We start from the raw sequence: 115,343 nt of genomic DNA, 5'->3' as shown, positions 1-115,343 counted from the left end.
CGACAATAGCATTACTGTTCATACTAGCGGAAGTGGTAATTATGTTTTTTCTTTAAATGATGGTCCTCCGCAAACGAGTAATATTTTTAACAACGTTCCAACCGGATATCATACTGTAACCGTTGAAGATCTTAACGGCTGTGCTACCATTGCGCAAGAACGAATTTTAATTTTAGGGTTTCCAAAATTTTTCACTCCAAATGGAGATGGAATTCATGAAACATGGCACCTTACAGGAGCAACTACCCTAGCTATTGCAACTGTTAGAATTTTTGACCGCTACGGAAAACTTATAAAAGTATTACATGCCTCCGATCCTGGTTGGGATGGTACTTACAATGGTAAACACATGCCCGAAACCGATTATTGGTTTACCGCCGATCTGGCTCACAATGAAGATTTACTAGTTGCTAAAGGACATTTTAGTTTAGTGAGGAAATAAAAAACCCTGCAAGTGATGCAGGGTTTTTAGTGACCTCGGCAGGATTCAAACCTGCAACCTTCTGAGCCGTAATCAGATGCGCTATTCAGTTGCGCCACGAGGCCGTTTCGACATTTGTTATTACTCAAATGCGGGTGCAAATATAATATTTTTTATTAAAAACTCCCCAACAATTTTAAAAAAATATAAAAGCTTATTTTTACTTCATGAAAAACACGTTGCAACAACAATTTGGCTATCTCTTCAACGAAACCATTTTAAACGAGCTAAACACCATCGGACAAACTAAACAATACACTAAAAACGAGATTATTATGGATGTTCACCAAGAACTCACCGCAATCCCGTTGGTTATAAATGGTAGTATTAAAGTACTTCGAGAAGACGAAAATGGCAACGAACTCCTCCTCTACTTTTTAGAAAAAGGAGATACCTGCGCGATGTCATTAACATGTTGTCTTAAACATGCCAAAAGTAAAATTAGAGCGATTGCCGATACCGATGCCGAAATTTTGTTTATCCCATCAGAAAAAATGGAAAAATGGTTTAATACCGAACCTAGTTGGCGTAATTTTATTTTACAAAGCTACCAAATACGCTTTAATGAAATGCTCGAAACCATCGACACACTTGCTTTTTTAAAAATGGACGAACGGCTTGAAAAGTACCTAACAGACAAAGTAAAAGTTCAAGGCGATACCACTTTACAAATTACCCACCAAGAAATTGCAGAAGACCTCAACACTTCTCGTGTAGTTGTTTCCAGGCTTTTAAAACAACTAGAAAATCAAAATATTATAAAACTTTCCCGAAATAAAATTGAAGTTTTAAACTTCTAAACAGCCATAAACTTTTCCGTAGGTAACATTGGTTACACAGTTTTTCACAAAGCAAATTACCTTTGCAATTAAATAATCGTTCAAAAAATGGAATTTATATTACAACCATGGCCGTGGTATGTTACAGGGCCACTCCTCGCATTCGTCATGTTTTTACTCATTTACTTCGGAAAAACATTCGGGATGTCATCCAACCTTCGCACTTTTTGTACAATTGCTGGCGCTGGTAAAAAGAGTGAATTTTTCAACTTCGATTGGAAATCTCAAAAGTGGAATTTAATTGTGGTTTTAGGCGCTGTAATTGGCGGATTTATTGCTCACTTTCTTCTTTCAAACGAGACAAACATCCAACTAAACCCTCAAACAATTACAAAACTTGAAACTTTTGGTTTTGAAAATATCGGAAAAACTTTAGTACCTTCAGAAATTTATAGTTGGGATGCGGTTTTCTCTTTTAAAGGAATTGCAATTCTCATTATTGGTGGTTTTTTGGTTGGCTTTGGAACGCGTTACGCTGGCGGTTGTACTTCTGGCCACGCCATTACAGGTTTGAGTAACCTTCAAACTCCTTCTTTAATTGCTGTAATCGGCTTCTTTTTAGGCGGATTATTAATGACACATTTTATCCTTCCTTTAATTTTTTAAACTGAAAATATGAAATACATAAAATTTTTATTGACAGGTATTTTCTTCGGAATTGTTCTCGTAAAATCAGAAGCAGTATCATGGTATCGAATCTTTGAAATGTTCCGATTTGAATCTTTCCACATGTACGGAATTATCGGAAGTGCTGTCATCACAGGAATCATCTTGATGCAAATCGTCAAATCAAAAAAAATGAAAAATATTGAAGGAACTACCATTCAACTTCCTTCAAAAGAAAAAAGTATAACTCGCTATTTACTAGGCGGTTTCTTATTCGGACTCGGTTGGGCGCTTGCTGGAGCCTGCCCTGGCCCAATGTATATCTTGGTCGGAACCGGGGTTTTCTCTATGTTAATTGTTATTATTGCAGCCGTTTTAGGAACTTTTACCTACGGATTATTAAAAAACAAACTCCCTCACTAACCTCATGGATATAATTTTTGGATATTTTGGAGCACTTTTTATCGGACTCATTATTGGTTTACTCGGTGGTGGCGGCTCTATTTTAACCGTTCCGCTATTGGTATATCTATTAGCGTACAACCCTGTAGTTGCTACTGCATATTCGCTTTTTGTTGTTGGAACTTCCTCATTGGTTGGTGCCGCGCAAAAATTCAAACACGGAAATGTAGATATCAAAACAGGACTTGCATTTTCTTTTCCATCATTTATAGCGGTTTATTTATCAAGACGTTTTTTGGTGCCAAGCATTCCTTATGAAGTCTTTAGTATCAACAACTTTGTTTTCACAAAAGACATGCTTATTATGGTATTTTTTGCCATTATCATGCTTATTGCATCAATCTCCATGATAAAAAAGCGGAAAAAAAACCTGAAAGATTTACAAGAAAAACAACCGTATTATAAAACATTTATTCAAGGTCTTGCCATTGGAATTATTACAGGTTTAATTGGTGCTGGAGGAGGTTTTTTATATGTTCCTGCACTTGTTTTATGGGCTAATTTGCCTATGAAAAAGGCCGTTGGAACTTCACTTGTAATCGTAAGTTTTAACTCTTTGATTGGTTTTACTGGAGATATGCAAACGCTTCAGATAGATTGGAAATTTCTTGGAATATTCACAGCACTTACCATTTTAGGAGTGTTACTCGGTGGCCGACTTTCAAACAGAATTCCTAATCAAACTTTGAAAAAAGGCTTCGGATATTTAATCTTACTCATGAGTTTTTATATTCTTCTAAAAGAACTTTACCACTAACCTTATGTTACTTTAGTCACACTTCAAACCGAAGTTGTTTTGTATCTTTGAAATCCAAATTGATAATACTATGAAAATAGAACAAATATATACTGGATGTTTAGCTCAAGGGGCTTACTATATCGAATCTAAAGGAGAAGTTGCCATCATCGACCCTTTGAGAGAAACAGCTCCTTATCTAAAGCGCATCGAAAAAGAAAATGCTACCATTAAGTACATTTTTGAAACGCATTTTCATGCAGATTTTGTTTCTGGACATGTAGATTTAGCCGAAAAAACAGGAGCAACAATTGTGTATGGTCCTAATGCAAAAACGAGCTATAACAGCTATCAAGCTAAAGACAACGAAGAGTTTAAATTGGGCGATGTTACCATTAAAGCGCTTCATACTCCTGGACACACTTTGGAGTCTACCACTTATTTATTGATTGACGAAAACGGAAAAAATCATGCAATCTTTACGGGAGACACACTGTTTTTAGGCGATGTTGGTCGTCCAGATTTGGCTATAAAACAAGATATCACCAAGGAAGATTTAGCAGGAATGCTTTTCGAATCTTTACGTAATAAAATTATGCCACTAGCAGACGATGTTATTGTTTATCCTGCACACGGGGCGGGTTCTGCCTGCGGAAAAAACTTAAGCAAAGAAACTGTCGATACCCTAGGAAACCAAAAGAAAACAAACTACGCGCTACGTGCCGATATGACAAAAGCTGAGTTTGTAGAAGAAGTTTTAGACGGAATTATGCCTCCGCCACAGTATTTCTCAAAAAATGCAATGCTCAACAAAGAAGGATACAGCACTTTTGACGATGTTCTTGAAAAAGGCGACGTACCACTTTCTCCTGAAAAGTTTGAAGCGATTGCAAACCAAGAGGGAGCTTTAGTTTTGGATGTTCGTACGCAAGATGAGTTTTTAAAAGAACACATTCCGAATTCAATTTTTATCGGACTCAATGGTTCGTTTGCACCATGGGTAGGCGCTCTAATTACCGATTTACAACAACCTATACTTTTAATTGTTCCTGAAGGGAAATCGAAAGAAGCGGTTACCAGACTTTCAAGAGTTGGCTATGATAATACGTTGGGATACCTTGAAAACGGACTCGATAGTTGGAAGAAAGCAGGAAAAGAAGTAGCTTCGATAGATTCTATTACTGCGGAAGAATTTGAACAACAATACAACGATACCCTAGCTATTTTAGACGTTCGCAAGCCTGGAGAATTTGAAGCAGAACACTTAGAAAAAGGTGTGAGTTTTCCACTAGATTTTATCAACGAGCAAATGACAGATTTGAATAAAAACAAAAAATACTTTATTCATTGCGCTGGAGGTTACCGTTCTGCAATTGCAGCTTCAATTCTAAAAGCTAGAGGATATAATGATTTGGTAGATATAAAAGGTGGTTATGGAGCTATTAAAAATACAGCTATTCCGAAGACTACTTTTAAATGTCCAAACTCCTAATAAAAAACAATTTTCGTCAAGCTAAGAACTTTAGTTTGACGAAAATTACTTTAAATAAATCTATATAAATCGTATTTCTTTTGAAGAAAAACATAGGGCAAAAAGACAAACTTATTCGTGTAGTTATTGCTTTTGTAATAGCACTACTCTTCTATTTCCAAATTATAAGTGGACTCTTTGGCGTTGCCTGTATGCTTTTTGCAATTGTTTTGTTATTGAGTTGCTTATTTAGGTTTAGCTTGGTTTACAAATTATTTGGCTTCGATACCAATAAAGAAAATAATCAAAGAAACTAATTAAACAATCTCGGCACTTAATCCTGCCTGTAATAATTTAGAGCATCGAGGCTTTAAATCGTCGTAATCGCCTGTTTTTACAGTACATTTCCCTTTGTAATGCACAATAATAGAACATTGCTCGGCTTGCTCTGGAGTATGGTCACAAGTAGCAACAAGCATATCGATTACATAGTCAAACGTATTTACATCGTCGTTATAAAGTACAATTTCATTTTGCTTAACAACGTCTTCTTTAAGCAATACTTCTTCTAATAATTCTTCTTTCGTACTCATATTCAGTATTTTATACTAATTTATAAATTTTACTGCAACCCAATGGTTCTTTTCTAAATTTTCAACAAATTTTAACGAAAATGCTTCGCATTGCTTTTGAATTTGCGGAATATCATCTTTGTAAAAACCACTTAAAAGCAAAGTCCCTCCTTCATTTAAACACTTTGCATAAGTAGGAATATCTTCTAATAATATATTTCTATTGATGTTGGCAATAATAACATCGTAATTTTTACCTTCAAGTAAAGACGCATCTCCTTCTAAAACAGTAATATTTTTACAATTGTTACGCTCTACATTTTCTATGGAATTAAGGTAGCACCAATTATCAATATCTATCGCATCAATTTTGGTTGCACCCTCCTTTTCAGCTAAAATTGCCAAAACGCCAGTACCGCAACCCATGTCTAGTACTTTTTTATTTGTCAAATCGTTTTTCAGTAAAAACTGAATCATCATATGTGTTGTCTCGTGATGCCCTGTACCAAAACTCATTTTAGGTTCGATAATTATATCGTACTTAGTAGTTGGTTTTTCATGAAAAGGTGCTCGTACGGTACACATTCCATCAACTTCAATCGGATGAAAATTTTTCTCCCATTCGGCGTTCCAGTTTTGTTGTTCTATCTCTTTAAATTCATAAGATATTTCAAACAAATCGCTTTCTAAAATTTGGATTTCATCTAGAATGTTAGCATTCCATTCTTCCTTCTGAATGTACGCAACAACTCCATTTTCATTTTCTACAAAACTTTCAAATCCAGCAAACCCCAATTCGGCTATTAAAATTTCATTGCCTTGCTCGGTTGGAGATACTTTAAATGTGTATTCTAAATATATTTGGTCCATAGCTATTTCTTAAAAGACTAAAAAAACAAAGTCGAAAACTGTACAAAAATACAACTTTTCGACTTTGTAATGTATATGTTTTTCTTTGCTTATATAGCCTTGATTATTCCGATAAAATCTTCAGCCTTTAAAGAAGCGCCACCAATTAAACCTCCGTCAACATCTGGCTTCGAAAAAATTTCCTCGGCATTGGTTGGCTTTACACTTCCGCCGTAAAGAATAGAAATACTATCTGCCAATTCTTGAGTGTATTTATCGGCTAATGTTTTTCTGATAAATTCATGCATCTCTTGTGCTTGCTCCGGACTTGCAGTTTCTCCTGTACCGATAGCCCAAACAGGCTCATAAGCTAAAACAATATGTTTCCAAGCTACTACATCTAAATGAAACAAAGCATTTGAAAGCTGACTTTCAACTAATTTGAAATGGTTACCTGCCTTTCTGTCTTCCAACTCTTCACCGAAGCAAAAAATCACATCCATGCTATTTGCAATGGCTGTATCTACTTTTTTAGCAAGTAACGCATCATCTTCTCCAAAATAAGCACGACGCTCTGAGTGTCCTAAAATTACAGTTTTAATTCCTACACTTTGAAGCATCGAAGCAGAGATTTCTCCAGTGTAAGCCCCATTTGCCTCTTGATGCATATTTTGAGCTACCACCTCGATAGTGCTATCTTTTAAAGCTTCGTAGGCTGGGTATAAATTTGTATATGTAGGTGCTATTTTTACTTCTGCATCGGTTGCTGGTAAGCTCTTTTTTAAATCGCTGATTAAAGCTTGCGTTTGTGCAAGGTCGTTATTCATTTTCCAGTTTCCGGCAACAATTTTCTTTCTCATGCTATTTTATTATTGTGGTTGTTTTAGTTTTTCAGTACAAAAATATTAATTAGATGTCATTAAGAAGGTCTTCTTAACATCATCTTACAATTAAAGTTTAAATGTTAGTTTTTAAACTTAAAATCGTGTGCATCTTTAAAATGTAGTTTTTGGGTAATAGTGCCTTTTTCCAATTCCAACAGTGCAGGATTGGAACGCACAATGGTTTTTACAGTTGTTAAATCGCAAAAGTAAAAATCGATATCCAAGTTGTATTTCGATTTAAAAGGTGCCAGTTGCTCAACGTTTGATGCCGACAAACCAATAACTTTGTAGCCTTTCGACTTTGCTTCTCGTTCAACTTCAGCCACAGCTTCTAGTCCATTTGTGTTTGCTTCTTCTATATTTCGAGAAACTACAACCATTACCCTATCCCAACTCAAAATTTCGGCAGTATAGTCGGTTCCATCAAGCTCCATCGTAAAATCGTGAATTGGCGGTTCGTATCCCTTCTGCACTAACGTAGTTTGTACATCTACAAACTCCCCATCGACAGTTGGATAATCACCTTCGGTACTAATAATTTTTTCTTCGCCATCAACCTTAAACTTCCAATCGTACTGGTATACGGCTTCTGGCGCTCCTTCTGGCACCTCCATTCCTTCTAAAATGTTTGCCCCAATTTTATACGGACGGAAATCTACTACTGGTAAATGATTGTACACATAATACACATAACCAGCACTAAAAATAAGTGCTAAAAATGTAGCAAACCCAGCAAAACTAAACTTGTTTATATATTCTTTTTTGAAGAATAAAATTAAAATAAGCAGGAGTAAAACCACGTCTTTAGAAAACGATTCCCACGGAGTTAATTTTATGGCATCTCCAAAACACCCGCAATCGGTTACTTTATTGAAATAAGCCGAATAAAAGGTTAAAAATGTGAAGAAAACTATCATGAGTAGCAAACTCCAAACGGTAAATTTTCTTTTAAATCCAACGAGTAGCATCACTCCAAGTACGGTTTCAAAAATCACTAAAAAAATAGCAATAGCAAGTGCGTATGGAGTTAGAAAATCTAAATTTAAAACACTCGGACTAAAATATTCTTCCAACTTAAACGAAAACCCAACAGGGTCGTTTAACTTGATGAGTCCGCTAATAATAAATAAAACTCCAACAAAAATTCTTGCAATAAAAACCAATACTCTACTCATTTCTACACGCTATACTTTTAATTAAACTTATTGGTTATCGATGGTTAGGTGAATCATGGCAAAAACTGCATAATTTATCATGTCTTGATAATTTGCGTCAATACCTTCACTCACTAGTGTTTTCCCTTTGTTGTCTTCAATTTGCTTTACACGCAATATTTTCTGAAGAATTAAATCGGTAAACGAACTCACACGCATATCTCGCCAAGCTTCTCCATAGTCATGGTTTTTGTTCAGCATTAAATTTTTAGTTTCTTCTACATAAAAATCATACAATTCTAAAGCTTCTTTAAGCTCTAAATCTGGCTGTTCCACCACACCTTTTTCTAGCTGAATAAGTGCCATTACGGCATAATTTATAATTCCAATAAACTCAGGAACCTCTCCTTCATCTACCTTTCTAACACTATTTTCTTGCAACGAACGGATGCGTTGCGCTTTTATAAATATCTGGTCTGTAAGCGATGGCAAACGAAGAATACGCCACGCACTTCCATAATCTTTCATTTTCTTTTCAAACAATTCTCGACAAACAGTAATTACCTGGTCATATTGTTTTGATGTATTTTGCATAAATATGGTTCTATTTTGCGTAAATTTCGCTTAAAATTTTCAATTGTTCAAAGTTAGACTTCGAAACTTTACTTTTTTGTGTTTTAAATTGAAGTTGTATTTCGTTGAAAAAGTGCTCAACTTTGTAGTTTGTATTTGTTTTTTCATCTTTTATACTGAAGAAAGAACATCTGTTTCGATTCAAAATAAATTAGCTATGACCCTAAATTGTAACGGTACTCTTATCGATTTAACCACTCCAAAAGTAATGGGGATTTTAAACACTACTCCCGATTCTTTTTTTGATGGCGGAAAGTATTCCAACGAAAAGGAAATACTCCTACGCGCTGAAAATATTTTAAAAGACGGAGCTACTTTTATCGACTTGGGCGCATACAGTTCTAGGCCTGGCGCCAAAGAAGTTTCTGTAGAAGAAGAGCTCAAACGTAGTGTTCCTGTTACAGAACTCATTTTAAAAAACTTTCCAGAAGCTCTTATTTCTATCGACACTTTTAGAGCTGAAGTCGCTCAAAAAAACATTGAAGCTGGTGCTTGTATGGTGAACGATATTTCTGGTGGTACGCTCGACCAAAATATGATGGATACTGTTGGAAAACTGGGAGTTCCTTATGTTTTAATGCATATGAAAGGGAACCCTGAAACCATGCAACAAAAAACAAACTATGACGATTTTTTAAAGGAAATTCTTTTCTTTTTTTCTGAACGAATTGCAGAAGCTCGCGCACATAAAATCAATGATATTATTGTTGACCCTGGTTTTGGTTTTGCTAAAACCTTAGCACAAAACTATGAGCTAATGGGTAAACTAAGTACTTTAAACATATTAGAACTTCCTATATTGGTGGGCATCAGCAGAAAATCTATGATTTATAAATTATTGCAAACCGATGCTACTAATGCACTTAACGGAACTACAATTTTAAATACTTTCGCGCTTAATCATGGCGCAAATATTTTGAGAGTTCACGACGTTAAAGAAGCTGTAGAGTGTGTTTCAATTTACAATATGCTTCAAAGTCAGCTCTAAATCAAGCTTGATTAAAGGTTAAAGCTATATTTTATAACAAAAAGTTATAAGTACAATTTCAGCAGTATTTATCACATAAATTTTTATATTTTTACTCGACAATCAAAATTTAATATTCGAAGCTTTTATTAAAGTTCGGACAATTAAAATTATGTTGTACTAAACGCAAAACCGACAAATTTTGGAAATATTTGATTTTGTTGAACTCAAAATAGTAGATATCATCGATATCTTTCTGGTGGCTTTTCTATTTTACTATTTATACAAATTAGTAAAAGGCACTGTTGCTATTAATATTTTCCTCGGAATTGTTATCATCTATGTTATTTACCTACTCACCGAGGCGCTAAACATGCGTATTTTGAGTAATATCTTCGGAAAATTTATAGGTGCTGGTTTTTTTGCTTTGATTGTTGTTTTTCAGCAAGAAATACGAAAATTTTTACTGATGATAGGTTCTACAAATTTCAGTAAAAGAGGTATCATGAAACACCTTAATTTCATGAAACACGACGGAATGGGTACCGATACCAACATAGACGCCATTCTTTCCGCCTGCGAAAAAATGAGCTCAACACTTACGGGTGCTTTAATTGTGATTGAAAGAAATAACTCTTTGGAATTCATCAAACATACTGGAGACCAAATGAATATTGAAGTAAATCAACCAATTCTTGAAAGTATTTTTTACAAAAACAGTACGTTACACGATGGTGCTATTGTAATTGAAGGCAACAAAATTGTAGCAACTAGAGCCATTTTACCTGTTTCTAACGAGCGAAACATTCCACTTCGATTTGGACTTAGACATCGTGCTGCCATTGGAGTCACCGAAAAAACTGACGCTGTAGCTCTGGTAGTAAGTGAAGAAAACGGACAGATTTCTTATATAAAAAATGGAGAGTTTGTTTTGTATGACGAGCTAATCGACCTTAAAAAAATTATTACTGAAGATTTGACATAAGTTGAATTTGATACAAATTAAGAATCCCTCGGCTATGAGTAGTTGAGTGGGTTAGCACTTAACTTTGCAAGTACACACCGAACTGAAAATCCGCGCGGATTTTCAGAAATAAGCGAGAACAAGCAATTGCTTATAACCATTGTTGGCAAATCGTTTTATTTTTTTCCGTTATCAAATTCATTAGGTTCTGGTGGTGGTGGTGGTGGTGGAATATTTGTAATGTCAAACCCCTCAAAAAGAATCTTATACTTAAAATAGTCAGAATCGTTTTGTGAATTAATTTCTTTAAACTGTCTAGCAATTTCTTTTAGAGCTCTCTTTGTTGTTTCAATTGGATATTTATCTTCAACGTAAAAATGAATTAAAGCTGGTTTTAGTTTGTCTTCATTATGCTGAAAATTATAGGTTTTTGACATTATTTCATTCAGTTCAGTTTTTAGGAATGCGATTGGTTTTCTCTTTTTGGATTTCCCGTTTTCAATTAGCAAAGAATCATTTCTAACATACAATAAATTCCGTCTGAAGTAGCATCCAATTACTCTAGAGCTTGGGCAATCTGAAAATCCAGTGATGTTATAGATTGTATCTTTTAATTCAAACCTTAATCCTGAAACTTTTCCCTCGCAAGTAATTTGTCCCATTTTGTTCCTTAATTCGGAGAAGCTCGTAACCGAATCTAAATTTATAATTTCAATATCGTTTTCCGATTGCAACTTTATAAAATCCTGTGAATACAATTCTTTCAGATTTTTTTTCTGCTCCAAATTAGAACAAGAACTTAAAATCAGAATAATAATAATTATGTAGTTACAGTTCTTCATCAAATATTTGCTAACTATTGAATTAAAGAGCTTCCTCTGCCATAAATTGCACTTCGTACAAATTACGGTAATACCCATTGTCTTGTTTAAGTAATTCTTCGTGTGTACCGGCTTCCACAATTTTTCCAGCATCCATAACCAATATCCTATCAGCTTTTTTTACTGTTGCCAAACGGTGAGCAATAACAATCGAGGTCCTTCCTTTTGTAATTTTATCGGTAGCTTTTTGAATAAGTTTTTCTGAATATCCATCAACCGACGAAGTTGCTTCATCCAAAACTAAAATACTAGGATTGCTCACATAAGCACGTAAAAACGAAATCAACTGACGCTGACCACTTGAAAGCATACTTCCTCTTTCTTTAACATTGTAATGATATCCGCCAGGTAAACTCTTTATAAATTTATGAATCCCGATATCTTTTGCTGCTTGTATAACAGTTTCTTCTTTTATTGAAGGGTCGTTTAAAGTGATATTATTCAAAATTGTATCAGCAAATAAAAATACATCTTGTAATACCACCGCTATTTGCGAACGCAACGATTGTAAAGTAAAATTGTTGATATTGATTCCGTCTACTTCAATTTCTCCTGAATTGATATCGTAAAATCTGTTTAACAAATTTATAATTGTCGATTTTCCTGCACCCGTAGCTCCTACAATGGCAATGGTTTCTCCAGGTTTAGCTTCAAATGAAATTCCGTGTAAAACTTCTTCATTTTCAATATAACCAAAGCGTACATTTTTAAAAGCTAAATCTCCTTTTAAATTAGCTGCAGTGAGTGTTCCTTTGTTTTCAATTTTACTATTGGTATCCAAAATATCAAACACTCTATTGGCAGCAACCATCCCCATTTGCAAGGTGTTAAACTTATCGGCAATTTGTCGTAAGGGTCTAAAAATCATAGACGACAACATGATGAACATAAAAATATTCCCTAAGTCACTCGCACCGTCCATTACAGCTCTTAACCCTCCAAACCAAACAATTAATCCAGTGGTTATAGACGACATAAGCTCTACAACTGCAATAAAAATTGAGTTGTACCAAACCGTATTAATCCACGCTTTTTTGTGCTTTTCGTTGATTACTTTAAACTCTTCGTACTCCTCTTTTTCTCTAACGAAAAGTTGTACAATTTTCATTCCTGTAAGTCGCTCTTGCACAAACGAATTCAAATTAGAAACTTGTTTCCTTACTTCAATAAAAGCTTTTTTCATCGCCTTTTGAAACAAACGCGTAGCATAAAGCATTAATGGTAATACAGCAAATACAATAAGCGACAGTTTCCAATCGAAATACAACATTACGCCTGCAACGGTAATCATTTTCAGTAAATCGCTCACAATCATAAAAAGGCCATCACTAAAAATAGCGGCGATACGCTCAATATCACTTACAGCTCTTGTTACCAATATTCCTACGGAAGAACTGTCAAAATACTTCATTCTAAAACTCAACATATGCTTAAAGAGTTTTACACGAATATCTTGAATAACCGACTGCCCTAACCAGTTTGCATAGTATATAAATGAGAGTTGACTAATTACTTCTAAAAACAACACAATGGTCATGTAAACCACAAACATTAATAGTCCGTGGCTATCTTTAGAAAGCACATAATCGTCAATGGTATATTTAAGTAAAATTGGACGAACAGAAGAAAATATTGAAAGTGAAATTGCCGCAAAAGCAACGCCAATAAAAGTTATACGGTAGGGTTTTGTATAGCGCATTAAACGCTTAAACAAGCCTAAATCGAATGAATTTCCTGTTGTATCTTTACTCATTAATTTTATTAATTGAATCTGGGTAAACTACCTCTGTAAGATAAAGACCGTGTGCTGGCACCGAAGCACCTGCATTACTCCTATCTTTACTATTTATAATTTGTACGAGGTCGGTTTGTGATATTTTTCCGAGTCCAACATCCAGCAATGTTCCTACAATAGCACGCACCATATTTCTTAAAAATCTGTCGGCCGTAATATGAAAAACTAACATGTCTTTCTCTCGAACCCATATTGCTTTTCGTACATCGCAAAGATATGTTTTTACATCTGTGTTTGATTTAGAAAAGCATTGAAAATCTTTATGCTTTAACAATTCTTCAGCAGCACAATTCATCGCGTCAACATCCAAATTGACTTTTACAAAATGTGCATATTCATTTAAAAACGGATTTTTCTCTTGTACCAACCAATACTCATAGCTTCGTTGAGTAGCGTCAAAACGTGCATGCGCTTCCTCTGTTACCTTAAAAATAGTTTTTATCGCAATATCTTCAGGTAAAAAACTATTCATTTTATGGGTTAGAACCTCGGTGTCGAGTGTTTCTTCAGTATCAAAATGAGCATACATTTGTTTGGCATGTACTCCAGAATCGGTTCTTCCAGCGCCCATAATACTAATATCCGAACGCAGAAGTATTGAAAGGGCTTTTTCTAAAACTTCTTGTACAGAAATTGCGTTGGGCTGATTTTGCCACCCGTGGTAATGCCTACCGTTATAAGAAAGCTCCAAAAAATATCTCAAATCAAAATGCTATTTTTGTAACAAGCTACAAAGATACTCATTTTAACGGGAGTATTTTATTTTTGAAATGGGGTATTAAAAGCCTTAAAAACATATTTGACCTTTATTTTTTATGCGAAAAATTCTTTTGCTTTCAGACACACACAGTTATATTGATGATGCCATCTTGAAGTATGTAAAACAAGCCGATGAAGTTTGGCATGCAGGAGATATTGGAAGTCTTGATGTGACCGATACTCTTAAAAAACTCAAACCTTTAAGGGGTGTTTATGGTAACATTGACGACGATAAAGCGCGCGTAGAATTTCCAGAAAACAATCGTTTTTTTTGTGAAGGAGTTGATGTATGGATAACTCATATCGGCGGATATCCAAATAAATACGACCGTAGAATTAAAGATGAAATCATTAAAAATCCTCCAAAACTATTTATCTGCGGACACTCGCATATCCTAAAAGTAATGTGGGATAAAAAACTGAATTTATTACACATGAATCCTGGCGCAGCAGGAAAACATGGATTTCATAAAGTTAGAACCATGTTGCGATTTGTAATCGATGGCGAACAAATAAAATACTTAGAAATTATCGAGCTTGAAAAACGATTATAGAAAATTATCATAAAAAATTACGAGCCTATAAAAAGTAATGTACTTTTGTGCTCTAAAAAATTGAAAAAATGAAGAAAATAGTAATGGCCTCTTTATTGGCAACATCAGTTTTACTTACCAATTGCACAAGTTTAAATACTGGCGGAACAACAACTCAAAACAGCAACATTCCATTAAATACCGTGCAATCGGTTTTAAACAACGGAACCCAAGAAGCTTTTTCCGTTTTTGGTGATTCAAACGAGTTCATGACCAATGCCCTTATTGATGCGGCCATGCCACAACAACTAAAAGACATTAACAGCAAACTTACTTCTTTAGGTTTGTCGAGTATTGTAGAAAAAGAGCAAGCGCTCATTAGCGACATCGCAAATGCATCTATTACTACCGCAAAACCTATCGTTACCAAAGCCATTAACGAAATGACTGCTCAAGATGCTATTTCGATTATTTCTGGAGGAAAAGGCGCTGCAACATCGTATTTAAAAGACAAAACTTATACCGATTTAATCAACGCTATCACTCCAGTCGTTTCTCAAAAAACAGAAGCACTTGGTGTAAACGACCTTTTAAATAACGCTTTAGGAGCAAACTCGAGCTCTCTAAACTCCATTTTAGGAAGCGTTCTTGGCACTAGCACCACAACAAATAACACCTCCGATATTTTAACCGATGCGGTAACAAAACAACTTACCGACGGACTTTTTAATATTGTTGAAGACACCGAAAACAACGTACGTTCCAACCCTTCAACCATTCTAAACTCTGTTTTGAGCAACTAACAATTTCTTTATAAAATAAAAAATGCGTTTAGAAGTATAAAATCTAAACGCATTTTTTATGTATTGCTATTTTATTTTTAGTAGCACTTAAGCAAGCGTAAAAATCTAAAACTGTTACCCGCCTGCCTACCGTCAGGCAGGCTTTCGCCCATACACGGTATTTGGCTCAATCGGGGCTAGCAGGTTACGCAAGCGGATTTTATGTTGTCTAATTTGTTGAATTGAAAGATTGAAAGATTATACGATTAAACAATTCAACACTTTAACAAATGAAACTTTCTCTATTCCGTCTAAATGAAAACTACACTTAAGAAAGCAGTCATGTCGAGCCTGCCTTTGTCGGCAGACAGGCAGAGTCGAGACATCGCATCCTGATTAACAATTAAAATCGGTTAATTGTTAAATTGAAAAATTAAGCGATTAAACAATTCAATACTTTAACAAATGTAAACATTAAGCCTCTCCAGTTGGACCGAAGTTCAATGGCATTGGAGGTTGCTCGTAATCTTTAATCTCCCCGTGTGCTTGCTCAAATCGGTTTACATTATCAGCTAAAGCCTTTAAAAAACGTTTGGCGTGTTGCGGTGTTAAAATAATTCTACTTTTCACTTTTGCCTTTGGACGTCCAGGCATAATACTCACATAATCTACCACAAACTCCGATACCGAATGATTGATAATAGCAAGGTTTGCGTAAGTTCCTTCCGCAGTAGCATCGTCTAATTCTATATTGATTTGATTTTTCTTTTGGTCGTTTTGATCACTCATTGTATATGTTTAAAATTTGAAAGTTTGTTGAGAATGCTCCCAAATCAAACTTCAGTAAAAATAGTTTTTAAAAAAGAAAACCCCAAAGAAAAATTTCTTTGGGGTTTTGCTATTCTATATTAAGTATCCTTAAAAGTTAACGTGCTGCTGTTTGCTAGCCATAATCTCGTTGTACTCTTCTTTAGATCCTACGATAATGTTATCGTAATCTCTCATACCAGTACCAGCTGGAATTCTGTGTCCAACAATTACGTTTTCTTTTAATCCTTCAAGATCATCAACTTTACCGCTTACTGCTGCTTCGTTCAATACTTTTGTAGTTTCTTGGAACGATGCTGCCGAGATAAACGATTTTGTTTGTAACGACGCTCTTGTAATACCTTGTAAAATTGGTGTTGCTACTGCTGGTACAGCATCTCTTGCAATTACCAATTGTTTATCTGCTCTTCTTAAGATCGAATTTTCATCTCTTAACTCACGAGGCGAAACAATTTGTCCTGCTCTAAGCGTATCTGAATCTCCTGCATCTTCGATAACTTTCATTCCAAAGATTCTGTCATTTTCTTCAATGAAATCGTCTTTATGAACTAATTGTTGCTCTAAGAATGTAGTATCTCCAGAATCTTGAATATTAACTTTACGCATCATTTGACGTACTACTACCTCAAAGTGCTTATCGTTAATTTTCACCCCTTGTAAACGGTATACCTCCTGTACTTCGTTTACTAAGTATTGCTGTACTGCAGATGGGCCTTTAATTCTTAAGATATCTTCTGGAGTGATCGAACCGTCTGAAAGCGGCATACCAGCACGAACGTAATCGTTCTCCTGAACAAGAATTTGGTTAGATAATTTCACCAAATACTTTTTAATATCTCCTAATTTAGACTCTACAATAATCTCGCGGTTACCTCTTTTAATTTTTCCGAAAGAAACAACTCCGTCAATCTCGGTAACAACTGCTGGGTTAGAAGGGTTACGTGCTTCGAAAAGCTCGGTAACTCTCGGAAGACCTCCTGTAATATCCCCTGCTTTAGAAGATCTTCTAGGAATCTTAACTAATACTTTACCTTCGGCAATTTTCTCGTTGTTGTCTACCATAATGTGGGCTCCAACAGGTAAGTTGTACGAACGTAAAGTTTCTCCTTTAGCGTCTTTAATTAAAAGCGTAGGAATTAATTTTTTGTTTCTAGATTCAGAAATTACTTTCTCTTGGAATCCTGTTTGCTCATCAATTTCTACTTGGTAAGTAACCCCTTGATCGATATTTTCGTAAGCAATTTTTCCTGAGAATTCAGAAACAATTACCGCGTTATATGGATCCCATTGACAGATTACAGTTCCTTTTTCTACTTTTTGTCCTTCTTTCACAAAAATTTGAGAACCGTAAGGAACGTTATTAGTAGCAAGTACAATACCTGTTTTCTCGTCAACAAACTTAACTTCTGCAGTTCTAGAAATTACAACATCAACTTCGTTTCCGTCAGCATCAGAACCTTTAACAGTTTTAAGGTCTTCGATTTCTAGCTTGCTGTTAAATTTAGCGATTACTTTATTTTCTTCTGAAATGTTTCCTGCAATACCTCCCACGTGGAATGTACGAAGTGTAAGCTGTGTTCCAGGCTCTCCAATAGATTGCGCGGCTACAACACCAACAGCTTCTCCACGTTGAACCATTTTACCAGTTGCAAGGTTACGTCCGTAACATTTCGCACAAATTCCTTGTTTTGCTTCACAAGTAAGTGGCGAACGTACTTCGATTTTCTCTACTGGAGAGGCGTCGATTTTCTTAACGATTTCTTCTGAAATTTCTTCTCCTGAACGAACTAATAATTCTTCCGTTAACGGATCGTAAACATCGTGTAAAGAAACACGTCCTAAAATACGTTCTCCTAAAGATTCTACAACTTCGTCATTCTTTTTCAATGCTTCAACTTCAACACCACGTAACGTACCACAATCTTCAGTATTTACGATAACGTCTTGAGAAACGTCTACCAAACGACGTGTTAAGTATCCAGCATCGGCAGTTTTAAGTGCGGTATCGGCAAGACCTTTACGAGCACCGTGCGTAGAGATAAAGTACTCAAGAATCGAAAGTCCTTCTTTAAAGTTAGAAAGAATCGGGTTCTCAATAATTTCTCCACCACCTGCGGTCGATTTTTTAGGTTTCGCCATCAATCCACGCATACCTGTAAGCTGACGAATCTGTTCTTTAGATCCCCTCGCTCCAGAGTCAAGCATCATGAATACCGAGTTAAATCCTTGGTTATCTTCACGAATACGTTTCATAGCAAGTTCTGTAAGCATTGCGTTGGCAGAAGTCCAAACGTCAATTACCTGATTATAACGCTCATTATTTGTAATAAGACCCATGTTATAATTTGCCATAATTCCGTCTACTTGCTCATTAGCTTCAGCAATCATTGGGTGTTTTTCTTCAGGAATAATAATATCTCCTAAACTGAATGATAAACCTCCTTTGAATGCGAAGTTATACCCCATACTCTTAATTTTATCTAAGAAGTCTGCGGTTGTAGGTACATCGGTAGCTTTTAAAATGTTACCAATAATATCTCTAAGCGATTTTTTGGTTAATACCTCATTGATATAACCTGCTTTTTCTGGAACTACTTGGTTGAATAAAATTCTACCAACAGTAGTTTCAATAATTTGCATTACCAATTCGCCTTTATCGTTAAAGTCTTTTGCACGAACTTTTACCATTGCGTTTAGATCAACTTTTTTCTCGTTGAATGCAATTGTAACCTCGTCTGCAGAATAGAAAGTTAATCCTTCACCTTTAATTGGGTGCTCTGGAGTTGACTTTCTAGCTTTCGTCATATAATACAATCCAAGAACCATGTCTTGAGATGGTACTGTAATTGGCGAACCATTTGCAGGGTTCAAGATATTATGAGATGCCAACATTAACATTTGTGCTTCCAAAATAGCTTCTGGTCCTAATGGTAAGTGAACCGCCATCTGGTCTCCATCGAAATCGGCGTTAAATGCAGTACACACTAATGGGTGTAACTGGATTGCTTTCCCTTCGATTAACTTAGGCTGGAACGCTTGGATACCCAAACGGTGAAGCGTTGGAGCACGGTTTAGTAATACTGGATGTCCCTTAAGAACGTTTTCCAAGATATCCCAAACCACTGGCTCTCTTTTGTCAATAATTTTCTTAGCAGATTTTACTGTTTTTACAATTCCTCTTTCTATTAATTTTCTAATAACAAAAGGTTTGTACAGCTCGGCTGCCATATTTTTTGGAAGACCACACTCGTATAATTTCATTTCTGGTCCAACAACAATAACCGAACGTGCTGAATAATCTACACGTTTACCTAAAAGGTTTTGACGGAAACGTCCTTGTTTTCCTTTTAATGAATCTGAAAGTGATTTAAGTGGTCTATTCGATTCTGTTTTTACAGCAGAAGATTTACGTGTGTTATCGAATAAAGAATCTACCGACTCTTGAAGCATACGCTTCTCGTTACGTAAAATTACTTCTGGTGCTTTAATCTCCATTAAACGTTTTAAACGATTGTTTCTGATGATTACTCTACGATACAAATCATTTAAATCTGAAGTTGCAAAACGCCCTCCGTCAAGTGGTACTAATGGACGTAATTCTGGTGGAATAACCGGAATTACTTTCATAATCATCCACTCTGGATTGTTTTCTCTGTTCTTTTGAGACTCACGAAGTGCCTCAACAACTTGCAAACGTTTTAATGCTTCCGTTTTACGTTGCTTAGAAGTTTCGGTATTTGCTTTGTGTCTTAACTCGTAAGAAAGTTCGTCAAGATCGATTCTTGATAATAAATCGATTAAACACTCAGCTCCCATTTTAGCGATAAACTTATTTGGGTCTGTGTCTTCTAAGTATTGGTTTTCTGTTGGAAGAGATTCTAAAATATTTAGGTATTCTTCTTCTGTTAAGAAATCCATTTTTTGAACAGGATCACCATCAGCATTTGTAGCATTTCCTGGTTGGATAACTACATAACGCTCGTAATAGATAATCATGTCTAACTTCTTAGATGGTAATCCAAGAAGGTAACCTATTTTATTTGGTAAAGAACGGAAATACCAGATGTGTGCAACTGGCACTACCAAATTGATGTGTCCTACTCTATCTCTACGTACCTTTTTCTCGGTAACTTCAACACCACATCGGTCACATACAATACCTTTATAACGTATTCTTTTGTATTTTCCACAAGCACATTCGTAGTCTTTAACAGGCCCAAAAATACGCTCACAAAAAAGACCATCGCGTTCTGGTTTGTGCGTACGGTAATTAATGGTTTCCGGTTTTAGCACTTCTCCTCTAGACTCTGCTAAAATAGACTCTGGAGATGCTAACCCGATTGAGATCTTGTTAAACCTCTGTTGTACTGTATTCTTATCTTTATTTCTAGCCATAATAAATGGTGATAATGAATTAAGTGTAATTTACCCTTTTGGGGTTTTATATTTCGACTATAAAAGTTCGAACTAAATTTCCTTTTTAAGGAAGACACTCAGCGTGTACCGAGTGCCTTCATTAAAATTATTATTCTTCTAATCTGATATCTAATCCAAGACCCTTCAATTCATGCATTAATACATTGAATGATTCTGGTAATCCTGGTTCTGGCATCATCTCTCCCTTAACGATCGACTCGTAAGTTTTAGCTCTACCAATAACGTCATCAGATTTTACAGTTAAGATTTCTCTAAGCGTACTTGAAGCACCATAAGCCTCAAGAGCCCAAACCTCCATCTCACCAAAACGCTGACCTCCAAATTGTGCTTTACCACCTAAAGGTTGCTGTGTAATTAATGAGTATGGCCCGATAGAACGTGCGTGCATTTTATCGTCTACCATGTGTCCTAATTTAAGCATGTAAATTACTCCCACAGTAGCTGCTTGGTCGAAACGCTCTCCTGTACCACCATCATAAAGATATGTGTGTCCAAATCTTGGAATACCTGCCTTGTCTGTAAGTTCATTGATTTCGTCTAACGAAGCTCCGTCGAAAATTGGCGTAGCAAACTTTTTACCTAAGTTTTTACCTGCCCATCCAAGTACAGTTTCGTAAATCTGACCAATGTTCATACGTGATGGTACCCCTAGCGGATTCAATACGATATCTACTGGTGTTCCATCTTCTAAGAAAGGCATATCTTCTTGACGAACAATACGAGCAACAATACCTTTGTTACCGTGACGACCTGCCATTTTATCTCCTACTTTAAGCTTACGTTTTTTAGCAATGTATACTTTAGCAAGTTTCATGATTCCTGCTGGTAATTCATCTCCAACAGAAATAGTAAACTTATCTCTACGTAACGCTCCTTGTAGGTCGTTTAATTTAATTTTATAGTTATGAAGAAGATCGTTGATAAGTGCATTTGTCTCATCGTCGGTTGTCCATGTTCCGCTTACTAAGTGTGCAAAATCATCAACAGCATTCAACATTTTTTGGGTATATTTCTTTCCTTTAGGGAATACTTCTTCACCTAAATCGTTAAATACACCTTGTGATGTTTTTCCGTTTACAATTGAGAATAATTTATCAACCAATACATCTTTAAGTACAGTGAATTTACTTTCAAATTCTAACTCCAACTTAGCGATATCTTCTTTATCTTTTGCTCTCTTACGCTTATCTTTAATAGCTCTAGAGAACAATTTCTTATCGATAACAACTCCGTTTAACGAAGGAGAAGCTTTTAATGATGCATCTTTTACATCTCCAGCTTTATCTCCGAAGATTGCACGAAGTAATTTTTCTTCTGGAGTTGGGTCTGACTCACCTTTTGGTGTAATCTTACCAATTAAAATATCTCCAGGTTTTACCTCGGCACCAATACGAATCATTCCGTTTTCGTCAAGCTCTCTTGTAGCTTCTTCAGAAACGTTTGGAATATCGTTGGTTAACTCTTCTGCTCCTAACTTGGTATCTCTAACTTCTAACGAATATTCATCGATATGAATTGAAGTAAAGATATCTTCTCTTACTACTTTTTCAGAAATTACAATCGCATCCTCAAAGTTATACCCTTTCCAAGGCATAAAGGCTACTTGTAAGTTTCTTCCTAATGCAAGCTCTCCTTGTTGTGTAGCATATCCTTCGCAAAGTACTTGTCCTTTAGCAACTTTATCACCTTTTCTTACAATTGGTTTTAAGTTGATAGAAGTACCTTGGTTTGTTTTTCTGAATTTAATAAGATCGTAGGTTTTGAAATCGTCATCAAAACTAACTAGTCTATCATTTTCAGTTCTATCGTATTTAATAGTAATTTTAGAAGCATCTACGTAATCGATAACTCCATTTCCTTCAGCATTAATTAAAACACGAGAATCTGAAGCTACTTGACGCTCAAGACCTGTACCAACAATTGGAGACTCTGGTCTTAATAATGGAACTGCCTGGCGCATCATGTTAGATCCCATCAAGGCACGGTTCGCATCATCATGCTCTAAGAAAGGAATTAACGAAGCCGAAATCGAAGCGATTTGGTTTGGCGCAACGTCTGTGTAATGAACCTCTGCAGGATCTACAACTGGGAAGTCACCTTCCATACGTGCAATTACCTTATCTGTATCGATTGTTCCATCATTTGCTAATGGAATATTGGCTTGTGCTATTTTCTTTTCTTCTTCTTCTTCGGCACTTAAGTAAAGTATTTCTGAAAGATCTACTTTTCCTTCGTTAACCTTTCTATATGGAGTTTCGATGAATCCCATACCGTTTACTTTCGCAAACACACTTAATGAAGAAATCAAACCAATGTTTGGACCCTCTGGTGTTTCAATCGGACAAAGACGTCCGTAGTGCGTATAGTGAACGTCACGCACCTCGAATCCTGCTCTCTCACGAGAAAGACCTCCAGGTCCTAATGCAGATAAACGACGTTTGTGTGTAATCTCTGCTAACGGATTGGTTTGATCCATAAACTGAGATAACTGGTTTGTTCCAAAGAAAGAATTAATTACCGATGATAATGTTTTAGCATTAATCAAATCGATTGGTGTAAACACCTCGTTGTCACGTACATTCATACGCTCACGAATTGTTCTTGCCATACGTGCAAGACCTACACCAAACTGAGATGATAATTGCTCTCCTACTGTTCTAACACGACGGTTAGATAAGTGATCGATATCATCAATCTCTGCTTTTGAGTTAATTAACTCAATAAGGTATTTGATAATGGTAATAATATCTTCTTTTGTTAAAACTTGTTTATCCATTTCGATATCCAAGCCTAACTTTTTATTCATTCTATAACGACCTACTTCACCTAAGTTGTAACGTTGATCTGAGAAGAATAATTTGTCAATAATACCTCTTGCTGTTTCCTCATCTGGCGGTTCAGCATTACGTAATTGACGGTATATGTGTTCTACAGCCTCTTTTTCAGAGTTTGTAGGATCTTTTTGTAATGTGTTATAGATAATAGCATAATCTCCTGTTTGGCTATCCTCTTTGTGTAATAAGATAGTTTTAACATCGGTATCTACTATTTCATCAATGTGTTCTTTTTCAAGAACAGTATCTCTATCTAAGATGATTTCATTACGTTCAATAGAAACCACCTCTCCTGTATCCTCATCTACGAAATCTTCATGCCAAGTTTTAAGCACACGTGCCGCTAACTTTCTGCCCAACACTTTTTTCAATCCACTTTTAGAAACTTTTACTTCTTCAGCAAGATCGAAAATTTCAAGAATATCTTTATCGCGCTCAAAACCAATAGCACGGAAAAGTGTTGTAACAGGTAATTTTTTCTTTCTATCGATATAAGCATACATAACGCTATTGATATCGGTAGCAAATTCTATCCAAGAACCTTTAAAAGGAATTACTCTGGCAGAATACAATTTAGTTCCATTCGCATGGAATGATTGACCAAAGAATACACCTGGAGACCTGTGTAATTGGGATACAACAACGCGTTCCGCTCCGTTAATAACAAAGGTACCACTAGGCGTCATGTAAGGAATTACACCTAAATAAACATCCTGTACTATGGTTTCAAAATCTTCGTGCTCAGGATCTGTACAGTATAGTTTTAGTCTTGCTTTTAACGGCACACTGTATGTTAATCCTCTTTCAATACACTCTTGAATTGAATAACGTGGAGGATCAATAAAGTAGTCTAAAAACTCAAGTACAAATTGATTACGCGTATCAGTAATGGGGAAGTTCTCCAAGAAGGTGTTATAAAGACCTTCGTTACCTCTTTCTTCAGATTTAGTTTCCAGTTGAAAGAAATCCTGGAATGACTTAATCTGAATGTCCAAGAAATCCGGATATGCCGGCGTATTCTTTGCAGAGGCGAAATTAATTCTTTCAGTCTGATTTGTGAACATCAATGGACAATATTTTGATTAAAGTGAAAATTGAAAAAACGTATACATTTATATACGCAAAAAGGGTTTAGGTCTCTACCCCATAAAATTGGGTAGGACCTAAACCATATTGTACAGCTTGGCGCTGTAGGGTGGAATTACTTTAATTCTACCTCTGCACCAGCTTCTTCTAAAGACTTCTTAAGACCTTCAGCCTCGTCTTTAGCAACTCCTTCTTTGATAGCTTTTGGAGCACTATCAACTATTTCTTTAGCTTCTTTAAGTCCTAAACCAGTTAATTCTTTAACTAATTTTACAACAGCTAATTTAGACGCTCCAGCTGATTTAAGGATTACATCAAATTCTGATTTTTCCTCAGCAGCTTCACCACCAGCAGCAGCTCCTCCACCAGCAACAGCTACAGCTGCAGCAGCAGGTTCGATACCGTATTCTTCTTTTAAGATATCAGCTAATTCGTTTACTTCTTTTACTGTTAAATTAACTAATTGTTCTGCAAAATCTTTTAAATCTGCCATTTTCTATCGTTTTAATAAATTTTTAATATAATTGTTTTAAGTGCGTACTACTTATGATTCTTTTTCTGATAATGTTTTAAGGATACCAGCTAATTTACCACCTCCAGACTTAAGTCCGCTAATAACATTCTTAGCAGGCGACTGAAGTAATGAGATAATATCTCCAATAACTTCTTCTTTAGATTTGATGTTAACTAGGTTATCTAGTTGATCATCTCCAAGATAAACTGCTTCTTCAATAAAAGCACCTTTAAGTAATGGTCTATCTGATTTTTTACGGAAATCCTTAATTAATTTCGCTGGAGCGTTTCCTGTTTCAGAAAGCATTAAAGAAGTGTTTCCTTTAAGCACTGTTGGAAGTTCCCCGAAATCTTTATCAGAAGCTTCCATTGCTTTTGCAAGCAATGTATTTTTTACAACTGCAAGTTTGATGTTTGCTTTAAAACAAGCTCTACGTAAGTTAGAAGTTGTTTGAGCATCCAATCCAGAAATATCAGCTAAATAGATATTTCCATTATCACCTAACTGCGCAGTTAAATCTTCTATTACCGTTAACTTTTCTTCTCTAGTCATGATTAAAAAATTTATACTGCCAATTAAACTGCCTTAGGATCTACAGGAATACTAGGACTCATAGTACTAGAAATAAAGATACTCTTTACGTAAGTTCCTTTAGCCGCAGTTGGCTTCAATTTTAATAATGTTTGTAATAATTCGTTTGCGTTACCAGCAATTTTATCTGCTGAGAAAGATGCTTTACCAATAGCCGCATGAACGATACCTGTTTTATCAACTTTAAAGTCAATTTTACCAGCTTTTACTTCACTTACAGCTTTAGCTACATCCATAGTAACTGTACCTGTTTTTGGATTAGGCATTAATCCTCTTGGCCCTAAAATACGTCCTAAAGGTCCTAATTTACCCATTACGCTTGGCATAGTGATAATTACATCAACATCTGTCCAACCGTCTTTTATCTTTTGTAAGTACTCATCTAACCCTACGTAATCAGCTCCAGCTTCTTTTGCTTCAGCTTCTTTATCTGGAGTAACCAATGCTAAAACTTTAACATCTTTACCTGTTCCATGAGGAAGCGTTACAACACCTCTTACCATTTGATTAGCTTTACGTGGATCTACTCCTAAACGTACTGCCAAATCAACAGATGCATCAAACTTAACGTTAGTGATATCTTTTACTAATTGAGAAGCTTCTTCTACAGAATACAATTTGTTTCTGTCGATTTTAACTACTGCTTCTTTTTGTTTTTTTGTTAATTTTGCCATTTCTAGATTCTTTTAAGATTTAAAAAGGCTTATCACCTGAAACCGTTAATCCCATAGATCTTGCTGTTCCTGCTACCATGCTCATTGCTGACTCTACAGTAAACGCATTAAGATCTTGCATTTTGTCCTCTGCGATAGCTTTTACTTGATCCCAAGTAACGCTAGCAACCTTTTTACGGTTTGGCTCTCCAGAACCCTTCTTAACCTTAGCCGCTTCCAAAAGCTGAACTGCCGCTGGCGGTGTCTTAATTACAAAGTCAAATGATTTGTCTTTGTATACGGTGATAACAACTGGTAATACTTTACCTTGCTTGTCCTGCGTACGAGCATTAAATTGCTTACAGAACTCCATGATGTTAACACCGGCAGCACCTAGAGCGGGTCCAACCGGTGGCGACGGATTCGCAGCACCTCCCCTAACTTGTAGTTTAACTACTTTACTAACTTCTTTTGCCATTGTTTGTGTTCAATTTAAATTTGAATCGCCTTATTTATGGAAGCAAGACGAATCTATATAATGTAACTATTATACTTTCTCAACTTGCATATAACTCAATTCTAATGGTGTTTTTCTTCCAAAAATCTTAACCATTACTTCGAGTTTACGTCTTTCTTCATTTACCTTTTCAACAGTTCCATTGAAACCATTAAAAGGACCATCTATAACTTTAATAGTCTCACCTATAGTGTAAGGAATAGCAACATTATCTGTCTTAACAGATAATTCATCAACTTTTCCTAACATTCTATTCACTTCAGATTTTCTTAAAGGAACAGGATCACCTCCTTTTACTTCTCCTAAAAACCCAATAACACCAGTTATAGACTTAATAACGTGTACTATCTCCCCTCCTAAGTTGGCTTTCACCATTACATAACCTGGAAAATAAACACGTTCTTTATTTATCTTTTTACCGTTTCGTATTTGAACCACTTTTTCAGTAGGCACCAACACTTCATCTACATAATCTGAATACCCAAGGCGAGCTATATCTTGTTCTATGTAGCCTTTCACTTTATTCTCTTGGCCACTCACAGCCCTTACTACATACCACTGTTTTGCTAACGCTTCTGCCATTGCAATACTCGTCTTTAAATATTATTAATTAATTACACCAAAATAAAGCTTGATAAGTTTAGCTAAAACTGTATCAACACCCCAAATTGCTAATGAAAAAAGTATAGAGAAAACAGCAACTACAACCATTAGGTTCTGTCCTTCAGCCCAACTAGGCCAAGTAACATTCGCTCTTAACTCTTCAAATGATTCTTTTATATAATTTACCATTTTTACTCTATATTATTTTTGCACGGGTGGAGAGATTCGAACTCCCATCAACGGTTTTGGAGACCGGTATTCTACCCTTGAACTACACCCGTTTATTCAAGTTCAAAGGCGTCTGACTCATAAAAAATCAGACACCCTTTAAACTTGTTATAATTCTAAAACTTAGTCTAAAATTTCAGTTACCTGACCAGCTCCTACTGTTCTACCTCCTTCACGGATAGCAAAACGTAAACCTTTGTTAAGAGCGATTGGTTGTAACAACTCAACAGTAATTGTTAAGTTATCTCCAGGCATTACCATCTCAACTCCATCAGGCAAAGTAATAGTACCTGTTACGTCAGTTGTACGCACGTAGAACTGTGGACGGTAGTTGTTATGGAACGGAGTGTGACGTCCACCTTCTTCTTTCTTAAGAACGTAAACCTCTGCTTTAAATTTAGCGTGAGGAGTTACAGAACCTGGCTTACAGATAACCATACCTCTTTTGATATCAGTTTTCTCAATACCTCTTAATAAGATACCTACGTTATCTCCAGCTTCACCTCTATCTAAAATTTTACGGAACATCTCAACCCCTGTAATAGTAGAAGTTAATTTCTCAGCTCCCATACCGATGATATCTACAGCCTCACCAGTTTTAGCAACTCCAGACTCGATACGTCCAGTAGCAACTGTACCACGACCTGTAATTGTAAATACATCCTCGATAGGCATTAAGAAATCTTTATCGACATCTCTTTGAGGTAACTCGATCCACTCATCAACAGCTTCCATCAATTTCATTACAGAGTCAACCCACTTTTGCTCTCCATTTAAAGCACCTAGAGCAGAACCTGGAATCACAGGACCATTATCTCCATCGTACTCATAGAAAGAAAGTAATTCTCTTACCTCCATATCAACAAGCTCTAAAAGCTCCTCATCATCAACCATGTCAACTTTATTCAAGAAAACAACGATTCTTGGAACCCCAACCTGACGTCCTAAAAGGATGTGCTCTCTAGTTTGTGGCATTGGACCATCAGTAGCAGCAACTACCAAGATAGCTCCGTCCATTTGAGCAGCACCTGTAACCATGTTCTTTACGTAATCCGCGTGACCAGGACAGTCAACGTGAGCGTAGTGACGATTTGCAGTTTGATACTCTACGTGAGAAGTATTAATTGTGATACCTCTTTCTTTTTCTTCAGGAGCGTTATCGATAGAATCGAATGAACGTGCATCAGAAAGACCAGCATCTGCTAATACTTTAGTGATAGCAGCAGTTAAAGTAGTTTTACCGTGATCTACGTGTCCAATAGTACCTATATTTAAGTGTGGTTTGGAACGATCAAAAGTTTCCTTTGCCATGATTTAATAATTTTAATCTTAGTTATATATTAGTGTTCAAATTTAAACGCAATAAGAGCCAATGACGAGAATTGAACTCGTGACCTCTTCCTTACCAAGGAAGCGCTCTACCCCTGAGCTACACCGGCTTGAAAATTCAAGCTTCAAGTTTAAAATTGTCTTTTAAACATCACCTCAAACAACAACCAAAAACTCAAAGTACCAGAATAAGAGAAGAGAACACACCTTATTTTCTTAAGATTAGTCTCATCTCTGTTTTTTTTACCCAGGAAAAAACCCAAGCTATTCTTGATTTTTTGAGCGGGAGACGAGGTTCGAACTCGCGACATTCAGCTTGGAAGGCTGACGCTCTACCAACTGAGCTACTCCCGCATTTGCAATTTTAAATTCAAGCTTTTAAAATTGCTATTTTAGTGGGGAGAGCAGGATTCGAACCTGCGAAGACATAGTCAGCAGATTTACAGTCTGCCCTCGTTGGCCGCTTGAGTATCTCCCCAATAAAGCATTTTGAAAATAGAAGCCGAAACTTCTTTTCTAAAATTCCGAGCGCAAAAGTAATTAATGTTTTTCAAATAATCACTATTATTTTTTCTTTTTTTTGAAGAAAAATTTTACACTTCTGGAAATCATCAATTTATCAAAAAACTAAAACTTTTAGAGCCGATGGAGGGACTCGAACCCACGACCTGCTGATTACAAATCAGCTGCTCTAGCCAGCTGAGCTACATCGGCCTTTCAGTAAAAAAGCCCGCTATTTCTAACGGACTGCAAATGTATACAATTTATTCTTTTTACAAAACAAATTTGAAAAAATTTTCAATTAAATATGTGTGCGTAATTTTTGCTTTCTTTTCTTTAAAGATCGCTCCAAGGAACTAGCAGCACTATCTATTGCTTCTTCAAATGTTTTACACTGTTTTTTCACTATATATTCATCTCCAGGCACATGCACCTTTACCTCTGCTATTTTATTCTCTTTCACACTGGTGTTTTGCACCTTTAAATACACGTCTGAGTGGACGACCTTATCGTAATAATGGTCTAATTTATCCATTCGTTTCTGAATAAAATTTAACAATTTTTGATCCACATTGAAGTTGACAGATTGCGTGTTTACTTCCATTTCCTTTAAATTTAAGGTTAAACATCAAACCCTTTTACGGGCCTCCTTTTGGGTTCGATTGTACATCGAACAACATATGCTTTACATCATACGTTAGCTTATTTAGAAAGTTTTCGTGTAATTAAATTACGCGTAGTTAGTTTTTTTCATTTCTAGGGTGCGCCTCATTGTACTGCCTTTTTAACTCCGCAATACTATTATGCGTATACACCTGTGTTGACGCTAAACTCGAGTGCCCTAATAATTCTTTTACCGCATTTAAATCAGCTCCTTTGTTTAGCAAATGCGTTGCAAAAGTATGCCTTAGAATATGCGGACTCTTTTTTAGCTTTGTCGACGCTCTACTAAAGTACTTATTTATTATTCTATAAACAAGATTTTCGTAGATTTTATGACCGTTTTTAAGAAGAAATAAACAGTCTTTTGACGCCTCATTAACATACGCTTCTCGAAGTGCTAAATATTCTTTAAGGTATTTTTCTACGGAAGTCATTAACGGCACAATACGTTCCTTGTTTCGCTTCCCTAATACTTTGATGGTTTTATTTGAAAAATCTACACTCTGAAGCTTCAACTCAACCAACTCTATCCTACGCATTCCTGTAGCGTAAAATAACTCGATAATTAATTTATCCCGAACGCCTTCAAAATCATCTGTAAACTCCAATTCATTTAAAACAGCAAACATTTCTTTTTCAGAAAAAGGTGTTTCTACTTTTTTTGAAGTTTTTAATGCTTTGTGTTTTGCCAACGGATTAACTTCTATTTGCTGTACTTTCAATAAAAATTTATAATACGCCTTTAAAGAAGCTACTTTTCGGTTTACACTTCTGTTATCCAAACCCGAATCGACCAACGAAACTATCCATGATCGAATTTGCGAATAATTTACTTCTGCTATATTTTCCTGCTGAAATTCCTCAACACAATATTCAAAAAAGCGTTCAAGATCATTTTTATAGGCAGTAATCGTATGCTTAGAATAGTTCTTTTCTAACTGAAGATAATCGAGAAATTTTTGAAATGGCATACTTTTATGATTGAAGCAACTGTTGAAATACTATCGAAGATACTGAAAAATAGTGCGTATAAAAACTAAACAAACAAATATCAATATGTTTTTCACAAAAGAACTAAAATCTAAACATACCATATTAAAACAAACAACATCCTAAATTCAAGATACAAAAACTTTAAAACTCTCTTCTCTCGATATTAAAACGTAATACTCATCTTAGATTAGATTTTAAACTAATGATACTTTCATTTTTGTCTTGACACAAAAACGAAACAAAAAAGTCAAGACTGATTTAAAAAGTTTAAAAAATCTACGGAACCATCCACCACAGATAAAAAGAACTCGCTACGCTCGGACAGCTTTTTATCTTTCACCCATCGCCGCTTCCTTGATTTTCAAAACTTTTTAAATAGGTCAATTAGCAAAAATCATAAACCCAACCCAATGCAAAATACATTCTAATACTAAAAACAAAAAATCCCACTTCTACTGAAATGGGATTTTTTTAATTTATTCTAAAAGAAGAAACTATATTTCCTCTTGATCTCTCAATCCTTGAATATAAGCTGCTTTTTGAATTTGCGCTCTTTTCTGAACTGAAGGCTTTGTAAATTGTTGACGACTACGTAGCTGACGCATTGTACCTGTTCTATCAAATTTACGCTTGTAACGCTTAAGCGCTCTGTCTATATTTTCTCCTTCTTTTATCGGTATAATTAACATAAGTTCACCACCTCCTTTCTTTTACGGACGGCAAAGATAAAAATTAATTCAAATACCAAACACAAAAATTTATTTTTTTTATTTTTTTCTAAAAAACAAAACTACTTCAGTATGTTCCTAGAAATCACAAGCTTCTGGATTTCGGTAGTTCCTTCTCCAATAGTACAAAGTTTAGCATCTCTATAGAACTTCTCTACCGGAAAATCTTTTGTATAACCGTAACCTCCGTGTATTTGCACAGCTTCATTGGCAATTCGCACACAAGCTTCCGAAGCAAACATTTTACACATAGCGCTAATTTTTGTCATCTTACGACCTTCATTTTTCTCAAAAGCGGCTTTGTGTAACAATAATTCTGAGGCTTCAATATCGGTTGCCATGTCTGCCAATTTAAACGATATTCCTTGGAACTCTGCAATAGGCTTTCCAAATTGCACACGTTCTTTCGAATATTTTAATGCAGCTTCATATGCTCCACGAGCAATTCCTAACGAAAGTGCACCAATAGAAATACGTCCGCCATCCAATATTTTCATCGATTGTATAAAGCCTTCCCCTACTTCACCTAAACGGTTTGCATCTGGAATTCTACAATCAGAAAAAACAAGCTCTGCAGTTTCGCTCGCTCGCATTCCTAATTTATTCTCTTTTTTTCCGCTAGAAAAACCTGGAGTTCCTTTTTCTACTACAAAAGCAGTCATTCCGTGTGAGTCTCCCTTTTCTCCTGTTCGAACAATAACAACAGCTACATTACCACTTTTTCCGTGTGTGATAAAGTTTTTTGCTCCATTAATTACCCACTCATCACCATCTTTAACTGCTGTAGTACTCATTCCACCTGCATCCGACCCCGTGTTGTGTTCGGTTAATCCCCATGCTCCAATCCATTCGCCTGTAGCCAATTTTGGCAACCACTTTTTCTTTTGCTCTTCATTTCCGAAAGACAAAATATGGTTTGTACATAACGAATTGTGTGCCGCTACCGACAATCCGATAGAAGGGTCTACTTTAGAAATCTCATCTAAAATAGCGATATACTCATGATATCCCAACCCAGAACCTCCATAGGTTTCTGGAACTAAAATCCCCATAAAACCTAACTCTCCAGCTTTTTTAAATGCTTCCACCGGAAAAGTTTGCGCCTCATCCCATTCCATAACATGAGGTCTAATATATTGTTCGGCAAATTCTCTAGCCGAATTTGCAACTAATTGTTGTGTTTCAGAATAATCAAAATTCATGTGTGCCGCTGTATCCAATTCCATTCGTTCTAAATATGTTACGGAGAAGTTTAATCGACCAATGTCGAAGTTTGTTTTAAGGCTCAGAAGTATGCTCTGAGACTGTTGGTTCCGCCGTCAAATATAATTCAATTCTATTTAATTTGTCCGTAGGAAAACCCTCTATTTTTGTTAATTCAGGTAGGTCGCTTATTTTTAAATGGTTGGTTCTATAAGATACAATTTTTTTCGCCAGATTCCAGTCTATGTATGGTATTTTACTCAATTCTTTCAGCGTGCACGTATTTACATCGCGTTTTTTAAATGTGGGTAATTTTTGAATTTCGAAATATTTTAAAACTTCCGAAACTGATTCGGGAGGTATTCCATAGGTTTCTGCTATTTGGTCTTGAAAATAAAATCCGCCCAAATAGCTTCGGTATTTCACCAAACGATTGGCCAATACTTCTCCCACACCTCTCACCTTTTTAAGGTCTGATACAGTAGCGGTATTAATGTCTTGCTTTTTAATTGAAATTACTGCTTTTGCTTTTTTCTTCGGAAAAGATTTCTTCTCAGGAAATAAAAAATAAGGTTGAATTGTATTTAGCAACGTATCGGAAACACCGCTAATTTCTTGAAATTGTGCTGTGGAATTTATGTAGTTTCCGGCAGCTCGATACTTTTGGATGGCTTCAATTTCTTCTACGGAAAGCCCTAAAGTGTATCCTTTAAAATCGGAAATATAATTAGGATTGAAAGGAAACTGTTTATACGGAAATTCATTTTCAGCTGAAGCTAATACGTTCAAAGGAGTTACTTCCGCAGTAAAAGAAAAAATATCGCGCCCAAGTTGCACACATTGAAAAATTACAACAATAAGTACCAAAAAAAATATCCCACTCCGTTGGCTCTTATAAAACCGGAAGTGGGATACTCTATTCATAATTCTATTTTTTAAGCAGTTTCTTTAGCTTCTCTTTGTTTTTTAAACAATTCGCCAGCTTTTAATTTTCTAAAGTACTCTCGAAGGTCTTCGCGTACTTCTCCACTCATTATATATAACCCGATAATGTTAGGGAACGACATGGCAAGAATCATCATATCGGAGAAGTCTAGTACAGCACCTAAACTTACAGATGCACCGATTACAACAAATACCATGAAGAATATTTTGTAAACAATTTCTGTTCTTCTACTTTTTCCGAATAAGAAAGTCCATGCTCTCATTCCGTAGTACGACCAAGAAATCATTGTTGAAAATGCAAACAAGAATACTGCCGCCGCTAATACGTATGGGAACCAACTAATAACGCTACCAAAAGCATCTGAAGTTAATTGTGCTCCAGCGATACCTTCTCTTTCGTGCATACCAGTAAAAATTAATACCAATGCAGTAAGCGTACAAACTACTACAGTATCGATAAATGGCTCTAATAAAGCTACAAACCCTTCAGATGGTGGGTGATTTGTTTTTGCCGCACTATGCGCTATCGCTGCCGAACCAACACCGGCTTCGTTTGAGAAAGCTGCTCTTTGGAAACCTACAATCAATACTCCAATTACACCACCTTTTAGTGCGCTTGGACTAAAAGCTCCTTCGTAAATTGCAGAAAATGCAGGCCCTATGTTTTGAATATTTACAATGATAACAACAAGTGCTGCTAACACATAAATACCAGCCATAAAAGGCACAATTTTTTCGGTTACTTTTGCGATACTACTAATACCACCTAAGATAACTGCTCCAACTAATAAAGCTGTTACAACTCCAAACCAAAATCCGTGTCCGGCAAGCACAGGAAACTGACCTGCCAATTGCTCAAACGATTGGTTTGCTTGGAACATGTTTCCACCTCCAAAAGAAGCTCCAACTGCCAAGATTGCAAAAAACACAGCAAGTACTTTCCCTAGTCCTTTCATGTTTCTTTTTTCAAGACCGTATCTCAAATAGTTCATCGGCCCACCAAAAACACGTCCATCTGGAAGGATATTTCTATATTTTACACCAAGTGTACACTCTACAAATTTTGATGACATCCCTAGAAGTCCAGCTAAAATCATCCACATTGTAGCTCCAGCACCACCTAACGATACCGCTACAGCTACCCCTGCAATATTTCCTAAACCAACAGTTCCAGAAACTGCAGTTGCCAACGCTTGGAAGTGTGTTACTTGCCCTGGAGCATCAGGATCGTCGTATTTTCCTTTAGCCAATTCTAATGAATGTCTGAATCCTCTGATGTTGATGAAGCCCATTCTCAACGTAAAGAAAGTAGCTCCAAGAACTAACCAAATTACAATAAAAGGGATGTTTTTTGTTTGAGGATCTCCATTTGGATGTGTTAACGGAATTGGCTCATCGTATTTTACTTCTGCCAAAAACTGAGCTCCTTGCTCAATAATGTGTTTTTTATTTTCAGAATTGTAAATAACTCCACCTTCTTTCACCAAATACTTAAGCTCTCCATTTGCTTGCGCAAAAGCATCTACTGTTCCACCTGAAGCTTTAGAAATTACAGCAATTTTATCACCTTTATTTACATGTGCTCCTTCTGGTTTTAGCCATTGTTGCAGTGTAAATTTATCATCAACTCCTGCAGACCATCCTGGTACAGGAATTAATTTTACGTCTGCATACACCACAGGATCGTAAATTCCTGTTGCTGCAAATGGGTCCCAAAATAAAACGGAACCTAATGCTGCCACTGCTGGCGTCATGGTTCCGTTAAATATTTCTGTAATCGATTCGGCCTTGATATTATACGTATGTGTTACCGAATTTCCCGAGGCATCTGTAACTGTTACCGTATAATCTACACCTTCGGTTAAATTTTCAGAGGTATTAGATTTTAATGATGTACTTTGGTTACTCCACTTATACATATATGGAGGCGTTCCACCTGTTACATCCAACGAAATTTTTCCGTCGTTTATTTTGTTTGAGGGGTTAATTAAATTTTCTTTCACTGTAAGCTCTTGCGCAAATAAGGCAATTGAAAACAGCATAAAAAATAACGAGAGAAATTGTTTTCTCATAAAGAATTAAGTTTAGGTTATATTTAAATTATGAATTCTTAAAAACTAATGGGGCAATATCTTAAAAAAAAGGCGTTTTTTCAAATTTTACCCGTTAAATGTATTTTCTGCAATATGAAATAACGTGTTTAGCTTTTTTATTTGTGTTGGTTGCCCAAGCACCATCAGCTTCGAATTTGGCACGAGTTCCACACTTGCATCAGGATTAATAATATATTTTCCGTTAGGCTGCTTATATCCAATTACGGTGCAACCAGTTTGTCTACGCAAATCCAAATCGACTAATGTTTTATGCAGATATCCGTCTGGAAGGTCGTCTACAGCAACTTCTTCTAAATTTATGGTAGTTTCATCATCTATAGAAAGTTGATCCATAAACTCAATTAAATCTGGCAACACAACCAAAGACGCCATGTGATCGCCTCCAATTTTATCGGGCATAATGGTTTTATTAGCACCTGCCAATTTCAACTTTTTTAATGAAGTTTCTTGTGAAGCTCTACTAATAATTACAATTTCTTTGTTTAACTGTCTAGATGAAAGCACCACAAACAAATTATCGGCATCGTTAGGAAGTGCCGAAATTAAACATTGTGCTTTTGCAATTCCTGCCGCCTGTAAAGTTTCATCTTCATTGGCATTCCCTACTACAAAAAGAGCTTCATCACCATACTTTTCTGCAATCTCTTCATCTTGCTCAATAACCACAAAAGGCTTTCTGTAAGCTTTCAACTTTTTTGCGGCCTGCATTCCGTTTCTTCCGTATCCACATATAATGATATGATTATTGAGATTGTCAATTTGTTTTTTCATTTTTCTAAATTTTATATGCTGAAGTGCATTTCGAGACAATACATATTCTGTAACCACAGAAATCGCATAGGCAACAATAAACACACTAGAAGTTATCAGTACAATGGTAAATATTTTTGTAGGATCGTCGGTTGGTCTTACCTCACTGTAACCAACTGTTGTTACAGTAATCACCGTCATATACGCGGCTTCCACCCAACTGTAATTCCCAAGCAATCGGTACCCAATAATTCCAAATAAAAATATAAATAGCAACAGTGCCAGTGCTATATAAAATTTGGATTTAAAGAGTTTAAACATTTTTAGGTTGTTCTTTTAAATGAAAAGCTAATTATAAATCAAATACTGAAGTTCGTTTTGTGTACACCAAATCTTTCAGTTTTAACCAAAATGCCAAGGTTAAATACACAAAAAAACCTACACCCAACGTAAAGAAAGATGCATAAATAAAAAACAAGCGTACATTTTTGGTTTTCATCCCAAGTCTGTCGGCAAGCCTCGAAGAAACCGCATAGCCGTGCTTCTCAAAATAATATCGTAAATTTTGCATTGCATTCATTACACAAATATACTATTATCCGTTAATTAATTTAACACCAATTTCACACTGCAAACATTTATTTAAACTACAATATTGAGTATAAAGTTGTATTTGCGCTTGCGTGTCTAGAGCGTTTTCAGCTTTAAAATTAAACTTTTCGAAACTCGAAACTATGTTATTATGCTCCTTTTTTAGTTCCGAAACCACATTTATAATTTCTTCTGAAACATCTTTCCCCCTGGCATTAAAATAGCAAAACTTTAAAGGTAAAATGGTATTGATAATAAGTAAATCGATAAACGGGCGACTCATTTTTTTTACGCTTACGGAAGGCGAAGTTTTCTCAAACGTAAAATGATTGTTCCAATATTCGGAGGCTGAGACATTAAAAATCTCGTAGTATTTTTCTGCGGAAGACACTTCCATTAACTGCTGAAACAAACTCGATTCTTTGCCATACAAAGAAGCCAATTGCGACAAACGGATGGTTGGGAAATTTGGCGGTCGTAACTTAAAATACGCTGGCGGAATGTTTGCCGTTTTCAATTTGTATTTCTGTTTTAAATAGCGAAACTCATTTTGCAATTTCACCACATACGCATCCACCGAAGTTTCAGGAAACATATTACTAACACCAAAAAACAAAGCTTCCAAACTTTCTAAAGACGTTTTATTTTTTCGAACCACCTCAAAGGGCAATAACTGCGACAGTTGTAAGAAGGCTTCTGCATTAACTTTAAGTCCGAAGTTTTTTAAAAGCATAGTGTACAAAACCGCTTCCCAATCGTAATTTAAAGTTTCTAAAATTGATGTTATTGCTCGCGACTTATCGTGTAAACGTTCTACGTACAAACGTTCCAACCAATGCTTTTTTAAAAACTCATCAACACTTTTTAATTGATGCTCGCAGTTTACAAATGTTTGTTGCTGAAATATTAGGTTTCGATACGTTGTTAAAGTGTCTTTGTGCACCAAATCTTTTAGCACTAAAGTAGGAATAACGGCAGACTGACTATTAAAAATAGCTACATCAAACTCCCAAACTACGTGAAGAATTACATTGTTGTAAGCAACGTCTTTTTCGTGATGGTGTGCATACCAAAGTGAAGATTTTTCGTGGATTTCTACATTTCCTGCCCAATGTTGTCCGCCTATAACAATTTGCGCATTTAAAAAATCGGGACCCGCATTCGTATTGTGGTTTCCCAACGAGATAATTTCTACTGTATCGCCATCGGTGGTTTTTAAATTTTCCGAAGAAAACTTTTTAAACTTCCAGATATAATGTAAAAAATCTTCTTTCAAAACTTCATTTTAGAAATCTCGAAAGAAGATACTTATTTTTTACGAATTATCGTTTATTTACGACAATTAAGATTTTTCAGCAAAAGAATTATTCTTCAATTACGTCACCTTCCCAGTTCATAAAACCGCCTAAAAGATTGTGTGTATTTTCAAACCCTAACTGATTCATTAATGTACAAGCTTGAGCGCTACGAGCTCCAGAACGGCAATACACATAGTAGTTTTTAGACTTGTCTAACTGTTCTACTTCATCTAAAAAACCTTGTCCTTTATAGATATCAATATTCAATGCGTTTGGAATGTAACCATCCTCTACTTCTTCTTCGGTACGAACATCTAGAATTACTGCATTTTCATCTTGAGCTAGTTGCTCTGCCCATTCTTCTTGGGTTAAATCTGCCATAGGTATATTTTAAAATTTATTAATCGAATTACTCAAAGCCTTATTCATTTTAAAACTTTTCGACACAAATTTATGGATTTCTTCGGAAACCATCACGACAGAAACAACCTCACTTTTAATTTGTAATACGATTTAAAGTTTGATGGAACAGCCTATTGCTTTTGTGTTTTGAATTGCGATTTCTTCTCCTGCAAGCATCGCATCGATAGCGTCTTCAACGTAAGTAGTTTCTACAGCATTTTCGTCTTGATAATTATCGTCGATTGCACCAATATATTTCACAATATTTCCTTCGGAAGTTTTTTCCAACAAGTAACAGTGCGGTGTGCGTTGCGCTCCAAAAACAGGAGAAATTGCTTGCCCTTCATCTACCAAATACGGAAACGTGAAGCCTTTTTCTTTTGCGCGTTCTTGCATTTTCTCAAAAGTCTCTCCTTTTTGATTTATAGGATTGTTTGGATTGATAGCAATTACAGGCACTCCTTGACTTTTATATTTTTTATCTAGCTGAATTAATCGGTCTTCGTAGGCTTTTGCATACGGACAATCATTACAAGTAAATACAATTAAAAATCCTTTTGCATCGGAATAATCGGCTAAGGAAACCGACTTTCCATCGATATTTTTCAGTTTAAAATCGGATGCTTTATCACCAATTTTATAACCTTCGGAAAATAAACTAGGAATTGTAAATGCACTGCTAAGCACTACAACAGCAACGAGTACTAATAATTTTAATGGTTTCATGGTTGGTAGATTTAGATTAGTTAGTAATAAAAGCCTTCAATTCTTTTTCAAGTTCTATAAAGGTAAACGATTTTTCATAAAAAGAACGTTTATTTTTACTAATTATTACCGTTGCAGGAATTGCTCCCGACCAACTTTCATCGACCTTCGGAATCCAAGTATTTTGCTTCGGGTCGTCTAACAAAACTACCGTACTCTCCAAATTGTGTTTTTCTATAAAAGGAATTAACGCCGACTCAACTTTATTCGGAAAATCTAAACTCACCAAAATCACCTCTACATCTTTACTTTTATACTGTTTTGCTATGGTTTCAAAATGTGGCAATTCTTCTACGCAAGGCTTACACCAAGTTGCCCAAAAGTTAATGATATAGGTTTTATCATCAGAAACCGAGAGCAATTTTTCAAACCCATCAAAATTATAAACAGGTACTTCTGTATTACTGAAGGTTTCAATTCGTAAAGGCGCTACCTCTTCTACAATATTAAAAGTTGTATCTGTATGTTTTTTACAACCTACTAAAACAATCAAACTCACGATGGCAACAAATGCTTTCATTTTATATTCTTTTATTTCTAGAATCTCTTTCAGCTAAAAAAATTAAGAGTTCAGTGCGCCTAAAATATCAATACAAATAAATCATAAAACAGATTTAACACTTTTTTATCATTTTAAATTAGGAAGTATACTGCAAAACAACATACATTTGTACATACAAATATTGTAATAACAAATGAAAATCGAAGACGCTATAAAATCATCTGCAATGCCATTGGGTAGAAAAACGGCCATACACTTGTTGTACACCGCCAACGCTATTCAAGAAGGTACAGTAGAGATATTGAAACCCTTTGGTTTATCTCCTCAGCAATTTAATGTTTTACGTATTTTAAGAGGTCAAAAAGGGAAACCTGCAAATTTATGTACCATTCAAGAACGAATGATAAGCAAAATGAGCAACACTACCCGATTGGTCGATAAACTTATTACAAAAGGTTTGGTAACACGCTATACCTGTGAAGAAAACAGAAGAAAAGTTGAGATTACTATTACTGAAAAAGGACTCGATTTATTAAGTAGTTTAGATGCTCCTCTTGATGCTTATAACGAAAGTATTATTGAAAAACTTACTGCGGAAGAAATTGACCAACTAAATATTATTTTAGAAAAAATTAGAGATTAAAAAAATTTATAATAACAATTGTACATACAACAATCATGAGTACTTATAATTCAAATTTAGCTTGGCGTTATGCCACCAAAAAATTCGACGCAACCAAAAAAGTGTCTGATAAAGATTTAGAAACTTTAAAAGAAGCTATTCAGCTATCGGCTTCTTCATACGGATTACAACCTTACAAAGTTTTAATTATTACTGATCAATTAACTAAAGAAAAACTGCGTCCAGTGGCGTGGAATCAATCGCAAATTACAGATGCTTCACACCTTATTGTATTTGCTACCATCAACAATTTTGGAGAAGAAAACATTAAAGAATATATCGAAAATATAGGAACAACCAGAGGAATTCCTACTGAAAACCTTCAAGGATACTTCGATATGATGAATGCAAACATCACTCCGCTTCCAGATGCAATTAAAAGTGCTTGGACAGCAAAACAAACATACATCGCATTAGGGAATTTACTTTCTGCTGCTGCCGATTTAAAAATCGACACTTGCCCAATGGAAGGTTTTGAAGCCGATAAATTCACAGAAATATTAGGGTTAGATAAACTAGGGCTTACACCAACAGTTATCGCTCCTATTGGTTACCGTGCCGAAGACGATGAAACTCAGCACTACAAAAAAGTTAGAAAATCTTCAGAAGATTTATTCATCAATATATAATCATCAAATTAATAACATTGGGTATTCCCCTAAAAAAATAACAAACATGAAAAAGAAATTATTAAAATCAGCTCTTATTTTAGCAACCGTAGTAGGTGCTTCAGCATTTACAGCTTTAGAAACTAAAGAAGTAAAAGTAGAAAACAGTAAAGTAACTTGGAAAGGTTACAAAGTAACTGGTTCTCACGAAGGAACTATCAACTTAAAAAGTGGAGAACTTTCGTTTGACGGAGAAACACTAGTTGGAGGGAACTTTACAGTAGATATGACTTCTATTGGAGCAACCGATTTAAGTGGAGAATACAAAGATAAATTAGACGGACACTTAAAGTCTGATGATTTCTTTGGTGTAGCGAAGTATCCAACAGCAAGTTTAACTATTACGAAAACTGAAGCTACCAGTAAAAATGCATATAAAGTAACTGGAAATTTAACTATCAAAGGAAAAACAAATCCTATTACTTTTGATCTTTCAGTTTACGGAAATAAAGCAACAGCAAATGTAAAAATCGACCGAACTAAATACGATGTTCGTTACGGTTCTGGAAGTTTCTTCGATAATTTAGGAGATAAAACAATATACGATGAATTTGATTTAGTTGTCGATTTGGCATTCTAAATTCCAATTCACACCCAAACCCTATTAAGCTACACTTTTGTGTAGCTTTTTTTGTTAACATCTTAACACTCAAAAAACAAATTCGAACGAAAACTACTTTTTTGTTTGATAAATAAAAATTCATTTCTATATTTGAAATTCAAAATGAGATCATTTACAAAAAATACTTGGTGGTGGTACAGCTTACGTCAAACGTCGTGAGGTAACATTGCTATACTATTTTTTCAACAGAATATAGAAAAGGCTTGTCAATCACGACAAGCCTTTTTTCGTTTATAATATTTTACAGAATTCAACAGAAGTCATGAAAACATATCATTTAAAAACAAATTACAAACAAATACTAGCCGATACCATTACACCTGTAAGTGTGTATTTAAAAATTCGCGATCGGTTTCCAAACAGTATTTTGTTAGAAAGTAGCGATTACCACGCAAATCACAATAGTTTTTCTTACATCTGCTTTAATCCCATAGCATCTATTAAAGTTGAAAACGGACGTGTAGAAAAAACTTTTCCAGACGGAAATTCATCCGAAGAAACTATTACCGAGCAAACTCATATTCCAAGTGTTATTCAAGATTTCACAACACATTTTAAATCCGATAAAAACGATTTTAAATTTATAAATAACGGACTCTTTGGATACATTGCCTACGATGGTGTTCGGTATTTCGAAAATATCAACATCAGTAAAAAAGAGGCCTCGCTAGAAATTCCAGATATTTACTACGCTGTTTACCAAAATATCATTGCTATTAATCATTTTAAAAATGAAGCTTATATTTTTTGCCACAGCCATAACGGAGTCGATAATATTGCTGAAATCCATCAACTGTTACAAGCCAAAAATTTTGCGTCGTATAACTTTTCAAAAGTGGGAGATCCTACTTCAAAATTAAACGACAACGATTATAAAAACTTAGTAGAAAAAGCCAAACAACATTGCCACCGTGGCGATGTTTTTCAATTGGTTTTAAGCAGACGCTTTGCACAAAAATTTAAAGGAGACGAATTTAATGTGTACCGAGCATTGCGCTCTATCAATCCGTCGCCATACCTGTTTTATTTTGACTACGGAAATTTTAAAATCTTTGGAAGTTCGCCAGAAGCACAACTTATCGTAAAGGAAAATAAGGCAGAAATCCACCCAATTGCAGGAACTTTTAAACGTACTGGAAACGATGAAAAAGATGCCGAACTCGCCAAACAACTTTCGGAAGATGAAAAAGAAAATAGCGAACATGTAATGTTGGTTGATTTGGCTCGAAATGACCTCAGCAGAAACGGAAATACGGTGGAAGTAGAAACATATCGAGAAGTGCAATTTTTCTCGCATGTTATCCATTTGGTTTCAAAAGTAACAGGACAAAAAAAGAAAGAAATTCCAACCATGCAAGTCGTTGCAGACACCTTTCCTGCAGGAACTCTTAGCGGTGCTCCCAAACACATGGCGATGCAACTTATCGATAAATACGAAGCTACCAACCGCGATTATTACGGCGGGGCTATCGGTTTTATGGATTTTGAAGGCAATTTTAACCATGCCATCATGATTCGTACATTTTTAAGCAAAAATCATGAATTGTACTATCAAGCGGGTGCTGGAATTGTTTCTGAATCGAACCCAGAAAGCGAATTACAAGAAACCTACAACAAATTGGGAGCGCTCAATAAAGCGTTAGAATTGGCAGAAAATATTTAAATGCCTCTCCCCAACCCCTCTCCAAAGGAAAGGGGCTATGGTTTCACAGACATAAAAAAACGAAATTTAAAATGAATACACAAGAAAATAACACCCAACAATATTCTTCCCCTTCGGGGAGGATTAAGGAGGGGCTTAAAGTATTAGTTATAGATAATTACGACAGTTTTACTTACAATCTTGTTCACTATTTAGAAGATTTAGGATGCGAAGTTACTGTTAAAAGAAACGACCAATTAACCTTAGACGAAGTTGCTCCTTTCGACAAAATTGTACTCTCGCCAGGCCCTGGAATTCCAGATGAAGCTGGCTTATTAAAAGACATCATTAAAACCTATGCGCCTACCAAAAGTATCTTTGGAGTGTGCCTTGGGCAACAAGCCATTGGTGAAGTTTTTGGTGGGAAACTTATCAATATCGATGAAGTATACCACGGTGTGGCCACCAAAATAAATATCGAGCAAAACGATCCAATTTATAAAGATTTACCCAAAGAAATTGAAGTGGGAAGATACCATAGTTGGGTAGTCGATCCTAATTTACCCGATGTACTAAAAGCCACCTCGTATGATGAAAACGGACAAGTAATGTCGCTAACCCACACCAAGTTTGATGTGTGCGGAGTGCAGTTCCATCCAGAATCGGTTTTAACTCCAGAAGGAAAGAAAATATTGGAGAATTGGTTGAATAAATGAGAAGATAGAAAGAACTAAAATTTGTCTGAGTATAAAACCCCAATACTGAATACTGAATACTGAATACTGAATACTGAATACTGAATACTGAAAATAATGAAAGAAATACTAAATAGACTCATCAATCACGAAACCATTTCTAAGGAAGAAGCCAAAAATGTATTGGTAAATATTTCTAATGGTTCGTACAATACAAGTCAGATTGCAGCTTTTTTAACTGTGTACATGATGCGAAGTATTACAATTGAAGAACTTGAGGGCTTCCGTGATGCTTTGTTAGAATTGTGTCTTGCTGTTAATATTGAAGGCTACAATACTATCGATTTATGCGGAACAGGAGGTGATGGAAAAGACACTTTCAACATTTCAACACTAGCCTCTTTTGTTACTGCAGGCGCAGACGTTTTGGTTACTAAACACGGTAATTATGGCGTTTCGTCATCCTGTGGTTCGAGCAATGTAATGGAACACCTCGGCATTCAATTTTCTAACGATCCAGATTTTCTAAAAAAATCGTTGGACAAAGCGGGAATTTGCATCTTACACGCTCCTCTATTCCATCCTGCCATGAAAAATGTAGCACCCATCCGAAGAGAACTTGCCGTAAAAACTTTTTTTAATATGCTCGGACCGATGGTCAACCCTGCATTTCCAAAAAATCAAGTGGTGGGAGTTTTTAATTTAGAGCTTGCCAGAATGTATGGTTACCTCTACCAAAATACCGATAAAAATTACACTATCTTACATGCATTGGATGGCTATGATGAAATTTCACTTACTGGCCCAACCAAAGTTATTCGAAACCAAACAGAGCAAATGCTTTCTGCTACAGATTTTGGTGTAAGAGAACACGCTCAAACGGCTATTTATGGCGGTAATTCAATCGAAGCTTCAGCTAAAATTTTCATGGAAGTGTTAAGCGGAAAAGGAACCGAAGCTCAAAACAATGTAGTTTGCGCCAATGCAGGAATTGCTATTGCAACCGTAAAAAATTTAACCTCTAAAGAAGGCTTTGAAATCGCTAAAGAATCGTTAGTAAATGGAAAAGGACTGGAAGCATTTCAGAAATTAAAAGATTTAAGAATTTAAAGATTGAAAAATTAAAGGTATGACAAAGTCTTTTGAGGAATTTGAAGTCTATCAAAAAGGGATTCAACTAGCAAAATTAATTTTTACGTTTGTGAATGATAAATCATTTGAAAAAGAATATGGTTTTAAAGATCAACTAAAAAGAGCTGTCATTTCTATTACTAATAATATCGCAGAGGGTTCGGAATATAATAATAACAAACAGCTTATTCGTTATTTAAAAATTGCTAAAGGAAGTTACGCTGAAGTTCGTAGTATGCTAATTTTAGCAAGAGAACTTGGTCTCGCAACACCTGCAGCTATTGTAGAAAGCTATGAACTCAGTATAGAAATATCTCAAAACCTTTCTAATTTTATCAAGTACTTACGTTCAAAAACATCATAACAAACCTAAATTAATTCGATCTTTTAATCATTCAAGCTTTAAATTTTTAAATCTCAAAAAAAAAATGAACATCCTAGATAAAATAGTAGCAGATAAAAAAAAGGAAGTCGCTTTAAAAAAAGCCTTGATTCCGATTTCTCAATTGGAAGCAAGTGTCCTTTTTGAACGTAAAACCATTTCCCTCGCTACAAACCTAAGAAATAGTAATACAGGAATTATTGCAGAACACAAACGCCGATCGCCATCCAAAGCGGTGATCAATCAATCTCTTAACGTTCAAGATGTAGCGATAGGATATGAAACTGCAGGTGCCTGCGGGATGTCGGTTTTAACAGATGGCAAGTATTTTGGCGGATCGTTAGACGATTTATTAATAGCTAGAGCCGCTGTTAAACTTCCGCTTTTACGAAAAGAATTTATCATCGACTCGTATCAAATTCTTGAAGCCAAAGCGTATGGTGCCGATGTGATTTTGCTCATTGCCGCTATTTTAACAAGAGAAGAAATTAAGCAACTTTCAGCAACAGCAAAAAGTCTAGGCATGGATGTACTACTCGAAGTTCATAACGAAGAAGAACTCAACAAATCATTAATGCCTAGCTTGGATATGTTGGGTGTTAACAATAGAAATTTAAAAACCTTCGATGTGAGTTTAGATATAAGCAAAGCACTTGCTACCAAAATTCCAACCGATTTTGTAAAGGTTTCTGAAAGTGGTATCAGCAATATCGAAGCCATAAAAGAATTACAACCCTACGGTTATAAAGGTTTTTTAATTGGTGAAAATTTTATGAAAACCGATAATCCAGGTATAAATGCTACTGCCTTTATAAAAAGCCTCTCCCCTAACTCCTCTCCAAAGGAAAGAGGAAATTAAATTTATAAAAATGAGTAAAAAAACATCTTTACAACATATTAAAAATAATAACGAAACTCCCTCTCCTTCGGGGAGGGCTGGGGTGGGGCTCAAAATCTGCGGGATGAAATACCTTGATAATATCCAAGAAGTTGCTCAACTGCAACCCGATTATCTCGGTTTTATTTTCTATGAAAAATCAGCAAGAAACAATCTCGATGTGGTACCTACACTCTCCGATGCGATTCAGAAAATTGGTGTGTTTGTAGATGCTTCTATCGATTTTATTGTTGAGAAAGTCTCTAAGCATCAGTTGCAAGGAGTACAATTACACGGAAGTGAATCCACAGAATATTGTCAGAAGCTAAAAAGCGAATTAAATTCCTTAGGAATAAACATTAAAATCATCAAAGTATTTTCAGTAAAAAACCAATTCGATTTTTCTGTTTTAGCTACCTATGAAATGGTTGTCGACTATTTCTTATTCGACACCAAAGGAGCACTTCCAGGAGGAAATGGATATACTTTTAATTGGGAAATTTTAGAAGATTACCCTTCTGAAAAACCATTCATTTTAAGCGGAGGAATCGGCATCGAGCATCTTGAAAAAATTAAAAACATCCCCGCATCGCTACCAATTCATGCCATCGATATAAATAGTAAATTTGAAATAGAACCAGGACTAAAAAATATAGAATTACTAAAAGAATTTATAACGAAATATAAAGACGAGAGATTAAGGAAATAACTTTAACGCTCTTATGCCTTTAACCCTTTAACTTTTAAACTAAGAAATGGAAACATATAATGTAGATGAAAAAGGATATTACGGTGCGTTTGGGGGAGCATACATCCCAGAAATGCTGTATCCAAACGTAGAAGAACTTCGCCAAAAATATTTACAAATTATGAACGAAGCTTCTTTTAAAGAAGAATTCGATCAACTTTTAAAAGATTACGTAGGCAGACCTTCGCCTTTGTATTTTGCTAAACGGATGTCTGAAAAATACGGCGCAAAAATTTACCTAAAAAGAGAAGATCTCAACCATACTGGAGCACATAAAATAAACAATACCATCGGGCAAATATTACTTGCTAAAAGGCTTGGTAAAAAACGTATTATTGCCGAAACTGGTGCTGGGCAACACGGGGTAGCAACCGCTACTGTCTGCGCGCTTATGGGGATTGACTGTGTGGTGTATATGGGCGAAATCGATATTGCCCGTCAAGCGCCCAATGTAGCCCGTATGAAAATGCTCGGTGCCGAAGTGCGACCTGCTCTCTCTGGAAGTCGTACCCTTAAAGACGCTACCAACGAAGCCATCCGCGATTGGATTAACAATCCTGTAGACACACACTACATCATCGGTTCGGCTATTGGTCCACACCCATACCCCGATATGGTAACGCGTTTTCAAAGTATTATTTCCGAAGAAATAAAATGGCAACTGCAAGAAAAAGAAGGTCGCTCCAACCCTGATTATGTCGTGGCTTGTATTGGTGGCGGAAGCAATGCCGCAGGGACATTCTATCATTTTTTAGACGAAAAAGAAGTCGGAATTATTGCCGTGGAAGCTGCTGGAAAAGGCATCGATTCTGGCGAAAGCGCCGCTACATCTGTTTTAGGAAAAGAAGGGATTATTCACGGGTGTAAAACCTTGCTCATGCAAACTCCCGACGGACAAATTACCGAACCTTATTCCATTTCGGCTGGGCTCGACTATCCAGGGGTTGGCCCGATGCATGCACATTTATATCGCTCCAAACGAGGTGAATTTCACTCCATTACCGACCAAGACGCCATGCAAGCAGGACTCGACCTTTGCAAAACCGAAGGAATCATCCCCGCCATCGAAAGCTCACATGCCTTGGCTATTTTCAATCACAAAAAATTTAAACCAACCGACATTGTCGTCGTAAGTCTTTCTGGGCGAGGCGACAAAGACCTCAACACCTATATCGACTATTTTAATTTGTGATCCTCTATAAATGTACGGACGGACCTATGTGTCCGTCCGCAGAGATAAACACTATGCAATGAAAAATAAACCAAATAGAAAAATCATTCGAATGGCTGGATATGATTATTCACAACCAGGAATGTATTTTGTTACTATCTGCTGTCAAAACAGGGCAGGACTATTTGGTACTATAGAAAATGGTGAAATGTTTCTTAATGATGCCGGTCAAATGATTGAAAAATGGTATCTGGAACTAAAAAATAAATTTTTAAATGTTCAATGCGGGGATTATATAATAATGCCAAACCATTTTCATGCGATTATTATTCTGTTGGGCGGGAATAATGAACCGAAATTGTTCGGACACGCGAAAACGAAAATGAACGGACACGAAAAAACGAAAATGGACGGACACAAAGGTCCGTCCCTACCGGAGGTGATGCAATGGTTTAAAACCATGACAACGAATGAATATATTCGGGGTGTAAAACAATTTGGTTGGAAACCTTTCAATGGTAAAATGTGGCAACGTTCTTATTACGAACATATCATCAGAAATGAAAAATCATATATCAATATAAAAAATTACATCCTTAACAATCCAAAAAACTGGAATAACGATAAATTGAATACCAATGAACCGAATTCATAAAAAACTACAAGAAGATAAAAAAATCCTGTCTATCTATTTCTCTGCAGGATATCCAAATTTAGAAGACACCGTTCCCATCATCCAAACACTTCAAGAAAGTGGTGTGGATATGCTCGAAATCGGACTTCCATTTTCAGATCCTCTAGCCGACGGACCAACTATTCAAGCAAGCTCTACCCAAGCACTTAAAAACGGAATGACCACCAAAAAACTCTTTCAGCAATTAAAAGACATTCGTAAAACGGTTCATATTCCACTTATCATTATGGGGTATTTCAACCCTATTTTACAGTACGGAGTAGAAGCTTTTTGCGAAAAATGTGCAGAAATAGGAATCGACGGACTTATCATTCCTGACCTTCCTGTAGATGTGTACCATGAACAGTACCAAACTATATTCGAAAAGCACAACCTCATCAACGTATTTTTAATTACACCACAAACTTCCGAAGCGCGTATTAAATTTATCGATTCGGTTTCTAGTGGGTTTATTTATATGGTAAGCTCTGCCAGTGTTACTGGAGCAAAAAGCACTTTTGGAGATGCACAAAACGACTATTTTGAACGTATTGCAAACATGCAACTCAACGCCCCGCAAATTGTAGGCTTCGGAATTAGCAATGCCGAGACTTTTAAAATTGCCACCACACACGCCAAAGGCGCGATTATTGGTTCTGCATTTATAAAAACTCTGCAAGAAAAAGGGCTAGATGGCATTGATACTTTTGTAAAATCTATTCGATAAATAAATTTCAACCTCAGTTCAATATAAATGTCGATATAGATAAAATTTAAATATTTGTATTTCAATTATTTAAAAATACTTTCATTTTTGTCTTGACACAAAAACGAAACAAAAAAGTCAAGACGGATTTTAAAAGCATGAGAAAATCTACGGAAACAACCTCCACAGATAAAAAGAACTCGCTACGCTCAAACAGCTTTTTATCTATCAGCCCACGCTGCTTCCTTGATTTTCAATACTTTTTAAATAGGTCAATTTTATTATAAATTCATCATTCTTATATCGAACTCACGTTATTTTAAATATTATTTTCAAGAGGTCTAAGAGGTTACTTTTAGACCTTTTTGCTTTTTTATAACTGACATAAAACTTTTACATCCCCCTAGCCCCCTTCGAAGGGGGAATTCATTATCCCCTTGAGGGGATTATAGGTGTGTTTTTTGTGTTTATTTTGTACTTACAGATTATGGAATTTATATTTACGACTCATATTTACTCAATCTTTTTCCTTTTCTTGCTTACTACTCTCGTCACGAGCGTGACGCTCGCGTTAGCGGGGGACTAGTGGGAGTTATCGAGAAAGCAATTTTTCTTGAATCTCATAAAACTCTTGTGTTTTTTTAATTAAATACTCTGTTAATTTTTTATCGTTAGGTAAAGCTTCAAAAAAAATTCTTGTTGCACTTAACAATGGAGCAAAATCACTCTCCACAATTTCTTTTTCCCTTTTCCCTTTAATATTTCTCCAACATTCTTTGTATAATTTTAATAATTTCTGATGCGCAGAAAAATTCTCTTTGAAAACTAAATAATCAAAAAGACTTATTAATTCAATTAATTTAAACTCTATTTTTGACATAAATTAGGGTGTTTTAGACGCTAGTAGGGGGAACCATTAATTTTAGCTTTTTGTATGCCTTTACAAAAAAAAGCCCTCCTACAAATAAAAAAATACAACTAATAAGAACCTCCAATTACTGCTCTCTAATTGAGCAACTGCATAAGCAACACTTCTAGATTATGGAATAATTTATAATTACGGCTCATAGTTACTCAATCTTTATTCTTTCTCTTACTTACTACTCACGGCACGAGCGTCACGCTCGTGTTAGCAGGGGAGCTATTTTAAAAATAAGTTTCAAAGCTAGAATCAGCTTTTATATCAATATTATTATCTATATCTCTGAGTAGTATGTATAAATCGTTATTTGTTTTGAGTATTAATTCACCTTCTTCGGGAATAGAAATAATATGGACATCTCCATACTTTTTTAAAAAATCAAGTATCCCTTTTGTTTTTCCGATAGCATAACCTTGACCAGAGGCAATCTGAAAAGCATTTGCTATCCCTAGAATTTCTTCATAAGTAATGCTATTATTTTCTTTAAGCTTTTTAATTATTCTTTTTTGTTCAACTATCACAATCACTATTTTTTTGATTACTAATCTATTTCTCCTAAATCTCGAAGGTTTTGAATTTTTACACCTAATTGATAGCCAATATTAAATATATCAGTTAATGTAAATTTTGTTGATTCTAAATCAACAAAATTTACCTCATCGTAAACTATATTTACTATTTTAAAATCAGTATCATATAAGTCGTTGTACCATTTTAATGTTTGTTCTAAGCGTTCTTCATTATCACTCATTATTCTAAAAATTGTTTTTTTATAACTCTCCATATTATTATTTTATTTAACACCATCTACTAAGATTAATTTAATGTTAGGAAACATTTCATGAAATTGCTGGATTATTCCTGTGCAAGAGGCACAGTAAGGGTTTTCTGATGCAATTTTAATTCCCTCCGCTGGCGCGAGCGTCACACTCGTGCCCGTTACAGCATCCCTAAATGCATATTTTCATCATTTGCATAGTTTTTGCACTGCTATATTTATTCTATAGATTCTTTGTTATGAAATTTATACTTACGGCTCATTCGTTTTGTCTTTTTGTTCTGTTATTTCTCGTTAATAATATCTTTCTGATACATACTCGGCACGAGCGTGACGCTCGTGCTAGCAGGGGCTCAAACAGCATTTTTAATTAAAATTGGGGCAAACACAGTCCTTAGTTCACCTTTTAGATAATCAATTATAGCTCTATTGGTGTCATCGTTTTCTAATCAGGTATTTATATCTTTAAAAAAATCCGCCTCGATAGCTTTTGATTGTTCAATAAGGCTTGTCATTTTTTCACTAGAGGTTTCTTCTGTACTTAAAACCTTAGCAAACACCCTGTATTGAATATTTAAAATACAAAATTGATTTAAAAAACTAACTATTATATAGAAAATAATTACTATCTTATTCATTATAAATCTTAACCATGAGTAAAAGAAAACGAATGATGTATTTCCTCCTACCTCCTATCGGATTGATGTTTTTTGGCATTACTATTTATGCATTTAGCCCTATTTTATACAACAATACAGTTGACGAACCCGTTATCGATTTCACAAGCATTCAAAAAGATGATACTGTTACTTTACTCGCAAATGGTACTTTTAAAGATTTTGACAATCGGCATAAAGGTTCTGGAGATTTTCAAATTATTAAAACTTCGGAAGGTATTTTTTTACAACTCACCAACTTTAAGGCTACCAATGGTCCTAATCTTAAACTTTGGGTATCTGAATACCAAAACCCTACAGACTCCAAAGTTGTTAAAAACACTCCATATGTAAGCCTTGGTAAATTAAAAGGAAATATAGGAAATCAAAGCTATAAACTCCCCGACGATTTCAATATTGAATCTTACCATAGTGTTATTGTTTATTGTAAACTTTTCAGAGTTATGTTTACTACTGCCGAGATAAACAAATAATTGTACGTCGAGAATTTAAATTTATCACATTCTAAGAATATTGAAAGAGAAGTTGTGTTTCGCAAGTAACTTCGTACTTCTACTATCATACTTTTAACTTTTTTTTACATCCCCCTAGCCCCCTTCAAAGGGGGAATTCATTATCCCCTTGAGCCTGCCTACCGCAGGCAGGGGGATTATAGGAGTGTTTTTAGTTTTTAATTCTAACCCATTACTTCTAGCTTCTAGCTTCCATCTTCTTTCTTCTAACATCCAACTTCCATACTACAACGTTATATGTTAAAATAAAAATTAAACAATCGTTTAATTTAAACATTTGTTTAATTTTGCCTCGGATTTTTAACATTCATACTATGGAGTTAAACGAAAAACAAATCAAAATACTTGATGTAGCAGAAAAGATGTTTGCCGAAAATGGTTATGACGGCACTTCCATTAGAGCTATTGCAAAGGAAGCAGATATAAATATCGCGATGATTTCGTATTATTTCGGTTCAAAAGAAAAACTGCTAGAGCATCTACTAAAATCTAAAACTGCAAACTTTACGATTGAGTTGGAGAATGCGTTGGCTACTTCTACAGATTATTTAGAGAAGGTAGACAATGTAATTTCATTATTAGTAAGACGTATTCACAAAAGCAGACGTATATATAAAATTATTCATTTTGAATATTCAAACGAGAATCGTCATATCGATTTTAAAAGTTATTTAGATTCAAAAAGGAAAAACTACGAGCTTATCGAGAAGTTCATCAAAGATGGGCAAGCTGCGGGGGTGTTCAGCAAAAAAGTAAACATTCCTCTTATTTTCCCTACGGTTTTAGGAACTTATTTCAACTTCTATTACAACAAAAAATCGTACGAAGAAACATATCAAATCAATCCGAAAATTTCTTTAGACGATTTTGTACATACCACCCTTACCGAACATATTAAACAAACAATTAAAGCACTTTTAACATATGAAGTATAAATTCATTTTGATATGCCTATTAGGTTTTTTAGGCATTAAAAACATGCAAGCACAAGAAACTTCGCTTACTTTAGAAGAAGCCATCAATTTGGCCTTACTAAACAGCGACGAATCGAAAATTGCAGATACCAAAGTAAACACAGCGGGTTACGAGGTTAAAGTAGCCAAAGGAAAACGCTATCCAGATGTAAAAATAGCTGGGCAATACCAACACCTTACAAAAGTTAATGCCGATATTAAATTAGACACAGGTTCTGATGGTTCTGGTACTGAACCCGACATTAGTAGTGTGATGTTTGGACAAGCTACAGCTTCTCTACCCTTATTTTCGGGTTTTAAGCTTAACAACTTAGTAAAGGCGAGTAAAAACAATTACGAAGCGGCTACACTTGATGCAAAAAGCGAAAAAGAAAATATTGCTTTACAAACAGTTTCAGCATATGTAAATCTCTACAAAGCACATAAAACAGTGGAGTTGATTTCTGAAAATTTAAAAAGCGCTCAACAGCGTGTAAAAGATTTTTCGGCGATGATGGAAAACGGACTCTTAGCAAAGAATGATTTGTTAAAGGCACAGCTTCAGGAGTCGAATATTGAGGTCAGTTTAGAAGAGGCTAAAAAAAATGAAAACATTTTAAACTACAGTTTAGTAACCACACTAAAAATGCCTGCTGATACTAAAATTGCTATCAACGATGATAATTTTCAGCTAACATTAATAAACGAAGAAAACGACAGCATCCAAAGAAGCGATTTACAAGCGCTGTTATACAGAAAAGAAGCTGCCAAAAACAACATAAAAATCGCACAAAGTAAATACTATCCTAGCATTGCTTTGTTAGGCGGATATGTTGCGATGGATGTTAAAAATGTACTTACCGTTACAGACGCAATGAACTTTGGCGTTGGTGTATCATACAACTTAGCTGATATTTTTAAAGCTCATAACGAAGTAAAAGTTGCTAAAAGTCAAGCTGAAGAATTACAACACACCATAGACATGGTTCAAGACAAAATTATGGTTGAAGTAGAAAATGCCAATCAAGAATACAATTTAGCCAATAAAAAATATGATGTTTACCTAAAATCGGAAGAACAAGCTACCGAAAATTACCGTATCGTAAAGGATAAATATGACAATGGTTTGGTAGATACCAATGATTTATTAGAAGCCGATATTGACCAATTACAAGCTAAAATTAATTTAGCTTATTCAAAAGCAGATATCGTGAAAAAATACTACGAGCTTTTAAATGCTCACGGACAAATAAACACAGAGGTAAACTAATTATAGTAGGCCTTAATTTTTAAACAAAAGCGAAATAATCGACTAGTATATAACAACATGGAACAAAAGAAAAAAACAAATAAGAAATTCACCATTATCATTGGTTCATTAATAATTATCGGAATTATTTATGGTGTTGTAAAGTTTGTGCATTCATTATCGCATGAAGAAACAGATGATGCTCAAATAGAAGCAAACATGAACCCAATTATCCCACACGTAGGCGGATATGTAAAAAAAGTATATGTAAGTGATAATGCCAAAGTACAAAAAGGAGATACTTTATTTACGATTGATCAGCAAGATTATTTAGTACATTTAGAGCAAGCAAAAGCAGCATTAGTTGCCGCTGAAAGTCAACTTATCGTAGCTAAAACAAGTATTGGTTCGTACCAAGCACATGTAGCAACTTCAGATGCACAAGTAAACTCGGCAGCAGGGAATTTAGAAACTGCAAAAATTACATTATGGAGAGCCGAAAACGATTTTAAGCGTTACGAAAATCTTTATAAAAATCAATCGATAACAGCGCAACAATACGAAGAGGCTTTAGCCGCAAAGCAAGCTGCAGAGAAACAATTAGAAGTACTTAAAAGTCAGCAAAAAGCTAGTGCTAGTCAACGTAACGCTGCGGTGTCTCAAACCGAAATTTCAGAAAAACAAGTAGCAGTTGCCGAAGCAAATGTAAAAAGTGCGCAAGCGCAATTGGAGGCTGCGAAACTAAATTTAAGTTATACCTATGTTACTGCGCCAATCGACGGACAATTATCTAATGTAGATTTACAAGAAGGACAATTTGTACAACCAGGACAATCATTATTTTACCTAGTAAACACAAATAACAAATGGGTAGTTGCAAACTTTAAAGAAACACAGTTAGAAAAAATGACAATTGGACAGCGTGTAACTATTGAAGTTGATGCGTATCCAGATGATGTTTTTGAAGCAAAAATCACTGCATTTTCACCAGCAACAGGAGCAAAATTTTCGTTACTTCCTCCAGACAATGCTTCTGGTAACTTCGTAAAAACTATTCAGCGTCTTCCTGTAAAAATTGATTTCACCAATGAAAATGATGCAGAAAAACTAGCAAAACTTCGTTCTGGAATGAATGTTTTGGTAGATGTACATTTAAAATAAATTATGGCAGAAACAGCACAAGTTCAAGCACAAGACGAAGACAGTTTAGTTGAATACGGTTTCACCAGAGTCATAATTACCATTACGGCTATTTTATGTGCCCTGCTAGAAATTGTAGATACAACTATTGTTAACGTTGCTTTAAACGATATGAGAGGAAGCTTAGGAGCTTCCCTCACAGATATTGCATGGGTAATTACTGCCTATGCAATTGCAAACGTAATTATTATTCCGATGACGAGCTGGTTGTCAAAACAATTCGGACGACGAAATTATTTTGCAGCTTCCATCATGATATTTACCATTTCTTCCTTTTTATGTGGAAATGCCACAAATTTATGGGAGTTGGTTGCGTTTAGATTTATTCAAGGTATGGGTGGTGGTGCTCTTTTGGTTACCGCTCAAACTATTATTACAGAAACATATCCTGTTGCCAAAAGAGGTATGGCGCAAGCTATTTATGGAATGGGAGTTATTGTAGGACCTACTTTAGGACCTCCGCTTGGAGGGTATTTAGTAGATAATTACTCATGGCCGTATATTTTTTATATCAATGTGCCTATCGGAATTATCGCTACTTTTTTAACCATTCTTTATATTAAGAGTCCAAAGTACGGCGAAAAATTAAAAGCCAGTCAGGTAGATTGGTGGGGAATTGGATTACTCGCAGCTTTTATTGGTTCGCTACAATACATTTTAGAACACGGACAGCAAGACGACTGGTTTGCAGATAAAACCATTGTTATTTTAAGTGTAGTTTCAGTTTTAGGATTACTGCTCTTTATTTGGAGAGAACTCGTGTACGAACACCCTGTGGTAAACCTAAGAGTATTGAAAGATTACAACTTGAGAATTGGTACCATTTTAACCTTTATTCTCGGGTTTGGACTCTATGGTTCTACATTCGTAATTCCGATTTACACACAGTCTATTTTAGGGTGGACAGCTACTGATGCAGGACTATTACTAGTGCCGAGTTCAGTTACCACTGCACTCATGATGCCAATTATCGGAAAATTATTAGAGCGTGGCGTTCCACAGAAATATTTAGCAGCCATCGGTTTCGGAATCTTCTTTATTTATAGTTATTGGATGTATTCGGTGATGACACCCGACACAGGTACCGAACATATGTTTTGGCCTTTAGTAGCGCGTGGATTTGGTTTAGGACTCTTATTCGTACCTATTACAACACTTTCTTTATCAACTTTAAGAGGAAAGGACATTGGAGAAGGAGCTGCATTTACAGGAATGATGCGCCAATTAGGAGGTTCCTTCGGAATTGCCATAATTACCACTTTTGTAGCTAGATTGAGTCAGCAACACCGTGTAAACTTATTACCAAACTTATCGAAAGTTGATTTTGAAGTACAGCAACGTTTACAAGCATATCAGCAAATGTTTATGTCGAAAGGTTTTAGCGTAAACGAATCCTTAAACAAAGCATATCAACTTATGGAAGGAAGCATCACACTGCAAAGTACAGTACTCTCGTATATGGACATTTTCTTATACCTCGGAATTCTGTTTTTACTCTGTGTACCTTTTGTATTGATGATTAAAAAAGGAAGCGGAAAAGTTGATGCATCAGCAATGCACTAACTCGCTAAATGCTAAACCATTAACATAATTTTAAAATACCTTTATGAACAATTTTTTATTGTATTTCTTATATTGAATTAAATCAAAAAACCAATAAATTATGAGTACAATAAAAGATAAAAAGTGGAAAAGAAAGCATGAGCAAACAAATCCTACCAACCCAACTGGGAATAGGAATATTAACACGAATAAGTTTGATATTGATGAAGAAACAATAAAAAATCAGCAGAATAAAAAATAGTAATCAATATCACACAAAATAATTAATATACTGAAGCACCCTAAAATCAATTGTATTGAGGTTAGGGTGTTTCTTTTTTAAATTTTTATAGTCTGCAAGCGCCCCTACTGCTCTATTCGCAGCTCCAGATGGCGCAGTTAAGGACACAGTTTTTATCGCACGTCCTTCAAATGTAAACTGATGTACTCTTGGTACTTCAGAAGAAATTACTTCAAACATTAACCCCTTACTTTTTAATTGTTTTCTGAAAAGATATTCAGGTCCGTTTTTACTATTTCCTCCCATAAAAAGTAGTGTAGCTACGGAAGGATTTTCATGCAAATAAGCAAACATATCACGACATTTTATATTCTTCATTCCTAAGTCGGAAGCATCAATTGTTTCTCTTTCTGCGGAAGCAACAATGTCGCAAATTCCAATTCCGTAGGAAGCTAAAAATAACTTTCGTTGTGTAACAGCTTCTTCTGTATTTTTATAGGTAAGATTTAAACTGAAAATTCTATCTAAAATTGACCATAAATAGCCATCTCTACTTCCGTAGGAAAAATTAACATCGTCTTCCTTTAGTTCGTTTACAGAAAATCTCGGCGGCGGTAAAGTGCCAACAATTAATTTAGTTGCATTTGCAGGAATATATGGCGCATACGGATGCCGATGTAAAAACATAAACTTGATTTAGTCTAACAAATTAAGTAACTTTAGGAAAATACAAAATGAAATTGATATGGGAAAAGGAGATAAAAAATCAAAACGTGGTAAAATCAACAGAGGGAGTTATGGCGTAAAACGTCGTCGGAAAATTAAAAAACAACCTCCTATTGAAGAACGAATTAGTGTGGATACGAAAAAATAGTAGTTTACATTAGCAGCTTACTTTATAATATACTATTTACTAAAAGCTACATAATTAATATTCTTTTCATTTTTGTCTTGACACAAAAACGAAACAAAAAAGTCAAGACTGATTTAAAAAGCATGAGAAAATCTACGGAACCATCCTCCACAGATTAAAAGAACTCGCTTCGCTCAAACAGCTTTTAATCTATTAGTCCACACTGCCTCCTTGATTTTCAATACTTTTTCAAAAGGTCGATTCTCAATAAAAATTACACTAGCCATAATAATTCGTCACCCTGAATTCAATTCAGGGTCGCATAATGCTGTATGAAATTCTGAAACAAGTTCAGAATGACGCTAAAAATTATAGTTAGATAAAATTAACGTACAAAAACCAATTCGTTTTTCTTTTTGGTGTATTCTTCGCTAAATGAATATCCGTCGTAGTTAAACCCTTTTAAGTCTTCAATGGTTTGCGCATTGGTATCAATAATATATCGCACCATAGACCCACGTGCTTTCTTAGCAAAGAAACTGATAATTTTAAGTTTATCGTTCTTCCAATCTTTAAAAACAGGGGTAATTACAGGAACTTTCAATGCTTTATCGTCTACTGCGCCAAAATATTCGTTACTGGCTAAATTGACAAAAAGTTCGTCGTCAGAAAGCTCATTATTTAATTGAGCTGTTATTTTTTCTTTCCAGAATTCGTATAGATTTTTCTGCTTTCCAACAGGAAGTTTTGTACCCATTTCCAAACGGTATGGTTGCATTAAATCTAATGGTTTTAACACGCCGTACAATCCGCTTAAAATTCGCAATGTGCTTTGTAGTGTTTCTAACTTTTCCTTCGGAATTGTATAAGCATCCAAACCTGTATACACATCTCCGTTAAACGCATATACTGCTGGGCGTGCATTTTGAGGTGTAAAAGGTGTTGTAAACTCCTGATTTCGTTGCCAATTTAAATCGGCTAATTTTTCAGAAATACTCATCAATTCTGACAAATTCTTAGGCGATTTCTTCTGAAGCACCGCATTTAACTTTTCAGCTTCAGCTAAAAAAACAGGCTCGGTATATTTATCTGTTGGCAATTTCGAATCAAAATCTAATGACTTTGCTGGGGATACAACTATTTTCACGGGTGTAATCTTTTAAAATTCAACTTATTTATAGGATAAAGATACTATCAAAAATTAACTTTTGTAGCAGCTCTAGTTCATTGTTTTCTATCTATAAATTGAAAAAATCTATTCTTCAGAAATTTCTTGATGCTTGGCATAACCCCTCCACTTTTCGAAGCATTGTTGCATGTCTTCAGGAATTTCAGAATCGAAACGTAAAAACTCTCCTGTTACAGGATGCTCAAAACCTAAAGTTTTTGCATGTAGGGCTTGTCGAGGTAAAATTTTAAAGCAATTTTCTACAAACTGTTTGTATTTGGTAAAGGTTGTTCCTTTTAAAATTTTCTCGCCACCGTAGCGTTCATCGTTAAAAAGTGTATGGCCAATGTGTTTCATGTGCACACGTATTTGGTGTGTACGGCCCGTTTCTAGCTTACACGAAACTAAGGTTACATAGCCAAATCGTTCAATAACTTTATAATGCGTTACAGCCTCTTTTCCGTGTTCGCCATCTGGAAAAACATACATTTGAAGTCGGTTTTTTGGATGCCTTCCAATATGCCCTTCAACCCTACCTTCGTCTTCCTCTACATTGCCCCAAACCAAAGCTACATACTCGCGCTCACTCGTTTTATTAAAAAACTGTTTTGATAAATGTGCGAGTGCTTCCTCGGTTTTCGCAATAACCAAAAGTCCGCTAGTATCCTTGTCAATTCGGTGTACCAAACCTGGGCGCTCATTGCTGTTTAATGGCAAATTATCAAAATGGTAAATAAGTGCGTTGATAAGCGTTCCAGAATAATTTCCGTGACCTGGATGCACTACCATCCCTGCAGGTTTATTAACCACCAAAAGGGTGTCATCTTCAAAAACAATGTCTAACGGAATGTTCTCTGGAGTTAGTAAATACTCATGTGGCGGATGCTCAAAAAGTACTTTCACCTCGTCGTTGGCTTTTACTTTATGATTCGATTTTACTGCAGTTCCGTTTACATAAATATTGCCATTTTTGGCCGCTTGCTGAATTTTATTACGAGTAGCATTTTCAATAAAATTCATTAAAAATTTGTCTACACGCAAAGGCTCTTGTCCTTTTCCTGCGGTAAAACTATAATGTTCGTACAGTTCGTCGTCTTGGTTAAAATCGTCTTGTGTTTCTTCTATCATTTTTCAAACGTCTACAATTACTCTACAACAACCTCAGCGTTATTTCCGTTCCCACAAACCAACTCTACTTCTGTAGTTTTTGGCAATTGGTGACCTGGCAAAATATTCTCTCCATTATAACGAACATAATACACCATATCTTTTCCTATTTCGTTGATATACGAAACCTTTGCTACACTTAGCCCAACAGCTTTCAGCATCGATTCTGCATTACGTTTGGTAACTTGTATTACGTTTGGCACACTTACTTTTCGGTAGCCAGAAGGGTTAATTGTAAGGTATATTTTACGTCCTTCTTTTACTTGATTATTTGCTTTCGGACTTTGGTCTATCACCGAAAAACGTGGGTAATCTGGATTGTAATTGGTAGAATCGAGCACCACATAATTCAAGTTTGCTTTTCCTACAATGTCTTCAACTTCTCTTAAAGATTTTTTAGACAAATCTGGAACCAATACAAACTCTCCGTGGTTGGTGGTAATTTTTAAATATTGAAGTGTTAACAGCGTTAAAACTATTAATGCTACAACTGCAAATACAAGTTGCTTCAAAAAGGTCTTGCTCGTTATAAATTTTATAAAACTCATGTTTCTATTTTATGACACAAAGATATAAAAACTACACACCTAATTTTATTTCTACGGACAATTAGGAGTAAAGTATTTTATCATTAAAATAATTAATACTTTTGATAAACGTAAAATCTCCTTATAATAATATACAAATGAAAAAAAATATTGGTGTGGTTATGGGTGGTTATTCTTCGGAATACAAAATCTCATTAAAAAGTGGCGATGTAGTTTGCAAGCACTTAAATACTGATAAATACAATGTCTATCCTATTCATCTTTTAAAAGACAAATGGGTTTATATTGCTGAAGACGGCTCTGAAACACCTATCAACAAAGGAGATTTTACCGTTACAGTTAACGGAAACAAAATTGAGTTTGACTGTGTTTTTAATGCTATTCATGGAACCCCTGGAGAAGATGGTTATTTACAAGGTTATCTCGAATTGCTTAACATTCCGCATACTTCTTGTCCAATGTATCAAGCAGGCTTAACGTTTAACAAACGTGATTGTTTGGCTACGCTAAAACCTTTCGGGATAAAATGCGCTACGTCATACTACATCAATAAAGGACAAGAAATAAATGAAGACGAAATCATCGCAAAAGTCGGACTTCCATGTTTTGTAAAAGCAAACAAAGCTGGGTCTAGTTTTGGGGTTTCTAAAGTTCATACCAAAGAAAACTTGGCAACGGCTATCGAAACATCGTTTAAAGAAGATGACGAAATTATTATCGAATCTTTTTTAGACGGAACCGAAGTTTCTGTGGGCGTAATAACATACAAAGGCGAAGTAACTGTTTTACCGATTACCGAAATAGTTTCTGAAAACGACTTTTTTGATTACGAAGCAAAATACCAAGGAAAATCGCAAGAAATCACCCCTGCACGTATCAGCGACGAAATGACGCAAAAAGTAACCGAAGTCGCCAAAAAAGTGTACACCACTTTAAAAATGAAAGGCTTTAGCCGAAGTGAATATATTTTTGTTGATAACGAACCGTATTTGCTTGAAGTAAACACCATCCCTGGGATGACTGCCGAAAGTATTTTACCACAACAAGCTACAAAAGCTGGTATTACATTAAACGATTTATTCGACAATGCTATTGAAGAAGCTTTAAACCAAGCCTAAAAGCAATTTCGTATCTTTATTGTAAATTCGAGTATACGCACCAAACAAAAACAACATGCGAAAAGCAATTTTCCCTGGGTCTTTCGACCCCATAACACTAGGCCACTACGACATTATTTCGCGCGGAATTACCCTTTTTGACGAATTGGTAATTGCCATCGGGATTAATGCCGATAAAAAATATATGTTCTCTTTAGAAGAAAGAAAGCACTTTATCGAACAAGCATTTAAAGACCAACCCAAAGTAAGTGTAATGACTTACGAAGGACTTACAGTTGATTTCTGTAAAAAAATAGATGCGCAATTTATTTTACGTGGTCTTAGAAATCCTGCCGATTTTGAATTTGAAAAAGCCATTGCACACACCAACCGTAAACTCTCGGAAATTGAAACAGTTTTCTTATTAACCTCTTCAGGAAAAAGCTATATTTCATCGTCTATTGTTAGAGATGTTATCAGAAATAATGGAGATTACACAGGATTGGTGCCAGAAACTGTACGAGTTAAACAATAATTTATGTAAATTACCTACCAAATTAACAATATCACTTAATAACTAGGGAACCCAAAAACCTACTATTAAAACATGACAAACCTACATACAATGGAGCAATGTCCATCCCCAATCGCGTTGTTCAACAACAAACTTCAACTCGTTACAGCTTCTAAAGCTTGGCATTCTCTTTTATCAGAAATTGAAGAAAGTCCGCGCAACAATTATATTTCATTTTTTCAGAATAAAATAAGTGAATACAGCAATCAACTTCTTTTAAACAATTCAAAAAATATACATTTTGAAGGCGAAGTATCTTTTGTGAAAACTGATACAAATGAACTTTACATTCACTATCTCATTCAACCTTCAGAAGAAAATTTTATAGTTTATTTAAAAGATATTTCTGCTGAAAAAGAAAATCAACAAAACAGAATACTTTTAGCACAAGCCAGTAAGATTGCGCAAATAGGAAGTTGGATTTTTAATGCTAAAAACGATACCCTGAAATGGTCTAACATCACCAAACAAATTTTTGAAGTTCCAACCGATTTTGCACCAAGTATTGAAAAGACATTGAACTTTTGTAAGAATGAAATTCAAGTAGATACACTCATTAGCAACTTAAACAAATCTTTAGAAATCGGAACTTCTTTTGATGCTGAATTGCAAATCATCACCCAAAAAGAAAACGAAAAATGGATACACTTTTGTGCCGAACCAACCCTAAAAAACGGACGTGTACACAAAGTTTATGCAACTATAAAAGACATCACTCAAAAGAAAAACATTGCTCTTGAACTGGCGCTGAAAGAAAAGCAAGTAAAAAGTTCTAAAAGAGCGCTTTTAGAAAACAAACAAGCTTTTAAAAGTATTTTTAATTCTACATTTCAGTTTACAGGGTTTTTAAATCTAAAAGGGCGGTTGATAGACATCAATGAGCCTGCGCTCAATTTTGGTGGACTACAAACTGAAGACGTTATCAATAAATATTTATGGGATACTTATTGGTGGAAAAGTGCTCCAAAAGAGCAAAAAAAATTAAAACATCATTTTAAAAAAGCTTCCAAAGGGGAGTTTGCCAGATACGAAGCAAAAATTTTAAATAAAGAACAAAAAATTATTTATGTTGACTTTTCCATCAAACCTGTTTTTGATGAAAAAAATAAGGTGAGTTTTTTAATTGCTGAAGGAAGGGTAATTCAAGAAATGGTTGAAGCTCGCAAGAAACTGAAAGAAAGTGAAAAACTTCACAGAACACTTTTAGAGCACTCTCCTACGGGTCTTGTGCTGAATGACGCACTGTCTGGAGCATTTTTAGACATGAACAATTCTTTCAAAAAAAGTACAGGTTATACTGCGGAAGAGTTGCTACGGATGAACCATTTAGACGTAATACCAAAAGCTGATAAAAACAAAGAACTTAGAGCTTTAAAAGAAGTTTTAAACAACGGATTGTACGGACCCTACGAAGGACATTATGTTAACAAAAACAACGAATTAGTACCTTCTTTAATTACACGAGTTTTAATTACAAATTCAGCAGGGCAAAAACTTATTTGGTCGGTAATTCAAGACATTACACACATTAAAGAAAAAGAAGAAGAACTGCTCGAGGTTATAAATGTTGCAAGCGAACAAAACAACCGACTGCTCAATTTTGCACATATCGTTTCTCATAATTTACGTTCGCATGCGTCTAATTTTTCTATGCTGATAGAACTTTTAGGAATCGAAGATGATGTATTTAAAAAAGTAGAAATTATCGAAATGCTAAATTCTGCTTCTAAAAACATGCTCGATACCATAGCCAATCTCAACGAGATTATTGCTATTAACACCAACCTAAACATAAAAACTGAACAAGTTAATTTAAAAAACGAAGTTGACGAAGCCTTTACAAATATTAGCGAGCTCATAAAAAGTACCTTTACCGAGGTTGAAAACAACGTTCCAGAAACAGTTTCTGTAAACGTTGTGAAAGCCTATTTAGAGAGCATTTTACTCAACATTTTCACCAATGCAATAAAGTATAAAGCTCCAAAAAGATATCCTAAAATTGTAATTAATTGCGAGCGCGTAAAAGGTTATACCGTTTTGAGCGTTACAGATAATGGCTTAGGGATTGATTTAGATAAACACGGTCATAAACTCTTCGGGATGTACAAAACTTTCCACGGAAATAAAGACGCACGTGGAATTGGACTTTTTATCACCAAAAATCAAATCGATGCGATGAAAGGGAAAATTGAAGCCGAAAGTGAAATTGATAAAGGAACAACATTTAAAATTTACTTCAATGAAAACTATTAATGCCATTTGCCTTATCGACGATGACCCGATTACTATTTTTAGCGTTAAAAAGCTCATCGAAGTAACCCAAATAACCAACAAAGTTATTTCGTTTAGCAACGGAATTGAAGCTTTGGAATATTACAAAAATTCAGAAAACCCTTTTTTCCCTGAACTCATTTTGTTGGACCTTAACATGCCCATTATCGATGGGTGGGAGTTTATTGATAGCTTTAGTAAATTCAGTATAAGTCATCAAACTCGTATTTACATTTTAACGTCTTCTATAAATCCAGACGACATTAAAAAAGTAGAAACCTATAATAAAAAGTACCCATTCACCATTAAGCATTTAATCAAACCCGTAACAAAAGATAAACTGAGTAATTTGGCTAAAGATTCGTTTTAAAACTACTCCTCTTCAATAAGTTTATATTCTGATAAAGATTTCGGGAACTTCTCTGGGTTTGCAGCCAAATGATACCTCGGATCATCTACAGCATCAATGATTACTTCTCTAAATTTTGGAGACGATTTGTATAAAAGTGCCTTACAATCTTCACTTAAATGTTTCAGTTTTATTTGTTTTCCTGCTGCCTCATACTTTTCAACAATATTGAAAATAGCTTCAATAGCTGAATGGTCGCTTACTCTCGATTCTACAAAATCAATTTCAACATTATTTGGATCTTCTTTTACGTCGAACTTTTCATTAAATGCTGAAATCGAACCAAAAAATAAAGGTCCCCAGATTTCATAAACCTTAGTTCCGTCGTCTTTAAAACGTTTACGAGCTCTAATCTTTTTAGCATTTTCCCACGCAAAAACTAAAGCAGAAATAATAACCCCTACAAATACTGCAATTGCCAAATCGTAAAAAACAGTTACCGCAGAAACAATTACCAAAACCAAAGCATCTGCCTTTGGTATTTTTCTAATAATTCTGAAACTCGACCACGCAAAGGTTTCAATCACCATCATAATCATCACACCAACCAAAGCTGCGATAGGTACTTGCTCGATATATTTATCTGTAAATAAAATAAAAGTCAGCAAAGTTATAGCCATCATCACCCCCGATAAACGTCCGCGTCCACCAGCATTGATATTAATAACCGTTTGCCCAATCATTCCGCAACCACCAGTTCCTCCAAACAAACCACTAAGCATATTTCCTGCTCCTTGAGCAATACACTCGCGATTTCCATTTCCTCTAGTTTCAGTAAGTTCATCAACCAAATTCATAGTCATTAACGACTCGATAAGTCCTACGCAGGCTGCTAAAAACGCGTACGGAAGTATAAAACTAAAGGTATCTAAGGTAAAAGGTAAATTTTGCCAAAGCTCCACATTTGGAGTTGGAAATTCTCCTTTTAGTCCAGAACCGCCTCCTTCAACAATATACGAACCTACTGTACTTACATCTAAACCACTAATTACAACCACCGCAGTGGTAATTAAAATAGCCGTTAAAGACGCTGGTATTTTTTTGGTAATTCTAGGTAATAACCATATAATTCCCATCGTAAAAAGTACCAAACCTATCATGGTGTAAAGTTCAGTTCCTTCCATAGGAATGTTGATATATTTTTTAACGCCTTCCGCAGTAATCTCTAACTTTTTGTGCGTAAACATTTTTACTTGCGCTATAAAAATTACAATTGCCAAACCGTTTACAAACCCCATCATTACTGGGTGTGGAATAAGTCTTACAAAGCGACCGAGTTTAAAAACACCCGCAACAATTTGGATAATCCCCATTAAAATTACAGCTGCCAGCAAATAATAATATCCCATATTTTCAACTGGAGTATCAAAAAGCATTCCTCGGGTATGCCCTTCAGAAATCATGGTAACAAAAATAACGGCAACAGCTCCAGCAGCCCCAGAAATCAAGCCTGGACGTCCTCCAAAAATTGCAGTTATCAACCCAATAATAAAGGCTCCAGATAAGGCAACTAACGGATCGATCTGCGCAACAAAAGCAAAGGCAACTACCTCTGGAATCATTGCTAAGGATACAGTAATCCCTGCGAAAATATCGTCTTTTGCGTTCGGAACTATTTTTCTAATAAATTCAGTCATAACAATTTGTAATTCTTTGAAAGCTATTCAACTCCATCCTTCTATCTATGAGGATGTTACCATTTTAAGGGTGCAAAACTACTCCATTTTTTTAGTTAGACAAATAGATTGCTCTACTATATTGTTATATTTTTGTACGTATAATCTGAAAAAGAATCCCCTATGAAAAAGCTAATTCCGATTTTATTTTTACTTTTTATATCGTTTTCAAAAGCTCAAGATGTTGACTTTACAACTGTTTTTGAAAAATCAAACGGAGTGGCAACAGCTACTTACCAAGAAACAATTTCTTTTTTTACTGAATTAGCAAAGCAGTATCCTTCAGTTAAAATTATAGAAGAAGGAACTACCGATAGCGGGAAGAACTTACACCTCGTTTTATTAAATCCTGATGAGAATTTCAATCTTGAAGACATCAGAAAAAACAAACGAATATTATTTATCAATAACGGGATTCACCCTGGAGAACCAGACGGAATTGACGCTACCATGATGCTCTACCGAGATATTGTTCAAGGAAAAATAAGCATCCCAAAGCATACGGTTTTGGCAACCATTCCAATCTACAATATTGGTGGTTCGCTTAACAGAAACAGCACTTCGAGAACCAATCAAAACGGACCTTTAGAATATGGGTTTAGAGGGAATGCAAAAAACTACGACCTCAACCGAGATTTTATAAAAAACGACACCAAAAACGCACAGTCGTTTGCAAACATTTTTCACTACTTACAACCCGATGTTTTTATCGATAACCATGTGAGTAATGGCGCCGATTATCAATACATTTTAACGCATCTTTTTACTCAACACAACAAACTTGGCGGAGATGCTGGTGTGTATTTGCACGAACAATTAATGCCAAAAATGATAGCTTCTTTAAAAGATAAAAACTACGACATCACTCCGTATGTAAATGTTTTTAATGAAGTTCCCGAAAAAGGATTTTCGCAATTTTATGATGCTCCAAGATATTCAACAGGTTATACTACACTCTGGAATACCTTGGGAATGATGGTTGAAACTCACATGCTAAAAGATTACGAAAAGCGAGTTTATGGAACGTATGAATTAATGCGTAGCATGATTGATATTATTGAACAAGATTATCAAACTATAAAAAAGGTAAAAGAAGCTACAAACAATTCCTTTTTGAATGCCAAAACCTACGCAGTTACTTGGGAAGTAGATAAAAATACACATTCAACTTTCGATTTTAAAGGTTTTGAAGGCGAACGAATCCCAAGTGAAATAACAGGTTTGGAACGACTAAAATACCATAGAGACCAGCCGTTTACAAAAAAGGTTTCGTATTTCGATACTTTTAAAGCCACTAAATCTGTAAACATCCCAGATGCTTATTTAGTACCAAAAGCGTGGACAAAAATTGTTGATTTATTAAAGCTGAATAAAGTAGAACTTACCGAGCTTACAGATTCAAAAAATTGGGATGTAGAAGTCTATCACATTGCAGACTACAATACGGTTTCGACTCCTTATGAAGGGCATTACCTTCATAAAAACACAATCGTTACTAGTAATAACGAATCTGTTTTTATTAATGCTGAAGATTACTTTTTAGTACAAACACGTCAGTACAGTATTCGATATATTCTTGAAACTTTGGAGCCAGAAGCTATCGATTCGTTTTTTAATTGGAATTTCTTCGATACTATACTTCAGCAAAAAGAAGGTTTTTCGCCTTACGTTTGGGAAGACAAAGCCTTAGATTTTTTAAACAACAATCCATCGATTAAGAAAGAGTTTGAAACCAAAAAAGCAACCGATAAATCGTTTGCCGAAAGTTGGTATGCTCAACTAGATTGGATTCATAAAAAATCACCTAATTACGAAAAGGCACATTTACGTTACCCAGTGTATCGTGTTTTGAAGAAATAATACATTTTTATTTTGCGTGACTACAATTATGGTCATGGTAAGCTAGATATTGTCAAATTTCACAAAGGAACAAAGGAACAAAAGAACAAAGAGACAAAGAGACAAAGAGACAAAGGTTAAATTAAGATAAACCTTAATTCTTTAACTTTTTCTCTTTTTAACTTTTACTTTTTTCAGAACAAAGTTTTAATATTCTCATACGAGTTTTCCATCAACTTAGGAACATCGCTTTCTGGTCGCCATTCTGCCAGTTCGATATTCTCCTTACATTGCGGCACCAATTCGCCTTTGTACTTACTATGCATCAAAAACCAATGTGTTTCTTTAAGCTTATAAGTACCGTTTCTTTTAAAAATATGATATGTTTTTTTCAGGAAAGAATCTATTTTGAGCTTTTTAACGCCTGTTTCTTCTTCAACTTCGCGTATTGCAGCATCTTCAATCGTTTCACCTTTATCTACTTTTCCTTTAGGTAAATCCCATTTTCCGTTTCTAAAAATAAACAGAATTTCCTCTTCTTTATTCTTCACTAAACCACCAGCAGCAACCACCAAGGCAATTTTCTTCAAAAACTTTTTCATCAAAAGCTTTTCGTCTTCATAATAAATATGAGCACATTTTATTTTACCTTTATTAAGTTGGTTAACAACATCAGCAATATCGACAGTCTCCATAAGAAACAATTTAAAATCTGTTTCTTTTTCCACTTTGTTCGTTAAAATAATGCGATGTTCATTTACAAAAACTTCATACATTTGCAACATGGTTTTAGATAAAGATACCGCTAAAAAGACAGCAGAACTTTTATTGCAAATTAATGCAATTAAGTTGAATCCAAAAAATCCTTTTACATGGGCTTCCGGATGGAAATCGCCTATTTATTGTGATAACAGAATTGTACTATCCTTCCCTCCCATCAGAAACTATGTGAGAGAGCATATGGCAAAACAACTCGAAGAGCTCTATGGTAAACCAGATGTAATTGCTGGTGTTGCTACAGGTGCTATTGGGATTGGGATGCTTGTTGCCGAAGTGCTTAGTCTTCCGTTTGTTTACGTTAGACCCGAGCCAAAAAAACATGGTCGAGGAAACCAAATTGAAGGTTTCTTACACAGCGGGCAAAGTGTTGTGGTTGTCGAAGACCTCATCAGTACTGGAAAGAGTAGTTTAAATGCCGTTAAAGCTTTAAAAGACGAAGGTGCTGTAGTAAAAGGAATGATTGCCATTTTTTCGTATGGTTTTGATATTGCTGAAGAAAACTTTAAAGAAAGTAACGTTTCGCTACACACATTGAGCAATTACGAACATTTGTTGCAACAAGCTGTAGATACCAACTACATCAATGAAAAAGAATTAAAAACATTACAGGACTGGAGAAAAGACCCAGGAAACTGGAAATAACAAAACCTTATGAAGTTAGAAACTGATAAAAAAACGGTTAACAAATCGGCTGAAGAATTGTTTAATTTTTTAGGTGATGTTAAAAATTTTGAAAAACTAATGCCTGAAAACATTAGTAAATTTGAAGTTTTAGAAGATGATAAATTTCTGTTTGCCCTAAAAGGAATGCCAGAAATTGTATTAAAAATGAAAGAAAAGCAACCTCATAACAAATTAGTTTTGGGAGCTGCAAGCGATAAACTTCCTTTTACACTTACTGCAGACATCGAAAGTATCGATGCTAACACAAGTGAAGCTAAACTTACTTTTGAAGGAGAGTTTAACGCGATGATGGGAATGATGATAAAAGGCCCAATCACAAGCTTTATCAACACATTAACAGACAACATGACAAACGTTGCTTAACGTTTACAAACAGTTATAAAAACAAAAAAGGTTCAGATGTTTCTGAACCTTTTTTTATGCTTATAAGTAAAACACAATTGTTAATCTACGTGTTTTACTTCTACTTTATCATTTTTCATACGGACTTTAAGCCAATCGGTAAGCTTTTTTGATTCTGCTTCCTTTTTAGATGTCGAAATTCCGTTCCATTTCACAATAAAAACAGGGATGGTATCGGTCGTTTTAAAATCAGTTTTAATCTCGTTTCCGAAACCTAATTCAGAGACATCGCTGTAATTAATTTTAATTTCACGACTTATTTCTTCAAATGGCACTTCGTTGTATGCAAAACGACTTAAGCGCTCAATTTCTTTTTCAAGCACTTTTATTTGTTCGTCTTTCGTAGCTATTTCTTGTTTCTTAGCTTCATACAATTCGCTTACGTATTGAAATTTATCTTCAGAATCGTTTTTCTCACCACCCATAATAATCAATTCTGTATCTTTCAATGCAGAATATGATTGCATTTGCGTACGCCATGTTTCTTGGATGTTTGCAGGAACAGCTTCGTCTCCCATAAACACAATCTCGATTTTAGGGTCTACACCTTTATTATATTCAACAGTAGAATATTTATCCAACATAAATCCGCCTCCAGCAAATTTGTAGGTTTTGATTTCTTCTGAAATAAATTTATTCGCCTGATTTTTAAAATTCGATTCTTGTAAAACGTCATAAAAAGTTTTTCCTGCAGGAATCATTACCAAAATAGCAAATATCGAAGCTACCTGTGCAATGCGCTTACGTTTTTTCGAATTCACATATTTTACCATCGGGAAACGCAACACTTTTAATACTAAAAATGTAGCCAATGCAATAAAAATAGTATTGATTAAGAACAAATACATTGCTCCAAGAGCGTAATCTAAATTCCCTTTTGCCAGTCCGAAACCAACTGTACAGAGTGGCGGCATTAAAGCTGTTGCAATTGCAACTCCAAAAATTACACTCGCAATGGTTCCTTTTTTTGCACGAGCAATAACTAATGCTGTACCTCCAAAAAACGCTATCAATACATCTCGAATATCTGGTGCTGTTCTAGCTAATAACTCAGACGATTCGTCGCGTAACGGGAATAATTTAAAAAATAAAAAAGCCGTTAGAATACTCAATACTACCATGACGGCAAAGTTTTTAAGCGATCTTCTAAGGGTATCAATATCGTTAATTGCCAAAGACATCCCGATACCTAAAATAGGACCCATAAGTGGCGAAATTAACATGGCTCCAATTACAACTGCGGTAGAGTTGGCATTCAATCCAATAGATGCTATAAAGATTGAACAAATCAAAATCCATGAAGTGTGCCCTTTAAAAGGAATATCGTTAATGATACTTTCTTTAGTCGCTTCTTGATCGGTATTGTTTCGAATATCTAAAAGCTCCGAAAAAAACTTTTTCAAGCTCCCTACAAAACCAGAAAAGTCTCTCTTTACCTGCTCCTGACTGCTATTATCGGTAGGCGTAATATTATCTTGCCCTAATCCGTTTTTATTTTCTTCTTCCATTTTTGTTTACTATGAATCAGCAAATTTGTTGTTTAATTTTTTAAGTAGGTCTTTTATTTCTTGCTCTTTTTTCTTTGGGTAAATCAAGAGTTTATCTTTTTCGTCAATAACGATATAATTTTTTAATCCGCCTACAACAACCGTCTTCCCTTTTGTTGTATGAATAATATTGCCCTTACTATTTTCTAAGAGTGCTTTGGCATTTACCACAGCGTTTTTATTTTCATCTTTTGGCAATTCATTATACAAAGCGCCCCAAGTTCCTAAATCGTTCCAATCGAATGACGCTGGCAACACATAGATGTTTTTTGAAGGCTCCATAATTGCATAATCAATCGAAATATTCTCAGCTTCTGGGTAAGTTTCAGCTATAAATTCTTTTTCCTCATCAGTATTAAGACTTTCAAATCCACTTAAAAATTGATTTAGCATAGCGGTTTGATACTTCTCAAAAGCATTCAACACACTTTGTACACTCCACACAAATATTCCTGCATTCCATAAAAAGTTTCCTTGTTTGATAAACTTCTTCGCAGTTTTATAATCTGGCTTTTCGCAAAATCGCTCTACTTTTTTTACAACTTCGGTTGCATCTTTTTTATGCTGAATATACCCGTAACCCGTATTCGGAAAAGTTGGTTTGATTCCAAGTGTCATCAACACATCGTTATTTTGGCACGTATCAAAACACAACTGAATATCTTTTATAAAACTAGCCTCATCCTCAATCCAATGATCGCTTGGTGCAACAACCAACATTGCATCTGGATTTTCTTTTTTTATCTTCAAAGATGCATACAAAATACACGGCGCTGTGTTTCGCATAGCTGGCTCTAAAATTACCTGCTCGTCTTTTACTGTTGGAAGTTGTTCTTTTACTAAACTTCCGTATTCATTATTTGTTAAAATGTATATGTTTTCTGACGGAATAATAGCACTTAACCTATTAAATGTTTTTTGGATAAGTGTTTCTCCCGTTCCTAAAATATCATGAAATTGCTTAGGCAGTTCGGCTGTACTCACAGGCCAAAAGCGAGAGCCAATTCCTCCTGCCATCAATATTGCATAGTAGTTTTTATTCATCAATCATTTATTAATTCAACCTCTGCATTAGGCTGAAAAAGATACACTCTACCAGAGCTTATCTCCACACATTCGTATCTCTTAATTCGTTTATTCCCTTTCTTAAAAACCTTCCCGTTATAAATTCTAAAAACGCTTCCAATTGGGAGTTCAAAGATATAATTTTTATCGTTTTGAGGATCAAATTCTTTTAATGCTACCGAGAGGATTGCATCGGTATCGCTACTCGCTTTCGGATTCTTAAAATGTCTAGCCAAAACAGGCAATAAATTACTCGGAAAAACTTCCGGACGAATAAACGGTAACATTAATTGCTGAAACGTATACTTCCATTCTTGCCCATGCGGTTTTATTTGCCTTCCGTATTTTGTAAAAGCTACCAAATGGGCTATTTCGTGTACCAACGTAATTAAAAATCGGTATTTATTTAAGTTAGCATTTACCGTAATTTGATGACTTCCATCGGGTAACTTTCTATAATCACCATGGCGAGTAACACGTTCATTTACAATTTTTAGATGCACATGATTGTGTTTTATAAGCTCAAAACAAGGAGCAACTGCTGCCTCTGGTATGTATTTAGAAAGTATTTGCTGCATGAATCGATTGTTTTACGGCGTACTATTGCTTACCTGCAACATCTTTCCGTTGTAAAACCTATGTCCGTTTTCAGAAAATTCAGCAATATAACTTGCCATTTCTTCTGGTGTTGTTGGCGCTTGATAGCCAGGAAAAGCTTCTGCCAGCATCTCTGTTTGTACAGCCCCTAGCGCTAGTACATTGAATGACGGACCAGATTCTTTATATTCTTCAGCCAACAATTCTGTCAGCGTAATTACTGCACCTTTGGAAGAACTATAAGCCGATAATCCTGGGAATTTCATACTTCCTTGCACACCTCCCATACTGCTAATCGTTACTACATGCCCAGCGGATTTCATAAAAGGAAGTACAAGCTGCGTAATCGCAAACACTCCAAACACATTTACGTTGTACACATGTTTTACTTCTTCTAAAGAAATTTCAGAAAAAGGTTTGTTTACAATACTCCCCGCGTTATTGATAAGAATATCTACTTGTTGCCAATTTTCTTCTATAAAAGTTTTTACTTTTTGTAATTGATTTTCTTCGGAAATATCGCAATCGAACGCCGTTACATTCGGTAAATTTAACGTGTTTACAGGGTTACAATTTCTAGAAAGTGCCAATATTTGATGCCCTTTACTAGCCAGCAACTGAACCAATTCAAACCCAATACCTCTACTTGTTCCTGTAATAATTATGTTTTTTGTCATTCTAAATTTTAGCTTATAGACTGTTCATTTTTATTTCTTTAGACGAAGTATTTGCCATTTTTTCTAGCACAGGAATCATTTCGTTTACAACTGTTGCCATATGCTGAAAGTCCATTTCACTTATTTCATCATCTACGTGGTGATAATATGGATAATTCTCAAAATCGAACGTGCAAATAGTTTGCGCTGGCACTTTAAATTGTTCGTAAAATGGATAATTATCGGAACGTTTAAAAAGCTTATACTCTCCTGCTTTTGGTAAAAATCCAACAATATCTTTCCCTGCATAAGTATTTATCTTTTCTGCCATATTACTTTCTTTGAAACCTGTAAGATAAGTTAAAGTTTCACGCTTCATCGGTACCCCAATCATTTCAAAATTAACCATTGTGTAGAGGTTGAAGTCTTCATTTTTAAGCTTTTCAGCTAGATGTTCAGAACCTAAAAGTCCTTTTTCTTCCGCAGAAAATAACACAAATAATATACTTCTTTTATTTGTTTTCTGAGTTCCAAAATATTTTGCAAACTCAATAACAGCAGCAGTTCCAGAAGCATTATCATTTGCTCCATTTGCAATTTCATCGCCTGCTACTGGTTTTCCGTTTCCAATGTGGTCGTAATGCGCTCCAATTACGATGAATTCATTTTTAAGCGTAGGGTCGTTCCCCTCCACCATTCCTACAATATTATAAGTAGGTTTATCGAAATTTGTAAGCGTATCGTGATAGCTTTCGAAATATGATTTTACGCCATTCTTCTGAAAAATATTTTCAATATAGGCAGCTGCCGAATTTATTCCGTCGGTTCCTGCTTCTCTCCCTTTTAATTCATCCGAAGCCAAAAAAGATAAGTTCTTCTCGATAGTAACTGCACTTACAACACTCGCAGATTTTGAAGTTTTTTCTGTAGAAGTAGACTCGGTAGTTGTTTTACATGCAATTGCCAATATTGACAATGCTATTAAATATTTTTTCATCTAGTTTTTATTAATTGTTTTCTTGAATATCCGTAATATATCAAACCAAGATTAAAATGTCAGGTCGAGCGTAGTCGAGACCTTATTTAAAACTTGTTAAGCCAAATAACCTCTCGACTACGCCCGAGGTGACAGTGCATTATGACAGATTGCGATAATAATAATTATTTTACAAGCAATTTAAGTTTTAAACCGCTTTATTTAGGCATTTAAATATACCAAAAATCCCGCATAAAGCGGGATTTTAAAAATATATTGGATGTTTGTTATGCTAACATCGTTACAGGGTTTTCTAAATACGCCTGTAGTGTTTGTAAGAACTGAGCTCCTGTAGCACCATCAACTGTTCTGTGATCGCAAGCTAAAGTAACTTTCATAGTATGTCCTACTACAATCTGACCATTTTTAACCACTGGTTTCTCAACAATACTTCCTACAGAAAGAATTGCAGAGTTTGGCTGATTGATAATTGATGTAAACTCTTGAATACCGAACATTCCTAAGTTAGAAACTGTAAAAGTACTTCCTTCCATTTCTGCTGGAGTAATTTTTTTGTTTCTCGCTTTTCCTGCTAAATCTCTTACTTGAGAACCAATTTGAGTTAAACTCATTTGGTCTGTAAATTTCAATACAGGAACTAAAAGTCCGTCTTCTACAGCTACTGCCACACCAATATGAACATGGTGGTTATACACAGTAACATCTCCTTTCCAAGTAGTATTTACTTGAGGATGTTTTTTAAGTGCCATTGCACATGCTTTAACTACCATATCGTTAAAAGAAACTTTGGTATCTGGTAAAGCATTTATTTGACCTCTAGAAGCCATTGCATTACTCATATCTACTTCAATAGTTAAGTAGTAATGAGGCGCAGAGAACTTAGATTCTCCTAAGCGTTTTGCAATAGTTTTACGCATTTGAGAGTTTTTCTTCTCTTCTGTATGCTCTTCTCCTGCTGGCACAAACGGCATAGCCTGTGATGCTGCAGCTTGTTGAGGCGCTTGTGCTGGAGCAGATTTTGCTTCAGCTGGCTTTTTATAATTCTCGATATCTTTCTTTACAATACGTCCGTTTTCTCCAGAACCTGTAACATTTGAAAGATCAATTCCTTTATCTTCTGCTATTTTCTTAGCCAATGGCGAAGCAAAAATTCTACCATTTGCAGCCGATTTAGTTTCGGTAGTTGTTGAAGTAGCTTCTGCTTTTGGAGCTTCCGCTTTTGGCGCTGTTTCTTTTTCTTCTGAAGAAACTTTAGCCTGAGCACCACCACCTTGAACAGCTGCCAATACTGCAGCAACATCTGTTCCGTCAGGACCAATGATCGCTAGAACATCGTCTACTGGAGCAGATTGTCCTTCTTCAATACCAATATGAAGTAATTTTCCTGAGTAGAAAGACTCAAACTCCATTGTAGCTTTGTCGGTTTCGATTTCGGCTAAAATATCGCCTTCCTCTACACTATCACCTACTTTTTTAAGCCATGAAGCAACAGTTCCTTCCTCCATTGTATCACTCAAACGCGGCATAGTAACCACTTCTACTCCTGCAGGAATTTCGGTACTTGCTGGTGCAGCAGTTTCTTTTGCTGGCGCTTCTTTAGTTTCTTCTTTAGCTTCAGCTTTTGGTTCAGAAGCACTACCAGATCCATTAATTAAACCTGAAATATCTTCTCCTTTTTCTCCAATAATTGCCAAAAGTGAATCTACTGGAGCTCCATCGCCTTCAGCAATCCCAATATGAAGTAATGTCCCTTCGTGAAAAGATTCAAACTCCATAGTAGCTTTGTCGGTTTCGATTTCAGCTAAAATATCACCTTCTTCTACTTTATCTCCTACGTTCTTAAGCCATTTTGCTACAACACCTTCTTCCATGGTGTCGCTCAAACGTGGCATGTTAATGATTTCTGCCATTATTTTTAAAGTTTATGCGGTAAAAATGGATAATCTTCTTGATCGTAAACTACATCGTACATTACATTCTTTTCTGGGAAATCAGATTCCTCAGCAAATTTCTCACATTCTTTCACTAAGTCTTTTACTCTTTTATCGATTGCTGAGATATCTTTATCCGTAGCATACTTTTTGTCTAAAAGAATATCTTTCACCTGAGTAATCGGGTCAATTTTTTTGTATTCTTCTACCTCTTCTTTTGTACGATAGTGTTGTGCATCAGACATTGAGTGTCCTCTGTATCGGTATGTTTTCATTTCTAAGAAAGTTGGACCTCCACCAGAACGGGCTCTTTCTACAGCTTCGTGTACTGCTTCTGCAACTTTTACTGGATTCATCCCGTCTACAGGACCACATGGCATATCAAAACCAAGTCCGAGTTTCCAAATTTCTTGCTCTTTAGATGTTCTTGCTACTGAAGTTCCCATCGCGTACCCGTTGTTTTCACAAATAAATACAACTGGTAAATTCCAAAGCATTGCTAGGTTGAAAGTTTCGTGTAACGAACCTTGACGCACAGCACCATCTCCCATATAACAAAGTGTTACTCCGTCTCTTTTGAAAAATTTATCTGCAAATGCAAGTCCAGCTCCTAGAGGAATTTGCCCTCCAACGATACCATGACCACCATAAAAGTTGTGCTCTTTAGAAAAAATATGCATCGACCCTCCTAAACCTTGAGAGGTTCCAGTTCCTTTTCCGTAAAGCTCTGCCATTACTCTTCGTGGGTCTACACCCATCCCGATTGGCTGAACGTGATTACGGTATGCTGTAATTAATTTATCTTTCTTTGGATCGATAGCGTGCAAAGTACCTGCCAACACAGCTTCCTGCCCATTGTAAAGGTGAAGAAAACCTCTTACCTTTTGTTGTATGTAAACCGCTGCCAGCTTATCTTCAAACTTTCTCCAAAATAGCATGTCTTCATACCATTTCAAGTAAACTTCTTTTGTAACTTTTTTCATCTATATTATCTTTTTGCCAAAATTTACGCATTTGCATAAAAATCTTTCACACAAAAGAACAACCTCAATCTTTAAGGTTGATTTTTTTTATGCAATACAAAAGTAGCGTTTTCAATAAAAGTGTAAAAATGAAAAACTGCTTTTATAAAAGATTTTTGTTAAATATTGTTCAAAGTTGCTTTTCCGAAGGTAAGCGGTAGTAATTCTTGCACAGAATCTGCTTTTACAACTTTTCCTGTTTCGCCCATAAAATATAGCTCTATAGGCTGTTTTAAATTTTCTTCGTACTCGTACATCGACTGTCGGCACGCACCACAAGGAGGAATTGGCGTTACTACATTAAAAGTATCTGAAGATGCCGAAATTGCCATTCGCTTAATCGGAATATTAGGATATATGGCTCCTGCTTGAAAAATTGCCACACGCTCGGCACACAAACCTGAAGGGTAAACTGCATTTTCTTGATTGTTTCCAACCACAATAGCTCCGTTTTCTAACTCCAAAGCTGCTCCTACTCTAAATTTTGAATAAGGTGCGTATGCATTTTTTCTTGCCTGAACAGCTTTTTTCATTAACGATGCTACTTCAGTTGGCAATTCATCTAAAGTATCAAAAACAGTTAAGGTTGATTTTATTTCGAGTTTTTTCATTGAAAATTTTTAAATGGATAGTTTTACTTCAGTTTAAAAAACTAAAAATTTTTACTACTGAATATATACTACCAAAATACAATATTTATCAAACAATAGCGAATTACAGGCTCGGCTATGCGTAGTTGCGTGGGTTAGCGATTAACCTTACAAGTACACACCAAGCTGAAAATCCTCGCGAATTTTCAGAAGTAGGCGAGAACGAACAATTACTTATTGCCATTGTTGTGCGTAGTTATTTTTAATATTCAATTCTTTGTCCATTTTCAATAGATGCGATAACTCTGTTTACGACAGAATTGGTTATTCTAATGTCTCCGTCCTGATTAATTTTTCGATTTTGTGTCATTTCGACTTCTATCGAAAATTTATTAGAAAAGTGAATATCTCCATTCAGAACCTGAGATTTAAAATTAAAGTCATCCATTAAAAAAGTTATAATTTCATTGTTATAAAACCCTTTCCATCTAAATTTTCCTCTTTTGATAGCTGGGGAAATTACATCTATCACTGCATTTTCAGTTTCGAGTTTAGGAAGATCATCCGATTTTAAAATAAATTTAGAAAATTCTCTTTTAGGGATTTTTCTCGGGTTTCCAATTGGTTTTTCATCTTCGTAACGTATAACCTCTACAGAATCAACTTTCTGATAGCTGTTTAGTTTCTTGTATAAATTCGATTTTCTCCAAGAGATTTTATAATTCTTGTTAACAAGCTCGACCGAATCAATAACTTTTTTTTGGTCTAATTCATCGTCATCTTGTATAAATTCTAGATTAAGTTTTTCTAATTCCTTTCTTTTAATTTCATTGTCAAGTTGTAGATTTTCGATTTGCAATTTTGTTAATTCTTTATTTTCTACTGGGAATCTAGAAATAATAATTGCTGCGACACTTACAATTAGTGTGATTTGAACTGAGTTTTTTCCAAGAAATTTCCATGTTTCTTTAAAACCTCCTTCTTCTGTTGGAAAAGATTCTAACTTAAGTTCTAATCCTAAACTATTTGCAATTTCTTTATAGATTAAGAGAATTTCTTTTTCACATTCATTTCTAATTATAGAATCAATAGTGTGACTATCGTCTCTGAAATAATAGTGAAATTGAAGTCTATTTGATTTTTCTATTAATTCCATCTCATTGGTTGGTCATAATTAAGCACAACATTATTATTTGATGCAACTTGAACACTATTAAGTGATGTTGATTAATTGTAATAATCGTCTCCGAAGTTAAATGTAAGTGAGAATCGAAGTGTGTTTTCTAATGGGTTTCGCACTCTCGATGTTGAAAATAAATAAGATAAATCGATTGTAGCTGCTTTGTATTTAAACCCTGCTCCCAATGAGAAAAACTTACGAGAACCCTTATCTACGTTTTCATTAAAATACCCTGTACGCAATGAAAATGCATCGTTATAAACATACTCGGCTCCAAAAGCCCAAACAATCTCTTTTAACTCTTCGCTAAAGCCATCGGGCGCATCTCCAAAAGAAGTAAACATCCCTGTAAAAAAGCTCTCATTGTAATAATCGTCTTGTGTATTTATTTCGCCATCTCCATTAGAGTCACTTGGTGTTGGCACCAATAATTTATTAAACTCTAAATTCAACGACAATACATTAACAGGATCAAAAATAAAATCGAACCCTCCACCAAGTTTTAAATTTGTAGGCAAACTACTTTGGCGACTGTCGTCTTCATCATATTTTAACTTCGGACCAATATTCGAAATATTAAATGCTCCTTTCCAAACACCATTAAAGTCTTCATATGCAATTTCTCTAGACTGATAATATCCTGCCACATCAACTGCAAAGGTACTTGCCGCAGTACCATCGGTAGTTTCATCTTGATATTTTAAATCTGAACGGATAAACCTTCCTGCAACTGCCATCGAATAAGTTTCGCTCAATTTTAATGAATACGATGCATCAAGTGCCAATTCACTCGGACGAACAATGGTTGGAGGCGCACCCATTTGCGCTTCACTTTCAGTAATAAATTCTATATCTCCAAGTCCAAAATACCGCAAACTAGCTGCCCAAGCACTACGCTCGTTAATTCTGCTATAAAAAGTAGCATTCAACAAAGCAATATCGTTTACAAGATTGGTTAAATATGGTGTATAACTCAACCCAATTCCATATTGTTTTTCAGTAAAAGCATATTTAGCAGGATTCCATTGTTGCGAAAAAACATCTGGCGAAGTTGTAGCTCCAACATCACCCATCCCAGCAGAACGCGCATCTGCAGCAACGGTTAAAAAAGGCACTGCCGTTGTAATTACTCTAGACTGCTCTTGAGCCTTAAGCATGGGAGTTACAAACAACAGACTTAAAAGTAAAAGATTTAATTTCATTTAATTTTGGGTTGAATAATAAAACAAATATACTTTTTTATTGTGTCAGCACAAATGTTATACACAAACATAACATTATGCAATTAACGTATTATTAAGAAAAAACGTGTGTGAAAAATAGAATTTTTATAAAAAAAATTCTACATAATTAAATTTTAAGTCTCATAAATCGCTTAAAATTAACTTTCGAACACAAGCTTACAGAATAAAATTTACTTAAAAATAATAAAATCCACATTTAGTCGTTTTTACAACAGCGCAGAGAAGTTTGACAACATTACAGACACAATTTTTATGAAAAAAATTGAATTGAAACACTTAATTGCTATATTGCACACTTATTTAAGACAACTCAAATCTTAACTATGAAGAAGTATTTTTTTAATCCATATGTATTATGCTTATTGGCGTTTGCGAGTTTTACTAGTTGTAGCAAAAACTCAAAAAACACCTCTAGAGCCACAGGCTGGGAAATAAACTCCAACGACGGTGGTTTTCAGTACAATACTAATTTCAAAGAACAAGAAACCGCCCCAGGACTTGTATTTATTGAAGGAGGAACCTTTACAAGAGGTAAAGTTCAAGACGACGTAATGCACGATTGGAACAACACACCTACACAACAACACGTGCAATCGTTCTACATGGACGAAACCGAGGTAACGAACAAGATGTACATGGAGTACCTTGATTACCTTAAAAGCGTTTACCCTCCAGACGATCCTGCCTATGCAAACATTTACAAAGGAGCACTCCCAGACACACTCGTTTGGAGAAACCGACTTGGGTATAACGAGGTTATGACCAATAACTACCTTAGACATCCAGCTTATGCTGAATATCCTGTTGTTGGTGTTAACTGGGTTCAAGCTGTACAGTTTTCTGAATGGAGAACCGACAGAGTTAACGAACTTATGCTTGAGAGAGAAGGTTACCTTGCAAAAAACAGTAAATACGCAGCTGTAAACGGAGAAGTTGAAGGAACTTTTAGTACCGAAACATATCTAAACACTCCGGAAGACACTTATTCTGGTCAAATCGGGAATTTACAAGGCGATAAAGTCGGAAACGACGATGGCACAAATATCTACGCAAAACGTTCAAGCGGAGTTATTATGCCTGCCTACAGACTTCCAACAGAAACTGAGTGGGAATATGCAGCAACTGCAATTGTAGGAACTAGAGAATACAACAACTACAGAGGTAGAAAAAAATATCCTTGGGAAGGTGAATACACCCGTTCAGGAAAAAGAAAAAACCGTGGTGATCAATTAGCTAACTTCAAACAAGGTAGAGGAGATTACGGTGGTATCGCAGGATGGTCTGACGATAGTGCCGATATTACTGCTGAAGTAAAATCGTACCCTCCAAACGATTGGGGATTATACGACATGGCTGGAAACGTTGCCGAGTGGGTTGCCGATGTGTATCGACCAATTGTTGATGACGAAGCAAACGACTTTAACTATTACCGCGGAAACGTTTACATGAAAACTTCTATCGGAGAAGATGGAAAAGTTAGAATTGTAGGACGCGACGGAATTAAATACGACACTTTAAGTAACGGACGTATTGTTGCTAGAGATCTTCCAGGAGAAATTGCAATGATTCCAATTGACGAAGACGACACATACCTTAGAACCAACTTTGATACAAGCGACAACAGAGACTACAGAGATGGTGACAAAGGCTCAACAAGATATTACGATATGTTTAGCGATGACGCTGAGCAAGACGATACTAAAAGAATGTACAATGCTCCTAAAAACAAAATCATTAGAGATTCTTTAGGAAACATTATCAAACAAATTGACGACTCCAACTCAAGAACTACACTTGTTAGTGACGAGGTTAGAGTTTACAAAGGAGGTTCTTGGAAAGACAGAGCTTATTGGTTAGACCCAGCGCAAAGAAGATACATGCCTCAGTACATGGCTACAGACTACATTGGGTTTAGATGTGCTATGTCGAGAGTTGGATCGAAAGCTAAAGAAAAGAAAACTCCTAGAAACTAGATTTTCTTTCAAAAATATTTACTCAAAAAGCTCTGAAAATTTCAGAGCTTTTTTTATACATTTATTTTATGAAAATTGAAGCACTACACAACATATATCTTACAACCGAAGGTATTGTAACCGACACTCGAAAAATCAAAGAAAACACACTCTTTTTTGCGCTTAAAGGAGACAATTTTAATGGCAACACTTTTGCTGAAGAAGCCCTAAAAAAAGGAGCTTCATTTGCAGTTGTAGATGAAGAAAAGTTTCAAACTTCAGAAAATATTATCCTTGTTGAAAATTGTTTAGACACCCTTCAGCAATTAGCAAAATACCACCGAGAATACTTAAACATTCCAATAATTTCCCTCACAGGAAGTAACGGAAAAACTACCACAAAAGAACTCATCAATGCAGTGCTTTCAAAAAAATTTAAAACTGTCGCCACTCAAGGAAATTTAAACAACCACATCGGAGTGCCACTAACACTTTTGTCGATGGATAAAACTACCGAAATTGGAGTTGTTGAAATGGGCGCAAATCATTTAAAAGAAATTGAAAGCTTATGCAATATCGCACATCCAAACTATGGTTATATTACCAATTTCGGGAAAGCACATCTCGAAGGTTTTGGGGGTGTTGAAGGTGTAATAAAAGGAAAAAGCGAACTCTACAATCACCTGATAAAATCAGATAAAACTATATTTTATAATGCAGATGACAGTATTCAAACTGAAAAATTAAGCGGATACAAACACAAAGTAGGTTTTAGCCAAAAAGAAAACACAGATTATCAAATTAAGCTTCAAAGCGCTGATCCGTTTGTCACTATTTCTTACAATGACACAAACATTCAATCAAACCTAATTGGCACATATAATTTCACTAATATCGCCATCGCAATAACTATCGGGACTTATTTTGATATTCCTACGGAAGCTATTAAAGATGCAATCGAAAACTATAAACCAACCAATAACCGCTCACAAATAATAACCTCCAAGAAACACGAAATTATTTTAGACGCCTACAACGCCAACCCTTCGAGTATGAAAGTAGCCTTAGAAAATTTCAGTCAGTTAAACACCGAAGGTAAAGTTGTAATTCTTGGTGATATGTTTGAACTTGGAAATGAAGCAACACGAGAACACCAAAACATAGCTTCTTTAGCTGAAAATTTAAACTTCGACTTGACACTTTTAGTTGGTGAAAATTTCTTCAAAACAACCACAAAATCGCAAAAACTAAAAACCTTTAACGATTTAAAAACATACATCGAAAACAATAATATTCAGCAAAAAAACATTTTAATAAAGGGCTCAAGAGGAATGGCGCTTGAAAGGATTCTTGAATCTTTGGAATAACTTCAGCACAATATCGATGAATTTAAATATTTGTATATCAATTATTTAACAATACTTTCATTTTTGTCTTGACACAAAAACGAAACAAAAAAGTCAAGACTGATTTAAAAAGCATCAAAAAAATCTACGGAAACATCCTCCACAGATAAAAAGAACTCGCTACGCTCAAACAGCTTTTTATCTTTCACCCAACACAGCTTCCTTGATTTTCAATACTTTTTAAATAGGTCAATTTCATTACAAATTCATCATTCTTACATCAAACTCACTTTAGAATAATATTTTAAAATAAAATCGATACTAAGAAACCTCATCAATTAAATTAGCAACTAGGCTCGTCCACCCTGTTTGATGCGAAGCTCCCAAACCGCGACCGTTATCGCCGTCAAAGTATTCGTAAAACAAAATCAAGTCTTTATAATCATCCGTTTTGTAAACCTCTGGATGATTCGCATTTATAGGTCTTTGTCCGTTTTCATCCATCTCAAACATTTTTATGAGGCGCTCGCTTAGATTTCTTATAATTTCTGACAACTCTTGTTTCTTACCACTTCCGGTAGGGAATTCAAAAGTCAGGCTTCCTAAATTATGACTTTGATATTCTTTTAATGCCTGAATAAAAAGGAAGTTTAGAGGCATCCAAATCGGACCTCTCCAATTCGAGTTTCCTCCAAAAAGATGCACCGTAGATTCTCCCGATTCGTAATTTATAGAATAATCGATATTATCAATTTTAATGTGATAAGACGTTTGATGTGCCTTGGATAAAGAACGAATTCCGTATTCACTTAAAAATTCGTTTTCATCTAAAAAACTCTTCATCAAAATCAGTAACCGATCTTGTGGCACCAACGAAAGCAACAAATCTTCCCCCTCTACAAACGATTGAATTACCGGATATTTCAACGTTTTTCTACGGTATTTTTTAAACCAATTCACACTGTATTGAAACTTTGGCAACTTCTGTAAAACCTCTTTTTTAATATTCAGCACTGCAGTCATAGAAAGTAAACCAGCAATAGAACGCACTTTAATAGGTGTAGATTCGCCAGTTGGCAATGTCAATCTATCGTAGAAAAAACCTTCTTCTTCATCCCAAGTCCCTTCGTTATTGATGCTTAAATTATTAAGCGCTTCAGCAATAAAAACAAAATGACCGAAATATTTTATCGCCATGTCTTCAAAAGCATCGTCGTGCATAGCTATTTCCAAGCTAATCTCTAGCATGCTCAAACTGTAAAGCGCCATCCAAGAAGTACCATCAACTTGCTCCAACTTTCCATTTCCGGGCACTCCGTAACTTCTATCAAAGACCCCAATATTATCGAGTCCTAAAAATCCGCCTTCAAAAATATTATTGTTGTTACTATCCAATTGATTAACCCACCACGTAAAGTTTAGCGCCAATTTGTTAAGCATGCGTTTTAAAAACTTTACATCGCCAGCCCCTTTTTGCTCTTTTTCTATTTGATAAACTTTCATTGAAGCCCAAGCTTGCACTGGCGGATTTACATCGCTAAACGACCATTCGTAAGCAGGAATCTGCCCGTTTGGCGCCATATACCATTCTCTGGTAAACAAAATAAGTTGCTCTTTGGCAAAATCAGGGTCAATTTTAGCGAGTGACACACAGTGAAAAGCAGAATCCCATGCCGCATACCAAGGATATTCCCACTTATCGGGCATTGATAAAATATCGTGATTTCGAAGTGTTTTCCAATTACTATTTCGCCCCGAAAGTCTTTCTACGGGTGGTATTGAAACATCCGAATCGCCTTTCAACCAAGTCTCCACTTCGTAGTTATAATATTGTTTTGTCCATAACAACCCCGCATATGCCTGACGCTGAATCGACTTTCGCTCACTGGTATTTCCCTTTGTAATTTCATTGTAAAACTCGTCGCATTCTTTTCTTCGGAAGGCAAACAATTGATCAAAAGAACTATCAAACGGACTTACAAGTTTTGTAGCAGACAATCGAAGTTGAATGACCTTCTCCTCCCCCGGATTGAAATTCAATTTATAAACCGGAGCGAATTTAGTGCCTTCGCTTTTAGATGTTGGCAGAGAAATATCACCTTCGATTAATGCTTTATGAAATAAATCCTTCTTAAACGGGTGATCATTCTTTCGGAGATAAACCGCTTCTTCATTGGTTTCATTTTCAGTAAAAAAAAGCATATCTGGTTTATCAAAATACATATAATAATCGCCTACATAACTATGCGATATCGACACAAAAGATTGATCGTTTTGTATTTCTTTTTTAATCGTAGGTTTTTCATTCATCCCTACAAAACTCCAATGATTCCGCATCCAAAGCGTTGGCAACAAATGTAAGGGTGCTTTGTTTTTACTTTTATTATTAACGGTAATTTTTATCAGCAAATCTTCATTATCTGCTTTAGCATACTCAGTAACAACATCAAAATAATTCCCATTTTTAAAGGCATCGGTATCCAAAATTTCGTATTCCAAATCATTCAAACCCCGCTTTCGGTTTTCACTTACCACTTTATCATAAGGAAATTTAGTTTGCGGGTACTTATATAAATGCTTCATATACGAATGCGTCGGAGTATTCTCAAGGTAATAATAAAGCTCTTTTACATCCTCCCCATGATTTCCTTCTGGGCCGGTTAAACCAAACAAGCGTTCTTTTAAAATTGCATCGGCTCCGTTCCACAAAGTAACTCCAAAGCAAATATTACAATAGCGGTCGGAAATTCCTGCAATTCCATCTTCACCCCAACGGTATGCTCTACTTCGCGCATGATCGTGTGTAAAATAGCCCCAAGCATTACCGTGCTTACTGTAATCTTCGCGAACAGTTCCCCATTGGCGCTCGCTTAAATACGGCCCCCATTTTAACCAATCTACTTTTTCTGAATATTGATCTTCAATTCGTTGATGCTCTTTTGTTTTTACCGCCATAATACATTATTCTTATTATTATCTGAGCTTGAGATAAATTCACTTTATTAGTTCATAAAACTATTTACACTTTCATTTTTGTCTTGACACAAAAACGAAACCTAAAAGTTAATACTACTCTAAAAATATTAAATATAACCGACAGCAAGCTATCGATCAGAATATAAAATAGTTACGTAGCCTATTTTTTAATAAAAATGAAAAAATAAGGAGAAAAATATAGCGAATTACATAAAATGAAGTGAAAAATAAGAATAAAAAAAAGTCATTCAATTTAAACTGAATGACTTTTCTTGGTGGGCGATACTGGATTCGAACCAGTGACCCCCTGCTTGTAAGGCAGGTGCTCTGAACCAACTGAGCTAATCGCCCTTAAATTGCATCAAGAAATGAAAGTTTTTATAAAAAAAGACTTCCTCAAGGAAGCCTAAAATTGGTGGGCGATACTGGATTCGAACCAGTGACCCCCTGCTTGTAAGGCAGGTGCTCTGAACCAACTGAGCTAATCGCCCTTCATTTGCTTGATTGCGGTTGCAAATATAGAACAGTTTTTGTTTTCCGCAAAGAAAAAATAACTTTTTTTAAACGATTTCTGCAACCACAAAAGTACTTCCGCCAACATAGATAAAATCGGTTTCCGAAGCAGCTTTTCTAGCAGCACTCAAAGCTTCTGAAACAGAACTAAATACAGCTCCTTCTAAAGAAAACTCCTTTGCTTTTTCAGATAAAACTTCTGCATCTAAGCCTCTTGAAATTTCTGGTTTACAAAAATAATATGTAGCATTTTTAGGTAGTAAAGGCAAAATATCTTCAATCTTTTTATCTTTTACAAACCCTAAAACCATGTGTAACTTATCAAACTGTTGTTTTGCAATTTGGTTTACAACTATAGAAAGTCCTTCTTTATTATGTGCAGTATCACAAATTACCATTGGATTTTCATCGAGTTGCTGCCACCTTCCCATGAGTCCAGTGTTCTTAACTACACTTTTTAATCCGTTTACAATATCGTTTTCTGAAACTGTAAATCCGTTTAAAAGCTTAATCGTTTCAACAACTGCTTTCATGTTTTTTTGCTGATAATCACCTAGAAGGTCACTCTGATAATCATATTCTTTATCCGCAGCTAAAAGTATTGTTGTATTATTTTCTTTGGCAACCTCTTCAAAAACCGGATACGTTTCAGCATTAAATTCACTAACGACTACAGGTATTTCCTTCTTAATAATCCCTGCCTTTTCCCAAGCTATTTTCGGAAGTGTGTCGCCCAACATATCGGTATGATCAAAACCTATATTGGTAATTACAGAAACTTCTGGAGTAATTATATTCGTAGAATCGTAGCGCCCTCCTAAACCTACCTCAACAACAGCAATATCTACTTCTTCATCAGAAAAAAACTGAAAAGCCATTCCAACTGTCATTTCAAAAAAGGAAAGATTATTAGCCTCAAAAAAAGGCTTGTTCTCCTCTATAAAATCTACTACGTAAGTTTCGGAAATTGGTGATCCGTTAATCTTTATGCGCTCTCTAAAATCTTTTAAATGCGGTGAAGTGTACAAGCCAACTTTATAGCCAGCTTCCTGTAATATCGATGCCAACATATGACTCGTAGAACCCTTTCCGTTAGTTCCAGCAACATGAATAGATTTAAAATTTCGTTCAGGAAAATCTAGATGTTTTGCTAAGGCTAACGTATTGGTGAGTTTTGGTTTAAAAGCCGATTGCCCCTGTTTTTGATACATAGGCAATTGCGCAAACATCCAATCGAGTGTTTGTTGGTACGACATTTATAAATGAGTTTAATTAAATGTATAAAGAATAACTATTCGCCAAGCTTAAAGTTTACCACAACAAAACCAATTTGTCTTGAAGGCGCATTTGCATCGGCATTCCATTTGTACGAACGAGCAGTTTTACTAGCCGCATCTTTTAAACATGGCGCTGTGTTAGTAGTTCCTTTTACGCCAGGAGTCGCATTAATAACTTTCCCTGTGCGGTCTACTTCGATTTTTACAACAACTGTTCCAGACTCATTACAGTCTTGCACAAACTTTTCTCCAGAAACCAAACTTCTTCCGTTGAGTCCGTAGCCAACACCACCAGAACCTGTTCCTGCTCCGCCGTAATAACTTGTAGCATACGGATCGCCGTCTGGTTGCCCTTTATCTCCTGCTTTGTTATCGTTTCCTTCGCCACCCGTTGCTGTTCCGTCGGAACTATTGAGTCCGCCCATCATAGCATCGAGTTTTTTCTTTTTCTCCTCTTGCTCCTTTTTAACACGCTCGGCTTCCGCGATACGCTCTCGCTCTAATCTTTCTGCTTCGGCTTGTGCTTTTTTCTTGGCTTCAGCTTCGGCTTTCTTTTTAGCTTCTTCCGCTTTCTGCTTTTTAATTACAACCGACTCTTCGTTGTTTTGCGTCACCACATCTTCCACCTTAGCTTTAACAGGTTCGCTAGGTGCCGTGGGAGTTGGAGGTGTTGTTTCTACAGGAGTTTCTTTTTCCACAGGCTTTTCAACCGGAGTGCTTTTTATTTTTTCTTTTGGCTGCACGTTACCACTTCCAAAATCTGTAGTTCCGAAGTTTACTGCAATACCGCTTTCTATTGGAGGATCTAAATATGTCATTCCGATATAAAACATCAGAAATAACAATAACGTTAACAAAACTGTTGTTAACGTAAAAGACTTTTTTTTATGTCGAGTATCTAGAAAAGACATTTTATTTTGGTCTTACTGCCAAGATTACTTTGTAGTTATTTTGATTGGCGATATCCATAATATTAACTGCGTTATCGATAGGAACACTCTTTTCGGCACGCAATATAATTGTAGGTTTTTCTACGTCTTTCAATCTTCGTTTTAACTCTGTTTCTACAAACTCTGGTTTTACTTTTACATTGTCTACATAAATATCGAGGTCTTTGTTGATACTTACAGAAACGTTTTGTGTGTTTGTAGATTTCCCTTTTGCCTTTGGCAATAATAAGTCTAAGGCATTTGGCGAATTTGAGGTAAGCATAAAGAATACTAAGAGTAGAAAAACAATATCGGTCATGGAACTCATACTGAATTCTGGCGATACTTTATTTCTTCCTTTTAATTTCATCTTTAGTGTTTTTTTCTTTTCTGAATAGCTTCAGAAGAATTTTTAAGAACAGTTTTTTCAGTAGAAAGAAACTGCCTAAAAAGCTTAACTTTTGTCAAACTGAGCTTAACTCAACTTCATGTCATTTTAAGAAAAATCACTTTAAAAATTGTGACAAATAAATTAAAACGACGCTTTTTAAAACTTTTTAGACAGTCTTTTTATTAACTGAAAGTACTACATAGGCTCATCGAGTAGATCTAAAAACTCTACTGCGTTTGCCTCCATATTGTGCACTACTTTATCTGTTTTTACTACCAAATGGTTATAGCCAATGTAAGCGATAATTCCAACAACCAAACCTGCAACCGTAGTTGTCATGGCGGTATAGATACCACTTGCCAACTGTCCCATTTCTGCTTGTCCGCCACTTGTTGCCATTTGATGGAAAGCTATAATCATCCCGATTACGGTTCCTAAAAACCCAATCATTGGAGCTGCTCCAGCAACAGTTGCCAAAATACTTACATTCTTTTCGAGTTTATACACCTCTAAAGTTCCTGCATTTTCGATAGCTTTATTAATGTCTTCCAAAGGTTTTCCAATTCTTGCAATTCCTTTTTCAGTTAATCTAGCTACAGGCGAATCTGTTTGCGCGCAAAGCACTTTAGCAGCTTCTAACTTCCCGTTAGAAACATGGTCTTTTATCTGGTGCATAAAATTTTTATCTATTTGTGAAGCTGCTTTTATAGCAAACAAACGCTCAAAATAAATGTACAATGCAACAAATAACAAAACAAAAAGTATGGTTATAATAATGATACTTCCTGTACCACCATTTAATATTAAATCTATAACCGACAGTGTTTTTTCTTCTGAAAGAACCTCTTCAGCTACCTCTTGGGTTGCTTCTTGAAATAATATCATATTAATTATAATAGCTTATTTAGATTTGGTTTTATAACGGTAATCTGTACGTAAAATTATACGTCAAGTACAAAATTTCTTAACAACACAAAGATTGCTGCTCCAGATAAAAACCCGATTAATGCTAACCAAGCTATTTTCTTTAAGTACCAGAAAAAGTCGATTTTTTCCATCCCCATTGCTACAACTCCAGCTGCAGAACCAATAATCAACATACTTCCTCCTGTACCAGCAGAGTATGCAATAAAGTGCCAAACTGGATCGTCCATACCAACAGAGAACATCCCCATACTGGCTGCTACCAACGGTACGTTATCGATTACTGCTGAACCTGCTCCTAAAATAAGCACCACTAAGTCTGATACTTTTTCTCCAGCAGACTCGGTACCTAACATTGGCATTGCTGCATCTAATTTTTCAGCAAAATGAAATAACATTCCTAAAGATTCTAAAGCTGCAACAGCCATTAAAATTCCTAAGAAGAATAAAATACTTGGCAACTCAATTCTCGCTAAAGAATGGTGCACAGGACTGTGGTGTCCTTGAAAATCTCCACTATCTTCATTTACTCCAGAAAGTGCAAACTTTTTGTTACTATAAATTTCAGCAAAAGTTGCAACTACTGCCAACGAAAGCATCATTCCAACATAAGGAGGTAAGTGCGTTACTGTTTTGAAAAGTGGAACAAAAACAATCATTCCCAATCCTAAATACAACATAATAGTTCCGTATTTAGACTTGCTTCCTTCATCGGTAAAATCACCTTCTATATCACCTTTAAATATTTTTAATCTAGATGCAATTAAAACAGGAACAACCATACAGAAAATAGACGGAATCAATACGTGTTCTACTAATAAACCTGCAGAAACTTTGTGTCCAATCCACAACATAGTAGTGGTTACATCACCAATTGGAGACCAAGCTCCACCTGCATTTGCAGCGATAATGATAATACCTGCAAACCAAAGTCTTAACTCTTTATCTTTAAGTACTTTTTGCAGAATTGTAATCAGTACAATTGTAGCTGTTAAGTTGTCGATAATTGCTGAAAGCACAAAAGCAAGAATACTGAAAATCCATAATAATTTTCGCTTACTTCTAGCCTTGATATAACCTTTAATAGTAGCAAATCCATCGAAGTAATCGATGATTTCAACAATGGTCATTGCTCCTAAAAGGAACACCAAAATTTCGGCGGTTTTACCTAGATGATGCAATAAAATTTCATCTATATGTGTCGCTTCAAGCTCTTTAAGCTCGGCATTAACTTCAAAAACATCCATGTGTGTTAATGCAATGATAGCCCATAAAAGTGCCATCATCCCTAAAGCGGGAATCAATTTGTCAATTTTTAAGTTGTGTTCTAGGGTGATTGCCAAATAACCAAGAACGAATACAATAATAATTAATGTCTCCATAGGATAGTGTTAGTGTAAATTTTGTGTCTAAATTAATTGTTTCAAAGCGATTTCAAAAGCAGTACTGCTAATATTTATTTTTGAAGTGCTTTGGTTGAAAGTATTTTGTAAGGCTTTTTTTATAGTATTTGAAGTATCTTCGAAAATCGCTTCGTCGGTCATTTCGGTTCTGCGCTCCATAAAATAAGCAAAAACTCTAGCCATTCCGCAGTTTGAAATAAAATCTGGAATTAAACTGATTCGCTGATCTGTGTATTCCATAATCGGACCAAAAAATATTTCTTTATCTGCAAACGGAACGTTCGCTCCACAAGAAACTACTTCTAGTCCAGTATCTATCAACTGCGTAATTTGGTCTTTTTTAATCAATCGAGAAGCAGCACATGGCAAAAATATTTGCGCTGGTAGCTTCCAAATTTTATCATTTATTTCTTCAAACGAAAGCATATTCGGAGCTTCCAAAGTATTGCCTTTCTTTTCAAGGAAAAACGATTTTATTTCAGCAAAAGAAAAACCTTCTTCATTAATTACACCACCGTTTATATCGATAATTCCTACGATAAGCGCTCCCATTTGCGATAAATAATAAGCCGCAGCAGCACCAACATTTCCAAAACCTTGAACAATAGCCTTCTTTCCTTTTACCGAACCACCATAAATCTCGTAGTAATGTTTTACAGACTCGGCAACACCGTAACCTGTAATCATATCGGCAACAGTGTATTTTCTTTTGATATCTGGCGAAAAGTTGTCGTTTTCCAAAACTTTAATCACCCCTTGACGGAGCTGCCCAATTCTGTTAATTTTATCTGCTTCTGAAGGTTTAAAATGTCCGTTAAAAACTCCTTCCTGCGGATGCCAAACTCCACAATTTTCAGTAATCGGAATTACTTCATGGATTTCATCTACATTCAAATCTCCTCCCGTTCCATAGTAACTTTTTAAAAGCGGAGAAACAGCTTTGTACCAACGCTCCAAAACACCTTGCTTACGAGGGTCTTTTGGGTCGAAGTTTATCCCCGATTTTGCACCACCAATAGCAGGTCCAGAAACCGTAAATTTCACTTCCATTGTTTTTGCCAACGACAAAACCTCATTGGCATCCAAGCCCAATCGCATGCGAGTTCCTCCTCCTGCTGCACCACCTCGAAGCGAGTTAATTACAGTCCATCCCTCTGCATCGGTTTCGGTGTCTTTCCAGTTAAAAATTATCTCTGGCGATTTATTTTCGTATTGTTTAAGTAAATCTTTCATTCGTATTTTTAAGTATGCACAAATATATAAAACTAAAAAATCTAGCCTTATTTTTTATGTTATTTTAAGGATTATAAATTTTGCCACTGCTATGGTCTTTTGAAGCGCCTGTAATACTTTTCAAACAATTCACTTCATTTCTATCTTTTAAAACTCCTAAAAAACCAAAAATAATAGCTTCTTTAAACGCAACAATAGCATCTGTAGGAATTACAATTGTTGCCATTGTTAAACTTTTTAATCGGTTTATAAAAAAGGTATTATAAGCGCCTCCTCCTGTTACCAAAACTTTTGCCTCTGGATTTAAAACCTTCGCAATTTGTACCGCTGCGTGCTCTACATAAGTGCGCAAAATTGTTTTTTCTGATAAATTAGCCGCGTCTATAATTGGAAAAACTTCAGAAGCAACCCACTCTATCCCTAAAGATTTTGGCGCATTCAGTTTATAAAAAGGTAAGGTATTGAGTTTTGAAAGTAAAGCATCGTCAACTTCCCCAGAAGCTGCAATATTTCCTCCATCATCATAGTCAAAACCTAATTTAGACACATAATGATTTAAAACCGTGTTGACAGCACAAATATCAAAAGCCACGTAACTATTGTTTTCGTCTACCGAAACATTTGCAAAACCACCCAAATTCAAACAATAATTATATGAAGGAAACAACAATTTATCACCAATTGGTACCAAAGGCGCTCCTTGTCCGCCCAATTTTACATCGTCTACACGAAAATCGCAAATCACTTTTTTGCCTATCAACTTTGCTATTTTGGACAAATTTCCTATTTGTAGCGTTTCTCCCAATTCTGGTTTATGGAAAATAGTATGCCCATGCGATGCCACAAAATCTATATCAGAAATTTTATTTTCAATTATAAATTGATTTATCACGGTTGCTAAAAACTCAGTGTACGAATCATCTAGCTCTTGTATCTTTTCTGCTGAAAAATGAATCGCTTCTTTGAGCTTCAATCGCCACTCTTCACCATAAGAAACTGTTTCAGAACACATTACAGAAAAACTCCATTTCTCATCTTTTTCAAAATGCACATATACCAAATCAATTCCATCCAATGATGTGCCCGACATCACACCTATAACGTTGTAGTATTGTTTTTTCATCATCGGTAAAAATAAATAAGAATCATTGAAAATGTTACATTTTAAAGTTATATTTGATGAATTTTATAAAAATATCACAAAATAAAATGGATTTTAAACTTTCTGAAGAACAATTGCTCATTAAAGAAGCAGCGAGAGATTTTGCAAAATCTGAATTACTTCCAGGTGTTATTGAAAGAGACGAAAAACAAGAATTCCCAACCGAACAGGTTAAGAAAATGGGAGAGCTTGGTTTCTTAGGTATGATGACTGCACCCGAATATGGTGGTAGCGGAATGGATACCGTTTCGTATGTTTTGGTGATGGAAGAAATTTCAAAAATCGATGCCTCTGCTTCGGTAATTATGAGTGTAAACAACTCTTTAGTTTGTTGGGGATTGGAGCATTTTGGAACTGAAGAACAAAAACAGAAATATTTAAAACCTCTTGCCTCTGGAGAAATTATCGGCGCTTTTTGTTTGTCCGAACCAGAAGCTGGAAGCGATGCTACTTCGCAAAAAACTACCGCAATTGATAAAGGTGACCATTATATTGTAAACGGAACAAAAAATTGGATTACGAACGGGAATTCTGCCGATGTATATTTGGTAATTGCACAAACACATCCTGAAAAAAAACACAAAGGGATTAACGCTTTAATCCTAGAAAAGGGAATGCCAGGATTTGAAATTGGACCGAAAGAACAAAAATTAGGAATTAGAGGAAGTGATACGCATTCATTAATTTTTAATGATGTAAAAGTTCCTAAAGAAAACCGAATTGGCGAAGATGGTTTTGGATTTAAATTTGCCATGAAAACGCTTGCTGGCGGAAGAATTGGTATTGCCGCTCAAGCACTCGGAATTGCATCTGGAGCATACGAAATGGCAAAAGAATACTCGAAAGTTAGAAAAGCATTTGGAACCGAAATTTGCAACCACCAAGCTATTGCATTCAAACTAGCCGATATGCATACGCAAATTGAAGCTGCAAAACATCTTGTGTTAAAAGCTGCATGGGACAAAGACAACGGAAACGATTATGACTTATCTGGAGCAATGGCAAAACTATACGCTTCGCAGGTAGCTATGGACACGGCTATTGAAGCAGTACAAATACACGGCGGAAACGGATATGTAAAAGAATACCATGTAGAGCGATTAATGAGAGATGCGAAAATCACCCAAATTTATGAAGGAACTTCAGAAATACAGAAAATTGTAATTTCAAGAAGTGTTTTAAAAGACTAACAGGTACCCCAATAAAATCATTTTCAATTCATAAAAGTGTGTAATTTAAGAATCACCCCTATAAAAAATAGGGGTGATTTGTTTTTTAATAAACAAAATTAGGACGCACCCCCTGTATTTTAAAAAATAATAAATTATTCGCATCCTAATTCTTAAAACTACCCTCTTTTTTATAGGGATTAATAATTTTTTAGTATTGAATTAACGATTTGATAATTTGAGATAGGTCAAAATCACAATATTAAATTTTCTTCAACAAATAATTAAAAACAACAAATTAATATCATCTTTTAATTAAAAACATTGAAAAATCGTCTGTTTTCTTGTTAGATTTGTGGAAACCACGTAATTATGAAACCACTACAACAAGGACTATACTCCCCCGAGTATGAACATGACAATTGCGGTGCAGGTTTTATCTGTAACCTAAATGGGGTAAAAACAAACGACATTATTCATAAAGCACTCGATATTTTAATTCGTTTAGAACATCGTGGTGCCGTAAGTGCCGACGGAAAAACTGGAGATGGAGCAGGGATATTAATCGAAATTCCGCATGCATTTTTTAAACAAGCTTGTAGTTTTGAAATTCCGGAACCTAAGGAATATGCTGTTGGTATGCTTTTCCTTCCGAAGTCAAAAAATCAATCTCAAATATGCATCAATCTTTTTGAAGAGAACATCAAAAAACAAGGCCTTAATATTATAGGTTGGAGAGATGTTCCTGTAGATCACGCATGTATCGGAGAAATCGCTGCAGAAACCGAGCCGTACATCAAACAGGTATTTATCGGTAAAAATGGAGCTAATCTTTCCGAAGAAGAATTTAATGCGAAGCTTTTTGCTGGAAGAAAAATTGCAGAACACGCAGTTTTAAATTCTAACCTTTCGGAAGCCGGATATTTCTATTTCACGAGCCTTTCAACCAACACAATTATATATAAAGGTCTTTTAATGCCGCAAGATATTAGCGCCTATTATCAAGATCTAAAACAACCAGAAGTAGTTACCAAACTTGCTCTTGTTCACCAGCGTTTTTCAACAAACACATTCCCTACTTGGGATTTGGCACAACCATTTCGCTTAATGTGTCACAATGGTGAGATCAATACACTTCGTGGTAATTTAAGTAGAATGAAAGCAAGAGAAGAGCTTTTTAAAACTGAAATTTTTGGCGATAGCATTAAAGATATCCCACCAATTGTTTTAGAAGGTAAATCGGATTCTGCTTCTATGGATATGGTGCTCGAACTGTTATTACAAACAGGACGTTCGCTCCCAGAAGCTATGATGATGATGGTGCCAGAAGCTTGGGAAAAACACCAATCAATGTCCGATACCAAAAAGGCATTTTACGAATACAACTCATGTATTATGGAGCCTTGGGATGGTCCAGCTTCTATTCCGTTTACCGATGGAAATTACATCGGAGCTTTGTTAGATCGTAACGGACTAAGACCTTCTCGATACACTGTTACTAAAGACGGTTACGTAATTATGTCTTCGGAAACTGGAGTGATTGATGTAGCGCCAGACAATGTTGAACATCACGGACGCTTAGAGCCAGGACGTATGTTTTTGGTAGACATGAATGAAGGACGTATTATTGGTGATGAAGAAGTAAAAGAAAGTATTGTTTCTAAAAGGCCGTATAGAGAATGGTTAGACAAAAATCTTTTACCGCTGGCTAAAATTCCATACACTGGAAACAAAACGCCTGTTGAAAAAGAAGATTTTGTTACACGTCAAAAACTATTTGGATATACTACTGAAGACATCAAAACCCTTATCACTCCAATGGCAACTTTAGGAAAAGAAGCTATCGGATCTATGGGAACAGATACGCCTTTGGCTGTATTGTCAGACAAACCACAGTTATTATTTAACTACTTCAAGCAACTTTTCGCTCAGGTAACCAACCCTCCTTTAGATGGGATTCGTGAAGAAATCGTAACCGATATTAGCTTATCAATTGGAGGCGACAGAAACATTTTTGACATCGTTCCTGAGCAGTGTAAAAAACTTAAAATCCAAAATCCAGTTATCTCAAACGAAGATCTGGACAAGATTAAATATATTAACCACCCGGACTTTAAGGCCGTATCCATTTCAATCCTTTATGATATCAATAAAGGGTTGAATGGCCTTGAAGCTCGTTTAGAAGAAATGGTAGACGAAATTTCGAATGCCATTGACGAAGGGTGTAACATTATTATTCTTTCTGACAGAAATGTTTCGCCAACAATGGCACCTATCCCATCTGCATTAGCATGTTCGCATGTGCATCATGGTTTGAAAAAGAAAGAGAAAAGATCTTCCGTAGGAATTATAATCGAATCGGCAGAACCTAGAGAGCCTCATCATTTTGCATTGTTATTTGGGTATGGAGCAAGTGCTATCAACCCGTATATGGTGAATGAGATCATCGCAAAATTAGCATCAGAAGGAGATATAAATACTTCATTTGAAGAAGCAATTTTGAATTTCAACAAAGCTATCGGAAAAGGGATTGTGAAGATTATGAACAAAATCGGAATCTCTACTTTACATTCGTATAGAGGTGCTCAAATTTTTGAAGCATTAGGTCTGAATAAAAAGTTTGTTGACAAATACTTCTGCAATACTACTAGTAGAATTGAAGGAATTGGGATTTATGAAATTGAAAAAGAAATCCAAAAACGCTATACAAAAGCATATACCGATACACAGTCAATTTCCGATTTAGATCTTGAAATTGGAGGTGATTACCGTTGGAGAAGAAATGGCGAACGTCATATGTTTAATCCAACTACTGTTTCAAAACTTCAGCAAGCGGTACGCACCAATAAATTTGACAGTTATAAAGAATACTCAAAAATGATCAATGAGCAAAGCGAACGCTTAATGACATTGAGAGGAATGTTTAAATTTAAAGAACTCAACCCTATTCCACTTGAAGAAGTAGAACCTTGGACAGACATTGTAAAACGTTTTAAAACTGGAGCCATGTCTTTTGGCTCAATCAGTAAAGAAGCGCACGAAAACTTGGCCATCGCCATGAACAGAATTCAAGGTAAAAGTAATTCTGGTGAGGGTGGAGAAGATCCAGATCGTTTCCATAAAGATTTAAACGGAAACTGGCGAAACAGCGCTATCAAACAAGTTGCATCTGGACGTTTTGGAGTTTCGATCAACTATTTATCGAATGCTAAAGAGATTCAAATTAAAATGGCTCAGGGAGCAAAACCTGGAGAAGGCGGACAATTACCTGGGCCAAAAGTGAATCCTTCCATTGCAAAAACAAGAAACTCTACCCCGTATGTCGGACTTATTTCACCACCTCCGCATCACGATATTTATTCAATTGAAGATTTAGCACAACTTATCTTCGACTTAAAAAATGCCAATCGCGAAGCACGTGTAAACGTAAAATTGGTTTCCGAAGTAGGTGTTGGAACTATTGCTGCGGGAGTTGCAAAAGCAAAAGCCGATGTAGTACTTATCTCTGGTTTTGATGGAGGTACAGGTGCTTCTCCGCTTACATCACTACGTCATGCTGGTTTACCATGGGAGTTGGGAGTTGCAGAAGCGCAACAAACACTTGTGCTAAACGACCTTCGTAGCCGAATTGTAATGGAGTGTGACGGACAATTAAAAACAGGAAGAGATGTTGCTGTTGCTTGTTTGCTTGGTGCTGAAGAATTTGGTTTTGCCACTGCTCCACTTGTAGCTTCTGGTTGTATCATGATGCGTGCGTGCCACTTAAATACATGTCCTGTTGGGATTGCAACACAAGATCCAGAACTTCGCAAAAACTTTAAAGGAACGCCAGAACACGTAATTAACTTTATGTATTTCATCGCACAAGAATTACGTCAGATTATGGCAGACCTAGGCTTTAAAACCATTGAAGAAATGGTAGGTCAAAGTCAGAAGTTGGACATGAACAGAGCCATTGAGCACTACAAAGCGCAAGGAATTGATTTATCTAATATTTTATACAAACCTAGAGTTCCAGAACACGTAAAATTATACAATACTGAAAAGCAAGATCATCAACTTGAAGAAGTTTTAGATTTCGAAATTTTGAGTCAGGCGCACCCTGCGGTATATCGTAAAGAACAAATGAGTTTAGATTTCCCGATTACCAACATCAACAGAACTACAGGTGCTATTTTAAGTAACGAGATTTCCAAAATTCATGGAGAAAATGGTCTTCCAGAAGATACGTTAACACTTAATTTCAAAGGATCTGCAGGGCAGAGTTTCGGAGCATTTGCCACCAAAGGACTCACGTTAAAAGTAAACGGAAATACAAACGATTACTTCGGAAAAGGACTCTCTGGAGCTAAACTTATTGTTAAAGTACCTGAAGAAGCGACCTTTAAACCTGAAGAGAATGTAATTATCGGAAATGTTGCCATGTACGGTGCCATTAACGGAGAAGCATATATTAACGGAATTGCTGGAGAACGCTTCTTGGTAAGAAACTCTGGTGCAAAAGCTGTTGTAGAAGGTATTGGCGACCACGGTTGCGAGTACATGACAGGTGGAGTTGCTGTAATTCTTGGAAAAATAGGTAGAAATTTTGCAGCGGGAATGAGCGGCGGAATTGCATACATCTATAATCCAGACAACTCGTTAGACACTCATAATTTTAATATGGAAATGATTGAATTAGAAGAACTTTCTAACAACGATCAAGAGCAATTAAAAGAACTCATCAGTAATCATGTAACTTATACTGATAGTCCGCTTGCCAAACGTATTTTAAATGATTGGGAGAAAAACAGTCAGAAATTCATCAAAGTAATGCCTACGGAATACAAAAAAGCATTAGAAATGATGGCGTCAAAAGAAAAAGAAGTACAACAATTAACAACAGCTTAAAATGGGAAAACTAAGAGGATTTTTAGAATACGAAAGAAGTTACGAAGGAACGACTGCTGTTGAAGAACGCTTAAAAAATTACAACGAGTTTACCACCGAAGTAGCTACAGAAGAATTAAACAAACAAGGTGGACGCTGTATGGATTGCGGAATTCCGTTTTGCCATAGCGGTTGTCCGTTAGGAAATTTAATTCCAGATTTTAACGATGCCGTTTATAAAAACGAATGGAACAAGGCACTGCAAATACTACATTCTACTAATAATTTCCCTGAATTCACAGGGAGATTATGCCCTGCACCTTGCGAATCGGCATGTGTACTTGGAATTATAAAAGCTCCTGTTTCTATTGAAATGATTGAGAAATACATCGTAGAACGCGGTTTTAAAGAAGGTTGGATTAAAGCCAATCCTCCTAAAAATAGAACAGGAAAAAAAGTTGCTGTTGTAGGTTCTGGTCCTGCTGGTTTGGCCGCTGCACAGCAATTAAACAGAGCTGGACATACCGTTACCGTTTTTGAACGTGATAAAAAAGTGGGAGGGCTACTTCGCTACGGAATTCCAGATTTTAAACTTGAAAAGAAAGTAATCGATCGTCGTGTAGCTATTTTAGAAGAAGAAGGAATTGAATTTAAAACAAACGTACACGTCGGTAAAAATTACGAAGCTGAAAAACTAAATGAATTTGATGCGGTAGTTTTATGTGGAGGTGCTACCCAACGTAGACCTTTACCTATTCCTGGCGCAGACGCAAAAGGCGTTGTTCAAGCAATGGAGTTTTTAAAACGAAACAACCAAGTGGTAGACGGACTTGCAGAAACTACTGAAGACTTGCATGCTGCTGGTAAAAATGTAATTGTTATTGGTGGTGGAGATACAGGTTCAGACTGTATTGGAACCTCAAATCGTCACGGAGCAAAATCGGTTACAAATTTTGAAATTATGCCGATGCCTTCTTCATCAAGGACCGAAGAAAACCCATGGCCTTTTTGGCCGTTCACGCTAAAAACAAGTTCTTCACACGAAGAAGGAGTTGAGCGTAACTGGAGTATTCTTACAAAAGAGTTTGTTAAAGATAGTCAAGGTAATTTAACGGCTATTAAAACGGTAGAAGTTAAATGGGTTAAAATTCCAGGAGAGCGTCCTCAACTAAAAGAGGTTGAAGGTTCAGAAAAAGAATGGCCATGCGACTTAGCGCTTTTAGCTCTTGGTTTTACAGGTCCAGAAGCAACTTTAAGCGAACAACTTGGATTGCATACCGATGAGCGAAGCAATATCAAAGGAACAAATTACCAAACCAATATCCCACATATTTTTACTGCTGGAGATATGAGAAGAGGACAATCTTTAATTGTTTGGGCAATTTCCGAAGGTAGAGAAGCAGCACACCACGTAGATAAATTTTTAATGGGCGTTTCTTCACTTCCTAAAAAAGAAAAAGGAGATTTACCCGCTGCTTAATTATAGATTTATTTATCCCCCATTAAGGAGGATTTAGCAGAAACAGCCGATTTCAAAATTGAAATCGGCTGTTTTATTAATGCATATATTATTCTTCGCAATCTGTCATAATTCACCGTCACCTCGAGCGTAGTCGAGAGGTCATTTGCCTTAACAGTTTCAAACAGGGTCTCGACTAAGCCTGTCTGCCGACAAAGGCAGGCTCGACCTGACATTTTAATCTTGGTATGATATATTACGGATATTCAAAATCAATATTTGTTTCTTGCAAATTCCCCTCATTTTCGTATTTTCCCAAAAATTTAATTTTCATGCAAGAAACTCCCATTTTCTCAAACGATACAATCGTTTTTGGTATTATCATGTTGTGTTTAGGATTTGTTTTTTATACTTCTGCTAAAAAAACAGGGTTTTGGAATAAGTTTTACAAAATCATTCCCTCGGTACTTATGTGCTATTTGTTGCCTTCTCTATTTAATTCCTTTGGTGTTATCTCCGACGAAGTTTCCAATTTATACTATGTTGCCAGTCGATATTTACTTCCGGCATCACTTGTTTTAATGACTTTAAGTATCGACCTAAAGGCAGTTTTTAACTTAGGTCCAAAAGCATTGATTATGTTTTTTACTGGAACTATTGGTATTGTCATTGGAGGTCCATTAGCAATTTTGCTAATATCTACTGTTTCTCCAGATACCGTTGGAGGTGTTGGACCAGATGCTGTTTGGAGAGGGCTTGCAACGCTTGCCGGAAGTTGGATTGGTGGTGGTGCAAACCAAGCCGCGATGCTCGAAATTTTTAAATACAATCCAGAAAAATATGGAGGAATGGTGTTGGTTGATATTGTAGTAGCAAACATTTGGATGGCCATTGTTCTTCTTGGTGTTGGAAAAAGTGATAAAATTGACAATTGGCTAAAAGCCGACAATAGCGCTATTGAGACTTTAAAAAATAAAATGCAAGCTTTTGCTGAAAAGGTTACGCGTACTCCTACTCTCACCGACTATATGATGATTTTATCTATTGCCTTTGTCGCTGTTGGAATTGCACATTGGGGCGCCAACAATATTTCAGATTTTTTAACAGCTAATTTTCATGCAATAAGCGATAAAACAAGCGCATTATCATCCTTCGGATCTCAGTTTTTCTGGATGATTACCATTGCAACTGCAATTGGAATTATCCTTTCTTTCACCAAATTTAAAAATTACGAAGGAGCTGGAGCGAGCAAGTTTGGATCTATTTGCATTTACATTCTTGTTGCTACCATTGGGATGAAAATGGATATTTTTAAAATCTTTGAAAACCCTGGACTGATTGCAATCGGTCTCGTTTGGATGACCATCCACGCACTTTTACTTATTGTTGTAGCTAAAATCATTAAAGCTCCTTACTTCTTTTTAGCAGTTGGAAGTCAAGCAAACGTTGGTGGTGCGGCTTCTGCGCCAGTTGTTGCAGCCGAATTTCATCCGTCGTTGGCTACCGTTGGTGTTTTACTGGCGGTTTTTGGTTATGCTGCTGGTACCTACGGCGCTATTTTTTGTGCTTATTTAATGGAATTAGCCTCAAAAGTGTAGCAATTTTTAGAAGAATTACGCATATTTGCGCATCAGAAAAACAAACAGAATGTATAGATTATTACTCCCTATTTTTGCCTTATTTTTAGTTGTTTCCTGCGGAAAGGAAAGCAATAATTTAACCGTAAACGGAACTGTTAACGGACTAAAGAAAGGAACTATTTATTTACAAAAAGTAAACGACAGCGCCTCTGTAAGTATCGACTCTGCTGTGATTGATGGAAATCCAACTTTTACATTTTCAACACATATTGAAAGTCCAGAAGTTTTTACGTTGTATTTAGATAAAAATGACGGTAACAACTTAAACGATCGTCTAGAGTTTTTTGCTGAACCAGGAGTTATCGATATTCAAACTTCAAGAGATTATTTTGCTGCTGAAGCTAAAATTGAAGGTTCTGAAAGTCAGAAAAAATGGGATGAATACAAAAAGATAGTTTCTAAATTTTCAACTAAAAATTTAGAGCTTATCAAAGAAACTTTGCAAGCTACCAAAGATGGAAATATTGCTACAGCTGATTCTTTAAGAGTTGTTTCAGAAAAAAATGCTACACGAAGCTATTTATACACGCTTAATTTTATCTTCAACAACAAAGACTCTTATGTTGCGCCTTATGTTACATTGGCGAACGCATACAATACCAATGTTAAGTATTTAGATTCCATAAAAAGTTCGTTAACTCCAGAAGTTGCAAACTCAAAATATGGAAAGATGTTGGATGAGTTTATAAAAGAAATAAAAGCAAATCCTTCCGAAGAAGAAGCTACTGCAGAATAGTATCAGAAAACTGAAAATATTTAAGGTTGGTTATTATTTTAACCAACCTTTTTTTATTCCGTAGCCAGAAAACTGAATCAGTCCGAAACCAATTAAAATTACCATTATTGGCATAATATACGCCCCTGGACCATATACTTCAACCGATTTTACAATAAAGAGATTGTAAACCATCTGAATAACGATTGCCACAAAGGAAATTATAAATATATTTTTGGCTAATTTTTTTCTTAGTATCAAAAGTAAACTTCCTACCGCTCCACCGATTACGGCAATTCCGTAGGCAATTTTAGACCATAAAGGATTGTTTTCATACAATTCGCGTTGTCCTTCAGGAAGCGCAGCTAAAGCTTCTTCTGTTATCGACATATCGGCGATAAAAGCACCTACGCCCATTAAATTCCACAGTAAAGCGATAACCGAAACTATCCAAAACCACACTGGTATTTTTAAGGTTTGTTGTACATCCATTTGTTTAAGTTTTTTATAAAGTTAAAAATTATATCGAAATAATTCTCAAAAAAATAAAACTAGAACACAATGGGTAGTTTCAGCTTAAAAAAGACGCATAAATTATTTTAAAACAACAAAGAAGTCTCTTAGTCCAACCAAAATACTTTGTACAGCATAAGCCGCTAAAATAAGTCCCATTACTTTACTAATTACAGAAATACCATACTCCCCAATTCGCTTTTGAATATGGTTTGCTGCCAATAAAAAAACACAAGTTATACCGATAACGAGTAGCACAAGAAAGGTTGTTATAATTTGTTGCTGAATCGTAAAAACATGGTTGTCGGTCATTAAAACCACAGCCATAATTGCTCCAGGCGAAGCAATTGATGGGATTGCAATTGGAAATACCGTAACATGTTTGTAATCTTTAATAGATTCCTTTTCGGTTGTTGGTTTTCCTTCACCAAAAATCATTGTCAATGCAAATAAAAACAAAATTACTCCACCAGAAATTTGGAAGGCGTCTAAGGATACATTCATCCCTTCGAGGATGAGCTGCCCAATAACAATAAAAAATAACAAAATTAGAAAAGCTACCGCACAAGCGCGAATTGCAATTTTTCTTTTCTGTGCGATGTTAAACGACTTTGTGGCCTCCAAATAAACAGGAACCGAACCAAAAGGATCGATAACTGCAAACAGGAATAAAATTGTTGTGATGATTTCTTGCATTCAAAAAACTTTTAAATGCTAAATATAATGAGAAGTTTTATTCTTATCGAAAGTTTAATCCATTTTACACGATAATTCTTTTTCAGTATTAAAGTGAAAGAAACTAAAACGCATAAAAAAACCTCTTCATTTCTGAAGAGGTTTTGGAGCCGATAGAGGGACTCGAACCCACGACCTGCTGATTACAAATCAGCTGCTCTAGCCAGCTGAGCTACATCGGCGTTTCCGTTAAAAAGTGCGCAAATATAATTCTGAAAATTAATCTTACAAACTTTTTTACAAGAAATTTTTATTTTTTTTCAGCTTAAGCTACTGCTAACTTATTTAGCTTTTCAACCAAAGCAGATGCTTTTTCTTCTAGCTCTTTGCTAACTTCCTTTAAATGAGCTTTTCTGCTTTCAACATCTTTGTTGTTTACTTTTGCAATTAACTCATCGAACGTATCGATAGCTTCGTCTATAATTTCGTCTCCTTCTTTTGAATTTGGAGTGTTTGTGCTTATTTCCCAAATATAAACTGCTTCAATAATATCTCCTAAAACAAAGTTTATATCCTTTTTTAAATCTCTTATACTAGCCATAATGTTGTTTTTTTATGTTGCAAAAGTACGTATTTTTACAAATGTACCTCCAAAATTTTTGCATCCTTAGCACTCAATGTGAGTTCGTTTATCGAAGCGGGAATTAAAACTGTTTCTCCCTTTACTAAAGTCTCTGTAAAATCGCCTACTTTTAACTGTGCTTGACCTTCCACACAAATATATATGGTAAACGAATCTCTACAAATAAGTTGTTTTACGTAGGTCCCAACCACATTTATATAGTTAGTTATAAAGTGCTCACAGGCTACCATTTTGTTAGACGTGTTGAATTCTTTTTCGTAAGAAACTACAAAGTCATCTTTTTGTTGGTAATCTATTGCGTCGAGCGCCAATTCAGTATGAAGTTCTCTTTTATTCCCTTCCTTATCTGTACGGTTATAATCAAATATTCGATACGTTATATCTGAAGTCTGCTGAATTTCTGCTAATAAAATTCCTGCTCCAATTCTATGTACTTTTCCTGTATTGATAAAAAAAGCATCTCCTGCTTTAACAGGTTCTTGATTGAGAATTTCGAGTAGTTGTCCTTCCTCTAAATGTTTTAAGTATTCTTCTCTACTGATTGTTTTATTAAAACCAATAATGAGCTTCGCGTTTGGCTCTGCTTGTAGCACATGCCACATTTCTGTTTTTCCGAAGGAATTGTGTCGTTTTTGCGCTAATTCGTTATTAGGATGTAATTGTACCGATAAATCTAACTTGGCATCTATAAACTTTATAAGAATAGGAAATGTAGTTCCAAAACGTTTAAAAACGGAGTTCCCGACCAACTCTTCTTTATACACATTGATTAACTCTTGAAGGCTTTTTCCTTGAAGCGAACCATTTTTCACCACAGAAACATTACCATCTACGCCCGACAATTCCCAACTTTCGGAAGCAGTTTCAGTAGAAACTTCTTTCTGTAGGATATCTTTTAATTTTGTTCCTCCCCATAAATACTCTTTAAAGATTGGGGTGAATTTTAAGGGATAAAACTTCATTTAATTTATCTAATCTATTATCCTGAATATGTTACGTAATTTCTTGGTGTTTCGTATAGTACAACTTCAAGTTCAAATTGTTCTAAAAAAGGTTTGAGTCGGTTATAAATTACAATAGCGATATTCTCTACAGTTGGATTTAAGTCTTTAAACTCTGGAACTTCTAAGTTCAAATTTTTATGATCTAAATGATCTTCAACTTTTTGTTCTACGAGTTCTTTTAAAATTTTCAAATCGATTACAAAGCCAGTTTTTGGATCTATTGCTCCAGTTACACTTACAATTAAATCGTAATTATGGCCATGGTAATTTGGATTGCTGCATTTTCCAAAAACAGCTTTATTTTTTTCGTCGCTCCAATCTTTTCTAAACAGCCTATGCGCTGCATTAAAATGAGCTTTTCTGCTAACTTTTAATTTTGTCATATGTTGGTAGATTGTGCTTCGATATGCGTGTAAAACTTATCAAAAATAATTTTAAACCAAGCGGTGTACAAAGCTGGATTTTCTTCTAAATCTTTTTTGATATCTTTTAATGACATCCATTTAGAACTTGCAACTTCATCTAGATTGATATTTGGTTCTCCATTAAATTTTCCGACTAAAATGTGGTCGTACTCATGTTCTGTTAGTCCATTATCAAATGGAGCATGGTATATAAAAGATAACACTTCTTCTAAATCGGTTGTAAAGCCCATTTCTTCCATTAAGCGGCGTTTTCCTGCAGCAATATTGCTTTCGCCTTCTCGTTGGTGACTACAGCAAGTGTTGGTCCACAAACCTGGCGAATGGTACTTGTGCTCTGCTCGTTGCTGAATTAAGGTTTCTCCTTTATCATTAAAAACAAAAACCGAAAAAGCTCTATGAAGCAATGCTTTTTCATGTGCTTCAATTTTTTCCATTAAGCCAATTTGCTGGTCGTTTGTATCTACCAATATAACTTTCTCTTTTTCCATTAAGTCTTTGCTTTCAGTATAAAATCCTAAAATATCAGCACAAAACTACAAAAATGCTTTGCCATATCATAAAACAAAAAAAATCTCGCTGTTGTGCAACGAGATTTTAAAATTGAATGTTCTAAACGTATTGCTATTGTTTAGAAAAAACGAGGTACTCTTACTGTTCTATAATTTTTTGAAAACTCATATCGCAACATAAACTCTACGGTTCCGTTTGTAAACTGTGTGCCGCCGAGTTCTGTTACTTCTTTATCGTAAGCCAAACCGATGGATAATGCTTCATTTAGCTGAAAGGCAATCATCCCTGTAACTGCAGCTCCAAAACGATAGCCTACACCAAATGTAATATTGTCTTGATACATAAAATTTGCAGATGCATCTATTTGTAAAGGCGCACCAGAAACATAACGCGTTAACAAGGTTGGTTTAAACTTCCAACGCCAATTCATTTCAAAAACATACCCTCCCATTAAATAATAATGTATTCGAGAAGTAGCTACGTAAGACGTGCTATTAGAATTATTAGACTCGTCGAAATATTCTGTTGTTAACATATTTGGCACCGAGAGTCCGACATAATAATTATCGGCATAATAATAAACTCCAGCTCCGATATTTGGAGAGAATTTATGATCGATATTATTTTGCCCCGACAACTCTACATCGTCATATTGATTAAGCTTGGTAAAATCTACATTGAGTAAACTCCCTCCTACTTTTAATCCGAAGGCTAAATTTCCTTGATACGATGTTTGAATGGTGTACGACACCGCTGCGTCAAAAAAAGTTTCTTGCGTTACACCTTCTCCAAGTTGATCGTTTATAATAGACAATCCAACTCCGAGTCGACTATACTTAACTGGCGCATGCACATTGAGCGTTTGTGTTTGTGGAGCACCATCTAAGCCCAACCATTGATTTCGGTACAAACCTGTTGCACTAAGCATTCCTCGACTTCCTACATAAGCAGGATTAATACTCATGGGATTGTACATATACTGAGTATACTGTGGGTTTTGCTGTGCAATAATAGATTGGAGCGTTGTAAATAGAGCTAATATTAAATATAATTTATACTGCTTTAGGTTGTTCATTGCTTAATAGTTGATATATAAATATCCTGCTGTACTTATAGTTTGTTGTTCTTTAACATACTCGATTGTATAGTAGTAGGTTCCCACTGGCAAACGATTATTTCTTCCTATAGTTGCTGCACCATCGGAATATCCAGAAAATACATTATTCCCTTGTCCGTATCCTTTTGATTTGAATACCTGAACTCCCCAACGGTTAAAAATCTTAACTGTATTATTTGGATAGTTCTCAATTCCATCAATTTTAAAGAAATCGTTTCGACCATCTCCATTTGGAGTGATGAGCTGATGAATCTCTAAATCTTCTTCTGGTGATGGTGGTGCCGGTGGCGCTGGATCGACAGACTCTTCAATAATTACTGTTATCGTTCCTCTTTCAGTATTAAAAGTTCCATCAGAATGATACACATAAAGGTTGTAATTAAAAATATCTTCGCCTGTAGCTCCTTCGTCAACTAAATAAGAAATGGTGTTATCTTCATTTACATTTGCCTCTCCATTTAATGGCTGATTTACACCAATAATTTCAACTCTTGTATTTTCGTTAAAAGTATCGTTTGCTAGCACATCGATATTAACTACTTCTGGAACTGAAGAATCTACATACACTATATCTTCTACTGTATCTTCTATAGGAATTACAGTTACAATAACTATTGCTGAAGACGATTGACTGCTTCCGTCAGAATCGGTATAATTAATAGTATATTCGAAAATATCTCTCCCTACAAAATCTGGATCGGGAGTGTAAACTATTTTGTTATCATTTACAGTAGTCGTTCCGTATTTTGGTTCGTCTACTTGTAGTGTAGAACTTATTATTCCATCTAAATTATCATTCGCCAATACATCAAAAACTGCTGGGATATCTTCATCGATTTCTTCTATATCTTGTACCGCAATATCATCTTTCTCATTTCCATCGTATGAAACGTGTAAAAACACTTGTGCATCATCAACCCCTCCATTGCCATCGGTTATGGTATAGGTAAATATATCTTCGCCTGTGAAATTTGGCTCTGGAGTATATGTAAAAGTTCCGTCTTCATTCTGCTCTACTATTCCATGTTCTGGCAACGTATAATCGTCTATCGTTAAAACATCTCCATCTACATCTGTATCATTGCTAAGTACATTTAAAATCACACTCTCTGTTTCCACTACAAAAGAGTCATCTACCGCAACTGGTGCATCATTCACTGCAGTAACTATAATTTTCACCATAGCAGTTACTTGGTTTCCTTGGGCATCTGTAAGCGTATATGTAAATCGGTCGTTTCCGTTATAGTTTTCATCTGGAATATATTCAAAAACTCCATCTTCTAGTTCGGTAAGCGTTCCATTTGAAGGCTGTTCGTCAACTTTAAAAACATCTGAAGTAGCATCAACTCTAACATAATTATCGTTTTCAGCAACATTTATTTGATTTGCCTCTCCTGCTCCGCTGTCTTCCAACACTGTCAAACTATCGTCCGAAGCATATAAAGCATTTATAGTTATGGTAGCAGTTTTGGTTACTTCACTTCCGTAGGTATTCAACATGGAAAATGTATAAGTAAACTCGTCTTTTCCTGTAAAATTTGTTCCAGAAGTGTATGTAATAGTATCATCAGACGGATCACCTGGTGTTCCATTCTGACTTAAAACTGCCGTTCCGTTTGTTGGTTTTCCTATAGTTATAAATCCAATTGGCGGAATATCCAAGTCATTTTCGAGCATTGCAATTTCTGTTCCTTCTGATACAACTGCAAACACCTCGTCGTCGATCAACTCAAATTCTTCATACAAACAAACTACCGTAAACGAAGGCAAAGTCTTTGTATAACCTGCTTTGGTAATTGATGGTGTATATTTTGTAACATCTTTGGTTGCTTTAACTTTTGGCGAAAGGTCGTTTGCAGTCAAGCCATTATTCCAAGTGACGTTGGCATTTTCTGAAACACTTTGCGCAATGTTTAATATTACTTCATCATCGGGCGAATTACAATAGGTGACAACAAAGTAATTACTAGCATTTTTTCCGTAGACAGTACCATCATACTTAGCAAAATACACCCCAGGAATTTTCACCTCAAGGGTATTATCTGATTCGCTTTCTTTCAACAACTCTGGAGTATCTAGCTCGCCTGCTTTATCGGTTTTATAAACATACCAACGGTAGTTGGTTATAAATCCGTTTTCGGTACTTGTTTCTGGAGCCTTCAAAATAAACTGCGCGTGCACTTGATAGCTGAACAGTAAAACGAGTCCTAGCAAAAACCGTTTGATATGTATATTTTGATATTTCAAAATGATTTCTTTTTAAGTATTATCAAACAATTATTTTACAACAAACACCACATTGATAAGTGAATTGTAGTCTGAAGGTGAATTGTCAACTCTATAAGACATAATGCCATCAGCGTCTATCCCTATAATTGTAAAAACATTTGTATCATACTCTGTTACATAATAATATAAATCACTTTTAGAATAGGTAGGAATTAATGAAGGCGCCCCCGCACTAGACACAGCAGGTGTAGCAAACTGATCTTTATATTGCTGATATAAATCTAAAGTTTTTATTTCAGTGCTCGGAGTCGAAGCATCTATAGCAATCGACGGCGGATAAAACACTTTAGCTGCTTTTGAAATTTTATTTACTTCTTCTAAAGCTTGTTCTGCTGTACCGCTAACTTCATCTATCGCTGCCTGAGTATTTGTTGCTTCAAGTCCTGAAGCTTCGTTATTGTATGTAACTTCTGAGGCATTTTGATCATCTGTACTATTCGTGTTTAACACCTCTAATGCTTCTTGAACAGTTGTTGCTGAAACACCATCAATAGTTGTAATATCTACTTCCGAAGCTGTTTGATTGTCTGTGCTGTTTGTGTTCAACTCCTCTAATGCTCCCTGAACATCCGTTGCTGAAACACCATCGATAGTTGTAATCTCTACTTCCGAAGCTGTTTGATTGTCTAAAGCAGATAAATCCACTTGATTATCTGTTGTTTTAGGAGTTGATAAGGTTAAAATATCACCATTTAAACTTAAATCTTGTAACTCATTACTAGCATCAGTGTCTTTATCATCTGTAATATGATTTGCTATTGCTGTTTCATTAGCATCTACATCTGATTGTAAATTGCTAATCGCTATACTAGCAGCGGTTTTTGCGGCATCCAAATCGTCTTGCACCGCAGCTACTGCTGCACTATTATCTAAAGAGGATAAGTCGACGCTTACCTCCGTTGTGCCTTCTTTTATATTTAAGTTATTACTTTCGTCTAACTCAGCACTTGTTATATCATCATCCTCAGCAACTGAACTTATTTGATTATCTACATACGTCTTTACCGCATTTTGTGTTGGAAACAATGTTGATGATGTTCCTAATGCTGTATCATCCGACTTGTTCGATGCATCTTCCTTATTATTCTGTAATGAAGTGATGTCTTCAGTATTCGTTGCAATAGCATTAGTATTTGTGGCTACACTTGTTTGCAAAGTACTATCGTCATAAAAAGCACCGCCGTCGGTTCCTTTTTCTATACTATTCCCTTCATCAGCACTTACTACTGTTTGCTCTGAAGCTGTTATCGAATTATCTACATACGTCTTTACTGCCAACTCTGTTGGGAACTTTGTATTTGTAGCATCTGATAAAGTACCATCGGTTGACTTATTCGATGCATCTTCCTTCTCAGCAATTGCATCTGCATTATCTGAAATGTTTTCAGCATTTGTGGC

Annotated in this window: 111 protein-coding genes and 9 tRNA genes (1 of these 120 running past the window's edge); 44 read left to right on the top strand and 76 right to left on the bottom strand. The window is 35.6% G+C overall.

Going from position 1 to position 115,343, the window contains the following annotated elements; all coding sequences use genetic code 11:
* Positions 1–442, top strand: the final stretch of a protein-coding gene (locus JMA43_RS08785; protein WP_342156121.1) for a choice-of-anchor L domain-containing protein. It extends 4,364 nt beyond the left edge of the window; 442 of the gene's 4,806 nt are visible here — the last part of the coding sequence; its start codon lies beyond the left edge, outside the window; it ends in the stop codon at positions 440–442.
* A gap of 30 nt (positions 443–472) precedes the next feature.
* On the opposite strand, the gene JMA43_RS08780 is transcribed toward JMA43_RS08785, so the two are convergent.
* A tRNA-Arg gene (locus tag JMA43_RS08780) sits at positions 473–546 on the bottom strand.
* A 102-nt stretch (positions 547–648) separates the two neighbouring features.
* On the opposite strand from JMA43_RS08780, the gene JMA43_RS08775 reads away from it, so the two are divergent.
* From JMA43_RS08775 to JMA43_RS08750, 6 genes are all read left to right on the top strand, one after another.
* Positions 649–1,281 (top strand): Crp/Fnr family transcriptional regulator, encoded by a 633-nt coding sequence (locus JMA43_RS08775; RefSeq protein WP_342156120.1) that lies wholly within the window; start codon positions 649–651, stop codon positions 1,279–1,281.
* An 87-nt stretch (positions 1,282–1,368) separates the two neighbouring features.
* Positions 1,369–1,926 carry a YeeE/YedE family protein gene (locus JMA43_RS08770; RefSeq protein WP_342156119.1) on the top strand — a complete coding sequence of 186 codons (558 nt, stop codon included), beginning with the start codon at positions 1,369–1,371 and terminating at the stop codon, positions 1,924–1,926.
* A 9-nt stretch (positions 1,927–1,935) separates the two neighbouring features.
* Positions 1,936–2,349: a DUF6691 family protein gene (locus tag JMA43_RS08765; protein WP_342156118.1), complete on the top strand. Its 414-nt coding sequence runs from the start codon at positions 1,936–1,938 to the stop codon at positions 2,347–2,349.
* A 4-nt stretch (positions 2,350–2,353) separates the two neighbouring features.
* A complete protein-coding gene (locus JMA43_RS08760; RefSeq protein ID WP_342156117.1) occupies positions 2,354–3,145 on the top strand; it encodes a sulfite exporter TauE/SafE family protein in 792 nt (263 codons plus the stop codon).
* 70 nt (positions 3,146–3,215) lie between these two features.
* On the top strand, positions 3,216–4,616 hold the full coding sequence (locus JMA43_RS08755) for an MBL fold metallo-hydrolase (RefSeq protein ID WP_342156116.1): 1,401 nt from the start codon (positions 3,216–3,218) through the stop codon (positions 4,614–4,616).
* Positions 4,617–4,696: 80 nt separating this feature from the next.
* A complete protein-coding gene (locus tag JMA43_RS08750; RefSeq protein ID WP_342156115.1) occupies positions 4,697–4,912 on the top strand; it encodes a YgaP family membrane protein in 216 nt (71 codons plus the stop codon).
* Here the strand turns inward: JMA43_RS08750 and JMA43_RS08745 are convergent, their stop codons facing one another.
* From JMA43_RS08745 to JMA43_RS08725, 5 genes are all read right to left on the bottom strand, one after another.
* Complete coding sequence (locus JMA43_RS08745; RefSeq protein WP_342156114.1) at positions 4,913–5,188, bottom strand: ATP-dependent Clp protease adaptor ClpS; 276 nt, start codon at positions 5,186–5,188, stop codon at positions 4,913–4,915.
* A gap of 15 nt (positions 5,189–5,203) precedes the next feature.
* Positions 5,204–6,037, bottom strand: a complete 834-nt coding sequence (gene prmA / locus JMA43_RS08740) for a 50S ribosomal protein L11 methyltransferase (protein ID WP_342156113.1) — start codon at positions 6,035–6,037, stop codon at positions 5,204–5,206.
* 89 nt (positions 6,038–6,126) lie between these two features.
* Positions 6,127–6,876 carry a triose-phosphate isomerase gene (gene tpiA, locus JMA43_RS08735; RefSeq protein ID WP_342156112.1) on the bottom strand — a complete coding sequence of 250 codons (750 nt, stop codon included), beginning with the start codon at positions 6,874–6,876 and terminating at the stop codon, positions 6,127–6,129.
* Positions 6,877–6,980: 104 nt separating this feature from the next.
* Entirely contained in the window at positions 6,981–8,075 is a 1,095-nt protein-coding gene (locus tag JMA43_RS08730; protein ID WP_342156111.1) for a BT_3928 family protein, read from the bottom strand.
* A gap of 27 nt (positions 8,076–8,102) precedes the next feature.
* Entirely contained in the window at positions 8,103–8,648 is a 546-nt protein-coding gene (locus tag JMA43_RS08725; RefSeq protein ID WP_342156110.1) for a DUF1599 domain-containing protein, read from the bottom strand.
* 196 nt (positions 8,649–8,844) lie between these two features.
* Between JMA43_RS08725 and folP the strand changes: the two genes are divergently transcribed.
* A complete protein-coding gene (folP, locus tag JMA43_RS08720) occupies positions 8,845–9,675 on the top strand; it encodes a dihydropteroate synthase (protein WP_342156109.1) in 831 nt (276 codons plus the stop codon).
* Between the two features lie 181 nt (positions 9,676–9,856).
* A complete protein-coding gene (gene cdaA, locus JMA43_RS08715; RefSeq protein WP_342156108.1) occupies positions 9,857–10,639 on the top strand; it encodes a diadenylate cyclase CdaA in 783 nt (260 codons plus the stop codon).
* A gap of 155 nt (positions 10,640–10,794) precedes the next feature.
* Here the strand turns inward: cdaA and JMA43_RS08710 are convergent, their stop codons facing one another.
* The 3 genes from JMA43_RS08710 to truA all read right to left on the bottom strand — a co-directional run bounded on the left by JMA43_RS08710 (position 10,795) and on the right by truA (position 13,997).
* Complete coding sequence (locus tag JMA43_RS08710; protein ID WP_342156107.1) at positions 10,795–11,403, bottom strand: hypothetical protein; 609 nt, start codon at positions 11,401–11,403, stop codon at positions 10,795–10,797.
* Between the two features lie 79 nt (positions 11,404–11,482).
* Entirely contained in the window at positions 11,483–13,252 is a 1,770-nt protein-coding gene (locus JMA43_RS08705; protein WP_342156106.1) for an ABC transporter ATP-binding protein, read from the bottom strand.
* Positions 13,245–13,997: a tRNA pseudouridine(38-40) synthase TruA gene (gene truA / locus JMA43_RS08700; protein ID WP_342156105.1), complete on the bottom strand. Its 753-nt coding sequence runs from the start codon at positions 13,995–13,997 to the stop codon at positions 13,245–13,247. Before truA ends, JMA43_RS08705 begins: the two co-directional genes overlap by 8 nt.
* Before the next feature lie 112 nt (positions 13,998–14,109).
* Between truA and JMA43_RS08695 the strand changes: the two genes are divergently transcribed.
* Positions 14,110–14,607, top strand: a complete 498-nt coding sequence (locus JMA43_RS08695) for a metallophosphoesterase family protein (RefSeq protein WP_342156104.1) — start codon at positions 14,110–14,112, stop codon at positions 14,605–14,607.
* Between the two features lie 68 nt (positions 14,608–14,675).
* Complete coding sequence (locus JMA43_RS08690) at positions 14,676–15,389, top strand: DUF4197 domain-containing protein (protein WP_342156103.1); 714 nt, start codon at positions 14,676–14,678, stop codon at positions 15,387–15,389.
* Between the two features lie 453 nt (positions 15,390–15,842).
* On the opposite strand, the gene JMA43_RS08685 is transcribed toward JMA43_RS08690, so the two are convergent.
* The 27 genes from JMA43_RS08685 to JMA43_RS08555 form a co-directional block, all read right to left on the bottom strand.
* Positions 15,843–16,157 (bottom strand): DUF3467 domain-containing protein, encoded by a 315-nt coding sequence (locus JMA43_RS08685; protein ID WP_342156102.1) that lies wholly within the window; start codon positions 16,155–16,157, stop codon positions 15,843–15,845.
* Between the two features lie 129 nt (positions 16,158–16,286).
* A complete protein-coding gene (rpoC, locus tag JMA43_RS08680; RefSeq protein WP_342156101.1) occupies positions 16,287–20,591 on the bottom strand; it encodes a DNA-directed RNA polymerase subunit beta' in 4,305 nt (1,434 codons plus the stop codon).
* 130 nt (positions 20,592–20,721) lie between these two features.
* Positions 20,722–24,531, bottom strand: coding sequence for a DNA-directed RNA polymerase subunit beta (rpoB, locus tag JMA43_RS08675; RefSeq protein WP_342156100.1), 3,810 nt, complete (start codon positions 24,529–24,531; stop codon positions 20,722–20,724).
* Between the two features lie 137 nt (positions 24,532–24,668).
* On the bottom strand, positions 24,669–25,046 hold the full coding sequence (gene rplL / locus JMA43_RS08670) for a 50S ribosomal protein L7/L12 (protein ID WP_342156099.1): 378 nt from the start codon (positions 25,044–25,046) through the stop codon (positions 24,669–24,671).
* 51 nt (positions 25,047–25,097) lie between these two features.
* The gene (gene rplJ, locus JMA43_RS08665; RefSeq protein WP_342156098.1) at positions 25,098–25,619 is read right to left on the bottom strand and encodes a 50S ribosomal protein L10; all 522 of its coding nucleotides are present in this window, start codon (positions 25,617–25,619) and stop codon (positions 25,098–25,100) included.
* Between the two features lie 23 nt (positions 25,620–25,642).
* On the bottom strand, positions 25,643–26,332 hold the full coding sequence (rplA, locus tag JMA43_RS08660) for a 50S ribosomal protein L1 (RefSeq protein WP_342156097.1): 690 nt from the start codon (positions 26,330–26,332) through the stop codon (positions 25,643–25,645).
* A 19-nt stretch (positions 26,333–26,351) separates the two neighbouring features.
* Complete coding sequence (gene rplK, locus JMA43_RS08655) at positions 26,352–26,789, bottom strand: 50S ribosomal protein L11 (protein ID WP_342156096.1); 438 nt, start codon at positions 26,787–26,789, stop codon at positions 26,352–26,354.
* A gap of 69 nt (positions 26,790–26,858) precedes the next feature.
* Positions 26,859–27,410 carry a transcription termination/antitermination protein NusG gene (gene nusG, locus JMA43_RS08650; RefSeq protein WP_342156095.1) on the bottom strand — a complete coding sequence of 184 codons (552 nt, stop codon included), beginning with the start codon at positions 27,408–27,410 and terminating at the stop codon, positions 26,859–26,861.
* A 24-nt stretch (positions 27,411–27,434) separates the two neighbouring features.
* Positions 27,435–27,620 carry a preprotein translocase subunit SecE gene (gene secE, locus JMA43_RS08645; protein WP_342156094.1) on the bottom strand — a complete coding sequence of 62 codons (186 nt, stop codon included), beginning with the start codon at positions 27,618–27,620 and terminating at the stop codon, positions 27,435–27,437.
* A 21-nt stretch (positions 27,621–27,641) separates the two neighbouring features.
* A tRNA-Trp gene (locus tag JMA43_RS08640) sits at positions 27,642–27,712 on the bottom strand.
* Positions 27,713–27,782: 70 nt separating this feature from the next.
* Positions 27,783–28,970, bottom strand: a complete 1,188-nt coding sequence (gene tuf / locus JMA43_RS08635) for an elongation factor Tu (protein WP_277900960.1) — start codon at positions 28,968–28,970, stop codon at positions 27,783–27,785.
* A 56-nt stretch (positions 28,971–29,026) separates the two neighbouring features.
* Positions 29,027–29,098 (bottom strand) — tRNA-Thr (locus JMA43_RS08630).
* 171 nt (positions 29,099–29,269) lie between these two features.
* A tRNA-Gly gene (locus tag JMA43_RS08625) sits at positions 29,270–29,342 on the bottom strand.
* Between the two features lie 42 nt (positions 29,343–29,384).
* A tRNA-Tyr gene (locus JMA43_RS08620) sits at positions 29,385–29,466 on the bottom strand.
* 162 nt (positions 29,467–29,628) lie between these two features.
* Positions 29,629–29,702 (bottom strand) — tRNA-Thr (locus JMA43_RS08615).
* Positions 29,703–29,790: 88 nt separating this feature from the next.
* Positions 29,791–30,093 (bottom strand): ribosome hibernation-promoting factor, HPF/YfiA family, encoded by a 303-nt coding sequence (gene hpf, locus JMA43_RS08610; RefSeq protein ID WP_342156093.1) that lies wholly within the window; start codon positions 30,091–30,093, stop codon positions 29,791–29,793.
* A gap of 136 nt (positions 30,094–30,229) precedes the next feature.
* Positions 30,230–31,123, bottom strand: coding sequence for a tyrosine-type recombinase/integrase (locus JMA43_RS08605; RefSeq protein WP_342156092.1), 894 nt, complete (start codon positions 31,121–31,123; stop codon positions 30,230–30,232).
* 516 nt (positions 31,124–31,639) lie between these two features.
* Complete coding sequence (rpsU, locus tag JMA43_RS08600) at positions 31,640–31,834, bottom strand: 30S ribosomal protein S21 (protein WP_342156091.1); 195 nt, start codon at positions 31,832–31,834, stop codon at positions 31,640–31,642.
* 101 nt (positions 31,835–31,935) lie between these two features.
* Positions 31,936–33,075 carry an acyl-CoA dehydrogenase family protein gene (locus JMA43_RS08595; RefSeq protein WP_342156198.1) on the bottom strand — a complete coding sequence of 380 codons (1,140 nt, stop codon included), beginning with the start codon at positions 33,073–33,075 and terminating at the stop codon, positions 31,936–31,938.
* A 76-nt stretch (positions 33,076–33,151) separates the two neighbouring features.
* Positions 33,152–34,000: a ComEA family DNA-binding protein gene (locus JMA43_RS08590; RefSeq protein WP_342156090.1), complete on the bottom strand. Its 849-nt coding sequence runs from the start codon at positions 33,998–34,000 to the stop codon at positions 33,152–33,154.
* Between the two features lie 11 nt (positions 34,001–34,011).
* Positions 34,012–36,093, bottom strand: coding sequence for an amino acid carrier protein (locus JMA43_RS08585; RefSeq protein ID WP_342156089.1), 2,082 nt, complete (start codon positions 36,091–36,093; stop codon positions 34,012–34,014).
* Between the two features lie 87 nt (positions 36,094–36,180).
* Positions 36,181–37,206: a potassium channel family protein gene (locus JMA43_RS08580; protein ID WP_342156088.1), complete on the bottom strand. Its 1,026-nt coding sequence runs from the start codon at positions 37,204–37,206 to the stop codon at positions 36,181–36,183.
* 31 nt (positions 37,207–37,237) lie between these two features.
* Positions 37,238–37,456: a PspC domain-containing protein gene (locus JMA43_RS08575; protein WP_446719400.1), complete on the bottom strand. Its 219-nt coding sequence runs from the start codon at positions 37,454–37,456 to the stop codon at positions 37,238–37,240.
* A gap of 24 nt (positions 37,457–37,480) precedes the next feature.
* Complete coding sequence (locus JMA43_RS08570; protein ID WP_342156086.1) at positions 37,481–38,752, bottom strand: DUF2851 family protein; 1,272 nt, start codon at positions 38,750–38,752, stop codon at positions 37,481–37,483.
* Between the two features lie 88 nt (positions 38,753–38,840).
* Positions 38,841–39,155 (bottom strand): rhodanese-like domain-containing protein, encoded by a 315-nt coding sequence (locus JMA43_RS08565; RefSeq protein ID WP_342156085.1) that lies wholly within the window; start codon positions 39,153–39,155, stop codon positions 38,841–38,843.
* 132 nt (positions 39,156–39,287) lie between these two features.
* On the bottom strand, positions 39,288–39,902 hold the full coding sequence (locus tag JMA43_RS08560; RefSeq protein ID WP_342156084.1) for a thioredoxin family protein: 615 nt from the start codon (positions 39,900–39,902) through the stop codon (positions 39,288–39,290).
* 16 nt (positions 39,903–39,918) lie between these two features.
* Positions 39,919–40,461, bottom strand: a complete 543-nt coding sequence (locus tag JMA43_RS08555) for a TlpA disulfide reductase family protein (protein ID WP_342156083.1) — start codon at positions 40,459–40,461, stop codon at positions 39,919–39,921.
* 175 nt (positions 40,462–40,636) lie between these two features.
* On the opposite strand from JMA43_RS08555, the gene JMA43_RS08550 reads away from it, so the two are divergent.
* From JMA43_RS08550 to trpA, 12 genes are all read left to right on the top strand, one after another.
* On the top strand, positions 40,637–41,086 hold the full coding sequence (locus tag JMA43_RS08550) for a MarR family winged helix-turn-helix transcriptional regulator (protein ID WP_342156082.1): 450 nt from the start codon (positions 40,637–40,639) through the stop codon (positions 41,084–41,086).
* Between the two features lie 35 nt (positions 41,087–41,121).
* Entirely contained in the window at positions 41,122–41,754 is a 633-nt protein-coding gene (locus JMA43_RS08545) for an NAD(P)H-dependent oxidoreductase (RefSeq protein WP_342156081.1), read from the top strand.
* Between the two features lie 46 nt (positions 41,755–41,800).
* Positions 41,801–42,373 (top strand): YceI family protein, encoded by a 573-nt coding sequence (locus JMA43_RS08540; RefSeq protein ID WP_342156080.1) that lies wholly within the window; start codon positions 41,801–41,803, stop codon positions 42,371–42,373.
* Between the two features lie 304 nt (positions 42,374–42,677).
* Complete coding sequence (locus tag JMA43_RS08535; protein WP_342156079.1) at positions 42,678–44,078, top strand: anthranilate synthase component I family protein; 1,401 nt, start codon at positions 42,678–42,680, stop codon at positions 44,076–44,078.
* A 71-nt stretch (positions 44,079–44,149) separates the two neighbouring features.
* Complete coding sequence (locus JMA43_RS08530; protein WP_342156078.1) at positions 44,150–44,773, top strand: anthranilate synthase component II; 624 nt, start codon at positions 44,150–44,152, stop codon at positions 44,771–44,773.
* Positions 44,774–44,869: 96 nt separating this feature from the next.
* Positions 44,870–45,862, top strand: a complete 993-nt coding sequence (gene trpD, locus JMA43_RS08525) for an anthranilate phosphoribosyltransferase (RefSeq protein ID WP_342156077.1) — start codon at positions 44,870–44,872, stop codon at positions 45,860–45,862.
* Between the two features lie 19 nt (positions 45,863–45,881).
* On the top strand, positions 45,882–46,247 hold the full coding sequence (locus tag JMA43_RS08520; RefSeq protein ID WP_342156076.1) for a four helix bundle protein: 366 nt from the start codon (positions 45,882–45,884) through the stop codon (positions 46,245–46,247).
* A 64-nt stretch (positions 46,248–46,311) separates the two neighbouring features.
* A complete protein-coding gene (gene trpC, locus JMA43_RS08515) occupies positions 46,312–47,124 on the top strand; it encodes an indole-3-glycerol phosphate synthase TrpC (RefSeq protein WP_342156075.1) in 813 nt (270 codons plus the stop codon).
* Between the two features lie 103 nt (positions 47,125–47,227).
* Positions 47,228–47,851: a phosphoribosylanthranilate isomerase gene (locus tag JMA43_RS08510; RefSeq protein WP_342156197.1), complete on the top strand. Its 624-nt coding sequence runs from the start codon at positions 47,228–47,230 to the stop codon at positions 47,849–47,851.
* Positions 47,852–47,897: 46 nt separating this feature from the next.
* On the top strand, positions 47,898–49,082 hold the full coding sequence (trpB, locus tag JMA43_RS08505; protein ID WP_342156074.1) for a tryptophan synthase subunit beta: 1,185 nt from the start codon (positions 47,898–47,900) through the stop codon (positions 49,080–49,082).
* Positions 49,083–49,140: 58 nt separating this feature from the next.
* Positions 49,141–49,716 carry a transposase gene (locus JMA43_RS08500; protein WP_342156073.1) on the top strand — a complete coding sequence of 192 codons (576 nt, stop codon included), beginning with the start codon at positions 49,141–49,143 and terminating at the stop codon, positions 49,714–49,716.
* Positions 49,700–50,461, top strand: coding sequence for a tryptophan synthase subunit alpha (gene trpA / locus JMA43_RS08495; protein ID WP_342156072.1), 762 nt, complete (start codon positions 49,700–49,702; stop codon positions 50,459–50,461). Before JMA43_RS08500 ends, trpA begins: the two co-directional genes overlap by 17 nt.
* 571 nt (positions 50,462–51,032) lie before the next feature.
* Here trpA and JMA43_RS08490 read toward each other — a convergent pair.
* From JMA43_RS08490 to JMA43_RS08475, 4 genes are all read right to left on the bottom strand, one after another.
* Positions 51,033–51,320, bottom strand: coding sequence for a hypothetical protein (locus JMA43_RS08490; RefSeq protein ID WP_342156071.1), 288 nt, complete (start codon positions 51,318–51,320; stop codon positions 51,033–51,035).
* Between the two features lie 266 nt (positions 51,321–51,586).
* Positions 51,587–51,883, bottom strand: coding sequence for a hypothetical protein (locus JMA43_RS08485; RefSeq protein ID WP_342156070.1), 297 nt, complete (start codon positions 51,881–51,883; stop codon positions 51,587–51,589).
* Positions 51,884–51,903: 20 nt separating this feature from the next.
* The gene (locus tag JMA43_RS08480) at positions 51,904–52,146 is read right to left on the bottom strand and encodes a hypothetical protein (RefSeq protein WP_342156069.1); all 243 of its coding nucleotides are present in this window, start codon (positions 52,144–52,146) and stop codon (positions 51,904–51,906) included.
* Between the two features lie 9 nt (positions 52,147–52,155).
* Positions 52,156–52,290 (bottom strand): deaminase domain-containing protein, encoded by a 135-nt coding sequence (locus tag JMA43_RS08475; protein WP_342156068.1) that lies wholly within the window; start codon positions 52,288–52,290, stop codon positions 52,156–52,158.
* A gap of 502 nt (positions 52,291–52,792) precedes the next feature.
* Between JMA43_RS08475 and JMA43_RS08470 the strand changes: the two genes are divergently transcribed.
* From JMA43_RS08470 to JMA43_RS08445, 6 genes are all read left to right on the top strand, one after another.
* Positions 52,793–53,290, top strand: coding sequence for a DM13 domain-containing protein (locus tag JMA43_RS08470; RefSeq protein WP_342156067.1), 498 nt, complete (start codon positions 52,793–52,795; stop codon positions 53,288–53,290).
* Positions 53,291–53,643: 353 nt separating this feature from the next.
* On the top strand, positions 53,644–54,264 hold the full coding sequence (locus JMA43_RS08465; RefSeq protein ID WP_342156066.1) for a TetR/AcrR family transcriptional regulator: 621 nt from the start codon (positions 53,644–53,646) through the stop codon (positions 54,262–54,264).
* A 43-nt stretch (positions 54,265–54,307) separates the two neighbouring features.
* On the top strand, positions 54,308–55,552 hold the full coding sequence (locus JMA43_RS08460; protein ID WP_342156065.1) for a TolC family protein: 1,245 nt from the start codon (positions 54,308–54,310) through the stop codon (positions 55,550–55,552).
* A 57-nt stretch (positions 55,553–55,609) separates the two neighbouring features.
* Positions 55,610–56,692, top strand: coding sequence for an HlyD family secretion protein (locus JMA43_RS08455; protein ID WP_342156064.1), 1,083 nt, complete (start codon positions 55,610–55,612; stop codon positions 56,690–56,692).
* A 3-nt stretch (positions 56,693–56,695) separates the two neighbouring features.
* Positions 56,696–58,294 (top strand): DHA2 family efflux MFS transporter permease subunit, encoded by a 1,599-nt coding sequence (locus tag JMA43_RS08450; protein WP_342156063.1) that lies wholly within the window; start codon positions 56,696–56,698, stop codon positions 58,292–58,294.
* 100 nt (positions 58,295–58,394) lie between these two features.
* Positions 58,395–58,535, top strand: a complete 141-nt coding sequence (locus JMA43_RS08445) for a hypothetical protein (protein ID WP_342156061.1) — start codon at positions 58,395–58,397, stop codon at positions 58,533–58,535.
* Positions 58,536–58,544: 9 nt separating this feature from the next.
* Here JMA43_RS08445 and JMA43_RS08440 read toward each other — a convergent pair whose 3' ends face one another.
* Positions 58,545–59,201, bottom strand: a complete 657-nt coding sequence (locus JMA43_RS08440; RefSeq protein ID WP_342156060.1) for a uracil-DNA glycosylase family protein — start codon at positions 59,199–59,201, stop codon at positions 58,545–58,547.
* 58 nt (positions 59,202–59,259) lie between these two features.
* On the opposite strand from JMA43_RS08440, the gene JMA43_RS08435 reads away from it, so the two are divergent.
* Positions 59,260–59,388 carry a 30S ribosomal protein THX gene (locus tag JMA43_RS08435; protein ID WP_342156059.1) on the top strand — a complete coding sequence of 43 codons (129 nt, stop codon included), beginning with the start codon at positions 59,260–59,262 and terminating at the stop codon, positions 59,386–59,388.
* 364 nt (positions 59,389–59,752) lie between these two features.
* On the opposite strand, the gene yaaA is transcribed toward JMA43_RS08435, so the two are convergent.
* The 3 genes from yaaA to JMA43_RS08420 all read right to left on the bottom strand — a co-directional run bounded on the left by yaaA (position 59,753) and on the right by JMA43_RS08420 (position 62,250).
* Positions 59,753–60,514 carry a peroxide stress protein YaaA gene (yaaA, locus tag JMA43_RS08430; protein WP_342156058.1) on the bottom strand — a complete coding sequence of 254 codons (762 nt, stop codon included), beginning with the start codon at positions 60,512–60,514 and terminating at the stop codon, positions 59,753–59,755.
* Between the two features lie 108 nt (positions 60,515–60,622).
* Positions 60,623–61,663 carry an RluA family pseudouridine synthase gene (locus JMA43_RS08425; protein WP_342156057.1) on the bottom strand — a complete coding sequence of 347 codons (1,041 nt, stop codon included), beginning with the start codon at positions 61,661–61,663 and terminating at the stop codon, positions 60,623–60,625.
* 17 nt (positions 61,664–61,680) lie between these two features.
* Entirely contained in the window at positions 61,681–62,250 is a 570-nt protein-coding gene (locus JMA43_RS08420) for a PASTA domain-containing protein (protein ID WP_342156056.1), read from the bottom strand.
* A 137-nt stretch (positions 62,251–62,387) separates the two neighbouring features.
* On the opposite strand from JMA43_RS08420, the gene JMA43_RS08415 reads away from it, so the two are divergent.
* The 4 genes from JMA43_RS08415 to JMA43_RS08400 all read left to right on the top strand — a co-directional run bounded on the left by JMA43_RS08415 (position 62,388) and on the right by JMA43_RS08400 (position 66,562).
* Positions 62,388–63,368 carry a D-alanine--D-alanine ligase gene (locus tag JMA43_RS08415; RefSeq protein WP_342156055.1) on the top strand — a complete coding sequence of 327 codons (981 nt, stop codon included), beginning with the start codon at positions 62,388–62,390 and terminating at the stop codon, positions 63,366–63,368.
* A 55-nt stretch (positions 63,369–63,423) separates the two neighbouring features.
* Positions 63,424–63,882, top strand: a complete 459-nt coding sequence (coaD, locus tag JMA43_RS08410; RefSeq protein ID WP_342156054.1) for a pantetheine-phosphate adenylyltransferase — start codon at positions 63,424–63,426, stop codon at positions 63,880–63,882.
* A 72-nt stretch (positions 63,883–63,954) separates the two neighbouring features.
* The gene (locus tag JMA43_RS08405) at positions 63,955–66,174 is read left to right on the top strand and encodes a PAS domain-containing sensor histidine kinase (protein ID WP_342156053.1); all 2,220 of its coding nucleotides are present in this window, start codon (positions 63,955–63,957) and stop codon (positions 66,172–66,174) included.
* A complete protein-coding gene (locus JMA43_RS08400) occupies positions 66,161–66,562 on the top strand; it encodes a response regulator (protein ID WP_342156052.1) in 402 nt (133 codons plus the stop codon). Before JMA43_RS08405 ends, JMA43_RS08400 begins: the two co-directional genes overlap by 14 nt.
* A gap of 2 nt (positions 66,563–66,564) precedes the next feature.
* Here the strand turns inward: JMA43_RS08400 and JMA43_RS08395 are convergent, their stop codons facing one another.
* A complete protein-coding gene (locus tag JMA43_RS08395; RefSeq protein ID WP_342156051.1) occupies positions 66,565–68,238 on the bottom strand; it encodes a SulP family inorganic anion transporter in 1,674 nt (557 codons plus the stop codon).
* A 162-nt stretch (positions 68,239–68,400) separates the two neighbouring features.
* On the opposite strand from JMA43_RS08395, the gene JMA43_RS08390 reads away from it, so the two are divergent.
* Complete coding sequence (locus JMA43_RS08390) at positions 68,401–70,137, top strand: M14 family metallopeptidase (RefSeq protein ID WP_342156050.1); 1,737 nt, start codon at positions 68,401–68,403, stop codon at positions 70,135–70,137.
* A 173-nt stretch (positions 70,138–70,310) separates the two neighbouring features.
* On the opposite strand, the gene JMA43_RS08385 is transcribed toward JMA43_RS08390, so the two are convergent.
* Positions 70,311–70,892, bottom strand: coding sequence for an NUDIX hydrolase (locus JMA43_RS08385; protein ID WP_342156049.1), 582 nt, complete (start codon positions 70,890–70,892; stop codon positions 70,311–70,313).
* A 7-nt stretch (positions 70,893–70,899) separates the two neighbouring features.
* Between JMA43_RS08385 and pyrE the strand changes: the two genes are divergently transcribed.
* Entirely contained in the window at positions 70,900–71,538 is a 639-nt protein-coding gene (pyrE, locus tag JMA43_RS08380) for an orotate phosphoribosyltransferase (protein WP_342156048.1), read from the top strand.
* Positions 71,539–71,547: 9 nt separating this feature from the next.
* Positions 71,548–71,943, top strand: a complete 396-nt coding sequence (locus JMA43_RS08375) for an SRPBCC family protein (RefSeq protein WP_342156047.1) — start codon at positions 71,548–71,550, stop codon at positions 71,941–71,943.
* An 80-nt stretch (positions 71,944–72,023) separates the two neighbouring features.
* On the opposite strand, the gene JMA43_RS08370 is transcribed toward JMA43_RS08375, so the two are convergent.
* From JMA43_RS08370 to porV, 10 genes are all read right to left on the bottom strand, one after another.
* On the bottom strand, positions 72,024–73,490 hold the full coding sequence (locus JMA43_RS08370; RefSeq protein WP_342156046.1) for a DUF389 domain-containing protein: 1,467 nt from the start codon (positions 73,488–73,490) through the stop codon (positions 72,024–72,026).
* Between the two features lie 9 nt (positions 73,491–73,499).
* Positions 73,500–74,573, bottom strand: coding sequence for a mannose-1-phosphate guanylyltransferase (locus JMA43_RS08365; RefSeq protein WP_342156045.1), 1,074 nt, complete (start codon positions 74,571–74,573; stop codon positions 73,500–73,502).
* Positions 74,573–75,172, bottom strand: a complete 600-nt coding sequence (locus JMA43_RS08360) for a SprT-like domain-containing protein (protein ID WP_342156044.1) — start codon at positions 75,170–75,172, stop codon at positions 74,573–74,575. The genes JMA43_RS08365 and JMA43_RS08360 overlap by 1 nt, the downstream gene beginning before the upstream one ends.
* Positions 75,173–75,184: 12 nt before the next feature.
* Complete coding sequence (locus JMA43_RS08355; RefSeq protein ID WP_342156043.1) at positions 75,185–75,868, bottom strand: SDR family NAD(P)-dependent oxidoreductase; 684 nt, start codon at positions 75,866–75,868, stop codon at positions 75,185–75,187.
* Positions 75,869–75,881: 13 nt separating this feature from the next.
* The gene (locus tag JMA43_RS08350) at positions 75,882–76,844 is read right to left on the bottom strand and encodes a M28 family metallopeptidase (RefSeq protein ID WP_342156042.1); all 963 of its coding nucleotides are present in this window, start codon (positions 76,842–76,844) and stop codon (positions 75,882–75,884) included.
* Positions 76,845–77,110: 266 nt separating this feature from the next.
* Positions 77,111–78,754 carry a pyruvate dehydrogenase complex dihydrolipoamide acetyltransferase gene (locus JMA43_RS08345; RefSeq protein ID WP_342156041.1) on the bottom strand — a complete coding sequence of 548 codons (1,644 nt, stop codon included), beginning with the start codon at positions 78,752–78,754 and terminating at the stop codon, positions 77,111–77,113.
* 5 nt (positions 78,755–78,759) lie between these two features.
* Positions 78,760–79,758 (bottom strand): pyruvate dehydrogenase (acetyl-transferring) E1 component subunit alpha, encoded by a 999-nt coding sequence (gene pdhA, locus JMA43_RS08340; protein WP_342156040.1) that lies wholly within the window; start codon positions 79,756–79,758, stop codon positions 78,760–78,762.
* A gap of 158 nt (positions 79,759–79,916) precedes the next feature.
* Positions 79,917–80,408 (bottom strand): cytidine deaminase, encoded by a 492-nt coding sequence (gene cdd / locus JMA43_RS08335; RefSeq protein WP_342156039.1) that lies wholly within the window; start codon positions 80,406–80,408, stop codon positions 79,917–79,919.
* A 241-nt stretch (positions 80,409–80,649) separates the two neighbouring features.
* On the bottom strand, positions 80,650–81,543 hold the full coding sequence (locus tag JMA43_RS08330) for a hypothetical protein (protein ID WP_342156038.1): 894 nt from the start codon (positions 81,541–81,543) through the stop codon (positions 80,650–80,652).
* A 71-nt stretch (positions 81,544–81,614) separates the two neighbouring features.
* Positions 81,615–82,769, bottom strand: a complete 1,155-nt coding sequence (gene porV / locus JMA43_RS08325; protein ID WP_342156037.1) for a type IX secretion system outer membrane channel protein PorV — start codon at positions 82,767–82,769, stop codon at positions 81,615–81,617.
* Positions 82,770–83,134: 365 nt separating this feature from the next.
* On the opposite strand from porV, the gene gldJ reads away from it, so the two are divergent.
* Together gldJ and JMA43_RS08315 are read left to right on the top strand one after the other, a co-directional pair.
* Positions 83,135–84,784, top strand: a complete 1,650-nt coding sequence (gene gldJ / locus JMA43_RS08320) for a gliding motility lipoprotein GldJ (RefSeq protein WP_342156036.1) — start codon at positions 83,135–83,137, stop codon at positions 84,782–84,784.
* Positions 84,785–84,852: 68 nt separating this feature from the next.
* The gene (locus JMA43_RS08315; RefSeq protein WP_342156035.1) at positions 84,853–86,130 is read left to right on the top strand and encodes a UDP-N-acetylmuramoyl-tripeptide--D-alanyl-D-alanine ligase; all 1,278 of its coding nucleotides are present in this window, start codon (positions 84,853–84,855) and stop codon (positions 86,128–86,130) included.
* A 300-nt stretch (positions 86,131–86,430) separates the two neighbouring features.
* Here the strand turns inward: JMA43_RS08315 and JMA43_RS08310 are convergent, their stop codons facing one another.
* From JMA43_RS08310 to JMA43_RS08265, 10 genes are all read right to left on the bottom strand, one after another.
* A complete protein-coding gene (locus JMA43_RS08310; RefSeq protein WP_342156034.1) occupies positions 86,431–89,064 on the bottom strand; it encodes an MGH1-like glycoside hydrolase domain-containing protein in 2,634 nt (877 codons plus the stop codon).
* 294 nt (positions 89,065–89,358) lie between these two features.
* A tRNA-Val gene (locus JMA43_RS08305) sits at positions 89,359–89,436 on the bottom strand.
* Positions 89,437–89,498: 62 nt separating this feature from the next.
* A tRNA-Val gene (locus tag JMA43_RS08300) sits at positions 89,499–89,576 on the bottom strand.
* A gap of 69 nt (positions 89,577–89,645) precedes the next feature.
* A complete protein-coding gene (locus JMA43_RS08295; protein WP_342156033.1) occupies positions 89,646–90,854 on the bottom strand; it encodes a bifunctional folylpolyglutamate synthase/dihydrofolate synthase in 1,209 nt (402 codons plus the stop codon).
* 35 nt (positions 90,855–90,889) lie between these two features.
* Positions 90,890–91,786 (bottom strand): energy transducer TonB, encoded by an 897-nt coding sequence (locus JMA43_RS08290; RefSeq protein WP_342156032.1) that lies wholly within the window; start codon positions 91,784–91,786, stop codon positions 90,890–90,892.
* Between the two features lies 1 nt (position 91,787).
* Positions 91,788–92,174: an ExbD/TolR family protein gene (locus JMA43_RS08285; protein WP_342156031.1), complete on the bottom strand. Its 387-nt coding sequence runs from the start codon at positions 92,172–92,174 to the stop codon at positions 91,788–91,790.
* A 216-nt stretch (positions 92,175–92,390) separates the two neighbouring features.
* A complete protein-coding gene (locus JMA43_RS08280) occupies positions 92,391–93,080 on the bottom strand; it encodes a MotA/TolQ/ExbB proton channel family protein (RefSeq protein ID WP_342156030.1) in 690 nt (229 codons plus the stop codon).
* A 56-nt stretch (positions 93,081–93,136) separates the two neighbouring features.
* Complete coding sequence (nhaD, locus tag JMA43_RS08275; protein WP_342156029.1) at positions 93,137–94,501, bottom strand: sodium:proton antiporter NhaD; 1,365 nt, start codon at positions 94,499–94,501, stop codon at positions 93,137–93,139.
* Between the two features lie 27 nt (positions 94,502–94,528).
* Complete coding sequence (locus JMA43_RS08270) at positions 94,529–95,755, bottom strand: Glu/Leu/Phe/Val dehydrogenase dimerization domain-containing protein (protein WP_342156028.1); 1,227 nt, start codon at positions 95,753–95,755, stop codon at positions 94,529–94,531.
* Between the two features lie 64 nt (positions 95,756–95,819).
* Positions 95,820–96,881 (bottom strand): anhydro-N-acetylmuramic acid kinase, encoded by a 1,062-nt coding sequence (locus JMA43_RS08265; RefSeq protein ID WP_342156027.1) that lies wholly within the window; start codon positions 96,879–96,881, stop codon positions 95,820–95,822.
* 83 nt (positions 96,882–96,964) lie between these two features.
* On the opposite strand from JMA43_RS08265, the gene JMA43_RS08260 reads away from it, so the two are divergent.
* The 5 genes from JMA43_RS08260 to JMA43_RS08240 all read left to right on the top strand — a co-directional run bounded on the left by JMA43_RS08260 (position 96,965) and on the right by JMA43_RS08240 (position 106,790).
* The gene (locus tag JMA43_RS08260; protein ID WP_342156026.1) at positions 96,965–98,107 is read left to right on the top strand and encodes an acyl-CoA dehydrogenase; all 1,143 of its coding nucleotides are present in this window, start codon (positions 96,965–96,967) and stop codon (positions 98,105–98,107) included.
* Between the two features lie 351 nt (positions 98,108–98,458).
* A complete protein-coding gene (gltB, locus tag JMA43_RS08255) occupies positions 98,459–102,976 on the top strand; it encodes a glutamate synthase large subunit (protein ID WP_342156025.1) in 4,518 nt (1,505 codons plus the stop codon).
* A 1-nt stretch (position 102,977) separates the two neighbouring features.
* Entirely contained in the window at positions 102,978–104,435 is a 1,458-nt protein-coding gene (locus JMA43_RS08250) for a glutamate synthase subunit beta (protein ID WP_342156024.1), read from the top strand.
* Between the two features lie 311 nt (positions 104,436–104,746).
* A complete protein-coding gene (locus JMA43_RS08245; RefSeq protein ID WP_342156023.1) occupies positions 104,747–106,012 on the top strand; it encodes a DUF819 family protein in 1,266 nt (421 codons plus the stop codon).
* A gap of 49 nt (positions 106,013–106,061) precedes the next feature.
* Positions 106,062–106,790 carry a DUF4369 domain-containing protein gene (locus JMA43_RS08240; RefSeq protein WP_342156022.1) on the top strand — a complete coding sequence of 243 codons (729 nt, stop codon included), beginning with the start codon at positions 106,062–106,064 and terminating at the stop codon, positions 106,788–106,790.
* A 33-nt stretch (positions 106,791–106,823) separates the two neighbouring features.
* Here JMA43_RS08240 and JMA43_RS08235 read toward each other — a convergent pair whose 3' ends face one another.
* The 10 genes from JMA43_RS08235 to JMA43_RS08190 all read right to left on the bottom strand — a co-directional run.
* Entirely contained in the window at positions 106,824–107,261 is a 438-nt protein-coding gene (locus JMA43_RS08235) for a hypothetical protein (RefSeq protein ID WP_342156021.1), read from the bottom strand.
* A 102-nt stretch (positions 107,262–107,363) separates the two neighbouring features.
* On the bottom strand, positions 107,364–107,978 hold the full coding sequence (locus JMA43_RS08230; protein WP_342156020.1) for a MarC family protein: 615 nt from the start codon (positions 107,976–107,978) through the stop codon (positions 107,364–107,366).
* Between the two features lie 144 nt (positions 107,979–108,122).
* Positions 108,123–108,199 (bottom strand) — tRNA-Thr (locus JMA43_RS08225).
* 83 nt (positions 108,200–108,282) lie between these two features.
* Positions 108,283–108,558, bottom strand: coding sequence for a hypothetical protein (locus tag JMA43_RS08220; protein WP_342156019.1), 276 nt, complete (start codon positions 108,556–108,558; stop codon positions 108,283–108,285).
* A gap of 35 nt (positions 108,559–108,593) precedes the next feature.
* On the bottom strand, positions 108,594–109,562 hold the full coding sequence (locus JMA43_RS08215) for a type I phosphomannose isomerase catalytic subunit (RefSeq protein WP_342156018.1): 969 nt from the start codon (positions 109,560–109,562) through the stop codon (positions 108,594–108,596).
* A gap of 17 nt (positions 109,563–109,579) precedes the next feature.
* The gene (locus JMA43_RS08210) at positions 109,580–109,987 is read right to left on the bottom strand and encodes a 6-pyruvoyl trahydropterin synthase family protein (RefSeq protein ID WP_342156017.1); all 408 of its coding nucleotides are present in this window, start codon (positions 109,985–109,987) and stop codon (positions 109,580–109,582) included.
* Positions 109,984–110,517, bottom strand: coding sequence for an isopentenyl-diphosphate Delta-isomerase (gene idi, locus JMA43_RS08205; RefSeq protein WP_342156016.1), 534 nt, complete (start codon positions 110,515–110,517; stop codon positions 109,984–109,986). Before idi ends, JMA43_RS08210 begins: the two co-directional genes overlap by 4 nt.
* A gap of 140 nt (positions 110,518–110,657) precedes the next feature.
* The gene (locus tag JMA43_RS08200; RefSeq protein WP_342156015.1) at positions 110,658–111,614 is read right to left on the bottom strand and encodes a PorP/SprF family type IX secretion system membrane protein; all 957 of its coding nucleotides are present in this window, start codon (positions 111,612–111,614) and stop codon (positions 110,658–110,660) included.
* A gap of 3 nt (positions 111,615–111,617) precedes the next feature.
* Positions 111,618–113,903 carry an Ig-like domain-containing protein gene (locus JMA43_RS08195; protein WP_342156014.1) on the bottom strand — a complete coding sequence of 762 codons (2,286 nt, stop codon included), beginning with the start codon at positions 113,901–113,903 and terminating at the stop codon, positions 111,618–111,620.
* 30 nt (positions 113,904–113,933) lie between these two features.
* The coding region (locus JMA43_RS08190; protein ID WP_342156013.1) for a hypothetical protein at positions 113,934–115,343 on the bottom strand (1,410 nt) is incomplete at its 5' end.

The organism is Joostella sp. CR20, assembly GCF_038433465.1.
In the GTDB taxonomy this organism is placed as follows: Bacteria; Bacteroidota; Bacteroidia; order Flavobacteriales; family Flavobacteriaceae; genus Galbibacter.
Note: the sequence above shows the minus strand (reverse complement) of the source record. Positions and strands in the feature narration are given on the sequence as shown.

Coding starts and splice junctions, on each gene's coding strand:
- JMA43_RS08355 (WP_342156043.1), bottom strand. CDS start 75,868: ATGACAAAAAACATAATTATTACAGGAACAAGTAGAGGTATTGGGTTT.
- JMA43_RS08420 (WP_342156056.1), bottom strand. CDS start 62,250: ATGAGTTTTATAAAATTTATAACGAGCAAGACCTTTTTGAAGCAACTT.
- pyrE (WP_342156048.1), top strand. CDS start 70,900: ATGGTTTTAGATAAAGATACCGCTAAAAAGACAGCAGAACTTTTATTG.
- JMA43_RS08595 (WP_342156198.1), bottom strand. CDS start 33,075: ATGAATTTTGATTATTCTGAAACACAACAATTAGTTGCAAATTCGGCT.
- JMA43_RS08440 (WP_342156060.1), bottom strand. CDS start 59,201: ATGTTTTTACATCGGCATCCGTATGCGCCATATATTCCTGCAAATGCA.
- JMA43_RS08290 (WP_342156032.1), bottom strand. CDS start 91,786: ATGTCTTTTCTAGATACTCGACATAAAAAAAAGTCTTTTACGTTAACA.
- JMA43_RS08215 (WP_342156018.1), bottom strand. CDS start 109,562: ATGAAGTTTTATCCCTTAAAATTCACCCCAATCTTTAAAGAGTATTTA.
- rplL (WP_342156099.1), bottom strand. CDS start 25,046: ATGGCAGATTTAAAAGATTTTGCAGAACAATTAGTTAATTTAACAGTA.
- idi (WP_342156016.1), bottom strand. CDS start 110,517: ATGGAAAAAGAGAAAGTTATATTGGTAGATACAAACGACCAGCAAATT.
- JMA43_RS08285 (WP_342156031.1), bottom strand. CDS start 92,174: ATGAAATTAAAAGGAAGAAATAAAGTATCGCCAGAATTCAGTATGAGT.
- JMA43_RS08695 (WP_342156104.1), top strand. CDS start 14,110: ATGCGAAAAATTCTTTTGCTTTCAGACACACACAGTTATATTGATGAT.
- JMA43_RS08490 (WP_342156071.1), bottom strand. CDS start 51,320: ATGTCAAAAATAGAGTTTAAATTAATTGAATTAATAAGTCTTTTTGAT.
- JMA43_RS08690 (WP_342156103.1), top strand. CDS start 14,676: ATGAAGAAAATAGTAATGGCCTCTTTATTGGCAACATCAGTTTTACTT.
- JMA43_RS08470 (WP_342156067.1), top strand. CDS start 52,793: ATGAGTAAAAGAAAACGAATGATGTATTTCCTCCTACCTCCTATCGGA.
- JMA43_RS08550 (WP_342156082.1), top strand. CDS start 40,637: ATGAAAATCGAAGACGCTATAAAATCATCTGCAATGCCATTGGGTAGA.
- JMA43_RS08280 (WP_342156030.1), bottom strand. CDS start 93,080: ATGATATTATTTCAAGAAGCAACCCAAGAGGTAGCTGAAGAGGTTCTT.
- coaD (WP_342156054.1), top strand. CDS start 63,424: ATGCGAAAAGCAATTTTCCCTGGGTCTTTCGACCCCATAACACTAGGC.
- JMA43_RS08450 (WP_342156063.1), top strand. CDS start 56,696: ATGGCAGAAACAGCACAAGTTCAAGCACAAGACGAAGACAGTTTAGTT.
- trpC (WP_342156075.1), top strand. CDS start 46,312: ATGAACATCCTAGATAAAATAGTAGCAGATAAAAAAAAGGAAGTCGCT.
- JMA43_RS08270 (WP_342156028.1), bottom strand. CDS start 95,755: ATGAAAGATTTACTTAAACAATACGAAAATAAATCGCCAGAGATAATT.
- JMA43_RS08210 (WP_342156017.1), bottom strand. CDS start 109,987: ATGACAAAATTAAAAGTTAGCAGAAAAGCTCATTTTAATGCAGCGCAT.
- JMA43_RS08685 (WP_342156102.1), bottom strand. CDS start 16,157: ATGAGTGATCAAAACGACCAAAAGAAAAATCAAATCAATATAGAATTA.
- gltB (WP_342156025.1), top strand. CDS start 98,459: ATGAAACCACTACAACAAGGACTATACTCCCCCGAGTATGAACATGAC.
- folP (WP_342156109.1), top strand. CDS start 8,845: ATGACCCTAAATTGTAACGGTACTCTTATCGATTTAACCACTCCAAAA.
- JMA43_RS08375 (WP_342156047.1), top strand. CDS start 71,548: ATGAAGTTAGAAACTGATAAAAAAACGGTTAACAAATCGGCTGAAGAA.
- JMA43_RS08530 (WP_342156078.1), top strand. CDS start 44,150: ATGAATACACAAGAAAATAACACCCAACAATATTCTTCCCCTTCGGGG.
- JMA43_RS08575 (WP_446719400.1), bottom strand. CDS start 37,456: ATGCAAAATTTACGATATTATTTTGAGAAGCACGGCTATGCGGTTTCT.
- JMA43_RS08745 (WP_342156114.1), bottom strand. CDS start 5,188: ATGAGTACGAAAGAAGAATTATTAGAAGAAGTATTGCTTAAAGAAGAC.
- JMA43_RS08775 (WP_342156120.1), top strand. CDS start 649: ATGAAAAACACGTTGCAACAACAATTTGGCTATCTCTTCAACGAAACC.
- tpiA (WP_342156112.1), bottom strand. CDS start 6,876: ATGAGAAAGAAAATTGTTGCCGGAAACTGGAAAATGAATAACGACCTT.
- JMA43_RS08535 (WP_342156079.1), top strand. CDS start 42,678: ATGAAAACATATCATTTAAAAACAAATTACAAACAAATACTAGCCGAT.
- JMA43_RS08520 (WP_342156076.1), top strand. CDS start 45,882: ATGACAAAGTCTTTTGAGGAATTTGAAGTCTATCAAAAAGGGATTCAA.
- JMA43_RS08365 (WP_342156045.1), bottom strand. CDS start 74,573: ATGAATAAAAACTACTATGCAATATTGATGGCAGGAGGAATTGGCTCT.
- JMA43_RS08235 (WP_342156021.1), bottom strand. CDS start 107,261: ATGGATGTACAACAAACCTTAAAAATACCAGTGTGGTTTTGGATAGTT.
- tuf (WP_277900960.1), bottom strand. CDS start 28,970: ATGGCAAAGGAAACTTTTGATCGTTCCAAACCACACTTAAATATAGGT.
- JMA43_RS08415 (WP_342156055.1), top strand. CDS start 62,388: ATGAAAAAAAATATTGGTGTGGTTATGGGTGGTTATTCTTCGGAATAC.
- JMA43_RS08425 (WP_342156057.1), bottom strand. CDS start 61,663: ATGATAGAAGAAACACAAGACGATTTTAACCAAGACGACGAACTGTAC.
- JMA43_RS08765 (WP_342156118.1), top strand. CDS start 1,936: ATGAAATACATAAAATTTTTATTGACAGGTATTTTCTTCGGAATTGTT.
- JMA43_RS08385 (WP_342156049.1), bottom strand. CDS start 70,892: ATGTATGAAGTTTTTGTAAATGAACATCGCATTATTTTAACGAACAAA.
- JMA43_RS08705 (WP_342156106.1), bottom strand. CDS start 13,252: ATGAGTAAAGATACAACAGGAAATTCATTCGATTTAGGCTTGTTTAAG.
- JMA43_RS08565 (WP_342156085.1), bottom strand. CDS start 39,155: ATGGCAGATTTAACCCAAGAAGAATGGGCAGAGCAACTAGCTCAAGAT.
- JMA43_RS08265 (WP_342156027.1), bottom strand. CDS start 96,881: ATGATGAAAAAACAATACTACAACGTTATAGGTGTGATGTCGGGCACA.
- prmA (WP_342156113.1), bottom strand. CDS start 6,037: ATGGACCAAATATATTTAGAATACACATTTAAAGTATCTCCAACCGAG.
- JMA43_RS08220 (WP_342156019.1), bottom strand. CDS start 108,558: ATGGCTAGTATAAGAGATTTAAAAAAGGATATAAACTTTGTTTTAGGA.
- hpf (WP_342156093.1), bottom strand. CDS start 30,093: ATGGAAGTAAACACGCAATCTGTCAACTTCAATGTGGATCAAAAATTG.
- rplA (WP_342156097.1), bottom strand. CDS start 26,332: ATGGCAAAATTAACAAAAAAACAAAAAGAAGCAGTAGTTAAAATCGAC.
- JMA43_RS08260 (WP_342156026.1), top strand. CDS start 96,965: ATGGATTTTAAACTTTCTGAAGAACAATTGCTCATTAAAGAAGCAGCG.
- JMA43_RS08465 (WP_342156066.1), top strand. CDS start 53,644: ATGGAGTTAAACGAAAAACAAATCAAAATACTTGATGTAGCAGAAAAG.
- rpoB (WP_342156100.1), bottom strand. CDS start 24,531: ATGTTCACAAATCAGACTGAAAGAATTAATTTCGCCTCTGCAAAGAAT.
- JMA43_RS08480 (WP_342156069.1), bottom strand. CDS start 52,146: ATGGAGAGTTATAAAAAAACAATTTTTAGAATAATGAGTGATAATGAA.
- JMA43_RS08585 (WP_342156089.1), bottom strand. CDS start 36,093: ATGAGAAAACAATTTCTCTCGTTATTTTTTATGCTGTTTTCAATTGCC.
- JMA43_RS08360 (WP_342156044.1), bottom strand. CDS start 75,172: ATGCAGCAAATACTTTCTAAATACATACCAGAGGCAGCAGTTGCTCCT.
- JMA43_RS08240 (WP_342156022.1), top strand. CDS start 106,062: ATGTATAGATTATTACTCCCTATTTTTGCCTTATTTTTAGTTGTTTCC.
- JMA43_RS08460 (WP_342156065.1), top strand. CDS start 54,308: ATGCAAGCACAAGAAACTTCGCTTACTTTAGAAGAAGCCATCAATTTG.
- trpB (WP_342156074.1), top strand. CDS start 47,898: ATGGAAACATATAATGTAGATGAAAAAGGATATTACGGTGCGTTTGGG.
- JMA43_RS08230 (WP_342156020.1), bottom strand. CDS start 107,978: ATGCAAGAAATCATCACAACAATTTTATTCCTGTTTGCAGTTATCGAT.
- JMA43_RS08755 (WP_342156116.1), top strand. CDS start 3,216: ATGAAAATAGAACAAATATATACTGGATGTTTAGCTCAAGGGGCTTAC.
- JMA43_RS08725 (WP_342156110.1), bottom strand. CDS start 8,648: ATGCAAAATACATCAAAACAATATGACCAGGTAATTACTGTTTGTCGA.
- rpoC (WP_342156101.1), bottom strand. CDS start 20,591: ATGGCTAGAAATAAAGATAAGAATACAGTACAACAGAGGTTTAACAAG.
- JMA43_RS08200 (WP_342156015.1), bottom strand. CDS start 111,614: ATGAACAACCTAAAGCAGTATAAATTATATTTAATATTAGCTCTATTT.
- JMA43_RS08345 (WP_342156041.1), bottom strand. CDS start 78,754: ATGGCAGAAATCATTAACATGCCACGTTTGAGCGACACCATGGAAGAA.
- trpD (WP_342156077.1), top strand. CDS start 44,870: ATGAAAGAAATACTAAATAGACTCATCAATCACGAAACCATTTCTAAG.
- JMA43_RS08580 (WP_342156088.1), bottom strand. CDS start 37,206: ATGTTTAAACTCTTTAAATCCAAATTTTATATAGCACTGGCACTGTTG.
- JMA43_RS08545 (WP_342156081.1), top strand. CDS start 41,122: ATGAGTACTTATAATTCAAATTTAGCTTGGCGTTATGCCACCAAAAAA.
- JMA43_RS08605 (WP_342156092.1), bottom strand. CDS start 31,123: ATGCCATTTCAAAAATTTCTCGATTATCTTCAGTTAGAAAAGAACTAT.
- JMA43_RS08455 (WP_342156064.1), top strand. CDS start 55,610: ATGGAACAAAAGAAAAAAACAAATAAGAAATTCACCATTATCATTGGT.
- cdd (WP_342156039.1), bottom strand. CDS start 80,408: ATGAAAAAACTCGAAATAAAATCAACCTTAACTGTTTTTGATACTTTA.
- JMA43_RS08590 (WP_342156090.1), bottom strand. CDS start 34,000: ATGAATAGAGTATCCCACTTCCGGTTTTATAAGAGCCAACGGAGTGGG.
- gldJ (WP_342156036.1), top strand. CDS start 83,135: ATGAAGAAGTATTTTTTTAATCCATATGTATTATGCTTATTGGCGTTT.
- JMA43_RS08730 (WP_342156111.1), bottom strand. CDS start 8,075: ATGAGTAGAGTATTGGTTTTTATTGCAAGAATTTTTGTTGGAGTTTTA.
- pdhA (WP_342156040.1), bottom strand. CDS start 79,758: ATGAAAAAAGTTACAAAAGAAGTTTACTTGAAATGGTATGAAGACATG.
- trpA (WP_342156072.1), top strand. CDS start 49,700: ATGAACCGAATTCATAAAAAACTACAAGAAGATAAAAAAATCCTGTCT.
- rpsU (WP_342156091.1), bottom strand. CDS start 31,834: ATGTTAATTATACCGATAAAAGAAGGAGAAAATATAGACAGAGCGCTT.
- JMA43_RS08445 (WP_342156061.1), top strand. CDS start 58,395: ATGAGTACAATAAAAGATAAAAAGTGGAAAAGAAAGCATGAGCAAACA.
- JMA43_RS08770 (WP_342156119.1), top strand. CDS start 1,369: ATGGAATTTATATTACAACCATGGCCGTGGTATGTTACAGGGCCACTC.
- nhaD (WP_342156029.1), bottom strand. CDS start 94,501: ATGGAGACATTAATTATTATTGTATTCGTTCTTGGTTATTTGGCAATC.
- JMA43_RS08315 (WP_342156035.1), top strand. CDS start 84,853: ATGAAAATTGAAGCACTACACAACATATATCTTACAACCGAAGGTATT.
- JMA43_RS08250 (WP_342156024.1), top strand. CDS start 102,978: ATGGGAAAACTAAGAGGATTTTTAGAATACGAAAGAAGTTACGAAGGA.
- JMA43_RS08560 (WP_342156084.1), bottom strand. CDS start 39,902: ATGAAACCATTAAAATTATTAGTACTCGTTGCTGTTGTAGTGCTTAGC.
- rplK (WP_342156096.1), bottom strand. CDS start 26,789: ATGGCAAAAGAAGTTAGTAAAGTAGTTAAACTACAAGTTAGGGGAGGT.
- JMA43_RS08500 (WP_342156073.1), top strand. CDS start 49,141: ATGAAAAATAAACCAAATAGAAAAATCATTCGAATGGCTGGATATGAT.
- JMA43_RS08295 (WP_342156033.1), bottom strand. CDS start 90,854: ATGTCGTACCAACAAACACTCGATTGGATGTTTGCGCAATTGCCTATG.
- JMA43_RS08395 (WP_342156051.1), bottom strand. CDS start 68,238: ATGACTGAATTTATTAGAAAAATAGTTCCGAACGCAAAAGACGATATT.
- JMA43_RS08310 (WP_342156034.1), bottom strand. CDS start 89,064: ATGGCGGTAAAAACAAAAGAGCATCAACGAATTGAAGATCAATATTCA.
- JMA43_RS08245 (WP_342156023.1), top strand. CDS start 104,747: ATGCAAGAAACTCCCATTTTCTCAAACGATACAATCGTTTTTGGTATT.
- rplJ (WP_342156098.1), bottom strand. CDS start 25,619: ATGACTAGAGAAGAAAAGTTAACGGTAATAGAAGATTTAACTGCGCAG.
- JMA43_RS08435 (WP_342156059.1), top strand. CDS start 59,260: ATGGGAAAAGGAGATAAAAAATCAAAACGTGGTAAAATCAACAGAGGG.
- JMA43_RS08555 (WP_342156083.1), bottom strand. CDS start 40,461: ATGAAAGCATTTGTTGCCATCGTGAGTTTGATTGTTTTAGTAGGTTGT.
- JMA43_RS08370 (WP_342156046.1), bottom strand. CDS start 73,490: ATGGAAGAAGAAAATAAAAACGGATTAGGGCAAGATAATATTACGCCT.
- JMA43_RS08390 (WP_342156050.1), top strand. CDS start 68,401: ATGAAAAAGCTAATTCCGATTTTATTTTTACTTTTTATATCGTTTTCA.
- JMA43_RS08405 (WP_342156053.1), top strand. CDS start 63,955: ATGACAAACCTACATACAATGGAGCAATGTCCATCCCCAATCGCGTTG.
- JMA43_RS08510 (WP_342156197.1), top strand. CDS start 47,228: ATGAAATACCTTGATAATATCCAAGAAGTTGCTCAACTGCAACCCGAT.
- nusG (WP_342156095.1), bottom strand. CDS start 27,410: ATGGCAGAAGCGTTAGCAAAACAGTGGTATGTAGTAAGGGCTGTGAGT.
- JMA43_RS08540 (WP_342156080.1), top strand. CDS start 41,801: ATGAAAAAGAAATTATTAAAATCAGCTCTTATTTTAGCAACCGTAGTA.
- JMA43_RS08760 (WP_342156117.1), top strand. CDS start 2,354: ATGGATATAATTTTTGGATATTTTGGAGCACTTTTTATCGGACTCATT.
- JMA43_RS08330 (WP_342156038.1), bottom strand. CDS start 81,543: ATGGAATTAATAGAAAAATCAAATAGACTTCAATTTCACTATTATTTC.
- secE (WP_342156094.1), bottom strand. CDS start 27,620: ATGGTAAATTATATAAAAGAATCATTTGAAGAGTTAAGAGCGAATGTT.
- JMA43_RS08400 (WP_342156052.1), top strand. CDS start 66,161: ATGAAAACTATTAATGCCATTTGCCTTATCGACGATGACCCGATTACT.
- JMA43_RS08350 (WP_342156042.1), bottom strand. CDS start 76,844: ATGAAAAAATATTTAATAGCATTGTCAATATTGGCAATTGCATGTAAA.
- porV (WP_342156037.1), bottom strand. CDS start 82,769: ATGAAATTAAATCTTTTACTTTTAAGTCTGTTGTTTGTAACTCCCATG.